This window comes from Brevundimonas alba (genome assembly GCF_011927945.1).
GTDB lineage: Bacteria > Pseudomonadota > Alphaproteobacteria > Caulobacterales > Caulobacteraceae > Brevundimonas > Brevundimonas alba.
Map to the genome: position 1 here is coordinate 2026079 of NZ_JAATJM010000001.1, position 106224 is coordinate 2132302.

At 65.4% G+C, this 106224-nt stretch carries 87 protein-coding genes, 7 tRNA genes and 1 pseudogene; 60 read left to right on the plus strand and 35 right to left on the minus strand.

Going from position 1 to position 106224, the window contains the following annotated elements:
- The 9 genes from GGQ87_RS09845 to GGQ87_RS09885 form a co-directional block, all read left to right on the plus strand.
- On the plus strand, window positions 1-5707 hold a 5707-nt coding region (locus GGQ87_RS09845; protein WP_168047003.1), incomplete at its 5' end, for a VCBS domain-containing protein.
- A gap of 499 nt (window positions 5708-6206) precedes the next feature.
- Window positions 6207-6518, plus strand: coding sequence for an energy transducer TonB family protein (locus tag GGQ87_RS09850; RefSeq protein ID WP_168047005.1), 312 nt, complete (start codon window positions 6207-6209; stop codon window positions 6516-6518).
- Between the two features lie 113 nt (window positions 6519-6631).
- A complete protein-coding gene (locus GGQ87_RS09855; RefSeq protein ID WP_168047007.1) occupies window positions 6632-7030 on the plus strand; it encodes a DUF1622 domain-containing protein in 399 nt (132 codons plus the stop codon).
- 226 nt (window positions 7031-7256) lie between these two features.
- Window positions 7257-8471: a tyrosine-type recombinase/integrase gene (locus tag GGQ87_RS09860; protein ID WP_168047009.1), complete on the plus strand. Its 1215-nt coding sequence runs from the start codon at window positions 7257-7259 to the stop codon at window positions 8469-8471.
- Entirely contained in the window at window positions 8468-8794 is a 327-nt protein-coding gene (locus tag GGQ87_RS09865) for a hypothetical protein (protein ID WP_168047011.1), read from the plus strand. Before GGQ87_RS09860 ends, GGQ87_RS09865 begins: the two co-directional genes overlap by 4 nt.
- Window positions 8795-8906: 112 nt before the next feature.
- Entirely contained in the window at window positions 8907-9116 is a 210-nt protein-coding gene (locus GGQ87_RS09870; protein WP_168047013.1) for a helix-turn-helix transcriptional regulator, read from the plus strand.
- A gap of 2 nt (window positions 9117-9118) precedes the next feature.
- Entirely contained in the window at window positions 9119-9310 is a 192-nt protein-coding gene (locus tag GGQ87_RS09875) for a helix-turn-helix domain-containing protein (protein ID WP_168047016.1), read from the plus strand.
- A 144-nt stretch (window positions 9311-9454) separates the two neighbouring features.
- Window positions 9455-11164 carry a site-specific integrase gene (locus tag GGQ87_RS09880; protein ID WP_168047018.1) on the plus strand — a complete coding sequence of 570 codons (1710 nt, stop codon included), beginning with the start codon at window positions 9455-9457 and terminating at the stop codon, window positions 11162-11164.
- Window positions 11165-11175: 11 nt separating this feature from the next.
- Window positions 11176-12207, plus strand: a complete 1032-nt coding sequence (locus GGQ87_RS09885; protein ID WP_168047020.1) for a site-specific integrase — start codon at window positions 11176-11178, stop codon at window positions 12205-12207.
- A 331-nt stretch (window positions 12208-12538) separates the two neighbouring features.
- On the opposite strand, the gene GGQ87_RS09890 is transcribed toward GGQ87_RS09885, so the two are convergent.
- Window positions 12539-13414: an MBL fold metallo-hydrolase gene (locus tag GGQ87_RS09890; protein ID WP_168047022.1), complete on the minus strand. Its 876-nt coding sequence runs from the start codon at window positions 13412-13414 to the stop codon at window positions 12539-12541.
- A gap of 32 nt (window positions 13415-13446) precedes the next feature.
- Window positions 13447-13833, minus strand: coding sequence for a MarR family winged helix-turn-helix transcriptional regulator (locus tag GGQ87_RS09895; RefSeq protein WP_168047024.1), 387 nt, complete (start codon window positions 13831-13833; stop codon window positions 13447-13449).
- Between the two features lie 210 nt (window positions 13834-14043).
- On the opposite strand from GGQ87_RS09895, the gene GGQ87_RS09900 reads away from it, so the two are divergent.
- From GGQ87_RS09900 to GGQ87_RS09910, 3 genes are all read left to right on the plus strand, one after another.
- Window positions 14044-14829 carry a LytR/AlgR family response regulator transcription factor gene (locus GGQ87_RS09900; protein ID WP_168047026.1) on the plus strand — a complete coding sequence of 262 codons (786 nt, stop codon included), beginning with the start codon at window positions 14044-14046 and terminating at the stop codon, window positions 14827-14829.
- Between the two features lie 366 nt (window positions 14830-15195).
- On the plus strand, window positions 15196-18600 hold the full coding sequence (locus tag GGQ87_RS09905) for a TonB-dependent receptor domain-containing protein (RefSeq protein ID WP_168047028.1): 3405 nt from the start codon (window positions 15196-15198) through the stop codon (window positions 18598-18600).
- Between the two features lie 395 nt (window positions 18601-18995).
- The gene (locus GGQ87_RS09910) at window positions 18996-20105 is read left to right on the plus strand and encodes a sensor histidine kinase (RefSeq protein ID WP_168047030.1); all 1110 of its coding nucleotides are present in this window, start codon (window positions 18996-18998) and stop codon (window positions 20103-20105) included.
- On the opposite strand, the gene GGQ87_RS09915 is transcribed toward GGQ87_RS09910, so the two are convergent.
- On the minus strand, window positions 20102-20881 hold the full coding sequence (locus GGQ87_RS09915; protein ID WP_168047032.1) for a response regulator transcription factor: 780 nt from the start codon (window positions 20879-20881) through the stop codon (window positions 20102-20104). The two genes, GGQ87_RS09910 and GGQ87_RS09915, sit on opposite strands and share 4 nt — an antisense overlap.
- A gap of 375 nt (window positions 20882-21256) precedes the next feature.
- Between GGQ87_RS09915 and GGQ87_RS09920 the strand changes: the two genes are divergently transcribed.
- From GGQ87_RS09920 to GGQ87_RS09935, 4 genes are all read left to right on the plus strand, one after another.
- The gene (locus tag GGQ87_RS09920; protein ID WP_168047034.1) at window positions 21257-24352 is read left to right on the plus strand and encodes a TonB-dependent receptor domain-containing protein; all 3096 of its coding nucleotides are present in this window, start codon (window positions 21257-21259) and stop codon (window positions 24350-24352) included.
- Window positions 24353-25465: 1113 nt separating this feature from the next.
- Entirely contained in the window at window positions 25466-28855 is a 3390-nt protein-coding gene (locus GGQ87_RS09925) for an Ig-like domain-containing protein (protein ID WP_168047036.1), read from the plus strand.
- A gap of 283 nt (window positions 28856-29138) precedes the next feature.
- Entirely contained in the window at window positions 29139-29480 is a 342-nt protein-coding gene (locus GGQ87_RS15685) for a UrcA family protein (RefSeq protein WP_168047038.1), read from the plus strand.
- A gap of 354 nt (window positions 29481-29834) precedes the next feature.
- Window positions 29835-35909, plus strand: coding sequence for an autotransporter domain-containing protein (locus tag GGQ87_RS09935; protein WP_168047040.1), 6075 nt, complete (start codon window positions 29835-29837; stop codon window positions 35907-35909).
- Between the two features lie 82 nt (window positions 35910-35991).
- On the opposite strand, the gene yczR is transcribed toward GGQ87_RS09935, so the two are convergent.
- Window positions 35992-37431, minus strand: a complete 1440-nt coding sequence (gene yczR, locus GGQ87_RS09940) for a MocR-like transcription factor YczR (protein ID WP_168047043.1) — start codon at window positions 37429-37431, stop codon at window positions 35992-35994.
- 24 nt (window positions 37432-37455) lie between these two features.
- On the opposite strand from yczR, the gene yczE reads away from it, so the two are divergent.
- Entirely contained in the window at window positions 37456-38121 is a 666-nt protein-coding gene (gene yczE / locus GGQ87_RS09945) for a membrane protein YczE (RefSeq protein WP_245161458.1), read from the plus strand.
- Between the two features lie 192 nt (window positions 38122-38313).
- Window positions 38314-38874, plus strand: a complete 561-nt coding sequence (locus GGQ87_RS09950) for a DUF1993 family protein (protein ID WP_168047045.1) — start codon at window positions 38314-38316, stop codon at window positions 38872-38874.
- Between the two features lie 106 nt (window positions 38875-38980).
- Here GGQ87_RS09950 and GGQ87_RS09955 read toward each other — a convergent pair whose 3' ends face one another.
- Window positions 38981-41596 carry a TonB-dependent receptor gene (locus GGQ87_RS09955; protein ID WP_168047047.1) on the minus strand — a complete coding sequence of 872 codons (2616 nt, stop codon included), beginning with the start codon at window positions 41594-41596 and terminating at the stop codon, window positions 38981-38983.
- 672 nt (window positions 41597-42268) lie between these two features.
- Here GGQ87_RS09955 and GGQ87_RS09960 point away from each other — a divergent pair.
- From GGQ87_RS09960 to GGQ87_RS10005, 10 genes are all read left to right on the plus strand, one after another.
- Window positions 42269-42829: a helix-turn-helix transcriptional regulator gene (locus GGQ87_RS09960; protein ID WP_168047049.1), complete on the plus strand. Its 561-nt coding sequence runs from the start codon at window positions 42269-42271 to the stop codon at window positions 42827-42829.
- Window positions 42830-42890: 61 nt separating this feature from the next.
- Complete coding sequence (locus GGQ87_RS09965; RefSeq protein WP_168047051.1) at window positions 42891-43367, plus strand: nuclear transport factor 2 family protein; 477 nt, start codon at window positions 42891-42893, stop codon at window positions 43365-43367.
- A 161-nt stretch (window positions 43368-43528) separates the two neighbouring features.
- Complete coding sequence (locus GGQ87_RS09970; protein ID WP_168047053.1) at window positions 43529-44404, plus strand: dihydrodipicolinate synthase family protein; 876 nt, start codon at window positions 43529-43531, stop codon at window positions 44402-44404.
- 98 nt (window positions 44405-44502) lie between these two features.
- On the plus strand, window positions 44503-44955 hold the full coding sequence (locus GGQ87_RS09975; protein ID WP_168047055.1) for a peptidase S1: 453 nt from the start codon (window positions 44503-44505) through the stop codon (window positions 44953-44955).
- Between the two features lie 140 nt (window positions 44956-45095).
- The gene (locus tag GGQ87_RS09980) at window positions 45096-45731 is read left to right on the plus strand and encodes a hypothetical protein (RefSeq protein ID WP_168047057.1); all 636 of its coding nucleotides are present in this window, start codon (window positions 45096-45098) and stop codon (window positions 45729-45731) included.
- 226 nt (window positions 45732-45957) lie between these two features.
- The gene (locus GGQ87_RS09985) at window positions 45958-47352 is read left to right on the plus strand and encodes a S41 family peptidase (protein WP_168047059.1); all 1395 of its coding nucleotides are present in this window, start codon (window positions 45958-45960) and stop codon (window positions 47350-47352) included.
- A 105-nt stretch (window positions 47353-47457) separates the two neighbouring features.
- Window positions 47458-47601: a hypothetical protein gene (locus tag GGQ87_RS09990; RefSeq protein WP_168047061.1), complete on the plus strand. Its 144-nt coding sequence runs from the start codon at window positions 47458-47460 to the stop codon at window positions 47599-47601.
- Between the two features lie 275 nt (window positions 47602-47876).
- Window positions 47877-51374, plus strand: coding sequence for a histidine kinase (locus GGQ87_RS09995; RefSeq protein ID WP_168047063.1), 3498 nt, complete (start codon window positions 47877-47879; stop codon window positions 51372-51374).
- Entirely contained in the window at window positions 51359-51823 is a 465-nt protein-coding gene (locus GGQ87_RS10000) for a response regulator (RefSeq protein WP_168047065.1), read from the plus strand. The genes GGQ87_RS09995 and GGQ87_RS10000 overlap by 16 nt, the downstream gene beginning before the upstream one ends.
- On the plus strand, window positions 51823-53052 hold the full coding sequence (locus tag GGQ87_RS10005; RefSeq protein ID WP_168047067.1) for a 5'-methylthioadenosine/S-adenosylhomocysteine nucleosidase family protein: 1230 nt from the start codon (window positions 51823-51825) through the stop codon (window positions 53050-53052). The genes GGQ87_RS10000 and GGQ87_RS10005 overlap by 1 nt, the downstream gene beginning before the upstream one ends.
- Window positions 53053-53257: 205 nt before the next feature.
- On the opposite strand, the gene GGQ87_RS10010 is transcribed toward GGQ87_RS10005, so the two are convergent.
- On the minus strand, window positions 53258-54292 hold the full coding sequence (locus GGQ87_RS10010) for an AraC family transcriptional regulator (RefSeq protein ID WP_168047069.1): 1035 nt from the start codon (window positions 54290-54292) through the stop codon (window positions 53258-53260).
- 74 nt (window positions 54293-54366) lie between these two features.
- Window positions 54367-55335 carry an alpha/beta hydrolase family protein gene (locus GGQ87_RS10015; RefSeq protein WP_168047071.1) on the minus strand — a complete coding sequence of 323 codons (969 nt, stop codon included), beginning with the start codon at window positions 55333-55335 and terminating at the stop codon, window positions 54367-54369.
- 257 nt (window positions 55336-55592) lie between these two features.
- Here GGQ87_RS10015 and GGQ87_RS10020 point away from each other — a divergent pair, with 257 nt between their 5' ends.
- Window positions 55593-56219 carry a tyrosine-type recombinase/integrase gene (locus GGQ87_RS10020; RefSeq protein ID WP_168047073.1) on the plus strand — a complete coding sequence of 209 codons (627 nt, stop codon included), beginning with the start codon at window positions 55593-55595 and terminating at the stop codon, window positions 56217-56219.
- A 119-nt stretch (window positions 56220-56338) separates the two neighbouring features.
- Here the strand turns inward: GGQ87_RS10020 and fixJ are convergent, their stop codons facing one another.
- A complete protein-coding gene (fixJ, locus tag GGQ87_RS10025) occupies window positions 56339-56941 on the minus strand; it encodes a response regulator FixJ (protein ID WP_168047075.1) in 603 nt (200 codons plus the stop codon).
- Window positions 56931-58409: a sensor histidine kinase gene (locus GGQ87_RS10030; protein WP_168047077.1), complete on the minus strand. Its 1479-nt coding sequence runs from the start codon at window positions 58407-58409 to the stop codon at window positions 56931-56933. Before GGQ87_RS10030 ends, fixJ begins: the two co-directional genes overlap by 11 nt.
- Window positions 58410-58572: 163 nt before the next feature.
- Between GGQ87_RS10030 and GGQ87_RS10035 the strand changes: the two genes are divergently transcribed.
- Window positions 58573-59262, plus strand: coding sequence for an alternative oxidase (locus GGQ87_RS10035; RefSeq protein WP_168047079.1), 690 nt, complete (start codon window positions 58573-58575; stop codon window positions 59260-59262).
- A gap of 668 nt (window positions 59263-59930) precedes the next feature.
- Here the strand turns inward: GGQ87_RS10035 and GGQ87_RS10040 are convergent.
- Complete coding sequence (locus GGQ87_RS10040) at window positions 59931-60344, minus strand: hypothetical protein (RefSeq protein WP_168047081.1); 414 nt, start codon at window positions 60342-60344, stop codon at window positions 59931-59933.
- 475 nt (window positions 60345-60819) lie between these two features.
- On the opposite strand from GGQ87_RS10040, the gene GGQ87_RS10045 reads away from it, so the two are divergent.
- Complete coding sequence (locus GGQ87_RS10045; protein ID WP_168047083.1) at window positions 60820-61368, plus strand: hypothetical protein; 549 nt, start codon at window positions 60820-60822, stop codon at window positions 61366-61368.
- Between the two features lie 175 nt (window positions 61369-61543).
- On the opposite strand, the gene GGQ87_RS10050 is transcribed toward GGQ87_RS10045, so the two are convergent.
- The 5 genes from GGQ87_RS10050 to GGQ87_RS10070 all read right to left on the minus strand — a co-directional run bounded on the left by GGQ87_RS10050 (window position 61544) and on the right by GGQ87_RS10070 (window position 65217).
- A tRNA-Ser gene (locus GGQ87_RS10050) sits at window positions 61544-61633 on the minus strand.
- 121 nt (window positions 61634-61754) lie between these two features.
- Window positions 61755-62696 (minus strand): NUDIX hydrolase, encoded by a 942-nt coding sequence (locus tag GGQ87_RS10055; protein WP_245161459.1) that lies wholly within the window; start codon window positions 62694-62696, stop codon window positions 61755-61757.
- Between the two features lie 2 nt (window positions 62697-62698).
- Complete coding sequence (locus tag GGQ87_RS10060) at window positions 62699-63292, minus strand: HD family hydrolase (RefSeq protein WP_245161563.1); 594 nt, start codon at window positions 63290-63292, stop codon at window positions 62699-62701.
- 122 nt (window positions 63293-63414) lie between these two features.
- The gene (locus GGQ87_RS10065; RefSeq protein ID WP_245161460.1) at window positions 63415-64248 is read right to left on the minus strand and encodes a methyltransferase type 11; all 834 of its coding nucleotides are present in this window, start codon (window positions 64246-64248) and stop codon (window positions 63415-63417) included.
- A gap of 96 nt (window positions 64249-64344) precedes the next feature.
- The gene (locus GGQ87_RS10070) at window positions 64345-65217 is read right to left on the minus strand and encodes an AAA family ATPase (protein ID WP_168047087.1); all 873 of its coding nucleotides are present in this window, start codon (window positions 65215-65217) and stop codon (window positions 64345-64347) included.
- Between the two features lie 286 nt (window positions 65218-65503).
- Here GGQ87_RS10070 and GGQ87_RS10075 point away from each other — a divergent pair, with 286 nt between their 5' ends.
- The gene (locus tag GGQ87_RS10075; RefSeq protein WP_168047089.1) at window positions 65504-66334 is read left to right on the plus strand and encodes a flagellin; all 831 of its coding nucleotides are present in this window, start codon (window positions 65504-65506) and stop codon (window positions 66332-66334) included.
- 55 nt (window positions 66335-66389) lie between these two features.
- Here GGQ87_RS10075 and GGQ87_RS10080 read toward each other — a convergent pair whose 3' ends face one another.
- From GGQ87_RS10080 to GGQ87_RS10110, 7 genes are all read right to left on the minus strand, one after another.
- Window positions 66390-67073, minus strand: coding sequence for an exopolysaccharide biosynthesis protein (locus tag GGQ87_RS10080; RefSeq protein WP_168047091.1), 684 nt, complete (start codon window positions 67071-67073; stop codon window positions 66390-66392).
- Window positions 67074-67193: 120 nt separating this feature from the next.
- Window positions 67194-67379, minus strand: a complete 186-nt coding sequence (locus tag GGQ87_RS10085; protein ID WP_168047093.1) for a DUF3008 family protein — start codon at window positions 67377-67379, stop codon at window positions 67194-67196.
- Window positions 67380-67446: 67 nt separating this feature from the next.
- Complete coding sequence (locus GGQ87_RS10090; RefSeq protein WP_168047095.1) at window positions 67447-68610, minus strand: isovaleryl-CoA dehydrogenase; 1164 nt, start codon at window positions 68608-68610, stop codon at window positions 67447-67449.
- A 37-nt stretch (window positions 68611-68647) separates the two neighbouring features.
- Entirely contained in the window at window positions 68648-70003 is a 1356-nt protein-coding gene (locus GGQ87_RS10095) for a glycoside hydrolase family protein (protein ID WP_168047097.1), read from the minus strand.
- A gap of 77 nt (window positions 70004-70080) precedes the next feature.
- Window positions 70081-71499, minus strand: coding sequence for a magnesium transporter (gene mgtE, locus GGQ87_RS10100; RefSeq protein ID WP_168047099.1), 1419 nt, complete (start codon window positions 71497-71499; stop codon window positions 70081-70083).
- 59 nt (window positions 71500-71558) lie between these two features.
- Window positions 71559-71645, minus strand: a tRNA-Leu gene (locus tag GGQ87_RS10105).
- A gap of 51 nt (window positions 71646-71696) precedes the next feature.
- Window positions 71697-71993 (minus strand): FliM/FliN family flagellar motor switch protein, encoded by a 297-nt coding sequence (locus tag GGQ87_RS10110; RefSeq protein ID WP_168047101.1) that lies wholly within the window; start codon window positions 71991-71993, stop codon window positions 71697-71699.
- A gap of 30 nt (window positions 71994-72023) precedes the next feature.
- Here GGQ87_RS10110 and lipB point away from each other — a divergent pair, with 30 nt between their 5' ends.
- A complete protein-coding gene (lipB, locus tag GGQ87_RS10115; RefSeq protein ID WP_168047103.1) occupies window positions 72024-72740 on the plus strand; it encodes a lipoyl(octanoyl) transferase LipB in 717 nt (238 codons plus the stop codon).
- Window positions 72741-72946: 206 nt separating this feature from the next.
- Here lipB and GGQ87_RS10120 read toward each other — a convergent pair whose 3' ends face one another.
- Entirely contained in the window at window positions 72947-73498 is a 552-nt protein-coding gene (locus GGQ87_RS10120) for an OmpA family protein (RefSeq protein ID WP_168047105.1), read from the minus strand.
- Between the two features lie 220 nt (window positions 73499-73718).
- Between GGQ87_RS10120 and GGQ87_RS15270 the strand changes: the two genes are divergently transcribed.
- The 3 genes from GGQ87_RS15270 to GGQ87_RS15635 all read left to right on the plus strand — a co-directional run bounded on the left by GGQ87_RS15270 (window position 73719) and on the right by GGQ87_RS15635 (window position 77506).
- Window positions 73719-74558 carry a hypothetical protein gene (locus tag GGQ87_RS15270; RefSeq protein WP_209282433.1) on the plus strand — a complete coding sequence of 280 codons (840 nt, stop codon included), beginning with the start codon at window positions 73719-73721 and terminating at the stop codon, window positions 74556-74558.
- A 65-nt stretch (window positions 74559-74623) separates the two neighbouring features.
- The gene (locus GGQ87_RS10130) at window positions 74624-75274 is read left to right on the plus strand and encodes a glutathione S-transferase family protein (protein WP_168047107.1); all 651 of its coding nucleotides are present in this window, start codon (window positions 74624-74626) and stop codon (window positions 75272-75274) included.
- A 258-nt stretch (window positions 75275-75532) separates the two neighbouring features.
- Window positions 75533-77506: a terminase large subunit domain-containing protein gene (locus GGQ87_RS15635; protein WP_342448340.1), complete on the plus strand. Its 1974-nt coding sequence runs from the start codon at window positions 75533-75535 to the stop codon at window positions 77504-77506.
- Between the two features lie 34 nt (window positions 77507-77540).
- Here GGQ87_RS15635 and GGQ87_RS10140 read toward each other — a convergent pair whose 3' ends face one another.
- Complete coding sequence (locus tag GGQ87_RS10140; protein WP_168047111.1) at window positions 77541-79532, minus strand: acetyl-CoA carboxylase biotin carboxylase subunit; 1992 nt, start codon at window positions 79530-79532, stop codon at window positions 77541-77543.
- Window positions 79533-79727: 195 nt separating this feature from the next.
- Here GGQ87_RS10140 and GGQ87_RS10145 point away from each other — a divergent pair, with 195 nt between their 5' ends.
- The 3 genes from GGQ87_RS10145 to GGQ87_RS10155 all read left to right on the plus strand — a co-directional run bounded on the left by GGQ87_RS10145 (window position 79728) and on the right by GGQ87_RS10155 (window position 82440).
- Window positions 79728-81227: a hypothetical protein gene (locus GGQ87_RS10145; protein WP_168047113.1), complete on the plus strand. Its 1500-nt coding sequence runs from the start codon at window positions 79728-79730 to the stop codon at window positions 81225-81227.
- Between the two features lie 75 nt (window positions 81228-81302).
- On the plus strand, window positions 81303-81788 hold the full coding sequence (msrB, locus tag GGQ87_RS10150) for a peptide-methionine (R)-S-oxide reductase MsrB (protein WP_168047115.1): 486 nt from the start codon (window positions 81303-81305) through the stop codon (window positions 81786-81788).
- A gap of 49 nt (window positions 81789-81837) precedes the next feature.
- Window positions 81838-82440 (plus strand): hypothetical protein, encoded by a 603-nt coding sequence (locus tag GGQ87_RS10155; protein ID WP_168047117.1) that lies wholly within the window; start codon window positions 81838-81840, stop codon window positions 82438-82440.
- A gap of 43 nt (window positions 82441-82483) precedes the next feature.
- Here GGQ87_RS10155 and GGQ87_RS10160 read toward each other — a convergent pair.
- Window positions 82484-82558: transfer RNA gene (locus GGQ87_RS10160), tRNA-Thr, on the minus strand.
- A gap of 204 nt (window positions 82559-82762) precedes the next feature.
- On the opposite strand from GGQ87_RS10160, the gene GGQ87_RS10165 reads away from it, so the two are divergent.
- From GGQ87_RS10165 to GGQ87_RS15445, 15 genes and pseudogenes are all read left to right on the plus strand, one after another.
- Window positions 82763-82945 (plus strand): hypothetical protein, encoded by a 183-nt coding sequence (locus tag GGQ87_RS10165; RefSeq protein ID WP_168044693.1) that lies wholly within the window; start codon window positions 82763-82765, stop codon window positions 82943-82945.
- A 100-nt stretch (window positions 82946-83045) separates the two neighbouring features.
- Window positions 83046-84335, plus strand: coding sequence for a UDP-N-acetylglucosamine 1-carboxyvinyltransferase (murA, locus tag GGQ87_RS10170; protein ID WP_168047119.1), 1290 nt, complete (start codon window positions 83046-83048; stop codon window positions 84333-84335).
- Window positions 84325-84807, plus strand: a complete 483-nt coding sequence (locus GGQ87_RS10175) for a DUF2948 family protein (RefSeq protein WP_168047121.1) — start codon at window positions 84325-84327, stop codon at window positions 84805-84807. Before murA ends, GGQ87_RS10175 begins: the two co-directional genes overlap by 11 nt.
- Complete coding sequence (locus tag GGQ87_RS10180; RefSeq protein WP_342448341.1) at window positions 84804-85268, plus strand: UPF0262 family protein; 465 nt, start codon at window positions 84804-84806, stop codon at window positions 85266-85268. Before GGQ87_RS10175 ends, GGQ87_RS10180 begins: the two co-directional genes overlap by 4 nt.
- Before the next feature lie 214 nt (window positions 85269-85482).
- Window positions 85483-85701, plus strand: coding sequence for a translation initiation factor IF-1 (infA, locus tag GGQ87_RS10185; RefSeq protein ID WP_008261544.1), 219 nt, complete (start codon window positions 85483-85485; stop codon window positions 85699-85701).
- A 12-nt stretch (window positions 85702-85713) separates the two neighbouring features.
- On the plus strand, window positions 85714-86292 hold the full coding sequence (locus GGQ87_RS10190; RefSeq protein ID WP_168047125.1) for a Maf family protein: 579 nt from the start codon (window positions 85714-85716) through the stop codon (window positions 86290-86292).
- Window positions 86289-87320 carry a S1 domain-containing protein gene (locus GGQ87_RS10195; protein WP_168047127.1) on the plus strand — a complete coding sequence of 344 codons (1032 nt, stop codon included), beginning with the start codon at window positions 86289-86291 and terminating at the stop codon, window positions 87318-87320. The genes GGQ87_RS10190 and GGQ87_RS10195 overlap by 4 nt, the downstream gene beginning before the upstream one ends.
- Before the next feature lie 4 nt (window positions 87321-87324).
- Entirely contained in the window at window positions 87325-87489 is a 165-nt protein-coding gene (locus GGQ87_RS10200) for a DNA gyrase inhibitor YacG (protein ID WP_168047129.1), read from the plus strand.
- Window positions 87490-87553: 64 nt separating this feature from the next.
- A tRNA-Phe gene (locus GGQ87_RS10205) sits at window positions 87554-87629 on the plus strand.
- A 381-nt stretch (window positions 87630-88010) separates the two neighbouring features.
- Window positions 88011-88913 (plus strand): MotA/TolQ/ExbB proton channel family protein, encoded by a 903-nt coding sequence (locus tag GGQ87_RS10210; RefSeq protein ID WP_168047131.1) that lies wholly within the window; start codon window positions 88011-88013, stop codon window positions 88911-88913.
- Between the two features lie 5 nt (window positions 88914-88918).
- Window positions 88919-89362 (plus strand): biopolymer transporter ExbD, encoded by a 444-nt coding sequence (locus GGQ87_RS10215; RefSeq protein ID WP_168047133.1) that lies wholly within the window; start codon window positions 88919-88921, stop codon window positions 89360-89362.
- Between the two features lie 13 nt (window positions 89363-89375).
- Window positions 89376-90095, plus strand: a complete 720-nt coding sequence (locus GGQ87_RS10220) for a TonB family protein (RefSeq protein ID WP_168047135.1) — start codon at window positions 89376-89378, stop codon at window positions 90093-90095.
- Window positions 90096-90203: 108 nt separating this feature from the next.
- The gene (locus GGQ87_RS10225; RefSeq protein WP_168047137.1) at window positions 90204-90950 is read left to right on the plus strand and encodes a M48 family metallopeptidase; all 747 of its coding nucleotides are present in this window, start codon (window positions 90204-90206) and stop codon (window positions 90948-90950) included.
- Between the two features lie 134 nt (window positions 90951-91084).
- A tRNA-His gene (locus GGQ87_RS10230) sits at window positions 91085-91161 on the plus strand.
- 28 nt (window positions 91162-91189) lie between these two features.
- A pseudogene (locus tag GGQ87_RS15445) lies at window positions 91190-91642 on the plus strand (methyltransferase domain-containing protein); the annotation flags it as partial.
- Between the two features lie 214 nt (window positions 91643-91856).
- On the opposite strand, the gene GGQ87_RS10235 reads toward GGQ87_RS15445, so the two are convergent.
- From GGQ87_RS10235 to GGQ87_RS10255, 5 genes are all read right to left on the minus strand, one after another.
- The gene (locus GGQ87_RS10235; RefSeq protein WP_168047139.1) at window positions 91857-93707 is read right to left on the minus strand and encodes a patatin-like phospholipase family protein; all 1851 of its coding nucleotides are present in this window, start codon (window positions 93705-93707) and stop codon (window positions 91857-91859) included.
- Between the two features lie 148 nt (window positions 93708-93855).
- Entirely contained in the window at window positions 93856-94254 is a 399-nt protein-coding gene (locus tag GGQ87_RS10240; protein WP_168047141.1) for a DUF1489 family protein, read from the minus strand.
- A 7-nt stretch (window positions 94255-94261) separates the two neighbouring features.
- Window positions 94262-94636: a hypothetical protein gene (locus GGQ87_RS10245; protein ID WP_168047143.1), complete on the minus strand. Its 375-nt coding sequence runs from the start codon at window positions 94634-94636 to the stop codon at window positions 94262-94264.
- Entirely contained in the window at window positions 94633-96570 is a 1938-nt protein-coding gene (locus tag GGQ87_RS10250) for an acetyl/propionyl/methylcrotonyl-CoA carboxylase subunit alpha (RefSeq protein ID WP_168047145.1), read from the minus strand. The genes GGQ87_RS10245 and GGQ87_RS10250 overlap by 4 nt, the downstream gene beginning before the upstream one ends.
- A gap of 33 nt (window positions 96571-96603) precedes the next feature.
- Entirely contained in the window at window positions 96604-97503 is a 900-nt protein-coding gene (locus GGQ87_RS10255; RefSeq protein ID WP_168047147.1) for an enoyl-CoA hydratase-related protein, read from the minus strand.
- Window positions 97504-97567: 64 nt separating this feature from the next.
- On the opposite strand from GGQ87_RS10255, the gene GGQ87_RS10260 reads away from it, so the two are divergent.
- The gene (locus GGQ87_RS10260; RefSeq protein ID WP_168047149.1) at window positions 97568-97930 is read left to right on the plus strand and encodes a DUF2200 domain-containing protein; all 363 of its coding nucleotides are present in this window, start codon (window positions 97568-97570) and stop codon (window positions 97928-97930) included.
- A 12-nt stretch (window positions 97931-97942) separates the two neighbouring features.
- Here the strand turns inward: GGQ87_RS10260 and GGQ87_RS10265 are convergent, their stop codons facing one another.
- Window positions 97943-98416, minus strand: a complete 474-nt coding sequence (locus GGQ87_RS10265) for a hypothetical protein (protein ID WP_168047151.1) — start codon at window positions 98414-98416, stop codon at window positions 97943-97945.
- An 11-nt stretch (window positions 98417-98427) separates the two neighbouring features.
- A complete protein-coding gene (locus GGQ87_RS10270; RefSeq protein WP_168047153.1) occupies window positions 98428-100020 on the minus strand; it encodes a carboxyl transferase domain-containing protein in 1593 nt (530 codons plus the stop codon).
- Between the two features lie 271 nt (window positions 100021-100291).
- Here GGQ87_RS10270 and GGQ87_RS10275 point away from each other — a divergent pair, with 271 nt between their 5' ends.
- Window positions 100292-101641 carry an MATE family efflux transporter gene (locus GGQ87_RS10275; RefSeq protein WP_168047155.1) on the plus strand — a complete coding sequence of 450 codons (1350 nt, stop codon included), beginning with the start codon at window positions 100292-100294 and terminating at the stop codon, window positions 101639-101641.
- Here GGQ87_RS10275 and GGQ87_RS10280 read toward each other — a convergent pair.
- On the minus strand, window positions 101628-101996 hold the full coding sequence (locus GGQ87_RS10280) for a bleomycin resistance protein (protein WP_168047157.1): 369 nt from the start codon (window positions 101994-101996) through the stop codon (window positions 101628-101630). The genes GGQ87_RS10275 and GGQ87_RS10280 overlap by 14 nt on opposite strands.
- A 101-nt stretch (window positions 101997-102097) precedes the next feature.
- Here GGQ87_RS10280 and metG point away from each other — a divergent pair, with 101 nt between their 5' ends.
- The gene (metG, locus tag GGQ87_RS10285) at window positions 102098-103804 is read left to right on the plus strand and encodes a methionine--tRNA ligase (protein WP_168047159.1); all 1707 of its coding nucleotides are present in this window, start codon (window positions 102098-102100) and stop codon (window positions 103802-103804) included.
- Window positions 103805-103853: 49 nt separating this feature from the next.
- On the opposite strand, the gene GGQ87_RS10290 is transcribed toward metG, so the two are convergent.
- Window positions 103854-104699: a TerC family protein gene (locus GGQ87_RS10290; RefSeq protein WP_168047161.1), complete on the minus strand. Its 846-nt coding sequence runs from the start codon at window positions 104697-104699 to the stop codon at window positions 103854-103856.
- A gap of 51 nt (window positions 104700-104750) precedes the next feature.
- Window positions 104751-105677: a 23S rRNA (guanosine(2251)-2'-O)-methyltransferase RlmB gene (rlmB, locus tag GGQ87_RS10295; RefSeq protein ID WP_168047163.1), complete on the minus strand. Its 927-nt coding sequence runs from the start codon at window positions 105675-105677 to the stop codon at window positions 104751-104753.
- 149 nt (window positions 105678-105826) lie between these two features.
- Between rlmB and GGQ87_RS10300 the strand changes: the two genes are divergently transcribed.
- The 3 genes from GGQ87_RS10300 to GGQ87_RS10310 all read left to right on the plus strand — a co-directional run.
- Window positions 105827-105910, plus strand: a tRNA-Tyr gene (locus tag GGQ87_RS10300).
- A gap of 95 nt (window positions 105911-106005) precedes the next feature.
- Window positions 106006-106079, plus strand: a tRNA-Gly gene (locus GGQ87_RS10305).
- 50 nt (window positions 106080-106129) lie between these two features.
- Window positions 106130-106224 (plus strand): GTP-binding protein (locus tag GGQ87_RS10310; protein ID WP_209282537.1); only part of this gene is annotated, 95 nt, incomplete at its 3' end.

Sequence of the window (106224 nt, forward strand, 5' to 3'; positions counted from 1 at the left end):
GGAATCCGACCCGCAGACCCTGACCATCACCATCACCGGCACGAACGACGGCCCGGTTGCGGCAGTGGCGACCAACAGCGTCACCGAGGACGCGACGATTACTGGTTCAGTGTCCGCGACGGACGCCGACGATGGCGTCGCCAGCTACGAGCTGACCAACGAAGCCCCCGCCGGCCTCACCTTCAACCCGAACGGCAGCTACAGCTTCGACGCCGCGTCGTACGACTACCTGGCGGCGGGCGCGACCGAGACCGTGACCGTCAGCTTCATCGCCATCGATGGCGAGGGCGCGGAATCCGCCCCGCAGACCCTGACCATCACCGTCACCGGCACCAACGACCTTCCCGTCGTGACCGCCGCCACCGGCGCCACGACCGAAGGCCATGCGGTCTCGGGCACGCTCCCCGTGGCCACCGACGCCGACGCGGGTTCCTCGATCGTGAGCTACCAGCTGACCGCAGCCGCTCCGGCCGGCTTCGTGCTCAACCCGAACGGCGCCTGGACCTTCACGGGTCAGGGCTATGACAGCCTGGCGGCAGGCCAGACCGCCAACCTGGTGGTCAACTACACCGCCACGGACGACAAGGGCGGCGTTTCCGCGCCGCAGACGCTGACCCTGACGATTACAGGGATCGCCGGCACCAGCGGTAACGACACCATCATCGGCACCGCCGGAAATGACACGCTCGAAGGCGGCGCGGGCGCCGACAACATCTACGGCCGCGACGGCGACGACATCTTCATCGGCAACGTCGACGGCGTGGGCGACGCCTATCGCGGCGAAGGCGGCTCCGACACGGTCGACTACAGCGGCGCGACCGGCGCGATGAACATCAACCTGACCAATGCGGCCTCGGGTGGCGGCGTCGGAACCGACCAGCTCTACAGCATCGAGAACGCGATCGGCTCACGGTTCAACGACACCATCGCCGGTAGCGCCGTGAACAACGTCATCACCGGCGGACTCGGCGACGACACCATCAACGGCGGCGCCGGAACCGACACGGTCGTCGTCAATGCCGACGCTGCGAACGGCATCGCCGTCCAGGGCGCTTCGCGCATCACGGTCACCACCGCCGACGGCGTCGACGTCCTGCGCGGCGTCGAAGCGATCCGCTTCAACAACGCCACGATCCAGGTCAATGGAACCACCGGCAACGCCTTCGCCTACGGCGTCGACGACGCCGCCTCGGCGACCGAAAACGGTTCGGTGACCGGCTCGGTTCGCACGAACGACATCGAGATCGAAGGCGAGGCGATGACCATCACCTCGGCTCGCGCGGGCGCCGAGAACGCCGGTGGCGCGATGACGACCCTGTCGGGGCCGACGGTGATCATGGGGGCTCACGGCACCCTGACCATCTCCGCGGACGGCTCGTACGTCTACGCGGCCACCGACAACTCGCTGGCCGGAGGCGAAGTCGTCACCGACGTCTTCACCTACAACGTGAACGACATCGCGGGCGAAGGTTCGCTGGCGGCCATCACCTTCACCGTGACGGGGGCGAACGACGCGCCGGTCGCCACCAACGGCTCCAGCTCCGTCAACGAAGACGCCACGGCGGGCGGTACGGTCGCCGCGACGGATGTCGACGGCGACAGCATGACCTACGTCCTCGTCAACGAAGGGCCGGCTGGTCTGACCTTCAACCCGGACGGCACCTACACCTTCGACGCCTCGGCGTTCGACTCGCTGAACGCGGGCGAGACCGAGACGGTCACGTTCCAGTTCCAGGCTCGGGACGAGAACGGCACGCTGTCCAACGTCGCCACGCAGACCATCACCATCAACGGCGTCAACGACGCCCCGGTGGCCACCGACGCCACGGACGAGGTGGATGAGGACCTGACGGTTTCGGGCCAACTCATCGCTTCGGACGAAGACGGCTCGGTCGCCAGCTTCCAGGTCGTCGGCGAGGCGCCTGAAGGCTTCACGCTCGGCACGAATGGTTCCTACAGCTTCGATGCCGACAGCTACGACTACGTGGCCGACGGCGAGACTGAAGAGGTGGTGGTCACCTACACCGTGACCGACGATCAGGGCCAGGTTTCGGATCCGCGCACCCTGACCATCACCATCACGGGCTCCAACGACGCTCCGGTGATCAGTGTCGCGAACGGCTCGGTCGACGAAGACCAGGTCGTCACCGGCTCCGTCACCGCCACGGACGTCGACGGCGACGCCTCGGCGGTCACCTATGCGGTGGTTGGCGAGACGCCGGCCGGCCTGACCTTCAACCCCGACGGCACTTACAGCTTCGACGCCTCGGCGTTCGACACCCTGAACGCCGGCGACAGCGACACGGTCAGCTTCGACGTGCAGGGCACCGATGAAGACGGCGGTCTCAGCGAAATCGAGACGATCACCATCACCATCAACGGCGTCAACGACGCTCCGGTGGCCACCAACGCAACGGACGAGGTGGACGAGGACCTGTCCATCACGGGAACGCTGACCGCCTCCGACGAAGACGGCTCGGTCGCCAGCTTCCAGGTCGTGGGCGAGGCGCCTGAAGGCTTCACCCTCGGGACGGACGGCGCCTACAGCTTCGATGCAGACAGCTACGACTATGTGGCTGAGGGCCAGACCGAAGACGTGGTGATCACCTACACGGTGACCGACGATCAGGGCCAGGTCTCGGATCCGCGCACCCTGACCATCACCATCACGGGCTCGAACGACGCCCCGGTGATCAGTGTCGCGAACGGCTCGGTCAACGAAGACCAGGTCGTCACCGGCTCCGTCACCGCCACGGACGTCGACGGCGAGGCCTCGGAGGTCACCTATGAAGTGGTTGGCGAGACCCCGGCCGGTCTGACCTTCAACCCCGACGGCACCTACAGCTTCGACGCCTCGGCCTATGACTCTCTCAACGCCGGCGACACCGACACGGTCAGCTTCGACGTTCAGGGCACTGACGAGGACGGCGGCCTGAGCGAAGTCGAGACGATCACCATCACCATCAATGGCGTGAATGACCTCCCGGTCGCCACTGACGCCACTGACGAAGTGGACGAGGATCTCGCCATCTCGGGTCAGCTCGTCGCTTCGGACGAAGACGGCTCGGTCGCCAGCTTCCAGATCGTGGGCGAGGCGCCTGAAGGCTTCACGCTCGACGAGGACGGCGCCTACACCTTCGACGCCGACAGCTACGACTACGTGGCCGACGGCGAGACTGAAGAGGTGGTTGTCACCTACACCGTCACGGACGACCAGGGCCTGACCTCAGACGAGCGTACCCTGACCATCACCATCACGGGCTCCAACGACGCCCCGGTGATCAGTGTCGCGAACGGCTCGGTCGACGAAGACCAGATCGTCACCGGCTCCGTCACCGCCACGGACGTCGACGGCGACGCCTTGGAGGTCACCTATGAGGTGGTTGGCGAGACGCCGGCCGGCCTGACCTTCAACCCCGACGGCACCTACAGCTTCGACGCCTCGGCGTTCGACACCCTGAACGCCGGCGACAGCGACACGGTCACTTTCAACGTGCAGGGCACCGACGAAGACGGCGGCCTGAGCGAAATCGAGACGATCACCATCACCATCAACGGCGTTAACGACGCTCCGGTGGCCACCAACGCAACGGACGAGGTGGACGAGGATCTGTCCATCACGGGAACGCTGACCGCCTCCGACGAAGACGGCTCGATCGCCAGCTTCCACACCGTGGGCGAGACGCCTGAAGGCTTCGAGCTGGACGAGGACGGCTCCTACACCTTCGACGCGGCCTCCTATGACTACCTCGCCGAGGGTGAGACCGAAGACGTGGTGGTTTCCTACTTCGTCACCGACGACTCGGGCCAGAACTCCGCGACGCGGACCCTCACCATCACGATTACGGGCTCGAACGACGCCCCGGTGGGCGACAACGCCACGGCCCAGGTCACCGAAGGCGGAACGATCACTGGTTCCGTCAGCGCCAGCGACATCGACGGCGACGTCGACGTCGACGGCTACGCCCTGACCAGCATGCTTACGGGTCTGGATTTCAACCCGGACGGCACCTGGGAGTTCGACGCTTCGGGCTACGACCTGAATGTCGGCGAAACGCAGAACGTGAGCTTCACCTTCACGGCGACCGACGATGAAGGCGCTGTCAGCGAAGAGCGGACCGTCACCATCACGATCAGCGGGGCCTCCAATCAGGTCGTGCTGGCCGATGGTGGAGACACCTTCGTCGGCAACAACCGCGACGAGACCGTCACGGGCGGCAATGGCGACGACCAGATTCTGGCCGGCGGCGGCGTCAACGTTGTCAACGCCGGCGCCGGGGATGACTCGATCATCACCGGTTCGGGCGCCGACACGATCTCGGGCGGTCAGGGCGATGACTCGATCATCTCCGGCTCGGGCGCCGACAGGATCGACGCCGGGGCCGGGAACGACACCGTCAACGCCGGCTCGGGCGACGACACGGTCATCAGCGATGCGGGCAACGACATCCTCGTTGGCGGCAGCGGGATCGACACCCTGTCGTTCCACAACTCGACCGCGGGCGTCGCCGTGAACCTCAGCCTGGCAGGCCGCCAGACGACCGTTGACGGGGCCGACCAGTACATCGGCTTCGAGAACATCGTCGGCACCGCCTTCAACGACACCCTCACGGGTGACGACCAGAACAACCGTCTGGAAGGCGGCGACGGCGCCGACACGCTCAACGGCGGCGTGGGCGTGGACACCATGATCGGCGGCGCGGGCAATGACACCTACTTCGTCGACCATGTCTCCGACGTCGTCCTCGAGCTGGCCGGAGGCGGCACGGACCGGGTCTTCACGACCCTGGCGAACGTCACCATCGGCGCGAACATCGAAGGCCTGTACGGCCAGAGCGCCGCAGGGCATCGCTTCACCGGCGACGCCGGAGCCAACACGCTCGTGGGCTTCACCGGAGATGACGTCCTGATCGGGGGCGACGGCTCCGACTACCTGATCGGCGGCGCCGGCAACGACACGCTCTACGGCGGTTCGGGCGCGCTCAACACGATGCAGGGCGGGACCGGCAACGACACCTACTATGTCGACGCCAACGACACCTACCTCGAGTTCGGCAGCGAAGGCACCGACCTGGCCATCGTCTCGCTGAACACCCACACGCTCCGGGCCAACGTCGAGAACATGACGTTCAACGGCACGGGCGCCTTCACGGGAACCGGCAACGCCCTCGACAACGTCATCACGGGCGGGGCCGGCAACGACATCCTCCGGGGCGCGGCGGGCAACGACACCCTGATCGGCGGCGCCGGTACCGACATCGCCCGCTACTCGGGGGCGGCGGCTGGCTACTCGGTGACCCAGGAAGGCAGCGGCTGGCGGGTGATCGACACCAACCTCGCCGATGGTGACGACGGTTCCGACCTGCTGCAGGGGATCGAGACGCTGATGTTCGGCAACGGCTCGACGCGGGCGCTGACCGCGCCTGCGCCACTGGCGCCGCTGCCTTCCGCCAAGCACATCGGCGACGCCGCTGTTCTGCCGGGGCTGATGGACGACGCCTTCCTCATGCATGCGACGAGCGACGAACCGCTGGTGCTGCCGTCGGGTGGCGCCGGGTTTGGGGGCGAATTCGACGCGCTGGTCCTTCCGGTCAGCAACGACTTCGTCCTGACGACCGATCTCTTCACGTCACTGCATCTCGACAACGGGTTGCTGGACGCCGGGCAACCGACGTTCGACGCTCGCGACGACTTCTGGACGATCTAAAGGGGCTCTGGGCCGTCCCGGATTCGTCCGGGGCGGCCGCTCCTCTTCATCCCGGATGCGGGCGGCGGATCCGGCAGGACGGCGCCTATGTCCGGCGTCGCCGGGACCGGCCCGGTAGAAATGCTCACAGCCCCAGGCATGGCTCCGGACGCCGTGCTCCCGTGGAGGCTTCCCGATGAATCTCTTCGCTATCTTTATTCTGGTCGCCAGCGCCCTTGTCGCGGGGGCGCCATTCGCGGTGTCCTTGTACAGCGGTCAACGCGGTCACAAGAAAGACCGCCGGAACGCGCGGCGACGCCGGGCGCAGGAAAGAAAAGACTGGAGTCACGGGCGCTGATCCCTGGCGCGCAGGCTCCCCGGACGACGTCCGGACCAGTCCTGAAGCCGGACGTGGCTAACCACGGTGTCCGCCGTCGCTAAATACTATCGGACGGAAGCTTGCCGAGCCGCCGGAACGGAATGGACCGCGTGGTCATTACGGGGCTGACCGAGGTGCCCCATGCTTGTTCTGTCTATTACCGCCGCCCTCCTGCTGGACCCCACCCCCAAGCAGAAGGCCTTGCTTCAGGAACCGCAACCGGCGGCGCAGGCTGTGCGGCAGGAAGCGTCCGGCCGGACCCTCGCCAGTGTCGCCGTCACTCTGGAATGCACGGCCAGGGCCAATGGTCTGGTTGAGAACTGCAAGGTCCTGGGAGAGACACATCCGGGACTGGGTTTCGGCGACGCCGCGCTTGCCTTGATGCGGGACGCCCGTGTCGAGCCGGGATCCGACGACATCCAGTTCGCCCGCACGATCCAGTTCCTGCCCTGAGCGGCTCCAGATAGTCTCTCTCGTCAGGGAACGCGCCCTCGCGACCTGACGGCCCGAACATCCGTCATGAAGGCTCCCCCGGAACGCAGCGGAAGCTCGACTGTTCTCAGTTCGTGAATACCGATGCCGTCCACCGCTACGTCGACACACTGGCAAGGCTTCTTGAGCTCGCCGGGGTCGGGATCATTCTCATCGGTGTCGTGTTCGCGACAGCGTGGTTCATACAGCAGGGCCTGAGGAAGCGGGACTGGCGTGTCGCCTACGACAACTACCGCTCCAACCTGGGGCGCGGGATTCTGCTCGGACTGGAGTTGCTCGTCGGCGCGGACATCATCTCCACCATCACGGCGCCGCTGACATTCGAAAGCGTCGGCCTGCTCGCCGCCATCGTGGGGATCCGGACATTCCTCAGTTTCTCACTGGAGACCGAGATCGAGGGATGCTGGCCATGGGACCGGACGAGGAAGGACTCTGTCCGCAGTCGTGGCGGTCAGTCTCGCGCGTCCCAATAAGGGGTCTTGCCGGTAATGACGGGGGAACAGATGCGCCCGATCCCTATTGAGCCGGGACGTCTTGGCCGGTGGCGGAGAGGGTGTCCGCTGTATCGGGTTCTCATGCTGTCTCTGCACGTCTACTAACGCACTGTTTTGACAATGATTGCTTGACGGCGAGTCCATATCGGTCCCCAGTCATCCTAGGATTTCGACACCCTAAGTAGGGACTGGAGTAGGGACTGGAATGGCTCGGCAGCTACATCGATTGGCGCCTCGGGCGGCACTCACCACCTCTGTCCCTGGACGCTACGCCGACGGCGGAGGGCTCTACCTCGTGGTGTCACCTAGTGGCAGTCGCAAGTGGGTCTTCCGGTTCCGCTGGAAGGGGCGACTTTCTGACATGGGCTTGGGATCGGCCACAGTCGTCCCCCTCAGCCGCGCGCGCGAACGTGCCGCCGAGGCCCGGCTCAGTATCGCCGAAGGGGTCAACCCGCTCGTCGCGAAGAGGGCCGGAAGATCTATTCCGACATTCGGTGTGTTCGCCGACGACCTGGTTGAGGCGGTGAAGAGCCAATGGCGCAATGCCAAGCATCAGAAGCAGTTTCAAAGTACTCTCGAACGTCACGCCGCTGATCTGAGGCCGATGAGGCTGGACGACATTGAGACGACCCACGTTCTGGACGCTCTGAAGCCGATCTGGACGTCCAATCCGGAAACTGCATCGCGGGTGAGGGGGCGGATCGAACGCGTTCTCGATGCCGCGAAAGCAAAAGGCTATCGGTCAGGCGAAAATCCAGCCCGCTGGAAAGGGCATCTCGATCAGCTCCTGCCAAAGCGATCCCAACTCACGCGAGGCCATCATGCGGCGCTCCCGTTCTCGGATGTGCCGTCGTTCATTCAGGATCTTCGGAGCCGCGACGGAATGGCTGCGCTCGCGCTGGAGTTCACGATTCTGACGGCGGCGAGGTCGGGCGAGGTTAGGGGAGCGACCTGGGCAGAAATCGATCTGACGAAGGCGGTATGGACGGTGCCCGCGAACCGAATGAAGGCCGGCAGGGAGCACCGGGTTCCCCTAAGCAAACGGGCTGCTGAAATTCTTGGCCAGGTCGAGGCGCTGGCGGGCGACGATTCTGAAGCGTTCGTGTTCCCAGGCCCCAAGGGATCCCGAACGTCCCTTTCGGATGCCGCGTTCAGCGCCCTGCTAAAGCGGATGGGGAAAGACGGCGTGCTTACGCCACATGGCTTCCGCTCCAGCTTCCGGGATTGGGCAGGCGAGACAACCACCTTCCCGCGTGACGTGGCCGAGATGTGCCTGGCCCACGCGGTTGGTGACATGACTGAGCGCGCGTATCGCCGCGGCGACGCGCTTTCAAAGCGCCGCGAACTTATCGACGCGTGGTGCCGCTATTGCGACCCGGGCGCCTCGGAGCTGGTCGGCGATAGGGACACCGGTGAATGACGCGCAAGCGCATCCTGTCGCTAGAGGAAGAGCTCGCCCAGATCGACCGTGAGATTGAACGGCTCGAGACGAAGGCCCGCCCTTTACTTGCCAAGCTGGATCCCATTCAGGCCGCGCTTCTCGAGCTGCGGAAAAGCAGACAGGCCAAGGAAGCCGGGAGTGCAGGAGGGCGGGCGAAGCGAAAGCCGAAGTACGACTATGAGCGCGTGTTCAAGACCTATGACGAATGGGGAGGACGCGGCGCCTTAACCGAGACGGCAAAGCTGCACGGAATTCCGATCCGAACTCTATCTTATGCTCTTGACAGGCGATCCAAGGCCTAGAATCGACGTCACGACATGGCAATGGAGCGGATAGGGGCTCTAATTTCCATGTCGTGACAACAGGCTCTCACTGCTCGGGCTGATCGCCCGAGCCGTTTTTGGAGAGCTATTCATGTCACCCACATCGCTACGCCTGGAGCGGCTACCGGCTGTCGTCGCTCGGACCGGGATGAGCCGTTCCTGGATCTATAAAGAGGTCGCGGCTGGCCGCTTCCCGAAGCCGGTCAAGGTCGGCGGCGCGTCCGGCTGGAGCGCCGCAGCTATCGATCATTGGATTGAAAGTCTGACCAGCGACCCCGCCGCTCGCTCGGGGGCTTGCTGATCATGGCGAACGCAATCCCCGCGCTGCCGAAATTCTTCACCGTCCGGGACGTCGCGGACATCCTGACTGTATCCGACAAAACGGTGAGACGGCTGATCGCCAGTGGCGATCTCCCTCACCACAAAGTCGGCCGTCAGGTCAGGATTTCCCAGCGGGACTTCCGCGATTTCGTCTCGCTCCGACGCGGTTTCTGATGTCGAGCCAAGTCCCTGATTGTCCACGTGGTTTTGGTGGTCGTTGACTACACCCGCACTCAACCGACCCCCGATCCGATCCGTGCTTAGTCAAAAATGGCCACTCCCGGCCACCCAAGACCACCCTGTCCCAAGGAGGACAAAATGAGCCAACTAGAAATCCCGTTTCCGGAACTTTCCACTCCGGCGACCCTAGCAGAGGCTTACGCCTTCTACCACGACGCCAATAGCGACCACCCTCATAGGAGCGGCATCCGTTCCGCGTTCAAGGCGATGTCCAGAGCGATTGGTCTTCCCCTCGACCAGATCCCCGCCGACGTTGTGCGCCTGCGCGCGCTGTTGGCCACGGCCTCGCCGGCTCGGGCGGGCGTAAAGCCCATGTCCTGGAAGTCGATGAAGTGCCTCGCTCTTCGGGCGCTTCGGGAAGCCGGCGTCGAGTTGGCGTCCGGTCGCGATACCTCTGAAATGAGCCCGGCCTGGAGAGCGCTCATCGACCGCGCCGAAACGCGGGTCGGCATTGGGCTGGGCCGGTTCGCCAAGTTCCTGACCCGCATTGGCGTAGAGCCCGACGCTATCACCGCTGACGCGTTTGCCGCCTGGCGGGGCGAACTGCTGGACACCAGTCTCCGCGCCAATCCTGAGACCTCCTACAGGCAGATGGTCAGGCTTTGGAAAGCGTGCGAACACAAGGTGCCCGGCTGGCCCCAAGTGCCGATGGAGTCACCGGAGGACCCTCGCCGGTTCTCACTTGCTTGGGACGCGTTCCCGAAGACCCTGCGGGTGGAAGTGGATGCGTTCCTGTTTTCGCGTCTCCATCCTGATCCCCTCAGCCCGGACCCGGCGCCCAAGGTGCGGCCCGCTACCAGCAAAACCCGCGAGAAGAACCTTCGCGCCTTCGCCACTGCGCTTGTCCTGAGCGGAGAAGTACCGATCGACGAGGTCAGGCAGCTCGCGGTCCTGACCCAGCCGGTGAACATCCGAATGGCCCTCGGGTACCTGCGCAACGAGCGCTTCGGCAAGGAGGTGCGGCCGCAGCTTCTCAACCATGCCGAGCTGATGAAAACGATCGCTAGGCATTGGGAGAAAGATCTGCCCAAGGCGGAGCAGATCGGCCTTCTGATCAAGTCGCTGAAAGGGGCGCTCGGACAGGCCAGCGGCATGACCGACAAGAACCGGGCGCGCCTGGTCCCGTTTGACGATCAGGACAATGTAAAGCGTCTGCTCGAACTGCCGCAGCGCACCTTGAAGCGTGCTGCGGACGCCCCCCGGAGCCATCTCACCGCGGTCAGGGTCATGTATGCCACCCAGGTAGCGCTGCTGATGGCTGTGCCCCTGCGAGCGAAGAACCTCACTGGTCTCAAGCTGGGCGAGAACCTGATCGAGAGCGGCAAAGGGAAGACGCGACAGGTGCGTCTGTTCCTCTCGCGGGAGGAGACCAAGACGCACAGCGACTTCACGGCGGTTCTGCCCGCCCGGGTGGTAACACTCCTCGACGCTTGGCAGGAAGACTGGCGGCCCCTGGTGTCCAATCAAGCCAGTCCCTACCTCTTCCCCAATGCCTCCGGGCTCCTGCGAAGCCAAGGATCGCTGTCTTCGAAAATCTGCCGCTTCGTGGAGCGCGAGACAGGCCTGAAGATGCACCTGCACCTCTTCCGCCATCTTGCGGCGAAGCTTTACCTGCGGTTCGATCCCGGTGGTCTGGAAACGGTGCGCCAACTGCTTGGCCACAAGAGCATCAAGACGACCTTGAAGGCCTATGCCGACTTCCAGACAGAACCCGCCTTCATCCGGCTCGAAGAGGCACTACTCGACCTCTACGCAGCTCCTCGTCCCAAGCGGAAGACGAGCCGATGAGGCCGGCTCGCATGCCCCGCTTATGGGGGTTTTCCGAATGGCCTATCGACGATCAGGCGGCCTGGACCCGCGCGGCGGAAACCGATCCGCTCGCGCGGGAGGGGCAGGGGGCGTCGTCTCACTGGCGCGCCACGACCCGGCTGTTCGTACAGCTCGGCTACGGAAACTGGCTGGGCTGGCTGGACGCGCGCCATCCGGATTGTCTGAGGCAAGCTCCGGCTGAGCGAGCGACGACCGAGTTGGTCCGAGAATATCTGATTGAACTTACCGAGGCTGGGCTCGCCAACTACACCCGGGTCGGTCGGCTACAGGCCCTAGGTGATGCCCTCCGCACGATGTGCCCCGAGACCCCGACTGCCTTCATAGGGAAACTCGCAGGGCGGCTGTCCGTCGAGGCTCGGCCGTTGAGGGACCTCAACGGCCGCCTCAGGCCGGCCCGCGAGATTCTCGAGCTGGGCTACCAGCTGATGCAATCGGCTGACGTCGATCACCTGCCCGGCGTACGCAGACCAATCGCTTTCAGGGATGGCCTGCTGATTGCCCTTTGGGCCTGCCGCATGCTGCGTGTGTCCAATATTTCGGCCATTACCATTGGCCGGCAACTTGTTCTGACGGCCGATCGGCACCGGCTCGAATTCGCCGCCGGGGAGATGAAGCAGCGCCGGCCATGGGGATGCAGTTGGCCCGAGCGACTGGAGGAGGCGCTCGGGCAGTATCTTGAGGAGCATCGCCCGCTGCTCTTGGCGAAGGGTGACGATTCTTCTGCTAGACTTTGGTTGTCGCAGTTCGGGACTCCGATGCGCGCCACGTCCGTCGCCCAGATCATCAAGCTGCGCACTCTCGCTGCCTTTGGCCAGTCCATCAGTTCGCACCTCATGCGCCACATTGCCGCGACTGAGCTAGCGGAGGCCTATCCGGACTCCTCGATCGACATAGCCGCGGTCTTGGGGCATGCGACGACGGACACGGCAGACAAGCACTACATCCTTGGGCGCGGGGCGGCGGCCGTCCGGGAATACAACGCCTTTCTGGACGACCTCTAACCGCTAGCGCCCCGTGGACGATCGCGCGGTTGGCGGCAGTCCAAGTCGCCCGCGATGTGATCCACTATGTAGCGCCGGCCGGCGAGCAGGACGCCTATGTAGCGCGCGCTTGCAGCGATCGATGTCGAAGGCTCCAACGACGCTGCAGTATAGAACTGCATGGCCTTGGCGTCGCTTCAGCGCCCGGCCGACCTCGGTGATATGTTCGGAGACCTCCGCGTGTCAGTTGGCACTAGGGGTTCTGTGAGCCTAACCAGCACCCGTCTCCAGTTTTAATCCTGATCAGACATCCGAGTTTGCCGCCAGCCTGCCTCTGTCGTGCGGGCGGCGGTCAGTCCTGAGCGGGTAAAAGGCTGTCATAGACGGCACTGACGAAGCCATCTTCTTCGCCTTCCAGGGCGTAAGTGGCAGCAGGGCGATCTCCGATGATCTCACCCTTCGTTCTCCCAGCGTCGATTCCGGCCTGCACCTTGTCACGAACAGTGACGAGCATTGCACGATACGCTTGTAATTCGGCGCGGTTGGCCGTTGGCCCGTGTGCAGGGATGATCTGAGTTTCCCCGTCTGACATCACCAGTCCCGTGTCTACGGAAGCGATAAGACCCTGGATCCCGCCACCGCTGCTCCGGTCAATGAACGGGTAGAGGCCATTGAAAAAGACATCGCCCATGTGAAGCACGTTGGCCCCTTCCAGATAGACGAGGGTGTCACCGTCCGTGTGGGCCATTGGCGTGTGACGGAGCTGAATCGTCTCCCCACCGAAATGCAGGGTAAGGGCGTGGTCGAAAACGATCGATGGCAGCGCAATTTCCGGGGAGGCGGGGATAGTCCGGTCATAGGCGGCCATGAACTGGTCCGTTCCAAGCCGCATACGGACATTTCGATGGGCGACAATTACGGCCCCGTGATCGGCCAGCCCAGCGTTTCCCCCTGAATGATCCAGGTGCCAATGGGTGTTGATGACGTAGCGCACTGGGCCGGGAGAGAGGGACCGGGATGCTGCGAATATCTCTTCCAGGTCGCGCGGACGCTCGTCGTCGACCAGTAGGACGCCGGACGCTTCTGGGACAATCAGGACGTTGCCATCACGCCCGGTTAACAACCAAGCGGTCGGCGCCAGCTGTTGCAGGTTTTCAGCGTTGTGTGCAGAGGCTGCTGGATCACTGAATGACAGGGCGAGTGCAGCCGCGATAATTGCGTAAGGCATGGAACCTCGAGAACTAACAATGGGGGAGTCGCTTATTGGAACGCGCACTCTATCTCGGCGAAAAGCCGCCTTCCGTCGGCGGTCAGGGCTGCGCGGCGCACACGACCATCGTTCAGGTCGCCCAGAAGCGCCACCAACCCGTAGCCTGACTTGCGCGTCCCGCGGTAACCAGTGGTCGTCAGAAGGCCGACGCTCCTAGAGATCGTCGCCTGGCTTTCCCGAGTTCGAGCACATAGATCCTTTAGCCGAAGGCCCTCTTCCGAGGCGATCGTCAGAAAGACCGCTAACTGCGTGAGCGTCATCGCGGGCGCGCTCGCTCTGGCGATCTGAATAGCCGCAGCCATGTCCATTGATCGCAGCCTGAAGTCGCCCGGAACCGCACCGGGGTAGTCTTGCGGGGTGACTGCGAAGTTCGGCATGAAAGTCCGGGCTACCGTCCGAGTTCGCTGATCGAAACCCCGCGGCTAGCTGAAGGGTGCCCGTCCGGCGAGCATTTCGCCGCGCCAAAACCTACGTTGGTCGTAAGCCGTGGGTGCCCGACGCTGCCTGCGTGTGCTTGAGCGATTTTTCCGGCGCCGGGCCGGGGATCAGGTTATCTCGACGTATCTGCTCCGCCGAGGAGGTTAGAGATGCGGGTAATAGTCGCCGACGACGAACCGCTCGCGGTAGGGAAGATGCAGTCGTCCTTGGCATGTATTCCTTCTGTTGAAGTTGTGGGGTGTGCGCGCAACGGCGTCGAGGCGTTGTCCATGATCCGGAGTCTGAAGCCCGACCTGGTTATTTTGGACATCGAGATGCCTGGCCGGAACGGCCTCTCGGTGATCGAGAACCTGCGCTCAGGTGAAGCGATCCCAGAGGTAATATTCTCGACGGCCTTCGCTCACTATGCAGTGAAGGCGTTTGAGGTGAACGCCGTCGATTATCTTACCAAGCCGATCGCGTTCGACCGCCTTCGCGACGCAGTGCGCAACGCGGAGGAACGGCTTGCGGCGCGGACAGCCAACCAACGGTTTTCGGAACTACAAGCCTTGATCGCTTCGCTACAAGCTGAGGCCGGCAATGACGGACAGGCCTACGAGCAGGAGCTCTGGATTCGGAGGAAAGAAGGTCTCGAGCGGTTGCCTGTTAGCAGCATCGATCTGATCGAGGCTCAAGGTGACTACGTCAATCTTCACATTGGCGATGAGATGCATCTCATCCGGGACACAGTCAGTTCACTATGTCACCGGCTCAACCCTGTTGTTTTTGTTCGCAGCCATCGCTCTTTCTTAGTGAACATCACTCGGGTGCGCGGCATTCGCCGAAAGGCGGGGGGGCGAATGGAGCTGACCCTGGACACTGGCCGCTTGGTGGCTGTTGGGCCCAGCTACGCCGAAAGCACGCTTAAGGCAGTCAACGCCAAGCGCTGGCGTTAGCGCCGAAGTCGCTATTCGCCGCGACGAAAAGCCCAGCCGAATAGCCAAGCCGGCATCCGGCAGCGACGAACCGTTGTCGCAATGAACCATGCTTCTACAAGATGCGGCGTCGCTGCTCTGTTTGCCTGCTCGTGGCAGCCCGCACTAGTGCGTAAGCATTCAGGTTTGTATTTACATATCGTGAGCTCAAAAGGCCACACGCAGCGTCGCATGTTATTCACGTGAATATTTCGATTGCGCGTTTGTGGCAGAACATAGTCTCAAGCGGTCGACGGCATGCTGTGCTGTTTATCAGTAGCCGATTGTCTCAACCAGTTTTCCACCCCCGGCCTTCGGCGGGAGGTGACGGCTCTAGGAGGGGTTTCTATGAATATGCGTCAGTCCATCAGGCAGCGGCTTCTGGTCGGCACGATTATCAGCGGATCGGTTCTTGCCATTGCGGGCGCTGCTTCCGCACAGACTGCCGCAGTGGCCGGCACTGCGCCGCAAGCGCCGCTCGACCAGGAGGCCGCACAGATCGAAGAGGTCATTGTGACTGGCTCGCGTATTCGCCGCGACCCGACAAATGCACCGACTCCCTTGATCCAGGTCAATCGCGAACAGCTCCTGACCACTGGCCAGACCTCGGTGATCAACTATCTCGCGACCTTGCCGGTGCTCTCGAACTCGACGATCCCTTCCGATACGACCGGCAACCTCAACACGGGCGGATTGTCGCTGCCCAACCTGCGGGCTCTAGGGTCCAATCGGACTCTGACCCTTGTCGATGGTCGCCGTCACGTCGGAGCGGCGCAAGGCAGTCTCGCTGTCGACATCGATGCAATTCCGCGGCTGCTGATCGAGAACATCGAGATCATCACCGGAGGTGCCTCGTCGGTCTATGGGGCGGATGCGGTGTCCGGCGTGCTGAACTTCCTGCTGCGCAAGGATTTCGATGGCCTGGAGGTCGATGCCAACTGGGGGATGGTCAACCAGGACGGCCAAGCAAACCGACGGGTTTCGGTCCTCGGTGGCGTCAACCTGCTGGATGACCGCCTGAACATCTATGCCCACGGTGAGTATGACCGGACAGACGGTGTGAACGTCGCAGACATAGACTGGCTCATGGAGGGGCGTGTCTTCGGCGCCGCCGGAACGGCGGTCGACGCTGATCCGACGTCAGCGAGGAACGACGGCGAGATCGATGTTGTCCCCTTCAGTCATGTCCGACGACTCGACCGGATGCCCTGGGGTCAGACCACGCTCGCGAACGCCCAGCGTCCCAGTGCACTCAACGATCCCGACGTGCCTTTGACCAACTGCACCACTGTCACCAGCGCTAACTGCTATAGTGTCGACCCCACGCGAACCTTCGTTTACGACGGCCCCACGGCACGCTTGGCCAACTTCGGGGAACGTATCGGCAATGTCGGCGCCAATCGCGGCCATAACATCGGCGGCGACGGCATCCCTGTGCATCAGTTTGCGGGCTTGTCGCGGACACCGGCCACTGAGTCCCAGCGCTTTCAGGTTGGCGCAAATTTCGCGGTCTCCGACACCGTTAAGCTGACGGCGGAATACAAGACGATCACGGAGGACAATTTCCTCGCCTCGCAGCCGACCTTCTTTGACGCGTTTCTGAACAACGATTCGCGAGGAGCGGGTGAAGTTAACCAGCTGCGTTCGCAGACGCAGTTCGATCTCCGGCTGGACAACGCGTTCCTGCCGGCGAACGTTCTGGCTGCGATCAACGCCAACATGGTTACGAACTACAACAACCCCACGGCGACGACGCCCGGAACACCGCAAACTCCGGTGTCCCGGCAGTGGGCGCGGCACGCCGCGTTTGGTCCGGACCGCACCCAGACCAATCAGCGTGAGATTGAGCGATTTGTGATCGCGCTGGAGGGATCGATGAGCCGATTGGGCTTCGTCGACAACGTCAACTGGGATCTGTCCTACGTCTATGGCGAGGCCCGTAACGTGAACGTCGAGCGTGGCGTGGATTCGCAGCGGTGGGCGTTGGCAGCGGATGCGGTGCGCGACAACGCCGGTGTTCTGGGAACGCCCGGTGCGATCGTGTGCCGATCGCGCTTGATTGCGGCGAGCAATCCCGGCCGTACGGCCGCAGACGGTACGGGAGGTCTCCGGGACGACTTCCGGATCGGGCGCGCAGGCACAGTTGGGGACGACCTTCGTGACACCGTCGAGGGGCAACGCGCCCTCAGCCAGTGCACTCCGCTCAACATCTTCGGTGCAGGCAACCAAAGCCAGGCGGCCCTGGACTACATCGACGCAGCGATTACAGTCTCTCACACGAACGAGCAGGAGCAGCTCCTAGGTGCTGTGTCCGGACAGTTGTGGGACTTCTGGGGCGCCGGTGAGATCGGGATCGCCCTCGGGGCGGAACATCGCCGGGAGTACGCACAAGGTATTGGACGCAGCGCCACGACTGGCGACCGCTGGCTCCTGCTCAATACTGGCGCCGACTTCGCGGGTGCTGAGTACCAATCGGACGAGATTTTCGGTGAGCTGTCATTGCCGCTGTTCCGCGACAGCTGGCTTGGGGATTACGCCGAACTGAGCGGCTCGTATCGCTTCGCTGACTACACGACAGTCGGCAAGACGGAAGTTTATGGCGTCAACCTGGTCTATCGTCCGATTGCAGACATCGCTTTCAAGACCAGCTTCAACAGCTCAATCCGCGTTCCTGACCTGTCAGAAAACTTCGCGCCGCTTACGCAGACCTTCTTCAACATGCCCGTCGACCCCTGCGCTACGACCAATATCAACGCGCCCTTCTCGGCCAACTATACGGCTGAGAAGCGCTCGAATCGGATTGCGAACTGTACCGCCTTGGCGGCGGCGCAAGGACGAAGCTTCGACTTCGCGGGAGCAACGGCCACGAACACCGATGACTTCAACCCCAACTATGGATCTGGTGTCGGCGGTGTCGCCGGGGGCAATCCGTTCCTCAAGCCGGAGCAGTCGGACTCGTTCACTTTCTCGACCGTGCTGGAGCCGCGTTTCATCCCCAACCTCACGCTTGTGCTCGACTATTATGAGATCGAGATCACCGATGCGATCGCCTCGATCACTGCACAGCAGGCAGCAAACAACTGCGTGGACGGGTCCTCGCTGAACTCCGCAGCTTGCGCGACAATCTTCCGCCGTGATCCGACACCGGGCCGAGAGTTCTATATCGGCGCGCCCGCCGGTGACCCATTCGGCGGCTTCATTCAAGGCTCCGTCAACTTCGCAGCGTTCACGACCCGCGGGCTCGACTTTACTGCTCGATATTCCCTCGATCTGGAGGAGACCACAGGCCATGATTGGGGTCGCCTGAACTATTCCATCGGCGGCCTGTGGCTGCTTGAGCAGGAGTTCTTCACCAACTCGGCGGATCCCACAGACGGCACTGAGTTCGCGAGTACCGCCGTAATCGGTGGCGGCCTGCCGAGGGTTCGCTTTAGTTCTTCGCTTACCTGGACCCCCACGGACACGCTGAACCTCAACTGGACCGCTGACTGGCAGAGCGCCCAAGACATCGTCAGTCCGCGTGATTTCATCAACGACGTGGACGCAAGGCCGGCTGATTCGTTAAACACTGGCAACTTCACGCGTCACGATTTCACTGTGAAGTGGCAGGCGCGAGACGACGTGTCGGTGCGGGTTGGGGTCGTCAACGCCTTCGATGCTGAACAAAGCCGATATCTGGCCGGTGCGCTGTACAGCAACTTCGACCCCTATGGCCGACGCTTCTTCATCGGACTGAACTATCGGCCCAACTAAGAGAGCGGGTGGCGTGCGGGAGGGCGGTTTCATACGGAACCGCCCTCACCGGTGCTTTTTATCAGGCCCGCGCCGCCGGTGCAGGGCTCCAGACAAGGCGCCCAAATGAAGTACCGAGCTACGATATCCGTGGAGTTCGAAGCGTTCGACCATTCAGAGTTGAGACAGTGCACGCGGAGTATTGCTGAGGACGTGAAGACGCTTGAAGGGCGATTTGATGCCGTTCACTTGACTGTCAAGGAACGACGTCCCCGCCAAATGCCACGTGCAACGGCGCCGCAGCAAACTTGGGCGAGCAGGGGAGGGTGTTAACCCCAGCACGTCCAGCCTGCATTGGGCTGTGGACCCGGAGTTAGCAGTATTCATTGCCTGGAAAGGCCGGAATGATGCCGAGCATGTTCGACAGCGACGCCGTTGAAGACCCCGCGAACGATCCCCGAACCCTCGATCGCGATGTCATACTCTTCGCCGCCGGCGTCTGGGCCGCAGAATTGCTGCAGTGGTTCCTGCGTTCACTCTCCAACGAAACGCTCGGTGGACCGAAGGAGATACTCGAAAAGGTCCTCTACAACACTGTGGCCTTCGGCCTTACCGCCGGCATATGGGGAATTCTCAGATCCCGCGGCCCATTCAGCGGATGGCGGTTCATCCGGGTTTCTTCGCCGCTGATCCTGCTGGCCTCGGCGCTCAACACCGTTTTGGCGTGGGCGATCTATTATATGTACACGCCGGTTGCTGAACCGCTGTTTCCGCTAACGTTTGAATGGATCCGGCTGGCTCCGCAGCCGCTGTCTTACCTTTGGGTGTTTCTTACCTGGGCATGTCTGGTCGCCACGCTTGTGGGATCCGCCGAGATGCGGACGCGCGAACGTGCGCTAGCCGAGAGCGAGTACCAAGTGCAGCAAGCCCGGCTTCACGCGCTCCGCTATCAGATTCACCCGCATCTGGTTTTCAACAGCCTCAACGCAATTCTCGCTCTGATGGGCAAGGGCGACCAGGTGTCGGCCCGGCGTGCGCTTGAGCTCCTTTCTGACTACCTGCGCAACGCGCTGGCATCGTCGTCAGCGAGTCTGGTTACTCTCGATCGCGAATTCGGAATGCAGAAGCTCTATCTCGACATCGAGGCCATTCGTTTTGCGGATCGGCTGCGCATTGTGTTCTCGGTCGATCCCGACGCGCGAGCGGCCCTCGTCCCCAGCATCATTCTCCAGCCTTTGGTCGAAAACGCAGTCAAGCATGGCCTTGCCCTGTCGATAGAGGGCGCGACGATCGAGATCGGGGCCCGTCGCATGGGAGATCGTTTGTCACTCTGGGTTCAGGACGACGGCATGTCGGCGAGCGATCGCATCCCCGAAGGATTTGGAATTGGGCTCGGCAATGTTCGATCACGTCTGCAAACGCATTATGGTGACGATGCATCCCTGACCGCAGGCCCGTCAGGAGGGGGCTGGCGCTCTGAAATCGTCATGCCGTTCGAGGTTGAAGTCTCAGCGGCAAACGACTAGGCGCGTATCGCCGCGGCCGTCCCTGAAGCATGTGCGGCCGACGACCCAATACGTTTCAGCTGGGCGTTGAAAGTGTAGCCTTGACCCCAAATGTTGCGGATGGGGAGATCTTGGCCGCTGTTCCTGCGGAACTTTCGGCGCAGACGACTCACCGAGACCCGCAGATTGTTCGCCTCTGTGCTGTCCATGTTCATAGCGAGGACGCCAGCCGGATTGGTCAAACTGTCGATCAACTGAATGTCGCCGCGGGATAGTCCGCAAACCGCGCCCGCGGGCGACCTTAGTAGACGGCTGACGACATTCAGGACCCAAGGTTCGCCGGCCTCGCTGCCGTTGTCATTGGCCAGTAAGCCCGTCGACCGTTGAGCGCCGCGACGTAGTAACCGCTTTGCCCGCGCCAAGACCTCTCGAGGATCGACGGGATGCTGGAGGAAGTCATCGGCGCCCAACTCAAGGGCGACGATACGGTCCACCACGTCTCCCTCTTCCAGCAGTACGATCAAGTAGGGCGACGCCTGTCGGCCGATCTTCTGGATGAGCAGCGAAAGACCGGAATCCAGAACCTTGGCCGTCAGGATCAGAACATCGGGCTCTGGTGATCGGGTATCATCCACTGCTCCGCCCGTTGGATGCCAATCGTTGACGACCGCGCCTCGGCCCTCCAGAGCCAGCCGAAGCGCTGCGTCATTGCTGTTGGATCTGAGCGAAGAGAGTCCGATCGAAATCGACCGCTCATCCAACGTGGGGACTTGGAGAAGGCTGCTGTACATCGGCATTGACCCTTGGGTCCGAGCTGATCACGGACTGAGTTGCGTTGGTAAGCAAGCTAGCCGTGCGGCAAGAAACCGGTCGCAGTCAGGAGGCGGTTTCGCGAACTGCTCGCCTGTTCGTCGCATCTCGATCGCGATTGGGCGGGTCGCTTCGGTGTGTCGGTCGCGCGCCAGTTCGCCAAAGAAGCATCGTCGACCGGGTCTTTCCAGGAGATGAGCGCGAAAGTGATTTGCTGGACACCCTGTGGTTCGTGCTGCGCCGTAGAACAGCACAGCCGCGACGAACGTCAGAGATTTGTGGTGAATGCGTGAAATGGCGCGCTCGAACGCAGGGTGAGGACCGAGGATGGGAGGACCAATCAGTTAACGCCGGGGGTATCCATGCGAACCACGTCCATTCGAAAGCTGCTGTTCTCCACCACGATGCTCGGCGGCGCCGCTGTGCTTGCGTTCGCAGCGCCAGCGGTGGCGCAGACCGCCCCTCCTTCGCAGGACGCGCAGCTGGACGAAGTCATCGTCACCGGCTCCCGCATACCGCAGCGTAATCTGGTCACGACGAGCCCGGTCACACAGGTCACCGGTGAAGACATCGATGTCGCAGGCGTGACCAGAGTTGAAGACCTGGTCAACCAACTGCCGCAGGCGTTTGCCGCACAGAACTCGACCGTTTCAAACGGCGCTTCAGGTACGGCGACGGTCGCTCTTCGCAACCTTGGTTCGTCACGTACGCTGGTTCTGATTGACGGGCGTCGGATGGGCTACGGCTCTCCGCTCGATGACGCTGCGGATCTGAACCAGATTCCGGAGCAATTGGTCGAGCGCGTCGAGGTCCTGACCGGCGGCGCCTCCGCGGTCTACGGTTCGGACGCCCTCGCGGGGGTCGTGAACTTCATCATGAAGAAGAACTTCGAAGGCCTGCAGCTGGATGCCCAGTATGGCTTCTACCAGCACGACAATAACTATGACGGGCCTGGTAACCTGCGCGCCGAGATTGAACGTCGAGGGACGACAAATCCGAGCCAGTTTGTTCTTCCCGCGGACGACGTCTCGGATGGTGAAAGCCGGTCCATCAACCTGATCATGGGCGTTGCCCTGCCTGACGGCAAAGGCGACCTGACCGCTTACGCCGGATACCGGAACAACAATCCGGTTCTGCAACGGGACCGGGACTACTCGGCCTGTACGATCGATGAGCCGGCCGACGCCACGCCCGAGACATTTTCTTGCGGCGGCTCCGGAACCTCCTTCCCTGGGCGTTTCACAGATTTTGGTGGAAACAATAACGGCAACGACGGACCGGATGAGATTCCCGGCACCGCCGATGACGTTCCCGATACGAATCCGCTGCCGTCCTTTAACTTCACGTTGGGGCAGGGACGGTCGTTCACCAATTTCAACTCTAGCATTAACAACTACAACTTCGGACCGCTAAACTATTATCAACGGCCTGATGAGCGTTATACGTTCGGTGCGTTCGGCAGATACGAGATCAATGATCGTGCGGAGGTGTTCGCGCAGCTGATGTTCTCGGACTATAGTTCGGTCGCGCAGATCGCGCCGTCAGGTAACTTCTTCAACACGCCGACGATCAACTGTGACAACCCGCTGCTTTCCCCAGCTCAAGCGGCCGCGATCGGATGCGGCGCTGCGGCGCTGGCCGCCTCGACCACTATCAATCCGGACACCGGTCAACCCTATCTGGCGGACCCCAATTTCGTTCCGCTCAATATCGGGCGGCGCAACGTCGAGGGCGGAGGCCGGCAGGACAACCTGAACTACACCTCGTATCGCGGGGTCGTCGGCGTCCGTGGCGAAATCGCTCCAGGTTGGAAATACGATGTCGCCGCGCAGTATTCGCGAGTCATCCTGAGCCGCGTGTTTTCTAACGATTTTTCGGTCACGCGCCTCGGCAGAGCGCTCGACGTTGTGAACGTCGGCGGTACGCCGACTTGCCGTTCAGTCGTCAACGGTACTGATCCGAGCTGTGTGCCGTACGATGTATTCACCGCGAATGGTGTGACCCAGGCGGCGCTCGATTACCTACAGATTCCCCTCATCCAGACGGGGGAAACGACCCAGCAGGTTGTGACCGCCGCAGTCACGGGCGACACTGGCTGGTCGATGCCGGCGGCGTCCCGCTCGGTACAGGTAGCGTTTGGAGCCGAGTACCGCAGAGACTCCCTGTCTACTGTAACAGACGCTGCGTTCCAATCTGGAGACGGTGCAGGCCAAGGCGGGCCGACCATCGGACTGGAGGGCGAAACCGACGTGGCGGAAGTCTTCGGGGAGTTTCAGATCCCGATCGCGGACGACCAGCCTTGGGCCTATTCGGCTTCCATTGATGGCGCCTATCGGCGGTCTGAGTACGAAGACTTCGGGACCAACACCTACAAGCTCGGCGCCGACTACGCTCCGGTCGAGGATATCCGCTTCCGGGCCAGCTATTCGCGGGCCGTGCGGGCACCCAACGCACTGGAGCTGTTCACAGCGCCTGGTTTTGGGCTCTTCAGCGCCGACCGGGACCCGTGCGATGCGACGACGGGAACCGTCGTGGCCTCCTGCATCGGGAACAATCCTTGGCAGGTCACCACAGCCCAATCCCAAGGCGGTGGGCTGCACAGCGGAGCGGGCCAATACAACCGCCGAGGGGCGGGTACGACGGATCTGGTTCCGGAAGAAAGTGAGACAATCACGTACGGTGTCGTCTGGTCGCCTTCATTCCTGAGCGGTTTCGATCTCTCGCTCGACTATTTCGACATCGTCGTCGAGAACGCGATCCAGGCCTTCAACCCACAGAACACGCTCGACGATTGCTATCTCCAAGGAATTGCGACGGCCTGCTCGCGCATCGAGCGGAACACTTCGAATGGTTCCCTTTGGAATGGCGATGGTGTGGTCGACGATCCGAATACGAACATCGGCAGCTTTGGGACGGCGGGGATCGACGTTAACGCCAGCTACCGCTTCGACCTTGCAGACATCGGTCTGGGAGCACACGGAAGCGCGGCGCTGAACTTCGTCGGCACTTACCTGTCGGAACTGGTGACGGACAACGGCGGCATCGCACCCAACTCAGCGTACGACTGTGTCGGTTACTACGGCAACCAGTGCGGCACGCCCAATTCGGAATGGCGGCACCGAGCCCGTCTGACTTGGTCAACGCCTTGGGACATGGACTTGTCTGGGACCTGGCGCCACTACGGCGAAGTCGAGCTCGCAGTGCTGGAGGCTGACGGCACTCTGGATAATGGCGGCGCCCGCATCGACCGCTACTTCGACGCTGAAAACTACCTCGACCTCGCGGCGACGTGGCAGGTTCGAGAGACAGTGACGGTTCGGGCGGGGGTGAATAATATTCTCGATAACGATCCGCCGCTTTCCTACAGTGTTGGTAACACCGGCAACGGCAACACCTTCCCCCAGACCTACGACGCGATGGGGCGCTACGTCTTCTTCGGCATCACTGCCAACTTCTGACGCCCGGCGAGTTGAACAGTGAACCGCCGCCGGCTTTGCGCCGGCGGCGGTTTTGTTGTGCCGGCAGCGGTGTGGCGTGAGGGTAGGCACGGCCGTTGTCGGCGCGGCTCGGCTCGTGCCCGTTTCACCGCTCGCTATGGGCCGCCTCAGCGGAACCTACCGCTCGGTTTCGCCGATCCTCTGCCCCATGAACTGGGTAGGCGACACAGGCCCCGGGCAGGGTAGATCAGGACGCCAGTCGTGCTTTTGAGAGCGACGCAGCGGGCGAAGGCAGTCGCCTGTCCTCAAGGTCGCCATGGGACCAGCGCCAACTTGCGGCAGGACAATGTCTTGCATGCTCTGTCTTGTTTGGTTCGCCATCGGTCCCGGCTGCTGTGCGCTGGCCATGCCGCCGTATCAGTCCTGCCGAGCCTGCCGTCTCTGTGGCGCTGTGCGCTCGCCTTTGCCGACTACCCCTCATGAACACGCAGCAGACCGGCGCATATCAGAGCGATGATGAAGACAGACACCACGACGATGAAACCAAGCTTTGGCTCCAGTACGTTCGTGTCTGGCATGGTGCTATTTCCGCGGTTGTGAATGCCCCCTGGCCCCGAGTGAGTGCTGCTCTGACCGTTTCCGCCAACGTCACCGGATGGAAGAGTCTCGGCCTGGAGGCGGACGCTCCGGAGGGACGCACGCACCTCCAGCCAGAACGCGAGTGAAATCGCCGCAAGAGCGATCAGCGCAGCAGCGGTCAGGCTATTTGTCGGGGCGATGCAGTCATGGCTGTACGGCCGATACATATCGGGGCCGGATAGAAGGCGATCGAACAGGCTCAGCAGGGAGTCAGGTGGCCAAACGGCGGAGGACACCCGTTCGGGGGCAGTAACCGCTCTGCCGCACGAGGCTGAATGCATCAGAGGAATTCGCAAGCGACGGCGCCTGGCAGGTTGAGCTGAAGGCTAATCAGCTACCAAAGGCCGCGAGCCGTCGCTGGCGTCATGCGGCGAACAGAGGCGCGATGCGATCAAGCGCTATCCGGTGGCGACGAGAAGCGCGTGCTCTCGCCATCCTTGCCGGAGTGGCCACCGCGCCGCCGCTGTCGCATCCCATTTTAAGAGGCTATCCCACTTGACCACGCTCACCATGACTTCGCCCACGACGGGCGGAGCGCTTCCCGCTGGCGTCACCCCGGTCGGCGGCATCGTCCTCGACCTCATCGGCCTGAACGGAGTGAGGGTGCTGGTTCAGCTCTCGGCAGACCAGCTGTTCGCTGGGACCTTCTCGCCTGACACGCCGGGTGGAAACCCAGGGACGATTGGAGTCTTGGGCGGGCTCAGTCCGCAAGTACTGGCGCAGCTTGGCGGCGGGCTGAGCCAGATGGCCGTCCGGATGTCGATCTTCGACGCGGACGCCTCGGTCGGCGACATTGATCACAACGAGAACTTCCTGACGATAAACGGAATCCAGATCGGCAATCTGTCGTTGCCGGCGACGGAATCGACTTCAGAGTCGGGCGAACTGATGGGTGCCGCGGTCGGCTTCCAAAACGCGTTGCTGAGCACCGGCTGGTTCCACGTGACCGACCCCGCCGTTCTCTTCGAGATCTTCGGGTCGCTCGTCGCCAGAAACGGCGTGAGCTTTGGACTGCATGACCTCGACCCCTACGACAACGGCTATGATTTCTCACAAGGGCTGGACGGCTCTCATTTCGAGATCACGATTCCCAATACCGCTCCGGATGCGACCGATGACGTCTACTCGGTTTCACGCAACACCCCGCTCGTCGTTAGTGCGGCCTCCGGCCTGCTGGCCAATGACACCGATCCCGAAGGAGCCAATCTGACGGCGACGCTAGTGAGTGGACCGTTGCATGGTACGGTCACGATCAACTCTGACGGCTCCTTCACCTATGTTCCGGCCACAGGCTACGCCGGACCGGACAGCTTTAGCTACCGCGCCAGCGACGGCGCTCTGGGCGACGTCGCGGCGGTAAACCTTTTCGTCAATCCGAACGTCGCCCCAGTAGCCGGCGCGGACCGCTACACGGTCGATCGCAACGGAGAGCTGGTCGTTTCGCCTCGCCATGGCGTTCTGGCCAATGACTCTGATCCGGATAGTTCGAGCGGCGGAGTTCTGACGGCGCGAACCCTGTCCGAACCGCAAAATGGTACGCTGACCTTCAATGCGGACGGGTCCTTCGTCTATGTGCCCAACCCCGGCTTCTACGGGACGGACAGCTTTGCCTACGCGGCTAGCGACGGAGACGCCGAGACGCCGAACTTCGTGACCCTGACGGTCGTGAACAACAATGCGGCGCCCGTGGCCGCGGACGACGCCTATCGTCTGGACAAGGACGGCATCCTGACTGTGGAGCGTGCGAACGGTGTGCTCGCCAACGACGCCGACGCCGACGGCGACGTCCTGACCGTCGAAGTGACCACCGGTCCGGCCAACGGAACCCTGACGTTGAATGCCGACGGTTCGTTTACCTACATCCCGAACCCGGGTTTCCATGGGTCCGACAACTTCAGCTATCGCACCAGTGACGGTGACGACACTGACATCGCGACGGTTACGCTCACGGTCGACAACGTCAACGGCGCTCCCTCACCGGCGGACGACGCCTACGAGGTGGACGAGGGCGGTCGCTTGTTCATCGACGCCGCGAACGGCGTTCTGGCGAACGACACCGATCCGGACGGTTCGGCGATGACGGCTCAGATCCGCACGCAGCCATCGTCGGGGGTTGTGACCCTCAATGCGGACGGCTCGTTCGCCTATACGCCGAACCCGGGCTTCACGGGGACGGACAGCTTCACTTATTTCGCCAACGACGGCAGCGACACAGGATATGCCACCGTCATGCTCACCGTGAACGCCGTCAATGAGGCGCCGGTCGGCGCCTCTGACACCTACGCTATGGAGCAGAACCGCAGCCTCACGGTGGACGCCGCACACGGCGTCCTGGCGAATGACAGCGACCCCGACGGCGATCCTCTGTCGGTCGCATTGCTAACGGGCCCGCAGCATGGCCAATTCGTTCTGAACGCGGACGGGTCGTTCAACTATGTTCCTGACGCAAACTATGTCGGCTCCGACAGCTTCACCTATTCGCTGCGCGACGGCTCAACTTCGACACCGGTCACGGTCACCCTGACCGTGAATCCAAGGTCCGGCCGGCTGATCACGCTGGACGACAACGCCAACCGCGCAACTTACGCAAGGCAAGGCGAAGCGGTCATCGTTCACGCGCGGGGCGGCGCGGACTCCATCACGGGCAGCCGGTTCGACGATGAGCTGCTGTTAGGCGAAGGCGCAGACGAAGGCATCGGCGGCAACGGAAACGACATCATCCGCGGTGGCGCGGGAGACGACAAACTGTTCGGTCAGGCTGGCAACGACCGGCTGGAGGGTGGTGATGGCGACGATCTAATGCATGGCGGCGACGGCCCCGACATCATGGTCGGGGGCGTGGGCGACGACATCTACTACGTCCACTCGACCGAGGATCAGGTGATCGAAGCCGCGGGCGAGGGTAGTTTTGACAACGTCCGCTCGACGGTCTCCTGGACATTGGGGGATCACTTTGAAGAGCTCATGCTCGAGGGTTCCGCCGACATCGACGGAAGCGGCAATGCGTTGGATAATGCGGTGCTCGGCAACAGCGGCGCCAACGTACTTTATGGCCTCGATGGAAATGACACCCTGGGAGGTTATGGCGGCGACGACATCCAGTACGGCGGCGCCGGCAACGATCGCCTCGTCGGTCGCGATGGAAACGACGTCCTGCATGGCGGCACAGGTGATGATCAGTATTTCGTCGACACCGCTGATGTGATCGTTGAGCTCGGCGGAGAGGGTGTCGACACAGTGTTTTCGGTCGGCGACTATGTTCTCGGTGCGAACCTGGAGGTGCTGCGGCTTGACGGCGCCGCGGACCTGCGCGGAGAAGGCAATAATCTCAACAACTACATCGCCGGCACCGATGGCGACAATTTCCTCATTGGCCATGGAGGGGACGACCAGGTTTTCGGCGGTCGGGGGGACGATACCCTGGTCGGCGATGGAGAAGCGGTCGGGAACGGGAACGACCGCCTCGAAGGGGGCGACGGCGCGGATACCATTTTCGGGGGCGGAGGCGACGATGTGCTTTCTGGGGGGGGCGGGGACGACTTCCTGTTCGGTGAAGCCGGGATGGACCGTCTCGACGGCGGCTCGGGCAACGACGTCTTCGTCTTCGACCTGAACTCCCTTTCCATCCCAGATCAGCGACCTGACACTGTCATCGGTTTCCACGGCGCCGGAACGTCAGGCATCGGTGAGCAGGACAGTCTGCACTTCTCCGGCGGTTTCAGCAGCAGCGCGACGCTGATGTTCGACCATTACGGCTCAAACCAGGGCCAGCAGTACTATCGCCTGGTCGACCCTGAACATCCGGGCCAGGAGCAGTTGATCCTCGTCCAGATGGCCGGCGGTTCGACCAACCTGCTCTCGTCGGACGACTATCTCTTCTCCTAACAAGAAGCGGAGGGGCCGGCGTGTCCGTGCCGGCCCCTTTGTAGAGGGAGCTCTAGGGAAGGGGTCCAGCGCGAAGAGGCTGCGTGCTGAACGGCGTATCTGAGACGACGAACCGCACGGCTTTGCGACTGGGGACGTTCCCGATGGGGCGAAAGACAACCTTAAGCCAACAGAATGCTCGCCCGTAACGATCTCAGCTTCGTGTCGCCAACGACCGCGCCGGTACCCAGCCGCCGCCAGGTTCGCGAGATTCGGGCCGCGGTCTGGCCTCAATGGATTTCAAATGTCTCCCCTTCGATCGATTTCGTTAAGCACGCTCACCGCCCTCTGCGCGGCCGTGTCAGTCGCCGGCACGGCCTCCGCCGCGGACAATGAGCCGCGTGAAGTACGGGTCGCTATTGAACGGTTGGACCTCACATCCCCCCAAGATGTCGCTGTGCTTAATGCGCGTCTTCTCAGCGCAGCTCGCAGCGTGTGCCGGCGGTCGGAGCATCGATCCGAGAGCGTCGTGAATCAAAGAACTTGCGTTGCAGACGCGATGCGCCGGGCTTCGGAACAAATCCAGGCGGCGCAAACCCATGTGCAGGCAGATGCTGCCCGAGCCGCGGTGTCGCTCCCCCGTTGACACCGGCTCCGTCGCTGTCCGCTCGACGAGTGGTTCATCGCTGCACTTAGCCGCCGGCCGGGGCCCAACCCGGTCGGCGGCGCATCAGTCTGTGGCGACGGCCTGGCATCTGCTGTGTCTGCGTTTAGTCAGCCATGAAATTTAAGTCTGCTGCCTAGCGAGAAACAGAAGCGGCAATATAAAAAAGCCGCGCAGCGGAATCAACAAGCGCGGATAATCTGCGAATGCAGTTTAATGTGAGCTTATATAACCTCGCGATGCGTTAGGTTGTTGAGGTTAAGGGCTGCTCTCATATTTATTACTCAGAACTGTGTCGGGAGAAGCCCGCACGCATCCGAATTAAGGGAACTGGTTATGGTGGCCATCGCGTATCAGGCTAGAAATTTGCCTTCGATTTCCGTTTATTCCGCTAAAGCGGCCACGCGCCGTGACCTGAGTCAGCAGGCGAGCCGTGTTGTCCTGATGTCGGCGATCGGTCTGGCGGCAGTCGCCGGTGGGGGCCTGATGGCGCCGGGCCAAGCGCTGGCGGACTGTTTGCTCGTGGCCAACGCGGTTCAGTGCGGAACGACGAGCACCATCAATACGAGCTATCCCGTCGGTTCCCCGAGTGCCCGCGCCTATCAGTTCCTCTCGGGACCGCCCCTGAGCGGCACGGTTTCGAACGGGGCCGTAGCCGGCGGCCACGGCTTGGCCTTCACCAACTTGGGCGACGGCGGCGTCTCCGTCGTCAACAATGGCATGATTACCGTCGACGCGGGCAACACGCCGACCGAAGGTGGCACGGCGGCCCTGTCAATGACCGCAAACGGCGGCGTGCTGACCTATACGGGCGGGGCCGTCACTAACTACGGAACCGGCAACGGCCTCGACGCAACCCAGAACGGTGCGGATGACAACATCGAAATCAGTCTGACCGCAGCGGTTCGCGGCTCGACCGGAATCCTGGCCGTCAACAATGGAGCTGGCAACGTCTCGATCACCGCGGGTGCTCCGGTCACCGGGATGATTGGCTCCGGTATCTTCGCAGAAAGCCGCGGTGGCGGGATCTCCATCGCGGCGGGCGACGTCAGTGGCCAGACGGGCGCCGGGATTCTCGCGCAGCTGCTGAGCGCCCCAGCGTCGACCAACGGTGTCAGCATCATTGCCGACAGCGTGCTCGGCAGGACCGGAATCACAGCCTCGAACAGCGGGCTCGGCGTTCTCTCCGTGACAACGACTGGCGATGTAACCGGGAGCATCGGCTCGGGCCTGGACCTCGCTAGCGCCGGCGCTATCGACGTGAACATCGGCGGCTCCGTCACCGGCGGCCAGCAAGGCATTCTGGTGCAGGGGGCGAGCGATATCCGGGTCACGGGCACCGGGTTCACGAGCCTGTCCGGGAACGCGGTCCAGATCGTCAACAATGGTGCGGGCGCTGTAGATTTCGAGGCGACGGGTCCGATCACGGCGATCGATGGCGACGGGATCAATGTTCGCGACACGGCGATCGGGGGGGACATCAGCATCATCACGGGCGACGTCGCCGCATTGAGTGCGGGCTATGACGGCATCGATGTTTACTCCACGTCTCTGACCGCTGACATCGAGGTCGTTGTCGCGGGCGACGTAAGCGCCGGCCGAATTGGCGTTTTCGCCCGCATCGGGGACGGGGCGGGGGACATCAACCTGAGAACCGGGGGATCGGTGACGGGGACTGGTGGAATCTACGCGACCACCAATGGCGCCGGTTCGATCTCTGTTACTGCGGCCGGCCCTGTCACTGCGAGCATCGATAACGGGATTTTCGCGAACAGCAATGGCGGTGCGATCACCATCATCGCGGGCGATGCCAGCGGCGGAAACGGATATGACGGGATCTATGCAAAGCAGCAGAACCTCGCTGGAGCAGGCGATGTGCTCATCGTTGCGGGAAGCGCCTCGGGTGAAAATGGAATAGTGGCGATCAACAACGGCTCGGGAGATGTGTCGGTTACTGCGGGCGGCCCTGTGACCGGGTATGGCGAGGATGGCGTTCAGGTGTCGGGTTTAGACGCGATTTCGGTCAACACCGACGCCGTCGTGACCGGCGTCAACTCCGGCCTGACAGTCAACCGGGAATTCGGAGGAACGGGCGATATTTCCGTGTCGGGCGCCGGGTTCACCGCGCTCGCCGGGAACGCCGTTGATATCTACAACCAGGGCGCCGGTGCGGTCGACTTCGTGAGCACGGGTCCGATCACGGCCACGAACGGCTACGGGCTGGTGGTCAACGACACAGCCATCGGCGGGGATATCCGCATCACCACGGGCTCCGTGACCGCCGAAACCGCCGGCTATAGCGGCATCTACGTTCAGTCGAACTCAACAACGGCTGATATCGAGGTGACCACCAATGGCGACGTCCGCGCCTCGAACTACGGGATCGACGTTTCCACCGCAGTCGGGTCTTCCGGCAACATCGACGTTACCGCCAACGCGTCGGTGAGCGCCGCCGGGGGCATCTTCGCCGTGGCTCAGGGCGCGGGCTCCGTCAATGTGACCACGGTAGGCGCTGTGACGGCCGGCACCGAATTCGGCATTCATGCCGCTGCCGAACAGGGCGGAAATGTCACCGTCGACGCCGGCTCTGTCACCACGGAGGGCGAGGCAGGAATTTCAGCCTACGCTGCCGGCGGCGACGGAGTGATCGACGTGACAGCCGGGACGATCTCCGGCGACAACGGAATCACGGCGTTCAATGAGGGGACGGGTGCGACGGTCATTCGGACTAGCGGCACCATTAGGGGTACGGCCGACGCCGGCATAGGTGTGCTCGCCTATGGCTCAGTCAGCGTTGCGGTCGCCGACACAGTCACGGGCCAGGATGCCGGCTTGGAAATCGATCTCTTGGGCGGTGGTAGCGGCGACATTTCGGTGACAGGAGCGGGCGGTTTCGTTGCCTTGGACGGCTACGGGATCGACATCGAGAACAATGGGTCGGGCGAAGTCAATGTCGATATTTCCGGCGCGATTGTCGCGACAAACGGGAACGGCATCTATGTCGTCAACGACACGGCCGACAGCAGCGACCTGAGCATCACCACCGGCGATGTATCGGCCATTTCTGACGGTTATTACGGGATCGAAGCATTCTCACTCTCGGCGACGGGGAATGTTTCGGTTACGTCCAATGGGGACATCGCAGCCGGCGAAGGTGGGATCTCTGCCTTCATGAGTTCGGGCGGGACCGGTGACGTTTCGGTCACGGCCTTCGGATCCGTTAGCGGCGACTTGGGTATCTTTGCGGGGAACTTCGGGTCTGGCGACACATCTGTCGCCGCCACCGGCACGATCAGCGCGACGACGGGCGAGGGCATTCTTGCGCGGTCTCAAGGGGGCGGCGACATCACGATTACCGCAGGCTCGGTGGTCTCGACCGAGGGGATTGGGGTATTCGCCTGGCAGGAAGACGTCGCGGGCGCTGGCGACATCGACATCACGACAACTGGCGCGTTGTCGGGTGGGCAGCACGGAATCGTTGCGGTGAACGCGGGCACCGGTGCGGTTCACATCAACACGACGGGCGCGGTCACGGGCGCCGCCGATGCCGGCATCGCTGTAGGCGCCGCGGGCGCCGCCAGCATCGAAATCGGCGGTCCGGTCACTGGCCGGACGAATGGCGTGGTCGTGGAAGGCGCAGGCGATATCTCCCTAACCGGCGCAGGTAGCATAACCTCCCGGGGGGGCGCCGGAGTCGAGATACAAGGCGATGGTGCGGGCACGGTTACCTACGATGTTGCCGGGCGGGTCAGGGCGACGGGCGGGAACGGTGTGCAAGTCACAGACACAGCGGTCGGCGGGGACATCACCGTCACCACGGGCGCGGTGGAGGCCATGAGTAATGGCTATTACGGCATCCTGATCGGTTCCAGTTCGACGGCGGCCGACGTTCGCGTGATCGCTAACGGGCCGATTGTGGCGGCTGAGGGCGGGATCCGGGTAAGTCTGGAAGACGCCTCAGCGACGGGCAACATCAGCGTTACAGCCCACGGACCGATCACAGGCGACTATGGCGTCTTTGCCGAAAACAGGGCTTCGGGTTCGACCGCGGTCACCGCCACCGGGCCGATTACCGCGGGGGCCATCGGTATCCTCGCCCGCTCTAATGGCGATGACGTGACGGTGACGGCTGGTGATGTCGCCTCGGGCGGTGACTTCGGCATCGTCGCCGAGCTCGGCAGCAACGGTGCGGGCGACGTCCGCGTGACCGCACACAACGTTTCGGGCGCAACGGCAATCTCGGCGATAAACGACGGCGTAGGCTTGGTCTCGGTTGATCTGAATGGATCCGTTGTGGCGGACGGGGAGTTCGGCATCGTCGCCCGGTCCGGCGGCGGCGATGTGTCCGTGAATGCCAGCGATGTAGCCGGGTCCGCGGAAGTCGGCATTGCCGCAGTTCAGGCAGAGAGCTCAGGCGCGGGCGACATCTTCGTTGCCGCAGGCAGTGTGACGGGCGGGGTCGGCATCGTAACGTCGAATGCCGGCACGGGCGAAACCCGGATAACGACCACCGGAGCCGTGGTGGGGTCTGTTCTAGGTATACACTCGGTTGCTAGCGCCGACGCTGGCAACATCACGCTCGATGTCGCCAACGTATCCGGCGCGGTTGCAGGGGTCGCTGTCGATAACGTTGGCGTGGGCGTTACAGACCTGACGGTTCGCGGCCTCGTCCAGGGCGGCGACTTGGCGGTCGCTATCTACTCCGATGCAGACCAGCAGGTCCGGATCAGCAACGAAGGCGTGATACGTAGCAGTGCCGGACTTTCGTCAGATCGGGCGATCGAAGCGGCAGGGGGGGGCATCGACTTCACCAACACTGGCGTGCTCGTCGGGGACATTGTGTTTCAGGGAGACTCCAGCCTCTTTGAGAATCGGGGAAGCTGGAGCACCGGGGGCGGCGACAGCACCTTCGCGGGTCTGGATGACGATCTCATCAATGCAGCGACTGGCTCCATCCTGGCCGGCAGCTCAGCCGAAATGCAGGACATCACCTTCTGGCGCGGGCTGGAGACGTTCCGGAACGAAGGACGCGTGACGTTGGGCGACAACGGAGCCGGCGATGTCATCATGACCTCGGCAAACGCTGTCTTCGCCGCAGGCTCGCAGCTGCAAGTCGACATCGGCGGGCAGGGCGGCGCTGACCTGTTCCTGACGACCGGAACGCTCATGTTGAACCCCGGCGCGCGTCTCGATGTGAACTTCGTTCAGCCGCTGGCCTTGGGTGGGCGCTATGTCGTCGCTCGCGCAGACGGCGGTCTGACGGGGACATTCGATTTCGAGGACCGGTATCTCAGCGCCTTCGTAGGGATGCGGGATGGCTATACGGCCACAACGGCATACATTGATGTCGCCCAGCTGCGGGCCCTCATCGAGGCTGGTCTGACGCCGAATCAGCGGGAAACCGCCGCTGGCGCCGATAGCCTGGCGCAGACCAATCCGTTGAAAGCAGCCCTTCTACTGCTCCCGGATGATGCGGCGGCACGGGACGCGTTCGACCAGCTGTCAGGCGAGATACACCCGGCGACCCGCGGTGCCATGGCAGATGACAGCCGTCTGTTCCGCAACGCAGTACTGGGGCGGTTGGCCGCTGACAGGGCTGAAGGCGCTTGGGCCCAGGCGCTGCTCGACGACCGCAGGGTCGACGGCGACGGGAACGCAGCCGAGACTAAACGCGATACTCGCGGTCTGATGTTTGGAGCCGACCGGGCCCTCAACACAAGTGTGACAGTTGGTCTGGCGGGCGGCTGGTTCGACACTGACGTGGACGTTTCTGGCCGGGCAAGTTCTGCAGAGAACCACAGCCTTCAGGCACTGGGCTACCTCGGTGCCCAGGTTGACCGTTGGCACATCCGGGCGGGGATAGGCTTCGCGAGCAGCTCGCTTGAGACGCAGCGGCAGGTTTCCGTCCCGGGCTTCAACGCCTCGCCGGTCGCAGCCTACAAGGGATCGGCGGAACAGGCCTTCCTCGAGGCAGGCTACCGCCTGCCAATGGGCGGCGGCTATGTTGAGCCCTTCATCGGCGTAACCGCTATCGCTTCGGAGACCGAGGCCTTTACCGAAACTGGCGGAGCTCAAGGGTCAATCATTGCTGAGGCGGTGACGGACAATCTGGTGGCGACCACCCTCGGCGCCCGGTTTGATACGGGCATGGATGGCCCGTTCTCGCTCCGCGGCATGGCCGGGTATAGGGGGATGGACGGAGATCTCGCCCCCGTAGGTCGCCACGCTTTCGCTGGTGGTGAGAGCTTCACGGTGCTGGGCACGGCGAACTCCGACATCGCTGCGATAGCCAACCTCGAGGCGAGGTGGAGTGTGACAAGCACCGCCACCGTCAGCGCCTCATGGGAAGGTGTCTTTGGAAACAAGGGCGAGGACCATGCGATTACAGGTCGTCTGAAAATCGCCTTCTGACACTGAAGAGGTCGGGACGACCAGTGCGGTCGCCCCGACCTTTCCGCCTTGCGTCCGGGCATCCAGACGACGCAGGTACGCCTCAGAACAGGGCCTCCGCGAGCGACTCTGGAGCGCGGGTGGAACGCTCATCAAGCCCTCGCCAGGCACAAGCAAGAGTTCCGACGGCCGCTTTCAGCTCCGGCTCCGGCAGGCAGTAGGGCAGCCGGACGAACCTTTCAAACGCGCCGCCCATGCCGAAGCGTGTCCCGGGCGAAATGATGACGCCAAGCTTCTGGGCCTCTACCACCAGTGCGCTGCAGGCCGGACGGGGCAGCGAGACCCAGAGTGAAAGTCCCCCGCGCGGCCGCGCGGCGCGCCACTCCGGAAGGACCCGCGAGAGCTCAGCTGACAGCGCGGCCTCACGCGCGGCCAAGAGCCGCCGTCTAGCAATGACCGGGTTCTGATCCCCCGAGAGCAGGTGAGCCGCGGCCAGTTGCTCGACGACGGCCGCCCCAAGATCCAGGGACGCTCGTGCTCTTACGACGGCATCCGTCACGCTCGCGTCAGCGCGTATCCACCCAATCCGCAATCCGCCCCACCAAGTTTTGCTCATCGATCCGAGCCGAACAACATGCGCGCCCGGAGCGGCTGGCGGCGGGGGCGGTTGATCGAACCACAGTTCGCGTTGGGTATCGTCCATGACAAGGATGCCGCCCACTCGGGCCACCGCTTCGGCGACCGCGTTTTCCTCATCTGCGCCCATCACATGGCCAGTCGGGTTTTGATGAGCGCCCACGAGATAGACCAGCCGGGGTCGGGCGCTATCTATGGTCCCGACCAAGCCATCAATATCCCAACCTGAGGGCGTCATGGCCACAGGAACGGGACGGAGGCCCGCGCGGACGATGGCGTCTAAGGCGTGCGGATAAGTCGGATGATCAATGACCACCGCGTCGCCCGACCGGCCGAACGTACGCAACAAGATCGCCCAGCCACTCTGCGCTCCGGAGGTGACGACTATCTGGTCCGGGCGGGTCGGCAAACCGGCAGCGGCGATACTGGCGGCGACGGCACGTCGGAGTGGCAAGAGTCCGGTTGGATCGTACCCATGTCCCGGAAGATGGGGCGGGAGTGACTCCAGTGCCCGGGCGTAGGCCCCATGCACATGTTCGCCCGCAGGCATGACGGCCGTCGCCATATTGACCACCTCAGGGCCAGGCGCGACATGAAACAGGCCTTCTAGCCTGTCTGTCCGGCTGAACGGTAGCGACGTGTAGCTCCCCGAACCGATGCGGCTGGCCACGAACCCATCAGCTCGCAGGCGGTCCAAAGCGGCGCTGACGGTTATGCGGCTGACACCGAGCCCCTCCGCCATGCGGCGCTCGCCAGGCAGACGGGCGTTAAGCGGCAGGCGTCCGTCGAGAATGAGACCCTTGAGCGAGTCCGCCAGTCGGCGATAGGCGACGTCGCTTGATCCGGATCGTCGCCAATCGCCCAAGTGACGCGACAGGCTGTTCAGGTTGACCACGAGGTTTGACATAAGGCCACCGTCACAAAAGTGGCTATGGAATTCAAGTCCAAATGCTTTCAACTTCTTCGCATGTTCATCCGTCGCTTCTGCCAACTCCAACTGGGCCTGCTTCTCTACGGAGCGTCCCTCGCCATGATGGTGCGGGCGGATCTTGGTCTGAATCCGTGGAGCGTCCTGCACGAAGGCCTCTCCGAGCGCACCGGGATCAGTCTTGGCATGACGGTCAATATCGTTGGAGCACTGGTGCTGCTGGTCTGGATACCCCTGCGCCAGAAGCCGGGTATCGGAACTGTCTGTAATGTCTTGGTCATCGGAGCAGCGGCTGACGCGGCGTTGTCCGTCCTCCCGCCCGTCACTGGCCTGCCGCTGCGGATCGCCTTGCTCCTGAGTGCAATCCTGCTGAACGCGGCGGCGACTGGTGCTTATATCGGCGCCGGACTGGGGCCGGGTCCGCGAGATGGCCTGACAACCGGAGGCGTTCGCCTGACTGGCTGGGACATCCGCTGGATGCGAGGCCTCATTGAAGGCCTGGTACTCTTGCACGGCTGGATGCTTGGCGGGACTATCGGAGCCGGCACTTTGATCTACGCCTTGGCCAACGGTCCGCTGCTCCAGTTCTTTATCCCCTTGTTTGAAGTCCGGCAGACCGTTCGCGTCCGCTCAGGGGTAGTCCCCGCGGCTGCGGCTAACGATTGCTGAGCGCCTAGACCAAGCATCTGCTGGTCGCGCAGCACATGAGCCGGTTCACTGGCGGCAGCGACGCTTTGGCTCCGGGGCATGCCCTCTTCGCCTGCCTTGGCCGCAACCTGCCGAATTTGCGCGACAGGGCGCCCAACGGACTATGGCCACCCACAAGCCGCGGCCGCGGAGCCGCCAGCATGAGCAAAGTCGATGTCGCTGACGAACCTTCTCGTACCCACCTGCAAACAGATGCTGCTCGGCCTGTCGGGCCTTCTCGTCAGTGCACAGGGCCAACGAAGGAAGGCGGAGGCAGAGGGACTTCTCGCCAGCCGCCTCGCGCCGGACATGTTTCCTCTTGCCGCGCAGGTGCGTTTCGCCTGCATCCAGGCGCAGGAGATGATTTATCGGCTTCAGGACAAACCCTTGCCAGAGGGTCTGGGCGAACTTGCTCGCGAGGCTGAGGGCGCAGGTGTGCGACCCGGCTCAATCTCTGACGCGCAGGGGCGGATCGATGAGACCATTCTCCTGCTGGAGGGTCTGATTGATGGCAGGATGGACCCGGCCGCCGACAGGCTGCTGCAGCTCAAGCTGCCCCACGGTGTGACGTTCGAACTTACCGGCGAGCAGTACGCCCGCGATTGGCTGCTTCCGCAGTTCTATTTCCATGTCGTCACCGCGTACGCGATTTTACGAAGCCAAGGCGTGGTGCTGGGAAAGGCCGAATACGTGCCGCACATGTTCGCCTATGCCCGGCGAGACAGCCTCCACTAAGATGAGTGGTCAGACCGGCTGCCCCGCGGAGTTCCGGCAGGGCTTTGCAAAAAGGGTCGGCCGGTCGTCTTAGCGGGCCGACCCTTTCCTCTGAGATGATCGGTGGTCAGTACTGGACGCGCAGCGTAGCGCCAAAAGTCCGGGGCTGTCCTAGGAAGGCGTCGTAAGTCTGAGTGTCGGCTGCGGGGTTGTAGTAGGTGCCGTCAGGTTGGACGGTTGAGGCGAAGGCATTGCCCTGCAGGAACCCGTTGTAGATGACCTGGACGTATTCCTCGTCAGTCAGGTTCTGCGCCCAAAACTCGAGGGTCCAGCGCTCGTCCTCCGTTCCGATCACGATCCGGCCATTCATTGTGGCGAAGGCGTCCTGAACCTTGAAGGGCAGCAGGTCCGATCCTGTGTTGTAGGCGCCGGTGTATTTGGCGGCAAGGCTGAACCCGCCGCGCAGGCCGTCGCCAAGGGACCGGTTGAAGTTGATCGAGGCCGTGCCTGACCACTCCGGCGAGAAGGATGCACGCGATCCCGGCAGCAGCGAGAGCTGTGGGTAGTTGGCAGGGTTGGCGAGGTCAGCCGCCGTGAACTGGCCATAGCGCGCATCGATGTAGGTCAAACCACCTTGCAGGCTCAGACCTTCTACCGGCGTGAACCACATGAAGTCGGCGTCCACGCCCTTCGACGTCAGTTCAGGGATCGATTCCACAACGAATGAGGTGCCGAGGAAGGTATTTAGCTGGAAGTCCTCGAATGTCTGATCGAAGTAGGTAGCGTTCAGCAGTACCGTACGGTTGAACAGCGTCGACTTGAAACCGAATTCATAGCTGTCGACGACCTCGGACGGGAACAGCAGCGAGGCGTTCGGGGTGATGCCCGTCTGCACCCGGTCCAGGTTGTAACCGAAGCTCTTGTAACCTCGAGCACCCGAGGCATAGACCATCAGTTCGGGGCTGAAGCGGTACGCGACCTTCAGCGTGCCGCTGAGCTCGCCGTCGTCGAAAGACTCTGCAACATGGCGATTGTTGTAGGCCGCGTTGGTCCACGGCAGGCAGAAGCGGGCCAGAAGCGTTGGGGCTGATGCGCCGAGGACGGCGGCAATTGCACCAGCGTTCGCCAACGCAGCGCTGCAGGTCGCGCCATTTCCGTTGGTGTTCCGCTGCGTAACGTCAACGCTCTTGTCGTCGATTGTGTAACGCAGGCCCAGCGTGACATCGAACCGGTCCGTGACGTGCCAGGTGTTGTTCGTGAACGCCGCGATGGACGTCGACTTCTGCTGATAGTCATCTTCGAACGTCTGACCAATCGTGAAGCTAGGTCCAGTGGCGGCAGTGGGCCCGGCGGGCGCCATGCCGCCCGTCGCAAGACAACCGCCGAAGCCGGCCGCCGTCTGGCCCGGACGCGTATAGCAGCCGATCGTCGCCGGACTGACGGGCAGTGCGGGATTAGCGGCGTTCAGCGAGGACGACAGCAGAAGAGACAGCAGGGGCGAATAGTCCGCCCCGAGGTAGAAGGCATCGCCTCGGTCGATGTCCTCGCGCGTTGCGAACGCTCCAACCAGCCAGTCCAGAGTGTCGGTCTTCCCGGCCAGGCGGAATTCTTGAGTAAGGTTGTCGACATCGTAGCCAAAATTGCCGTCATTGATCCGGTAGGCGATGTCCGCGCCGGTGTAGTCCGAGTCCTGACCATTAGACGACGTCCAACGCCGTGCGGAGGTGATGGACGTGAGCTGAGCGCCCCCTAGCAGGGAAGGAAGGTCGACGTTCATCTCGACAGACACGCCCTTGTCCTCAACCTCCTGGTCGCTTGCGCGGTTGGCGAAAGCTTGGCGCGAGTAGGGCAGTTGTCCGAACCCGGCGGCCGGCGGTCGCTGGCCCATCCCGGCCGAGAGAGCGTCGATAAAGGGGTAGGTCGGGCCGGTGCGAACCTGAACACCCGTGCAGCAGTGCTCATCCCGTCGGGAGTAGTCGGCTATGACGCGAACCGACGTACTGTCGCTGGGGAGCCAGAGCAGCTGGCCGCGGACGGTGCCGAAGTCCTGATTGCTGTCGTCCGTTTCGGCTCGCGGCCCGTCGCCGGTGTCGACGCTGTAGAAGCCGTTCCGAAGGCGCCGCCCGGCATAGAGGCGAAATGCCAGGCTGTCGCTGAGCGGCCCTGTGACCGAACCACCAACGCCCATTGCGCCGTAGTTGCCCCCGGTCAGTTCTCCGTTGAAGCCGGGCGTGAAAGAGGGGGCCTCGGTGATGATGTTGATCACGCCGGCCGATGTGTTCTTGCCGAACAGCGTGCCCTGTGGACCCTTCAGAACCTCAATTCGGGACAGCTCTCCTAGATCGCCAAAGCCGACCGAGTTGCGGGACCTGTAGACGCCGTCAATGACCACGCCCACCGAGCTTTCGAGCCCGGGGTTATCCCCCACCGTACCGACCCCGCGAATGCGGGCCGTGGTAGCCGCCTCTGAAGAGTTCGAGGTGACCACCAAGCCCGGCGTGATGATCTGCAGATCCTTGATGTCTCGAACGCCGGCGCTGTTAAGGGCCTCGGCAGACAGGCTGGTCACCACGATGGGCACATCCTGCAAGTTCTGTTCGCGCTTCTGGGCGGTGACGACGATGTCGTCGATGGTCGTCGGTGTTTGCTGGTCCTGGGCGGCGGCGACGCCGGCCAGACCGAACGCGCAAGCGCCGACTGCGGCGCTCGAAACGGTCGTGCGAAGAAGGTGAGCAAGTCTCATGGTGTCCCCCGAATGAGCCAGCTCCGTCAGCGACAGAGGCGTGGCGTTTCCTCATCCATGACCGCTCTCTCTTGATCCGGAGGCGGTCTGGATTGCAGGGTATTTTCGCGGGTCGGACGACTCTTCAGCGCGGCCCGATAGCGGTTCGTCCGAAAACGAACTGTCTGGCGTAACACGGCGACACTCTGCCGCATTCGCGAGCTAACGTGTCGGTACCTTTCCCTCGGGGGAACCTCCCGTCGAGGCGCGCGAAAGGGCTTGTTGTAGCAGGACGCGGACCAAGGTTCACGTGCGGCGTGCTGCGGACGAAAGTGCGTATTAACGCGATGAAGTTTACCTGAACCGGACGATTATGTGCACGGCGCTTCGGCCGTCCGTGGGGGATCAATGCGGCCAGCAAGGGAGAAGGAGGGGCCCGTCGCGCGCGTTGATCATCGCCCGCGGTCGCGGGCCACGGAACTGGCGGAGGTTCTTGAAACCCGCGTCGCCGCCACCGCCGCTCCCCCGGCCGGCGTGGTCGAAAAGTTCGCTGTCGTTCTGCCTTACGACGGACTTTTCGGATTCCGCGTAGGGCGTCGCCTCTCGCTTTTCGATGCTCAACGCACCCTGTTCGCAACTGCGGGGCATGAGTACGTCGACAGCCATCCTGCGGAGGGGGTTGGACACGCCTGCATGATCGTGAGACCGGCCGAGCAGCTTCTCGACGATTTTTTTGGCGGCATCACGCCTGGTGCGCACGCTGCATTCCGGGACTTGGGGAGACCCGCCACTGGCGGTCTGCGCCTTCAGGTCCAGCGGCTGCGGCGGGTCAACGCGGATGGGGAGTCCGGGCTAGAGAAGGACGAGTGTGTGGCCGCGACGCTGCGCGCGGCTCTGTGCGAGTCGCCCGTTGTAAAGGAGCCTGCACCAAGGGTGATCGATCGGGCAAGGCAGGTGCTGCACGCATTCGGATTCGAACGCCTGACTCTAAGTCGTATCGCTCACGAGGTCGGAGTGTCTCCGACCTATCTCACTCAAGCTTTCACGCGCGCAGAAGGTCAGCCTTTGTACCGCTACCAACTGGGCCTGCGGCTGAACCGCGCCCTTGTGGATCTGCCGCACTGTAATGACTTGAGCGAGCTGGCGTTGGACCTTGGCTTCTCCAGCCATTCGCACTTCACAACAGCCTTCAAAGCAAGTTTCGGACTGAGCCCATCGGCGTACCGCTCCGGCTGGCGGCGCGCCGACCATTAGATTCCGGAAGCGAGCGTACGATCCTCCTCTTAAATCTGGCCGTCGTTCCGAGGAGGAAATCATGAGTGTCTGTTCAACACTAATCGGCGGTTCCGCTGTCCTGGCTATGGCCGTCGGCGGGCCCGTGAGCGCAATTCAATCGCCTGACCTCGATCGTCATGCGGTCGCGGCGACTGATATCGCCTTCCAAGCAGCAGTAAAACGACGCGATCTGGCTACTATGGACCGCATTCTGCACGAAGATTTCGTTCTGGCATTGGGCGATGGACAGACACTGACCAAGGCGCAGCTTCTCGCGAGAGAGCACTTTGTCACCTACGAGCAACAGGACGAGGACTCCGGCACTCAGACGGTTCGGGTCTATGGGGACACCGCCATCGTGACGGCGCGTCTATGGCTCAAGGGCGTTGGCCCGAACGGCACCTTTGATCGAAGGCTGTGGTTCAGTGACACTTACATCCGGACGGCCTCGGGCTGGCGCTACGCATTTGCGCAGGCTTCTTTGCCGCTACCTCCGGCTCGTGAAGAACAGGACTGAGCCCAACGATCTGCGGAGCAAGAACGCTCATCTTTAGAACGCCACCCAGTCGAGTTGCATAAACGGCGACATGTTGTGTGAGCACCATTGATCGCAACCCATGGCTAGCTCAATGGCTGAGATAAGAAGCGGATTCCGCGACACGCGTTCAAGAGTGGGACATGACTCTCTTTGTGGGTCTTTCGGCCTTTCCGATCACGCCAATGACGCCGGCCGGCGAAGTCATCGCCCCTGATCTGCGCAGGCTGGTCGAGCGGCTCGAAGCCGGCGGCGCCGACTCCGTCGGCCTGCTCGGCAGTACAGGGACCTACATGTTCCTGAGCCGTGACGAACGGCGGCGCGCTGTGGCGACGGCGGTCGGCGCCGTGACTTCGACCCCGGTCATCGCCGGCGTGGGCGCCATGCGAACCGACGAAGCCCAGACCTTCGCCCGTGACGCGGCGGGGGAGGGGGCGGCGGGCCTGCTACTGGCGCCTGTCAGCTACACGCCTCTCACGGAGGAGGAGGTGTTTCAGCACTTCCTCGCGGTAGCTTCGGCCACCGATTTGCCACTCTGCATCTACAGCAATCCAGGGACTACCAACTTCACCTTCCGGTCAAGTTTCGTCGCCCGTCTTGCGGCGATCCCGACGATCGCCGCGATCAAACTACCGCTGCCCGCGTCCAGGGACGTCGCCGCGGATCTGGCGGACTTCCGCCGCGCGGCTCCAGGACTCTCGATCGGCTATAGTGGCGACTGGGGCTGTAAAGACGCTATGCTGGCAGGGGCCGACTGCTGGTACAGTGTGGCGGGTGGGCTTTTCCCCCAGCAAGCCGCCGACTTGACGGCTGCAGCCATGCGCGGCGATCACGAAGAGGCGGAGCGGTGTGACGCCGTCTTCGCCGAGCTTTGGAAGCTGTTTCGCAAAGTCGGAAGCCTCAGGTTGATGTACGCGGCCGCGAACATGCTGGAACTCACGGACGCGCAACTGCCGAAACCTCTGCTCGGGCTTGAGCAAGGTCTTCGGGAACGGCTCGTATCAGCGCTGCCCGTCTGAGGCCGGATTGTCATGCGACGAATGCTGTTTGAGGCGCGATGAATATCGGGCGTCGGCACTAAACTGGCCAGAGTGTTCTCAGCCTTCTGGATAGCTCGATGCGCCCCATGGTTCCTGTTGCGGCGTTTGCCGTGGCGCTTTCGTTCTTTGGCCAAGCCTTCGCGCAGAATCCGGCTGCTCCAGCCAGCAGCGGCAGTACGGCGAGTTCGGGCTTCTCGCCAGATACAATCACAGTAGCTTTGATGTCCGGAGGAGCGGTGGACGCCGCCACCACGCTCGGCGGCAACTGCGTTGGCATGGTCGCCAACGCAGCCAACTACGCGTTCACCTATACCGCAGGCTCCGCGCCGCTGTTCATGAAGGTTCGGTCGCAAGGCGATACGACCTTGATCGTTCACAACCCGAACGGGGCGTGGGGCTGCAGTGATGACTACAACGGCGTGAACCCTGCTTTGCGGTGGGATCAGCCGGTCAGCGGCACATATCACGTCTGGGTCGGATCTATCGGCGGCGGCGCGCAGGCAACCCTGTCGATCACCGAACGAGAGTAACTGCCGTCGTCGCGGTCTGCGGGCGGCTGGCACGCAGGTCACGCGTGGCGGATCGGTCGGGCCTCCTGTCGCGGCGCTGATGCAGCCCACGGGAGGTTCAGCCAGTTCGTTTTCCATCGTCTCATTCAAGCTAAGTCATAATGATCGAGCCCCCCGAAACACCGCAGCACGTCGTTAAGGGGCACCGTTCGACCCTGCCTTGGTTCGACATGGCTATGGCGGTGGGTGTCATGGCGATGTCGTTTGGGTCCCTCTTTGTCTCGCTGCATACCGGCCACACGATGGAACGGCTGGTGCAGCAGAACGAGCGGCTGGTTTATGCGCAATCGACGCCCATCCTGCAGTTCTCTACCGGCAACAACGACGACGGCCAGCCTGTCCTTCAAGGCCGCCTGACAAACGTCGGATCCGGCGCGGCGAGGGTCGTCTGGATCCGCTTCACCAACGGAAGCTTCTCGTTTGTGAACTGGCAGGAGGTGATCCGGCGGTTGAACGGCGGAAAGGACGCAAAGCTGGTTCTTACTGCACCTATCGCCCGCACGATCTTGTCGGCAGGGGAAGAAAGAACCGTCTTCCAATGGGCGCGGCCGACCGACGCTAACGAGGCGAGGGTCTGGGAGGCGCTGAACCGGGAGCGATGGAATACAGTAAGCGCCGCCTGCTTCTGCTCCCTGTTTGACGAATGCTGGACATCAAAACTCGGTGGGGACACACCGGTTAGGGTAGAGAGCTGCGAGGTTCCCCGGCCTCTGGGCGGCTCTCACGCGTCACACTGAGAGTTGCTTGGCGCGGAGTACTTGAGTGATCCCCGCTGGGCTGCTGGCCCTGTGAAGTCTCGGTCGTGCTCGGCGAGCCTTCGCAACCGTTCCCGTTCTTGCACTCGGAGTGCCCATGCGCCTTGCGTTTCTTGCCTTCGGATGCCTCCTCGCAACCGCCTCTGCCGCATCCGCGCAATCCTCGGCTTCCTCTACCGGGGTGTCCGAGTTTGAATCGGCTGCCTGGATGGCCGACCTGGAGCAGGTGCGAGAGGAAATGGCCTCGCATTACGCCAATCTGCAATGGCTCGCGACCGAGCGGGAAGTTCAACCGGATGCAATCTTCGCCGTCGGGCGTCAGCGGTTAGAAGGCGCGCGGAGCGAAGCGGAAGCCCGCGCGGTCTTCGAGCAGCTTGAGCGCAGTGTGGGCGATCGGCACGTCAAGATCGTTTGGCCGCGGATTGGGGTGGTCATGCCCGCGCCGGTCGCATCTGCGACCGCGGCTGCGGCACCCCCGTGCGTGACGCTTGGATATGGCGAGCCGGCTCCGGATAGCAGGGCCACGGCAAGCGGTATGCCGGGCTATCGCGCACTTTCCGGGGCGAGCGGCTTTTCTGCAGGCCTCATCGAAGTGGGCGATCGGACCGTGGGCGTGGTCCGCATCCCGCAATTCACACCACAACTTCATCCTGCGGCCTGCGCCGCCGCATTGGTTGAGCTGAGACCCGGCGGCGAACCGTGCGACGACGCGTGTATGGATCAATTGCGAACCTTGGCCGTCGACCGAGTTACGGAGGATTTCTCCGATCGGCTGCGAGCGCTCAGGACTGCGGGAGCCTCCACTCTGCTGATCGACCTCGCCGGGAATGGAGGCGGGACCGAATGGGTGGAGGTGTTGGCGCGCACCGTGACGCCAGTCTCACTGCGCTCCGCCCGTCTCGGCTTCGTGCGTCATCCGCACTGGATCGAGGCCTTGGCAGACAGCGAACAACGACTGCGCGAGGCAGCCGTCGGCCAGCCGCCCGAAGACCGTGCGCGGCTGGAGCGCTATGCGGCGGCCTATGCGGCGGCGCGGGTACAGGCCGAGCAACCGTGCGATCCAGCCGAGTTGTTCGCAGGGCGAGCGCCCGACTGCGAATGGCTCGGGGGTGGAGATATCTACATGACAGGCCCGGAAGCGGCTTATGATCCGGAGATTGTCGGCAAGCCATGGGCCTCTGACGTGTTTGAACCGCTGTCATATGCTTTTGAACCGGGGGTATGGACCGGCCCGCTGGTTGTCGTCGTTGACAACGGGACCGCTTCGGCGGCCGAGGAGTTTGCGGCCCTGCTCCAAGACAATGACGCCGCTATCGTCGTCGGTGCGCCCACTGCTGGAGCCGGATGCGGCTACACACGCGGGGGTCTTGACGTGGTTCTGCGCCATAGCGGCGCAACGCTTCGATTGCCGGACTGCGCTCGCTATCGGGCCGATGGGAGCAATGAAGTTTCGGGGATCGATCCGGATGTACTCATCGGGTTCCGTGCCAATGACGGACCGACGCGGCGCGGGAGGCGGCTTGCTGCCGGTCTGCAGCGAGCTATCGAGCAGGCGGAGCGACAGGCGTCGGCGCACCAAGAGGACCGCTCAGGAGGAAAATAGGGGCTCCCCTTCTAAACTTTCAGTCGTCTTCCCGGCATTTGCGTCAATCCGCCGGCCATTATGTAGGGAGCCCGTGCTGACCTCCAGTCCACGATCGGAAGCCGATTGAGCGACTTCACCATCGAAGCTGTTACGTCGGTCAACCGGCGGGGAAGAGGCCTGCTTTCCTTCGCAAGCAGCCGCATGCAGGGTCGGCTTTCCGAGAACCGCGCCCAGGCGCAAAAGAGCATGGGTGATGTCCACTTCTGACTCAAAGCGGATCTCTAGCGTTTCTGCTAACCTCAGGCATCTCTGCCTAGGAAGGTTGTTCGAACGGACGCCGTTCCGGATCAACCCTCTTGGTGCTTGGCTCCACACGCGCGAATGGTGATTTGCCAGACCAAGTGCCCGGGGCCGGGGAGCCGTGGCTGACCTCGACACGGATTGATTGGTCGTTTTCACATCTCCACTCATTGTGTTGCGCCGTCCCGCATTGCAGGCTCACGCTGCCGGCTTCATGAGACGTTGGCTGCTGTGGGGAAAACGTGAGTAAATCGGGACGTCGCGGGGAGTCGAGCGCTCAGTTCAACGCTGCGCTGGCCATCGTGCGCGGCACAAACGGCGGGATAATCAATGGACTCGCCAAGCTACGGCTCGAGGCGCCAGCAGATCTGCTCCGTGAGACAGCTGGAGCGTTCGCGCAGCATCCAGCGTACCGCACCGTCACCCTCAAAGCCCCGTTTCCGAAGCTAGCGAGCGAGCTGCCCGGCAAGGGCTTCCGCTATATGGGCTCGTTTCGGCGGGAACTTGCTTGGTTCACCGGGCTCCTAAACCTCCACAGCAGCAAGCTCAGTTCTTTTGTCGCACTTCGTGATCAGTTCGATCATGCGTATCTGATTGGCGACTACACGTCGGCAGAAGGTCTGCTTGACCGGATTGACAGCGAGCTTGGCTTTTCCTGCTGGTCGACCCAGCGGCGGATGGAACTCGCTACGCAAACATCTGGGGCTGCCGCTCGGGCCAGACTTCTAAACGATGCATTTGAAAGCGGCGGACCCTCCGTTGCTCTATATCTAATGACGTGGTTCGGATACCGCGCGACCGGTACAGTCTCGAAACGAGAGTTCGACCTTCATGTGAGGGAGTCCGCCCCGCTAAGAACAGGGCTTCACTTCATGCTGCATGCCGACAGCGGGCTTTATCCTGAGCTTAAGGCCACTGATGTCCGAGCGATGATCGCTTGGTCAGACGTCTTGCCCCTCATCGATCGGTATCAGTTCCTGCTAGTTTCAATGCAGATGCTCGCTGCAAATGATGACGTTGATGAACTAGATCGGCAAGCGGCTCTCACCAACTTAAGCATTCTTGAGGCGTCAATCGGTGACCCGGACCTCTCTAGGCTGCTATGTGCCCTAGGGGGCGACTTTTCCGCGCCGCGTACTGATCCGGTATTGATTGCAATGCTCGATAATTACTCGACGGGCAAATACGGAGCCGTGCTAGCACAGTTCATCAGTGACAGTCATAACGCGACCGTGGAGCGGCTGAACATAGCTTTGCGCTCTCACATACTAAGCACGGCTCCGGAGCTCCCCTCCATCGCGCTCGGTCTCGACTCCAAGACGATCCTCGGTCGCATCGCAACCGATCTGCATGAGGTCCTTTGCTTCAGCGACGGGGCCACGGACGCCCGACTTCGATTGACTAAACTGTGCCTGACGCACGCCACCTCCGCTTGGGCCGCGGCTCTGACCCTTATCCTTGATCGTCAGCGGCACGACGAAAGAGTGAAGCCGCCGACCCGGGCGCAGAGGGTGAACGCGCTGAGGTGCAGTTCCGAGCACCCCATTCTCGCCTTTTCTCGGACGGACAGAGCCCAAACGGAAAAGTACCTAGAGGGCTTCGCTTCAGCCGGAACGCCGAGCGTGACAGCGAGCGCCCTTCTGTTCGTCGCAGGCGGATCCGCTCGACTCCCCAGCTTGCCGAAACATCGCATCGAACACCTCAACGCCCTCCGTTACATGCGTTCTGGAGAGCCCGCTCCTGGGGCCCGAAGCCTGAAGGCGCTGGTCGAGTCGGCGCCACCAAGCGTTCTGCGGAACGAAGCTGAGCTTTTGCTCGTCGAGTCTCGCTTGGCCAGCGGCGACGTGGCGGGGGCATGTGAACTAGCGGCCGACCTGTTTGTCGAACGGCGCTACTTCGGGTTGGTCCTGCCTGTCGGCGCGCTGATTGCGGCTATCATGGTCGGCCACAACCGACCGATGTCGAAGTCCGACACTCGAGGCCGCATCAGCGTGGCCATCGTCTTCGACATCTACTCACGGTTTGTGTCCGCCGACAGGGACGCGGAGAGAGCCGACTCGTTCAATGATGTTCTGAAGCGCTTCGGGGCACGGAGGGCGAGTGAACTTTCGAACGTAGTGCCTGCCGAGCAGCGAAGCCAACTAATTTACTTCCTCCGATTTGTCTGCATACCCCAAGTCATGGACCAGTCCCTAGTCCTAGACGGTACAAGGGTGGTCGACGACGAGCGCCTGGCGGTGCTTCAGAACCTCACGGACCTTGCGGCAGAAGAGACCCCCCAGATCCTCGACGCGTTCAAGGACGAGATACGGGAAATCCGCACTCGGCAGGTGGTGAAAGATACCACTCTAAAATTAGATCAGAGCAAGATCTACGTGAACATCGAGGGCATTAGACGCGCGACGGATGTGCTGCTGAGGGAGACCTGGACGCGATACCGGTTCATGGTCGAGAACGGCAGCGACGTTGAGTATGAAGAAGTAGATCGGTTCGTTGTCTCAGCTCAGGAAGACTCTGATGTCTTTGTTCTGACGCTCAACACCCCGTACACAGAAAGAGCGGCTGTATTTAAAAGGATAGTTTCTGAGATTCGAGATCAGTTTACGTCTAGTAAAGAATTTGGACTAAATAGCAACCTCAGCGCAAACATTCGGCATGGTTACGTCCTTCGAGAGCTGCGCGCGCCTCTCGTGGCCAGAACCCTCGTCACAAACCGCATCTCTGCCGAAAAGGGTTATCAGACAAACAACTATTGGTCTGAGAAGCTTGATGACGACACTGGAATTCGTGATGGCAAGCTTCAGGCGCTGTTGAGCGATTTCTCGGCAAAGATAGACGAGCGGATAGACTATCTGAACCGGAGTTTGCTGAGAATCAGATCTGAAGCGAGCCCTGAGGGCCTGTTCAACTATACCCTATCAGACAAGGCCCTGCGGGCGCTAGATGAGCTGTGGGGCGCGCTGGAGACGTATGAGGAATTCATCGGAGAAGTGATCGAAGCGATGTGGCAAGCGACCGAGCATAACCTGAAGAATGTTCGGAGCCGCTTGAGCGGCGCCGTGCTACAAGAATTTATCGATGCAATCGATGAACTCGACGGGTGCTTGGACGGCGCGGGTTTCAAGGAAGATCTGCCGGCGATCGGTGACGCCCTAGCAATGGCGCGCAGTGACGTGCGGGCTGCCGTTGACCGGGTGTCTAGTTGGTTCACCCTATCGGCAGCACATGACTACGCAGACTTTGATCTAGAGATTGCCGTAGAGGCCGGTCTGGCGAGCGTCCGAGCGTACTACGCTGACTTGGAAATCGAGTCATCCTACGTCGGGCCGCCTGACGGAATGCTGCTCATGGGATGGAGCCTACCCGCCGTGGCGCGCCTGCTCTTCCAACTCCTAGACAACGCGGCCCAGCACGGCGGTCGAGGACGCGACTGCCTGACGATCGCGGTCACCGCCGAGAAGAACGCGGACTCGCTCCTCATCCGGGTGCTTAATGACCTGCCTGAGGACCTCCTCCGGGAAGACCTGGCGACTACGGTTGCATCTATCAACGCGGATTATGGGCAGGCCAAAGCGATGGACTTGATCGGCGAAGAGGGCGGGTCTGGCTACTCGAAGGTTTGGAAATTGCTTCGTGCCGACCTCAAGCGAGAGCATGATATAAACGTATCGCTCGTCGACGATGGGTTCCAAGTTGAAATTCTGATGAATCTGGGAGGACTCGAATGTCGGCCGTCCTGATTGTTGAAGATGACGAAGACAAGGCAGAGCGACTTTCCGAATATATGATTTCGAAGTATATTGTTGCCGATCTCAAGCTTGCGCGGTCACTGCAGTCCGGGCTGAGACTCGCATTGGCGGGAACTTTTGACCTCATGCTACTAGACATGACTATGACAAATTATGACCGCTCATTGAGCGAGGACGGCGGACGGCCTCACCACTTTGCTGGCAGGGAAATCCTCCGTCGGTTACAGCGTGAAGAAGTCCATGTTCCCGCTATCGTAGTGACGCAGTTAGGCCGCTTCGGTGAAGAGGCGGAGCAAGTTACGCTTTCGGAGCTCAAAGAAGAGCTAAACGAGCGCTTCGAAGACTATCTGGGAACGGTCCATTATCAGTCTAATGTTGACGACTGGAAAGATCAGTTGGACGAGCTCATTGGGCAACGACTCTCGGCGAGAGGCTCTTGATGCGCGTGCTAATCGTAGAAGATGACGTGCCGAAGTATGGCAAGATCCGCGCCTGCCTTGTTGAAGCGGGGCTCGACGAGAACGAGATCGATCTTGTCGTCACCGCGCAGGAAGCCGTTAGCGCTCTGGAGGCGAGGCGCTATGACCTGCTCCTTCTGGACGTGAATCTGCCTCTCAAACCCGGTGATGAGAAGCCAAAAAGAGGAGGAGGTCTCGCGGTACTTCGCGAGCTGCACCGAGGCGAGGCGGCTAATACACCCCAGTATATCGTGGGCGTCACAGCCTACGAGGACGTCGTCAAGGAGTTCGGCGCGGAGTTCAGCGATCATCTCTGGTCGCTCGTCCATTTCACCGAAGGCAACAATCATTGGGCTGCTCAGCTTGCCTCGAAGGTCGCCTACATCAGGGCGTCCCTGGCAAGCCGCCGGTTCTCCGATGGGACTACCTACGGAACTGACGTCGCTATTCTTACTGCCGTCGAAGCTGTTGAGTTCGCTGCCGTTGGCGACTTGCCAGCAGGCTGGCAGCCTCTGCGCGCCACCAATGACGAGACGCGATATCTCAGCGGCTCGTTGCACCTTGGCGGGCGCGATGCCTCGCTAATCGCGGCGAACGCGCCTCGAATGGGCATGGCAGCGACCGCAATTTTGGCAGCAAAGCTCATCCAGCAGTTCCGGCCCAGACTGCTGCTGATGGTAGGTATGTGCGCCGGCAGAGCCGATGAGGTGAATGCTGGCGACATAATCATCGCGGACCCGACGTGGGACTGGGGCAGCGGCAAAATCAAGTCGGTGGACGACGCGCCATTCTTTGAGCCCGCCCCTCATCAACTCGATCTAGACGCCGATATTGCAGAGATCTGCCGAGGGCTTGCTAACAATCGCGACCTCCTGAATGGCATCCGGAAAGATGCGAAGGGTGTGCGCCCCCCCTTTGAGTTGAACGCCCATGTTGGCCCGATGGTTAGCGGCGCTGCCGTCGTGGCTCACAAGCCGACTTTTGACGAGCTTCAGCGGCAACATCGGGGTTTGATTGGACTGGATATGGAAGCTTACGCTGTCGCGTCAGCAGCCTTGGGGGCCGGCAGGCCGCGGCCACACGCCGTCATCGTTAAAGGCGTCTGCGACTACGCGGACAAAGATAAGGCGGGAGACTTTCAGCAGTACGCTGCGTCGGTCAGCGCGGCATTTGCGATGCGAGTGGCGGATCAAGTCTTGGAAAGGCTGTAGCTACCCTGCTCTGAGGGAATGGGTTGGCAGCGCGCCTTCAGTCTGCCCATGGTCAACGTCGGCTTATCGGCCGATAGTCAATGTCCGCTTGTGGCGCGGTCCAGACCCGGCACGCGGCGAAACCGGAGCGCTGGCCGGATGACTGAAGCGAGAAAAGGCAGTGGGTGGCAAGGCCGAGGTCTGGCAGCCCGCTAACGCGAAGGGGTCAATGCAGGGCGTTCGGCGCTTCGGACCGGCTGGCGATGCCTGCGCGCCATTCGCCCGGAGAAACGCCGGCCCAGTCTCTGAACGCCCTGTAGAAGGACGTCGTGTCCTGGTAGCCGAGCAGGTAGGTGACCTCGTCGATCTGGAGGGCTGAGTCGCCGAGGAGCTGCTGGCTGAGTTCGCGGCGGGCGTCGGAGAGGAGGGCGCGGAAGGTCGTAGCTTCGGCTGTGATGCGCCTCTGCAGGGTGCGCTCGCTCATGGCCAGCTCGCGCGCCACATAAGCGATCTCGGGGCGGCCGCTGGCGAGGGAGCGCTTGAGGACGGCCTTGACGCGTTCGGTGATGTCGTCGCTGTCCTGAATCTCGGCAAACGCCGCCGCGAGCCCCGGGGTGACGAGGTCGAGGAACTCGGGGCTGTGGCCCGGGAACGGGGCGGCGAGGTCGTCGAGGTCGAAGGTCATGGCGTTGCGGGCGGACCCGAAGAGGATCGGGGCGCCGTAGTGGTCTTCGAGTTCGGGGGCGGCGGGACCCGCCCGGCGATATTCGACGCGGGCCGGGGTGATGCGCCGGCCGGAGCCGCGGCGTCCGAGCTCCAGCAGGAAGATGAAACTGAGGTCGACCGAGACCGCCGGCTCCGGCTCCGTGGCAAAGGGCCAGTCCTTCGCGATCGTCCAGCGTCCCGCGCTCTCTTCGGCGCGGAAGACCTCGCAGGCGCCCATCCGCTTGAAGCGCTCGATGCGCCCTATGCCGTCACGGAAGTCCGCGGCGTAAAGGGCGGCGATGAATGCCGGCTGATGGCCCGAGAGATCGGCAGCCCGAAGGAGCCGCGGCGCCAAGGCGGCATCGTCAGCGAGTGTCTCGACGGCCTTCCAGACCGCGAACAACTGGGCCGTGGAGAAGGCCGCCGAAGCGTCGAGGTGCAGGGTGGATGCGAGGCCCGCGGCGCGCAGGATTTTGGCCGGCTCCAGCCCCGCGTCGCGCAGGGCTCGCCACAGCGTGGGCGGGAACCGTCCCTTGTCGACCATGGGCGTCGCCATGTGCGGAACTCCTTGTGAGTGATCGCGCCGTTCCCGGCCACCCGTGCGAGGATGGCCGGGAACGCGCCTCTTCGCTAGCGCAGGTCCACCCGGGCCTGCGACGGAGCGTAGGTCTCGAGCGCGGCGCGGGCGGCGGCCCAAGCGCGGTCGTCGCCGTCAAGGGCCGAGCGGAGGTACGCCCACGTCATGCGCAGGACGATCTCCAGACGTTCGGGGTCCTCATCGTCGGTCTCCCGGGCGTCGTAGCCGGAGATGCCGCCCAGCCCGTGCTTGCCGCCGAGCACCGTCATCAGCGCCTCGGCGCCCGGGCTGCAGTGGTAGGGATCTTCGTGCCAGGACGGCCCCCGGACGGTCAGGTGGGCCGAGGCGTCGTCGCTGCCGACGACGACCAGGCTGCGGGTCGTCATGTGCGAGAAGTCGGGGTTGAAGAAGCTGTAGTTGGTCGCGGCCATCTCGCTCAGGCTGTCGCCGCCGTTGCCCGGGGCGGTGAGGATCAGGCCAGCCTTGATGCGGGGCTCGAGCATGTTGACGTCCTGCGCGGTCGGGTCCTTGGGATCCGTCAGCCTCGCGCCTAGCAGCATGCCGGCGGTCTGCCCGCCCATGGAGTGGCCGACGACCGCAACCTTGTCCCGATCTAGGCGACCGATGAAGGCCGGGGCAGCGGCCTCGATCTCGTCTAGGCAGTCCAGAATCGTGCTCATGTCCTCGACCCGCGAACGCCAGAACAGCGGCCCGCCGGCTGAGTCGGCCGGAAGGCCCGCGACCCTCGAGTTCAGGTGGGTCGGCTGGATCACGACAAAACCGCGCTCGGCGTAGAAGTTCACCAGCGAGCCGTAGCCATCCTTGGACGGGATGTAGTTCGAGGGGCCGTGGCCGTGCGACAGCAGAACGACCGGGAGCCGGTCGCCCGAGGCGGGCCCAGTAATGCGGAGCTCCAGCGGAAGCCCGCGCTGCGGCGCTGCCAAAGTGATCGGACTGTAGGAAACGGTCAGGCCGGGTTCGGCGACCGGGATGTGGCGGGCGTCCTTGATGAGGTTGTTCATGGCGGTCTGCTCCTTGCTCACCGCGCGGCGAAGGCGCCGGCGTCGAAGAGAAAGGTAGATCCACGACAAAATCCTTCATTGGCGGACTGCGCCAATTCACTGACGGAATACGCCAAAGGACTGCTGCGTGTTTCTCCGCCAGATGCTGTGGCGTTGAAGCGCGTGCGCGGCCCAGTGACAAGTCGGCTTCTGGCGCAGGCCTGACGGAACTGGAGTAAGATCAGGGGGCAGGGAGGTCATCTCTTGGGAGGTTGGCCATGCGCCAGTCTGACCTGTTCATCATCCCTCGGCGACCTTGGAACGCTGGTCGTCTAATCGGGCCAAAAGCACCCCTGAAGCCCAAGCACATCTGGGCGATCCGACAACAGCTCAAGGTCGCCAAGCGCATACGCGACCTTGCAATGTTCAACTGCGCGCTCGATGCAAAACTCAGAGCGTGTGACCTGGTGAAGCTGCGCGTGAGCGATGTTGCTCCCGGCGGATCTTTGAGGCTGCGATCCACCGTCATCCAGCAGAAGACCGGCCGACCGGTTCCCTTCGAGATCACAGAGCCGGCGCGCGAGGCGATTGCGGCTTGGCTCCAGATGCGCGGTCATCGCGACGACGACTGGTTGTTCCCCAGCCGAAGTCGTGCCGGTGCTCACATTGGCACGCGGCAGTACGCGCGGCTCGTGGATCAGTGGATCCGGTTGATCGATCTCGAAGCGGCGGCCTACGGAACCCACAGTCTCAGACGGACGAAGGTCTCACTTGTCTACAAGAAGACTGGCAACCTGCGGGCCTGTCAGTTGCTGCTGGGCCATCGGAAACTCGAAAGTACGGTTCGCTATCTCGGGATCGAAGTGGACGACGCCTTGGAGCTCTCCGAACAAATCGATCTATGACCTTTCGCCGGGCCCGCTCAGCGGACCCGGCGCTCGTCCGTTATGGGTGGAAAGCGGATGTTGGGCAGGCTGACGGACAAAGGTCCGATTCCCGGCGGCGGCTCATTGGGCGCTCCTTACTAGCCGGCGGTCATGACCATCCTGACCAGTTCCGAGAGGCTGCCAGCCTGCATTTTGGTCATGGCGTTGGCACGGTAGACCTCGACCGTGCGGGGGCTGATGCCGAGATCGAAGGCGATGACCTTGTTGGCGTGGCCCTTTACCAGCCCGTCCACGACGTCGCGCTCGCGTGGCGACAGAGATTCCAGCCGGGAGGCGAACGCGCGGCGCTCCGCGTCCACCGACGAGGCCTTGGTCGCCAGGTCCAGAACACGTCGGATGGAGCCGAGAAGAACCTCGTCGTCGAACGGCTTTTCGATGAAGTCGACGACGCCCGCGCGCATGGCCTCGATGGCGAGCGGCACATCGGCGTGGCCGGTGATCACGATGACCGGCTCGAGCGATCCGCTTTCCCGCAGGCGGCGGGCGAGTTCGAGGCCGGTCATGTCCGGCATGCGCACGTCGGTGACGATGCAGCCGGCCGGACGATCGCTATCGGCGAGGAAGGCGAGCGCGGACTCATAGGTGCGCGCCGTCAAGTCGGCGGTCTCCAGCAGGAAGGAGACGGAGTCCCGAACGGCCGCATCGTCGTCGATGACGTGGATGATGGGGTCAGTCGTCACCGGGAACCTCCTTCTCGAGATGGGCGCGCTGGAGCGTAAAGTGGAAGACCGTGCCGCGTACCGGGTTCGGCTCGAACCAGATGCGGCCGCCGTGGGTCTCGATGATGGTGCGCGAAATCGACAGCCCCACCCCCATACCCGTCCGCTTGCTGGTCACGAAGGGCTGAAACAACTGGCCGGCCAGATCCGCGTCGACGCCCGCGCCGGTATCGGAGACGGAGACCCGCAGCAGATCGCTGTCGACCGGGGCGGCGGCGATGACGAGTTCGCGCTTCGGCGACCCCTCCATGGCGTCCATCCCGTTGCGGATCAGGTTGAGAAGCACCTGCTGGATCTGAACCTTGTCAGCGAGCACGCGGTCGGCGGCCGGATCGATCTCGAACCGGACGCGCACGCCATGTTCCCGGGCGCCCACGAGGGCCAGGGCGCTGGCTTCCTCGATCAGCTTCGGCAGGTCCTCGAGCCGGCGTTCGGTCTCGCCCCGGGAGACGAACTCGCGCAGCCGGCGGATGATGACCCCCGCCCGAAGGGCTTGATCTGCGGCCTGATCGAGGGCGGTGGCGATCCGGTCCTCGCCGAGGCCCCTGGAATCCAGCAGCCTCTTCGAGCCCTTCAGATAGTTGGAAATGGCGGTGAGCGGCTGGTTCAACTCGTGCGCCAGCGCGGAGGCCATTTCGCCGAGGGCGGTCAGGCGCGAGACGCGCACAAGGTCGCTCTGCAGTTCCTGCATGCGCGCCTCGGCCAGCTGCCGTTCCGTAAGGTCCCGCACGAAGCCGGTGAAGAAGCGCCCTTCGGCCGTGCGCATTTCGCCCACCGCAAGCTCCATCGGGAAGGTCGAGCCGTCGCGCCGCTGGCCAACGACGACGCGCCCGAGGCCAATGATCCGGCGCTCGCCTGTGCGGTAGTAGCGCTGCAGATAGCCGTCGTGCGCCTCGCGGTGGGGCGAGGGCATCAGGACGCTGACGTTCTGGCCGATCACCTCGTCGACGGACCAACCGAACAGCCGTTCGGCTGTGGGGCTGAAGGCGCGGATTAGACCGGCGTCGTCGATGAGGATCATGGCGTCGGGAATGGTGTTCAGGATGAGCCGCAGGTGGGTCTCGCGCGCGGACAGCTCCCGGTGCGCGCGCTGAAACCATTCGCCCCCGACGGTGACGGCGCCCGCCACCCCGACGAACAGCGCGGCCTCGATCCATAGGGCTTGGCTCCAAGGCGAGAAAAGCAGCCCCGCCGCGAGTCCGAGCAACGCCGCCGCAGCGCCAGGGAGCCATCCGCCCATCGCGGCCCCGACCACCACCGCCGGCACGAAGACGAGGAAGGCGCCATGATCGCCGATGCGCTCGCCCAGAGCGACCCGAAGACCGGCCCCCGCCGCCGCGACCACGACCGCTGCGGCGATGGCCATCCACGGCGAGACTGGACGGACAAGGGCGGAGGGCGCGGTTTCCGGGGACTGCAAGGCTCGCATGAATGCTCCTTTGGCCCGGCTACGCGAGAACCGCGCCTCCGGGATTCCCCTTAGGGCGAAGACCCAAATACCGCCGCCGGGCGACGGCTTCTACACCGGTTGCATCTTCAAGACGCCGCCGCAGCGGCCCGGAGCGATCTCCGGATCAGCAGGAGCCAAGGCCATGACCGCCCCCCTCGTCGATCTCTCCGTTCACCACCGGCCCAGCGGCCTGTCCGATCAGGTGGCGTTCGGCTTCACCAAGCTGCTGCGCTTCTGCGCCGACACCTTCTTCGCCAAGCGTTACGGGCACCGGGCCGTGGTGCTCGAGACCGTCGCCGCAGTGCCCGGCATGGTCGGTGCCACCATCAATCACCTGAGCTGCCTACGCCGGATGTGCGACGACAAGGGTTGGATCAAGACCCTGATGGACGAAGCCGAAAACGAGCGCATGCACCTGATGACCTTCATCGAGATTTCGAAGCCGACGCTGTTCGAGCGCTTCGTCATCGTTTCGGTGCAGTGGGTCTTCTACCTGTTCTTCTTCGGCCTCTACCTCGTGTCCTCTAAGACGGCCCACCGGGTGGTCGGCTATTTCGAGGAGGAGGCGGTGATCAGCTATACCCACTATCTCGCCGAGATCGACGAGGGCCGCAGCCCCAACGTGCCCGCCCCCGAGATCGCCAAGCGCTACTGGGGCCTGCCCGACGACGCGACGCTGCGGGACGTGGTGCTGGTGGTCCGGGCCGACGAGGCGCACCACCGCGACGTCAACCACGGCTACGCCAACGAGCTGGGCGGACTGCCGATCCAGGCCGTCGCTCCCTGCCCTCCGCATGCGGCGTTGGAGCCGACTTGGAAGGCAGCGGCCTGACTTCTCCCTATCCAGCCACATCCAAGCCTCCCGTGACACCGCTCGCGGGAGGTTTGCGTAGTGCGGCGTCAAAGCACATCCGCTTTTGGCGCGAACCTAGTTGCCAACGAGCTGGCGAGGCCGGACGTCCGCAATGGGTCGAGAGCCGACAGTCGCCAATGGGTGGAAGGGGGCCGTCGCTTGGCAGATAGACGATCATCCGTCGATAACGCGCACCCAGCCGCGGACCCCTCCACGTCCCCTGCACACCGCGTCAACAGAGTCAGAGAACGAAGCTGACCCGTCTTCACACAGCGCGAGCCATGATGCGGACATACAGTTTTTCATGAACTTCGCCCGCGGACCTTCGACTGCTGTGGCTCTGTCCCAAGCGACTTCACACTCTTGCAGGGCCTGGGTGGCGGCACGTTGATCGGCAATCTCCAGCATCCGGACGTCGCGGCGATTTTCAGCGTTCTGACAACCGGCCGCAGCAAGCAATGCGAGAGTGCTGATGGTGACTAATTTGCGTCTCATGAACCGCCTCCCTGCTCTCCGTACCATGATCGCGGTCCGCCAAGCTTGCCGAGTGCCCGAGCGGCAACGTCCGCAATGGGTCGGAAGCTGACAGTCGCCCACGGGTGAGAAGGAGCCTTGCGCTTTCACGATCCAGTCCGTGAAAGCAGCTTTCAACTGCCCTCGCGCGTCCAGACTGTGCAGCGAGCGATCCAGTGTTCGAGCTCTGCGACAAGTGCCGCGTAGGATCTTGTATGGAACGAATGAACGACCACAGCATCCAGGAAGCTCAGCGGTTGTTCCTTCATGCGACGGCCCCGTTCCGACCTGGGCCAGGGCGCGTAGGCGACCCGAAGAAAGAATGATCCCTCAGGATCAAACTCGGGTTCGAACGTCACGTCGATGTTGAACCGCGTGCCTACGTTGGTCGCATTGTAGATCGTGGACCCGCCAATCGTCGCGAGGTCGCCTTCCATACTCGACCGGAGGCTATTCCACTCGATGCGCCAGCCGGATGGAATCCGTAGCGCCGGCAACTCGCCAAAGGCAGGCGAGGTGGGATAGGCGTCTTCGAAGCGGAAGGTCATCCCCGACAGTAGCCCGCCGGAACAGGTCCGCAACGGGTCGGGAGCAGACGTTCAGACTATCTCGCGCCAATGTTCGGTACCCCTGCAACAGCCGATGTGCAGTTCTGGCGCCTCGCAGTCGGCGGCCTGCGACTCATCCAAAAGGCGAGCTAGGCATCGTCCGCGGTTTCCCAGTCTTCGCCGACGACAAGCCTCATACCGGGAACTGGGCGGCCATCGAACTGGACTGGTACGTCGTCGAGTCAAATACGAAATTTGCCAGCGCCTAGCCGGGGCCGCCTGATCGTGGAATAACGACCCGTCGCGCTTCGGCTTGAACACCGACCGCGATCGCGCATGCCGTGAACACAGGAGCCCCGCTTTGTCGGGCGGCTCCCGGAATACAATACCTCTCGTAGGGAATACGGGAGGCGCGTTCCCTGTGTGCGCGTGTTCAACCGTCCCGGCTCCGGCCGCGGCGAACACGGGGACGAACGTGCAACGACACCTGATATTGGCCGGAGCCTTAGCGCTCGGCCTCGCGGCCTGCGATGAGCGCGCCTCGACTGCTGATGCCGCGGCGGACGTGGCTGCCGACGCTCTCGAAGCAGCCGCACACTCTGATCCAGAAACAACTGCGGAGCATCTGGCGGCGGTTACAGCGGAGGCTGAGCGGATCGAGCGCGAATACGTCACGCGGGAGGATGCTGAAAACCGACGCAAGCTCAATCTGATCGGGGCAGGTGCGCCGCCTGATAGCGAGGCCGCCTACGTCCCGGATCCGCCGAACGACTGGTTCGCCATGAACCCCGAACACATATTCTGCGAGTCGCTGACTGCCCAGACCGGCGACAGGAATCCAGATCAGTTCATAGGCAAGCTATTGGCCAACGGCGGCTCAATCATGCGCCTAGATCTCGGTGATGGGTCAATACAGGTGATAGACCAGAACGATCCTCGACCGTTCTCAACTATCGTGTTCGTGCGGGGTTTGGAGAACTGCCGTGCCAACCTCCGTCGGGCGCAGGAAGAGACGGCGCGTTGAAATCCTAAAAACGGCGCGTGTTCACGTTCTTTATTACGGAAGGGACCAGATCGCTGCCTGCGAGTGATCGGGCCTAGCCCAACTAGCGAAACTCAGCTGAAAGTTGGGACAGAAGTAGGTACCGTGAAGCGCACACTCTGTAAGCTACTGAATCGCATGTTCAATTTACAGGCCGTGGCGGAGAGGGTGGGATTCGAACCCACGGTACCCGTAAAGGCACGCCGCATTTCGAGTGCGGTACATTCGACCACTCTGCCACCTCTCCGCGGGGCCGTCGTACGCTTGGTCGAGCGAGCGGCTTCTCTAATGGCGCCAAGGCCGCGCCGCAACCCCTTGCGAACGCGTGTCCGCGCTTCCTTCGAGGCGGCTTTGCGAGGGGCTGATGTTCAGCGCTGGGCGGGGAGGGGCAGGCCGAGCGCGTCGGCCGCCGACAGGTCGCCGTCGATCGTGCGGAACAGCTCGGCCGGACGGCCACCGGTGGCGGCGGACAAACGGCCGGTCGGCTCCACCAAGCCTGTCCGCTCCACGCCCCGGCGGAAATTCTGCTTGTGCAGCGACAGGCCGGCGACCGCCTCGGCCGCGGCCTGCAGCTCGGACAGGGTGAAGGTCGGCGGCATCAGGTCGAACAGCACCGGCCGGTATTTCAGCTTGCTGCGCAGCCGTCCCAGTCCGGTGGCCAGGATGCGGCGGTGGTCCGAGGCCATGATCCGGCCGGGTGTCCCCGGCGGAGCCGCTTGATCCCGATCCCGCGAGGCCTCGGCGACGAGGCCGGCCTCGTAGAGCAACTCGTAGCGCTCCAGCACCCGGCCCTCGTTCCAGCGATGCGGCGGCGTGGGTGCGAACAGGGTGTCGACGCGCGCCTGCCGCTTCGGGTCGCTCCCGGCCCAGACTGTCAGGCCCTCCAGCAGGGGTCGGAGGCAGGCGGCGGCGCCGTCGCGGCGGTCCTCCCACGGAAAGATGTCCAGCACCGGCGTCCAGCGGGCGCCGGCCAGCGGAGCGTCGGCGGCGTCGGCGGTCAGGGCCAGATAGCCGACCGAGACCTCGCGGCGCCGTTCCGGCCCCGGCGTGGCGCGCGGGCTGGCCCTGCCCAGATCGCCAAAGGTGTAGAGCTGTTCGACGAACCCGAGGCGGAAACCCGTCTGCGCCGTCACGAAGGCGCGCAGGGCCAGTTCGAAGGTGCGATCTCGGGCCGGGTCGAACGGCCCGAACGGCAGGGCCAGGGCGCCGTCATCCCCCGGCGTGGTCAGGACGCAGGCCTTGCGGTCGCGAAGCGCGATGACCACCGCCGACAGGCCGATGCGAACGCCCTGTTCCGCCGCGCCCGCCATCCCTATTCCGTGTGCCAAGCGTCGGGGGCGGGGACGAGGCCCACGGCCTCCGCCAGTACGCGGTAGCGCTCCAGATAGCGCTGCTGGGCCACCGGGGCGGGCAGGGGGTCGATGACCAGATCGTAGCCCGCAGGGGGCTTGCCGAAGAAGCCAAGCGCCTCCGTCCGCGTGAAGCCCGCCAGCTGTGTCGCCTCAAAGAAGGCGCAGGCCTTGTCCGCCTCCTTGATCAGCTTCTTGATGGCGACCGGGCTCTTGGCCGGCAGGCCGAAGCGGATGTGGATGGCGTGCTCGAGCCGGGCCTCGAAATCCTTGTAGCTGACGCCCAGCGCCGCCTTGAACGGGGAGATCATGTCGCCGATGACGTACTCGGACGCGTCGTGAAGCAGGGCCGCAAGCCGCCATTTCGGCTCCAGTCCCGGCTGGATGTGGGCCGCGATCTCCTCGACCACACAACTGTGCTGGGCCACCGAAAACGCATGCTCGCCGATGGTCTGGCCGTTCCAGCGGGCCACGCGGGCGAGGCCGTGGGCGATGTCCTCGACCTCGATATCGAACGGCGACGGATCGAGCAGATCCAGCCGGCGGCCGGACAGCATCCGCTGCCATGCGCGCGGAGCATTCTTCGACGACGGAGAGCGGGGCGTGACGGCCAAGGCGGTATCCTGCGGTGGGCACGTCAGGTGACGCATCCCGCCGCCGCGATCAAGCCTGAGGCGGCTTATTCGCCGACGTTCAGGGCGACCAGATCCTTGGCGTCCTCGAACACGCTGCCGCGGTTGCGGTCGCGAGAACGCACGGTGGCGACCACGATCGGGCCGCCGGCCGGACCGCGCGCCTCGTAGCCGACCAGACGCCATCCGGCCTCGGACGGACGGTTGTCGGTCAGGATCCAGTTGGCGCGGGTGGCGCCACCGCTGGCGCTGGTGCGGATTTCCGCGGCGTCCTGATTGGCCTGGACGCTGACGTTGTCTTCCCCCGCCGCCCCCTCGACATTGACGCGGTCGCCGCTGTCGCTCGCGTCGATGCGGAAGCCGCCGATACGGACGCTGGCGTCATCGCCCTTCGACTCGATGTGCAGGCCGGGCATGCGGACGGTGGCGTCGTCGCCCTCGGTCTTGATATCGACGCCGGGAGCCTGGACAGACGTCCGCTCTCCGGCCGGCTGACCTTCGCCGGCGGCAGCGGCCGTCGCGTCGGCCTCGGCGGAAGCCTTCAGCTGCGCCACGGCCTGCGGCAGGGCCGCGCCGAGACGATCCTCGAACGCCTTGAGCACATCCGCCGGGCTGCCACCGTTCAGCTTCACGAGGTGAAGGCTGACCTCGGCCCCGCGCGGACCGGCATAGGTGCAGACCGTGCCTTCGGACGTGGCTGAGCCCTTGCGGGTCAGGGACCCCATGCTCTGCGGGCACTGCAGGGTTTCGACGACCTTCAGCGCTCCCTTGGCCTCCGGATCTTCCGTATGGGTCGATGAGATACGGACGGAATCGCCGTCGCACGCCGCGGTCAGACCAGCGAGGCAAAGGGCGGGGATCAGAAGGCGACGCATGGGCATGGTATCGGTCCTTGTCGCCTTCATCCTGCGCGCCGCGCCTCGGGAATCCAGTGAAATCGCGGTAATCGGCATGACGAAACCTGTCCGCTTGTGTGTTCAGGCGCCGGGACGGGAGCCTTCGCGGCGGTTCAGAAAGGCCAGCCGCTCGAACAGATGCACGTCCTGCTCGTTCTTCAGCAAGGCGCCGTGCAGCGGCGGGATCAGCTTGTTTGGAGACTTCTCGCGCAGGGTCTCGGGATCGATGTCCTCGACCAGTAGCAGTTTGAGCCAGTCCAGAAGTTCGGAGGTCGAAGGCTTCTTCTTCAGTCCGGGCGTGTCGCGGATTTCGTAGAAGGTCTTCAGCGCTTCCGAGACCAGCCGCGGCTTGATGCCCGGGAAGTGGACCTCGACGATCGCCCGCATCGTCCCGTCGTCCGGGAAACGGATGTAGTGGAAGAAGCAGCGGCGCAGGAAGGCGTCCGGCAGCTCCTTCTCGTTGTTCGAGGTGATGATGACTACGGGCCGAACCTCCGCCCGGATGGTCTCGCCCGTCTCCTGGACGAAGAACTCCATACGATCGAGTTCCTGCAGCAGGTCGTTGGGGAATTCGATGTCGGCCTTGTCGATCTCGTCGATCAGCAGCACGGGCCGGGCAGGGGAGGTGAAGGCCTCCCACAGCTTGCCGGGCTTCAGATAGTTGCGCACGTCGTGCACGCGCTCCTCGCCCAGCTGGCTGTCGCGCAGCCGCGAAACGGCGTCGTATTCGTACAGGCCGTTGTGGGCCTTGGTGGTCGACTTGACGTGCCAGGTGATCAGCGGCGCGTTCAGGGCGCGAGCGATCTCATAGGCCAGCACGGTCTTGCCGGTGCCCGGCTCGCCCTTGATCAGCAGCGGCCGCTCAAGCGCTACGGCCGCATTGACCGCGATCTTCAGGTCGTCGGTGGCGATGTAGTTCGAGGTGCCCTCGAACCGGTCGCTCTGGCGGGTCATGAAACGCTCCGATGATGACCGTCGAGGGTTAGCGAAGGGCGTCGGGGTTAACAACGATCATGTGACGGCCGGCGCCGTCAGGCGCCCGGAAACTATGCCCCCGCGCTCCCGCCAAGGCAGACATTTTCTGCCGGGTTCTCCGTGAGCGCTTTCCAAAAACTCAGCAAAATCAGGCGCTGAACGCCGCATGAGTGCGGTCTGATCCTTGCGAGGGCGTGCGCGAACCAGAACCGGTTCCACGGCCAGAAGGCCGTTCCTCAACCGACCAGAATGGAAGGACACGCCGATGACTATGTCGGTCAACACCAACGTGGGCGCCCAGATTGCGCTCCAGAACCTGAACGCGACCAACGCCCAGCTGGCGACGACGCAGAACCGGATCAACACCGGCAAGTCTGTTTCGACCGCCAAGGACAACGGGGCCATCTGGGCTATCGCCCAGGGCCAACGAGCCGACATCGGGGCGCTGAACGCGGTGAAACAGTCGCTCGATCGCGGTGTCGCCGCTGTCGACGTGGCGCTGGCGGCGGGCGAGACGGTCTCCGACCTCTTGCTCCAGATGAAGGAGAAGGCTCTGGCGGCGACGGATGCGTCGCTGAAGACGTCGGCCCGTGCGGCCCTGAACGAGGACTTCAAGTCCCTGCGTGACCAGATCGCGTCAGTCACCGGCAACGCCGATTTCAACGGGGTCAACCTGCTGAAGACCGGCGCCACGGGATTCGCGGCCCTGGCCAATGTGCAGGGAACGTCCAGCCTTACGGTTGGCGCGGAGGTCCTGGCTCTGGGCGGTGCGAACGTTTCGGTGGCGACGACCCAGTCGATCGACACCCTGACCAAGGCGACGGCCTCGCTTACGGCCGTTTCCAACTCCATCGACAAGGTTTCGGCCTCGCTCGCGCGGCTGGGCACCAAGTCGAAGGCGCTCTCGACCCACATCACGTTCGTCGGCAAGCTGTCGGACGCGCTGGAAGCGGGGGTGGGCAACCTGGTCGACGCCGATCTGGCGAAGGAAAGCGCCAAGCTTCAGGCTCTGCAGACGAAGCAGCAGCTCGGGGTTCAAGCGCTGGGCATCGCCAACCAGACTCCCCAACTGGTCCTGTCGCTGTTCCGCGGCTGATTGTTATCCGGTTCTCGCAGGCGTCGGAGGGTCACCCCTCCGGCGCCTCGTGCGTTCAGCCACCGAACAGTCCGGTGATCCACGCCCAGGCCTGCGGCGCCAGGCCATTGGCCCACTCCCACACCGGCAGGAGGTAGGGCGACACCCATTGCCAGGCCAGCCAGATCACGAGACCGGCCACGCAGATCAGGCCGAACGCCGCCCAGGCCAGGACGACCGCCAGCCCGTCCCGCTGCATCAGGCCGAAGCCGAACATGGAGATGATCAGGGCCGGGATCAGATTCCCGCCCCAGATCGGCAGAATCAGAATGAAGGCGAGGATGAAGGTCGCGATGCCGATCAGCACCTCGGACAGTTCGCTCGTCATCACGGTCAGGCGCGGCTTCGACAGTCGCTCCACCTTCTTCAGACGGGGGAGCACGGTCTCGAGGCCGTTCCGGTAAGCCTCGCGGTCGATCGAGCGCTTCAGGGCCCATCCCGGCAGCCAGACCTCGTCCCGGCGGATGATGAGCTGCAGCCCCATCAGCAGCAGCGGCGCGCCGAGAATCGTGGTCGTCCCCGGAATGATGCCGATAGCGATGTTCATCAGGCCGAAGAACAGCATCAGCGCGCCGAATCCGCGCTCGCCGAAAGCGTTCACCAGTTCGCCGAGATAGAGCTTCGGCTCACTGCCGGCCCCGATGTCTTCGAGCACCTGCGAAAAGGGCCGCGAGTCGCTCTGGTAGTCGTAGTCGGGCATGGGCGGCTGCAGGGACTCGCGCGACGGGGTTCTCCGATCTAGGCGGGACCGCGACCGCGCGCCACTTAACAAACATCCATGCGTCCCCGGGCGTGTCACTGCCCGGTCGCCACCCCGCCGCTAGTTCTTGACGTGCTCCGGCTTGCCCTTGCGTTTGGTGTGGGCGAACTCCTCGAGCTGTTTCTCGCTCATCGACTCGGCCATCGATTTCGAGGCCCCTTTCAGCTTGGACTTGGGCGTGTCTCCGCGCTTGGCGGACAGGGCGGCCCCGGCGGCCTTCTGCTGGGCGGCGGATTTGGCGGGCATGGCGGCGTCTCCTTTGCCGGAGAGCAACCGCGCAGCTGAAGCCCGGTTCCGTACAGGCCGCGGGAGGTCAGCTCCCGAGCAGTTCCCGCCCGATCAGGAAGCGTCGGATCTCGTTCGTCCCCGCACCGATGTCGTACAGTTTCGCGTCCCGGACCAGCCGCTCGACCGGCCACTCCTTCGTGTACCCGGCGCCGCCCAGCGCCTGTACCGCCTCCAGCGAAACCTTCACGGCGTTCTCCGACGCGAGCAGGATCGCGCCCGCCGCATCGTAGCGGGTCGTCTTGCCCTGATCGCAGGCGCGGGCGACGGCGTAGACGTAGGCGCGGGCCGAGTTGAGGGCCACGTACATGTCCGCGACCTTGGCCTGCATCAGCTGGAAGCTGCCGATGGCCTTGCCGAACTGCTTGCGCTCGCGGACGTAGGGCAGGACCACGTCCAGCGCCGCCTGCATGATGCCCAGCGGCCCGGCTGACAGCACGGCCCGCTCATAGTCCAGGCCGCTCATCAGCACCCCCGCGCCGCCGCCGACGGGGCCCATGATGTTCTCTTCCGGGACCTCGCAGTCCTCGAACACCAGTTCGGCTGTGTCCGATCCGCGCATGCCCATCTTGTCCAGCTTCTTCGAGACGCTGAACCCCTTCATGCCGCGCTCGATCAGGAAGGCCGTGACGCCGCCGTTGCCCTCGCCGGTGCGGGCGTAGACGACGAGCGTGTCAGCCGAGGGGGCGTTGGTGATCCAGAATTTGGTCCCGTTCAGAACGTACCGGTCGCCCTGTTTCACCGCTTGCGTGCGCATCGACATGACGTCGGAGCCGGAGCCGGCCTCGGACATGGCCAACGAACCCACATGCTCGCCCGAAATCAGCTTCGGCAGGTATTTCTGCTTCTGCTCGGCAGTGCCCCAGCGGCGGATCTGGTTGACGCACAGGTTGGAGTGGGCGCCGTAGCTCAGGCCGATCGAGGCCGACGCGCGCGACACCTCCTCCATCGCCACCACGTGTTCGAGATAGCCGAGGCCGAGGCCGCTGTACTCTTCCTCGACCGTGATGCCGTGCAGCCCCAGTTCGCCCATTTCGGGCCAGAGCTCGCGGCGGAACTGGTTCTTCTCGTCGATCTCTGCGGCCAGCGGCGCCAGACGGTCGGTGGCCCAGCGGGCCGTGGTTTCGCGGATCATGTCGGCGTTTTCGCCGAGGCCGAATTCCATCGATTGGGGGGCGTTGGGAATGCTCATGCGCGGGGCGTAGCACCGCGCCGCGCGACAGGCAAAGTCAGTCCCGGCGGCCCCAGCGTACGTACAGGTTCCACGACGACACGCCGACGCAGATCACGCCGATCAGGGCCAGCACCCAGCCGATGACGGTGTAGTCGTTTAGCGAGGACTCATCGAGCATCGCCTTGCGGAACGCCGCCGCCGCCGCTGCGCAGGCGGTCAGGCCCGTGACGCCCATGATCAGGAAGGCGCCGGTCACGCCCCAGTCGAACTGGCGGGGTGCCGCGGGCTCGACCTCGTGCCGCAGCACCGACGCCGTCGGCTCCTCCTCGAACAGTACGGTCTCGTCGGGCGCAGGCGCGGTTTCGACGCGCTGCTCAGGCTCCCAGATCGGGCGCGGCGCGTCGGCGAAGTCCGCTTCCGTCGCCGGCGTCAGCACCAGGGACGCATCCATCGGCGGGAAGGGCGAAACCCCCGGCTCCGGCGGAACCAGCGGAACGACAGGCGAGGGGGCGGCGACGGCGGGGAAGGGGTCCAGCGACTCCACCTCGGCGGGATCGGGTTCCGGCGTCGGATCGGCGACAGTTTCCGGGGTGGCGAGTTCAGCCGTCGGCTCAGGAGCCGGCTGCGGCGGGACTTCGCTCAGGACCGGGAACCCGGGCAAGGGGCCGACGATCACCGCCGCATAGGGCGCGTAGCGTTGCAGGTGGACTGTCGTGACGGGCGATTCGGCCTCGAACGGCGTGGGCTCGAAGGCGGGCGCCTCCGGATCCGGTTCGGCGGCCTCGTCGATCGCACCCGCAGGAGTATCAGAGGGCTCGCCGAGAAGCGCCGCCACGGCGGCCGCCCGGGCATCCGCGGGCGGATTGGAACTGATGGGCTCGCCGGCTTCGGCGTCTGTCGCGGCCGCGATCCGCGGCGGCGGCAGGGGCGCGGCCAGCAGGTCGGCCAGATGCATCGGGCTGGCCGGATCGGCAACGAACAGGGCGCGCTCGGCGGCCCGACGACGCAGTCGGGCGTCCGGCGGCGTCTCCTCGGGCCAGCCGATCAGGGCGTCAGCGGCCTCGCCGGCATGGCCCTCGTTGAGACGCTGCAGCACATCCGACGCCAGGAAGCGCTCCACGCCCACCGAGATCGCGAAGCTGGCCAAGGCGTCGAACTGGTGCTGGTTCAGCGGCGCCGAAACGCCTTCGTTGAGCGCCTTCACGACCGGCAGCAGGTCATACTGCAGCAGCAGTTCGGCATCCTGCTCGCTCACGGTCAGTCCCTCCCGGGCAGACAGCGTGTGGCCGTAGCCGATCACCCAGCCGCCGTCCTCGTCCCGCACGGCGCGCGGCCGGAAGCCCTCGAAGCTCTTGATGAGCACGATCCCCTCGCGGGAGATCTTCAGACGTGAGGTGGTCGCGTCGGACACCGGATTGACCCAAATCGAGACGGAATTGCTCGCTCAATCGGAGAACCAGCAAAGCCCGCGCCGGTCCCGCGTCCGGATTAGGTCAGGACGATCGTGGCCAGACCGAGGAAGATCAGGAAGCCGAAGAAGTCCGTGGTCGCCGTTACGAATACCGCCGAGGACACGGCGGGGTCGAACTTCAGCTTCGAAAGGGTCAGGGGCGTCAGCACGCCCACGGTCGCCGCGACCAGCAGATTCAGCACCATGGCCGCCGCGATCACCAATCCGATCCGCCAATCCTCGTCCCTGAACCAAAGCGCTGTGGCGATGCCGATCAGCGGCGCGAGCACCATCCCGTTGGCCAGTCCCACAGCCAGTTCGCGCCAGAAGGTGCGGGGCGCGTTCGAGCTGTTCAGTTCGCGGGTGGCGAGGGCGCGCACGGTCACTGTCAGCGCCTGCGTTCCGGCGTTACCGCCGATGGCCGAAACGATCGGCATCAGGATGGCGAGGGCCACGATCTCCTGAATGGTCGCTTCGAACCAGCCGATGACGCTGGCTCCCAGCACGGCGGTGGCCAGGTTGATGGCCAGCCACGGCACCCGGCCGCGCACGATCTCGGCCACGTTCGAGCCGCGATCCTCGTCGGAAACGCCGGCGAGACGGAGGATGTCCTCCCGGTTCTCCTCCTGAAGCACGTTGACGATGTCGTCGACGGTGATCTGGCCCACGAGCCGGCCGGCGGCGTCGGTAACCGGGGCCGAAATCAGGTGGTATTTCTCGAAGATGTAGGCGACCTCTTCCTGGTCCTGATCGACGGTGATCTCGTTCACCGGGTCCATGATCTCCGTGAGGGGCGTCACCCGCGGGGCGCGCAGCAGCCGGCTGATGGCCACGCCGCCGACCGGCTTGTTCAGCGGATCGACGACATAGATGTCGAAGAACAGCTCGGGCAGTTCCTCGCCCTGCTTGCGGATGTGGTCGATGGTGTCGCCGACGTTCCAGAACTGGGGCGCGGCCATCACCTCGCGCTGCATCAGGCGCCCGGCGGAGTCTTCCTCGTAGCCAAGCGAGCTCTCGATGGCGGCGCGGTCGACCTCGGGCATGGCCGCGAGGACCTTCTCGCGCTGGTCGTCCTCGAGGTCCTCGACCACCGCGGCGGCGTCGTCGGAATCCAGTTCCTGCAGCGCCTCGGCGAGGGTCAGGTGCGGGACGCGCTCCAGCACCTCCTCGCGGATGCCGTCGTCGAGCTCGGGCAGGGTGTCGGCCAGCAGGTCCGGCGGGAGCCACAGCACCACCACGGCGCGGTGCTCGGACGTCAGGAAGCCCATCAGGTCGGCGACGTCGGCCGGGTGCAGGTCTTCCAGCAGCGAGCGAAGCTTCAGCCCGTCGCCGGCGTCGGAGGCGTCGACGACCTTTTCGACGAACGACGCCGTGAGGACGTAGTCCTCATCCAGCGCCACATGTTCGATTTCGTCGTCCTGAACAGGAGGCAGGGGGGCGGTTGCGGTGTTGCTCACGCTCGGCCTCCCTGTTTTCAGATCAGCGTTCCGCCGATGTTTCGCCCTGTCAATTCTGATGGTGCGGTCGAGAAGACTCGAACTTCCACTCCGGTTAGGGAACAGCGACCTCAACGCTGCGCGTCTACCAATTCCGCCACGACCGCTCGCATCGGAGGGGGGCTGATAGCGGAGAGATGGCGCTATGCCAAGGGCATTCAGGCGGCGCCGGCCATGAAGTCGTAGACGTCCGCCGCGCGGGTCACGGTGATGGCGATACGGTCCTCGCGGATCTCGATCTCGCCGCGGGCAACGGGGTGGTTGTTGGCGAGGATCCAGACCTCGTCGTTTTCCGAGGCGTCGAGCGGAATCACCGCCCCGCGGCCCATCCGCAGCAGCTGGCTCATCGGCAGAACAGAGCGTCCCAGGACGACCGAAATCTCTACGTCTACGGCTTCGATCTGTGACACGGGGTACTCTGACGCTGACTGGGACTTGGCAGGCGGATGTTGCATGGCGCTCCCGATCCCCACATTGAGGGCGACATGCTTTCCCAGTCATTAAGCACGGCCGTATCGAAGCTGATCCGCGAGGACCGCGCTCCGGTGGAATGGGCGGTTTCGACCGGGCTCGTAGACTACCCCGCGGCCGTCGAGGCGATGGAGGCGCGGGCGGCGGCGATCGCGGCCGGCGAGGCGCCAGAGCTGGTCTGGCTGCTGGAACATCCGCCGCTCTATACGGCGGGGGTGTCGTCGAAGGACGACGACCTGCTGGACGCCGGTCGGTTCCCCGTCCACCGGACGGGCCGCGGCGGCCAGTTCACCTATCACGGGCCGGGCCAGCGCGTGGCCTATGTGATGCTGGACCTGAACCGGCGCGGCAAGGACGTGCGGGCCTTCGTTCGCGGGCTGGAGCAGTGGATCATCGGCGCCCTGGACGAGTTCGGCGTGCCCGCCGACGTGCGCGAGGGCCGGGTCGGGGTCTGGGTCGAGAGAAAAGGGCCGGGCTGGAGCCGCGAGGACAAGATCGCCGCCATCGGCGTCAAGGTCCGCAAATGGGTCAGCTTCCACGGCATCAGCCTGAACGTGGAGCCCGACCTGTCCCATTTCGGCGGCATCGTGCCGTGCGGCATCCATGAGCACGGGGTGACCAGCCTGGTCGATCTGGGCGTGCCGGCGACGATGGACGAGGCCGACGAGGCGCTGCGGACCAGCTTCCGGCGGGTGTTCGGCGCGTTGGCGGCGGGGCAGGCGCCGGTGTGAATGGGGCTCCCTCTCCCGGCGGGAGAGGGATTGAGCCTCCGGGAGCGAAGCGATCGGGTAAGGCGAAAGGGTGAGGGGCTTATGCTTGGGCAAGGCCCCTCACCAGTAGCCTCTCTCCAGTAGCCCCTCACCCTTTCGCGCAGCCAATCGCCCTGCGGGCGCTTGGGCGCTCAAGCCCTCTCCCGCCGGGAGAGGGACCGAGTTCGCTAGCTCAGCACCACGATAGCAACGCGGCGGTTCTGGGCGCGGCCTTCGGGGGTTTCGTTGGGGGCGACGGGGGCTTCTTCGCCGTAGGAGATGGTCGCCATGCGGTTCAGGGCGATGCCGTCGCGGCTGAGGAAGCGGCGGACCGCCTCGGCCCGGGCCTCGCCGAGCTTCTCATTGTATTCCGCGTCACCGACCGCGTCCGTATGGCCCTGGATTTCCAGATAGACGTTGCGGTTCTCGGCCTTGAGGCGCTGGACCAGTTCGCCGAGCCGCTGTTCGGCCTCGGGGGAGAGGGTGTGCTCGTCCGTCGGGAACTTCATCGAGTCGTCGGAGAGGACGACCTCGTAGAGGAATTTGCCTTCCGCGAGCTTGTGGGCGGCGTTGGCGCGGTTCAGGGCGTCGCCGGCCGTGCCCGCGACCTCGGTGACCCGGGTGTCGACCACGGCGAGGTTGTCGCGCACGAAGCGATGGCTGGCGCAGCCGCTGGCGGCGAAGCCGAGGGCGATCACCGCGCCGGTCAGGGCCGCGGTCCTGAGAGTGGATCTGTTCAAGATAAAGTCTCCTTTGAATCCCCGAAGGCTCAGCTAGCTAAGCGGTCACGGCGGAGTGATGACGCGTAAAAGGCCAGAAAATGTCAGCTTGGCCGTAAGCAAAGGCCGTGAGTTCAGACGCCGCCACGTTCCTGACGCGAGCGGGTGATCTGCAATACGGCGGCGATTACCTGCCGCTGCATTCGGAAGGCGCATGGCTATACGGAACGCGGATCGAAGAGTGCTGAAATCCGGCGTGCGGCGGAAGTGGCTGGCCGCGGGCAGCGGCAGCATCGGCCTGCACCTTGCGCTGGCGGCGGCAGTCCTGCTGGCGCGGCCCGCCGGAGCGCCGCTGATCCCGCCGCAGCCGATCGCCGATCCGATCGAGGTGGTCCTGTTCCGTCCGCCTCCGCCGCCGCCCCCTCCGCCCGCCGTGCCTGAACCGCGCACGGGGGCCCCGGCCAAGGGCGGCGCCTCTGCCCCGCCGACGCCCGCGCCGCCCGAGCCCGAGCCGCCGCGCGCATCCCGACCTGCACCGCCGCGGCCCGCGCCGCGCGCCGCGCGGGTGGTCGCCCCGCCGCCCCCGCGGGTCGAGCCGCTGGCGGCCGCCGTCGAGGCGTCCGCGCCTGTCTTCGCCACCGTGGGAGAGGCCCAACTGGCGGCGGCGACCACGGCCGGCTCGGGCGCGGGGCAGGGCGCCGGATCGGGGCAGGGGACGGGTCAGGGGCCCGGAAACGGACCGGGCGCCGGCGGCGAGGGCGAGGGCTGCGACATGGTCCGCCGTCTTCAGGCGGCGCTTCGGGCCGATCCGGAGGTTCGCGCCGCCGTTGCGCAGGCGCACCGCACCATCGCGCCGGGCCGCGCCCTGCTGGTCTGGGACGGCGACTGGATCCAGACGCCCGGGCAGGCCGGCAAGGGTCTGGCGGGGGTGCGTCAGGCCATCGCCCTGGAGGTGGCCTTCGCCCCCGAGGCCTGCCGCCGCCAGCCGATGCGGGGACTGGTCCTGATCACCTTCGCCGGCGGACCCCGCGTGGCGTTCGGCAAGGGGAACTGGCGCTGGACGGAGATGCTGGGGCGCTGAGGCGCGGCTTCTAACCCGCGCCGGACGCCGGTAGGGATGTTCGACCGGCAGGGAGGACGCGGGCCATGGGCGAACTGAGCATCTGGACCTATGACTGGGTTCCCGAAGGCCCCCGCGGGTTCGTGCGCGATCTCAGGCTGAGATGGGCCTGCGAGGAGGCGGGCCTCGACTATGCCGTGCATACGGTGCCGTTCGACGGCCGGGAGACCAACCATCTGGCGGATCAGCCGTTCGGCCAAATCCCGTTCCTGAAGGATCACGGGGTGGAGCTGTTCGAGAGCGGCGCCGGCCTGCTGCATCTCGCGCGGAAAAGCGAGACGCTGATGCCGCGCGATCCCGTGGGAGAGGCCGAAACGCTGCAATGGACGATCGCGGCGCTAAACTCGGTCGAGATGGTCACGGTGCCGTGGTGGTTCCTGAAGCTGTGCGGGGATGCGGACAACGGCCTGACCCCATGGATGGTGTCGCGGCTCCATCATCTGGAACGCGTGCTGGGCGAGCAGGAATGGCTGGCCGCGGGCCGGTTCACCGTCGCCGACCTGCTGATGGCGGACGTGCTGCGCGTGTCGGATGTTCGCGCGTTCGGAGACCGACCGCGCACCGAGGCCTATGTGGCCCGGGTGACCGGCCGTCCGGCCTTCAGCAAGGCGCGCGCAGACCAGATGGCGCATTTCGAAGCGGGCGACCGGAAGCGGGCGGGCGCAGGCGCGAACTGACGCTCCGGCGGAGGGGGCGAACAGCCAAATACGGCCGGCAAGACTGCTAGCTATCCGCCGACTGTCTCCATACTTTTTCGAGCCAGGTTGTTGATATGGCTCGATATGACCTCCGGGCCAGCGTCACGAACGCGCCGCAGGAGAGGGCCGCCTGATAATGGGCGGATGAGCAAGAAGACACGTACAGATCAGGCGGCGACACCTCGGACACCGGCGGCCTGGCCGGACGACAAGCCTTACAGGCAGAGCCCTTCGGGGATGTCGCCCAATGCCTATCGAGAGGCGGTGGCGCGGTATCTGGCGGGCGAGCCAATCCTCGACCTGTCGGTGGAGTATCGGGTGTCGGTAAGTAGCCTCTACCGGCACGCGCGCATCAACGGCATGCGCAAGCGCGACGTTGGCGCGCCCACGCGTCGCAAGGGGCCGTCGGCCGTGACAGTGCAGGCGCTGGAAGGAGGCGGGGTCGCCCTGACCTGCGGATCGCTGGGTTTTCGGCTTGACCGGGACGCGCCCGAAAGGACAGTCGACGTGCTGCTTGCCCAGATCGACACGCTTTGCGGGGCCGACAACATACCGGCCGCCTCGGTGCGTCTGCGGTTTGTGGAGCAACTGCGGCGGGTGCTGATGGGGTGGCGAGGCGGGAGGCCGCCATCGTCGGGCGAGGACGAGGTGGAGGAGGACGCCACCCCCGCGGCGCCTCCTCTCGAACTCCGCGAGGCGCAGAAGGCGCCGGACGGCCCATGGTCCACCTGGCTGTTCCTCGGCGGGCGCGGCGCCGGGAAAACGCTGGCCGGCGCCAGCTGGCTCGCCGACCAGGCCGAGGCTCTCGGCCCCGGCGGCCGTCTCGCCCTGATCGGCCCGACCCTGCACGATGTGCGCGAGGTCATGATCGAGGGCGTCAGCGGCCTCCGCTCGCTGCCCCGCTGGACCCGCGCCACCCGGCCCAAATTCCAGTCCTCCCGCCGCCGCCTGATCTTCGCCAACGGCTGCCAGGCCTACGCCTTCTCCGCCGAAGACCCCGACAGCCTGCGGGGGCCGCAGTTCAGCGCGGCGTGGGCGGACGAGTTCTGCGCCTGGCGGGGGAGTGGGCCTCGCGGAGCGGCGGAGACGCTGGCGCTGCTGCGGATGGGATTGCGCCTGCCGCTTCACCCCTCCACCGCTTCGCGGTCCCCCTCCCCATTGCATGGGGAGGAGACGGCGGCCGTTTCCGTCTCCTCCCTGCTCCGCGGGGAGGGGGACCCCGAAGGGGTGGAGGGGTCCTCGACCCACCCCCGCCTTGTCATCACCACCACCCCACGCCCGACCCGCGCCCTCGTCCGCCTCAAGGCCGAGGCCGCCTGCGTCTCCACTCACGCCGCGACATCCGACAACGCCGACCACCTCTCCCCCGGCTTCCTCAACAACCTGAACGCCCTCTACGGTGGCACCCGCCGCGCGGCCCAGGAGCTCGAAGGCCAGATCGTCGAACTGGACGGCGCGCTGTTCACGGCGGAGATGATGGCCAGGGCCAGACAGCCGCTTCCTTCCGCCGACGAACCGCGTCCTTCTCCCCTCGAGGGAGAAGGTGGCCCGGAGGGCCGGATGAGGGGGCTGCCAGCCTCATGCTCATCGGCCGACATTCAGCCGACCGACACAGCCCCCTCATCCGAGCGGCTGCGCCGCCCACCTTCTCCCTCGAGGGGAGAAGGAAACGCCGGCCGAACCTCCCCAAAATACGAAAAAGTCGTCGTCGCCATCGACCCCACCGCCTCCACCGGCGGCGCCGCCTGCGGCCTGATCGCCGCCGCCAGCTACCGCCGCGCGGACGGCACCCGCTGCGCCGTCATCCTCGCCGACCGCACCATCGCCGGCCTCGGCCCCGACGCCTGGGCCCGCCGCGCCGTCGCCCTCGCTGAGGAGTTCGACGCCTCCGCCATCGTCGCCGAGGTCAACCAGGGCGGCGACATGGTCCGCGCCGTGCTCAAGACCGCCGGCGCCACCCTGAAGATCCGTGAGGTCCACGCCACCCGCGGCAAATACATCCGCGCCGAACCCGTCGCCGCCCTCTACGAACAGGGCCGGATCCACCACGCCGGCGCCTTCGACGCGCTGGAGGGAGAGCTGATGGCCTTCGGCGGCGAGATGGAAGCCGCCGGCACGCTGGACCGGGCGGACGCGCTGGTGTGGGCGATCACCGACCTGCTGATCGACGCGAAGGACGGGGAAAGGGGGCCGAGGGTGCGGTGGTTGTGAGGGGGCTCGTGACGCAAAGCCGCCCTAGCGCAGTCTACCCGAACTCCACCAGCACATCGTCCGCCGCCACCGGGTCGCCGGCCTTGGCGGACACCGCCTTCACCACGCCGTCCCGCTCGGCCTTGAGGATGTTCTGCATCTTCATGGCTTCGATGATGGCGACGGTTTCGCCGGTCTTGACCTCCTGGCCGACGACGACCGGGATGGCGACGACGAGGCCGGGCATGGGGGACTGGATCAGCTTCGACGTGTCGGCGGCGACCTTTTCCGGCAGGCGGGCGTAGAGGTCGGCCGTGCGCGGGGTGAGGACGCGGACGCGGACCTTCGCCGCGCGGTGGCGGATCTGGAAGCCGTCGGCGACGCGGGCGACCTCCGCGGTGAAGGGCTCGCCGTCCAGCTCGGCGCGGAACTGGGCCAGGCCCGGACGCCACTGGATGTCGGTCAGCCGGGCGAAGCCGCCGCCGGTGAAGGCCAGCAGCAGGGCCTCGTCCTCGTCATAGGACAGGTCGACGCCATGCGGCTTGCCGTCGATCAGGACGATCCAGTCGGTCCGGTCGGACGGGTCGCCGGACTGTTCGGCGGCGATCTCGTTCATGGCCACGGCGGCGGCGATCAGGATGTGGACCTGACGCGCGTCGGGCTGGAGGCCGTGGAAGCCGTCGGGGAATTCGTCCTTGATGTAGCTGGTCGAGATCTGGCCCGAGCGGAAGCGGGGCTGGTCCATGACGGCGGCGAGGAAGGGGACGTTGTGGCCGACGCCGTTCAGGTGGGTGTCCTCCAGCGCACGGGCCATGCCGTCGATGGCGGCGTCGCGGGTTTCGCCCCACGAGCACAGCTTGGCGATCATCGGGTCGTAGAACATGGAGATCTCGTCGCCCTCGCGGACGCCGGAGTCGTTGCGGACGGTGTAGTCGCCCCCCGGACCTGAATGCTCGCCTTCCTCGGGCTGTTCGTAGCGGACGAGGCGGCCGATGGAGGGGAGGAAGCCGCGGTAGGGGTCTTCGGCGTAGATGCGGCTCTCGATGGCCCAGCCGTTGATGGCGAGGTCGCGCTGTTTGAAGGCGAGGGTCTCGCCCCAGGCGGAGCGGATCATCTGTTCGATCAGATCGACGCCGGTGATCAGTTCGGTGACCGGATGCTCGACCTGAAGCCGGGTGTTCATCTCGAGGAAGTAGAAGGACTTGTCCTGCCCCGCGACGAATTCGACGGTGCCGGCGCTGTCGTAGTTCACGGCCTGTGCGAGGGCGACGGCCTGGGCGCCCATGGCGGCGCGGGTCGCTTCGTCGAGGAGGGGGGAGGGCGCCTCCTCAATGACCTTCTGGTTGCGGCGCTGGATCGAGCACTCCCGCTCAAACAGGTGGACGACGTTGCCGTGCTTGTCGCCGAGCACCTGGATCTCGATGTGGCGCGGGTCGATGATGAATTTCTCGAGGAAGACGCGGTCGTCGCCGAAGGCGTTGAGCGCCTCAGCCTTCACGGCGGCGAAGCCCTCGGCCATGTCGGCGTCGGAGTGGGCCACGCGGATGCCCTTGCCGCCGCCGCCGGCCGAGGCCTTGATCATGATCGGATAGCCGATCTGGTTGGCGATGCGGACGGCTTCCTCGGTCGTCTCGATCAGGCCCATGTGGCCGGGAACGGTGGAGACGCCGGCCTCGGCGGCCAGTTTCTTGGAGCTGATCTTGTCGCCCATGGCGTCGATCGCCTCGGGGTTCGGGCCGATGAAGGCGATGCCCTCGTCGCGCAGGCGGCGGGCGAAGCCGGCGTTCTCGCTGAGGAAGCCGAAGCCGGGGTGGACCGCCTCGGCGCCGGTCTGGCGCACGGCCTCGACGATCTTGTCGGCCAGCAGATAGGACTGGGCCGCGGGCGCCGGACCGATCAGGACGGCCTCGTCGGCCATCTCGACCGCGAGGGAGCCGGCGTCGGCCTCGGAATAGATCTGCACGGTGTGGATGCCCATGCGGCGGCAGGTCTTGATGATGCGGACGGCGATCTCGCCGCGGTTGGCGATCAGGATCTTCGAGAACATGCGTATCGGGGCTCTAAAGCGAACGTGATCGCCGGAACGGGACGCCGGCGGCTGGCCGCCCCGATTAGGCCGCGATCCCGGGCGAGTAAACCGGAGGGGGCGTTCATCCGAACGGGGTACGGGCTTGGCAAGCGCGGCTTCAATGGGCTTTAACGCTGCCCGTTCCCTGTTCCCACGGCCCCGGAGCCCGACTTGATGTCCCGTATCCTCCCCGTCGCCGCGACCGCGGCCCTGACACTGGCGCTGGCCGCCGGCTCCGTCGCCGCGCAGGACTTCCGCGCGCTGGCCCGTCAGGACCTGCAATCCGCCCACGACCAGCTGGCCGCCAACCATCCCGCGCCGGTGGTGCCGGGGCAGGCGAGCGAAACCTTCCGCGCCTGGCTCGACCGCGGGCTGCAGGACGCCATGTCCAAGGTCGGCCAGGCCGACAGCGGCTCCAGCCACGCCTATCTGCTGCGCTACTACGCGGCTGGCTTCCGCGATTCGAACATCGTGATCCGGCCCAGCTACGAGACGCCGGCCGACCGCTTCGCCGCCAGCAACTGGGCCGGCCTGGCCACGGGCTGGCGCAACGGCGAATATGTCGTGACCTATGTGCAGCCCGGCGTGCGGGGCCTGCCGCCGGTCGGCGCGGTCGTCACCGAGTGCAACACCACCCCGATCGAGCAGTTCGCCCGCGCCAAGCTGGACCTGTGGGAAGGCGACCTGAACACCGAGGCGGGCCGGATCAACACCGCGCCCTACTTGCTGTGGAACCGCAACAATCCGTTCGCCTCGGGCGTGCCGTCGACCTGCAAATTCCGAGTCGGTCGCCGCGAGCGCGACTACGAGATGCGTCCGCAACTGGCCACGGCGACGCCGGCCAACCTCGAGGCGGCCTATCGCGCCACCCTGTACACGCCGGGCCCGAACCCGCTGTCGATCGAGACGGTCAATGGCCGGCCGTGGATCAACGTCCATTCGTTCGCCGACACCGCCGGCTGGGATGCGTTCAACGCCCAGCTGGAAGGCCAGCTGGCCGCGGTCCGCGGGCCGCAGGGCTTCGTGCTGGACCTGCGCGGAGGCTCGGGCGCCTCGAACCTCGGCTCGACGGCGCGCGGCTATGGCGTGCTGAACCGCCTGTGGACCTCGGAATTCACCCAGAGCCGCCAGCCCGCCGGCGGCGACTTCACCTACCGCGCCACCCCGGGGAACCGTCAGTGGTACGCCGAGGTGATCGGCCGGATGCAGCAGGACGCCCGCTTCGTCTATGAGGCGCCGCAGGTCATCGAACAGACCCAGGCGATCCTCGCCGCCTTCGACACGGCCCTGGCCGCCGGACAGACGAGCTTCAACCAGCCTCAGGCCGCCACGGCCGCCGATCCCGCCGCCGCCAATCCGGTGCAGGGCCCGGTGGTGGTGCTGGTCGACGCCGGCTGCTCGGGAGGCTGCCTCGATACGCTGGACCTGCTGAGCCGCCTGCCGAACGTCCGCATCGCCGGCACGACCACGGCGCCGGACTCGATCTTCATCGAGCAGACCGTCACCCGCCTGCCGTCGACCTATGCGGACCTGAGCTATGGTCACAAGGCGTGGACCTCGCGTCAGCGCGGCAACAACCAGCCGTTCATCCCGGGTCAGGGCCTGACCTACACGGGCAGCGCGGTGGACGAGACCGCGGTGCGCACCTGGGTCGGGTCGCTGTTCGGCGGCTGATCAAGGCAGACACGACCGGGGCTTCAGGGCCGGGCGGGGGTGGAACCCTCGCCCGGCCCTTCCTATTTCGGAGCCATGACAGACATTGCCCCGACCCTCCGTTCCGCCTCCGGCCTCGACCTGACGCCGCCCAACGACGCCGAGCGCGCCCGGCTGGAGGCCGATCTGTCGTCCGAGGAAAAACGGGTGCTGCTGGCCCACGGCACGGAGGCGCCGTTCTGCGGCACGCTGCTGGGCGAGAAGCGGGCCGGGGTGTTCTGCTGCCGGGAATGCGGCCTGCCGCTGTTCCGGGCCGGCACCAAGTTCGAGAGCGGCACGGGCTGGCCCAGCTTCACCGAGCCCGTCGATCCCTCGCACATCCGGGCGGTGACCGACCGGTCCTATGGCATGACCCGGGTCGAGACCCGCTGCGCCCGCTGCGACAGCCATCAGGGCCATGTCTTCCCGGACGGACCGCCGCCGACCGGCATGCGCTACTGCATCAACTCGGTCGCCCTGAGCTTCGTGCCCGAGGGCGAGCCGCTGCCCGATCCTCTGGGGCGGGGTGACGGAGACGCCTGACCTTGGCCGCAATTGAGGCTAGGGTGGGGTTTCCGCAGGAGACGAGGCCATGCTGATCACCGCGCTGCTGATGACCGGAGTGCTCGCGGGCGCGTCCGCGACGGCCCCTCTCGGAGACGATCCGGACACGGTGGTGAGCACCGCTCCGGCCACGGCGGTGATTCTGGACGGCGCGACCGCCCCGGTGGCCCCCGAGGTGGGAAGCGCCGGTCTGGCCGCCCAGTCGGCCGATCCGCACGGGCTGAGCACGGACGATCAGATCGCGCGCTGGCTGGCGGCGCGGACCCCGGGGACCGCCGCCGACGAATCGCCCGTCTGGCGCGACGACCGCAAGCCGCATGGCGAGGTCAGCGTCGGCGTGGGCACCGGCGGCTATCGCGACTATGCGGCGGCTGTGTCCCTGCCGATCGGCGAGAACGGTCGCCTTGATCTGAGCGTGCGCCAGACCGAGAACGGCTATCCGTATGGCTACGGGTCTCCGTACGGCTACGAGGGCTATGGCCGCGATCCCTATTTCAACGACGGCGGCTACGCCTTCCCCGGCGCGCCCAAGGCCGGGCAGGCGGCGGAATACGAAGCCCGCGTGCGCCGCCCCGACGGCCCGCCCGGCGCCTGGCGCGAACCCCGGCCCGAGCAGCCGGCGACGCAATAAGAAAAAGGCCCGATCCGCGAGGATCGGGCCTTTTGCTTTTGAGTGGTGCCGCCGGGGGGAATCGAACCCACGACCTCAGCCTTACCAAGGATGCGCTCTACCACTGAGCTACGGCGGCGGCGATCAATCCCGTTTCGGTTCGCATAGGATCCGAACCGACGGATTGATCAGTTCTTAGTGGAGTGAAATCTGAGCCTCGCCGCCGGGGCGGCTCGACCGATTTCGCTCGCGAGGAAGCGGCCCTATAGCCAACCGGGGACAAGGGGGGAAGCCCCGATTTGTGCGGCTTGCGAAAAAGGTCCGCACCGGCTCTGATCGGCTCATGGACGAGTCGAAGTTTCCAGCGCCCCTGCCTGACCTTCCGCCCAGCCTGCCCGATCCGCTGGCGCCGCCGAAGACCCCCGCGACGGCCCGGGCCCAGCGCCTCGCCACGGCCCTGAGGGCCAATCTGAAGCGGCGCAAGGCCGCGGCGCGGGCGCCGAAGCCCGTAAGGCCGAGCAACTGAATGTCATCGGCCGTACCGACCGGACGGCCTTTCGTTCCCCCCATGGTCCGGGCTAGATAGCCGGCCCCCGGCGCCCCCTGCGTCGGCCTGTAGAGACGACATGGACAGCATCGCCATCCAAGGCGGCGCCCGGCTGAACGGAACGATTCCGGTCAGCGGCGCCAAGAACTCCGCCCTCAAGCTGATGGCCGCCTCGATCCTGACCGATCAGCCGCTGCGCCTGACCAACATGCCGCGCCTCGCGGACACCAAATTCCTCGGCCGGCTGCTGCGCGAGCTGGGCGTCGAGGTCACCGAGAACGGCGACGGCGGAGAGCAGGAGACGCTGTTCCACGCCGCCCGCATCGAATCGAGTTTCGCCCCCTATGACCTGGTCAGGCAGATGCGGGCCTCGTTCAACGTGCTGGGTCCGCTGCTGGCGCGCACCGGCGAGGCCAAGGTGTCGCTGCCCGGCGGCTGCACCATCGGCGCGCGGCCGGTCGATCTGCACCTGCAGGCCCTGACCGCCATGGGCGTCGAGATCGAACTGGACGAGGGCTATGTCATCGCCCGCGCCCCGAACGGTCTGAAGGGCGCCGAGATCGAGTTTCCGTTCGTCTCGGTCGGGGCGACCGAGCATGCCCTGCTGGCGGCGGTGCTGGCTGACGGGGTGACGGTGCTGAAGAAGGCCGCGCGCGAGCCGGAGATCGGCGATTTGGCCCGCTGCCTGGTGGCCATGGGCGCCAGGGTGGACGGCATCGACACGGACGAGCTGGTCATCACCGGCGTCGGCTCGCTGGGCGGGACGACCTGGTCGGTGATTCCCGACCGGATCGAGATGGGCTCCTATGCCGTGGCGGCGGCCATGGCGGGCGGCGAGGTGCGGCTGACCAAGGGCCGCGCCGAGCTGATCCAGGCGCTGAGCGACAAGATGGTCGAGGCGGGGGTCGAGGTGACGCCGACCGACGACGGCGTGATCGTCAAGCGCGATCCGGCGCGGCGGCTGAAGGCGGTCAATGTCGCCACGGAAGTCTATCCGGGCTTCGCCACCGATCTGCAGGCGCAGTTCATGGCCCTGATGACGACGGCGGACGGCGACAGCGTCATCCACGAGAACATCTTCGAGAATCGCTTCATGCACGCGCCGGAGCTGGCGCGGCTGGGGGCGGACATCTCGGTCCACGCCGGCGAGGCGGTGGTGAAGGGCGTCGAAGTCCTGCACGGGGCGCAGGTGATGGCCACGGACCTGCGGGCCTCGGTCAGCCTGGTCATCGCCGGTCTGGTCGCCGAGGGCGAAACGACGGTCGGACGCGTGTATCATCTGGACCGCGGGTTCGAGCGTCTGGAAGAGAAGCTCGGGGCCTGCGGCGCGCAAATCCGCCGGATCAAGGGCGAGGACCATGAGCACTGAGGCCTCCACGGCCGGGGACGAGGCAGTAAAGCCGGGCGTGGCGGCCGAGCCCCTGCGCCTGCTGGCCGAGGACGCCGACGACCTGCACATCATCTCGGCGGCGCTGCAGGATGCGATCATGCGGCCGGTGGACATCGTCTGGGAGCCGGCCGCGCGGCGGGTGACCCTGGCGCTGAGCCGGTTCTGCTGGGAGTGCGGCGGCACGCGCGTGATGTCGGCGATGCAGTTCGGCGACGTGATCTCGGTCAAGAGCCGGCGTCTGCCGCGCGGGCCGGAGCATGCACTGGAACTGCTGGCGCTCGATTTCGAGCCGGGCGAGGCGCCGGGCGGCCGGGTGACGCTGATGTTCGCAGGCGGCGGCGATCTGCGCATCGACGTGGAATGCCTCGACGCGGTGCTGACGGACCTGTCCGAGCGCTGGCCGGCCCGGGTGGCGCCGACCCATCTGGCCGAAGGGCCGGAGCCGGCGTGAGCGAGCATCGCCTGGCGTCGGTCGAACTGGACCCGGCCACCCTTCCGCCCGCCACTGCCGAGATCGAGCACGAGCGGCGGGTGGCCATCTTCGATCTGGTCGAGAAGAACAGCTTCGAGCCGGCGGGCGCGTCGGGCGGGCCCTACAGGCTGAAGATGTCGACGCAGGACGGACGGCTGGTGTTCGACGTGAGCGGCCCGGACTTCTCGAAGGCGCACGGCCTGTCGATGTCGCCGCTGACCAAGGTCATCAAGGACTATATCGATATCTGCGACAGCTATTTCGAAGTGCTGCGCGGAACCGACGTCGGCAAGATCGAGGCGATCGACATGGGGCGGCGCGGTCTTCACAACGAGGGCGCCGAGCTGCTGAAGGCCCGGCTGGACGGCAAGATCGCCATCGACCACGAGACGGCGCGGCGTCTGTTCACCCTGGTGACGGCGCTTTACCGGCGGGGCTGAGGCGAGGACCCAGGGATTAGGGATTAGGGATTATCAGGCGGCGCCTGGGTTCATCGATCATCTCCCCACTACCAATCCCTAGTCCCTAATCCCTCGACGCCCCTGCGGCGGCGGCTCGACTATCGACGCGTTTTAAGGCATATGCCCGCACCTTCGACGCGCGCTCCGCCCGGCGCGCGTGGTTTACTCGTATCCACCGGGCGTGAGAGGCCGCATGGCTAAGGAAGAACTGCTCGAGTTTCCCGGCACCGTCAGCGAACTGCTGCCGAACGCCACGTTCCGCGTGACGCTCGAGAATGACCACGAAATCATCGCCCACACCGCAGGCAAGATGCGCAAGAACCGCATCCGCGTGCTGGCCGGCGACAAGGTTCTGGTCGAGATGACGCCCTACGACCTGACCAAGGGCCGCATCACCTACCGCTTCAAGTAAGGACGGGCTCGAATGAGCCGTCCTGAACTTGTGCTGGCTTCGGCCAGCCCGCGCCGCGTGGAACTGCTGGCGCTGGTCGGGATCGTCCCCGACCGCATCGAACCCGCCGACATCGACGAGACCCCGCTGAAGGACGAGACGCCGCCGCGTCTCGCCGCGCGGCTGGCGCTGGGCAAGGCGCAGGCCGTGGCGGCCCGCGCGCCGGATGCCGTCGTGCTGGCCGCCGATACGGTGGTGGCCGTCGGCCGGCGCTTTCTGGAGAAGGCGGCCGACGAGGCCGAGGCGGTGCGGTTCCTGAAACTGCTGTCGGGGCGCAATCACCGGGTCTTCACCGGGGTCGCCGTGGCGGCCGGCGGCGCGATCCGGCACCGGGTCGTCGAGGCGCGGGTTTCGTTCAAGGTGCTGTCCGACGCCGAGATCGCCGCCTACGTCCGCTCGGGCGAATGGAAGGGCAAGGCCGGGGGCTATGGCATCCAGGGCCGGGCCGGGGCCTTCGTGACCCGCATCGTCGGCAGCTATCCCGCCATTGTCGGCCTGCCGCTGTTCGAGACCGTGAACCTGCTGGCCGGGGCCGGCTGGCGCGCGGAGTGAGCGGCGTCGAGGTCTTTCTGGACGAGACGCCCGGCGAGGTCCGGGGCGTGGTGGTTCGGGACGGCCGGTTCGACCGCCTTCTTATAGACAGGGACAGCGACACGCCGGGCCACAGGCTGGGGGCGCGGTCCGTCGGCCGGATCGTGTCGATAGATGCGGGGATGAAGGGCGCCTTCGTCGATCTGGGCGCGCCCGAGCCGTTCGGCTTCCTGCCGCTGCGCAAGGGCGACGCGGTCGCTGTCGGGCGGAAGGTCGGGGTCGAGGTCTCGGCCGAGCCACGCGAGCGCAAGGGGCCGACGCTGCGCCTGATCGGGGCGGGGGAGGGGGAGCCGCGGCTGCTAAGTCCGGCGCCCTCGATGGCGGAGCGGCTGGCGCGGCTGGCGCCGGGGGTGGAGATTCGGACCGGGGCGGGGGCTCTGCGGGCGTCGATGGAGGCCGGGGAAGAGGCGCTGGCGCCGGGCGGACTGTTCGCCGGGCTGGGGGTGACGCTGGCCGTGGAGCGGACGCGGGCTCTGGTGGCGGTGGACATCGATCACGCGGCGGCTCCGGGCCGGGACGGGCGGCGCGACAAGGGCCGGGCCAATCGGGACGGGCTGATGCAGGCGGCGCGCATGATCCGGCTGAAGGGCTGGGGCGGGCTGGTGGCGGTCGACCTGGTCGGGACGGGGCACGACGGCGCGGCCATGCTGGCGGCGGCGAAGGCGGCGTTCGGCGAGGATCCGGAGATTTCGTATGGGCCGGTGAACCGGTTCGGCGTGCTGATGCTGTCGCTGCCGTGGCGGACGACGCCCGTCGAGGAGCGGCTGCTGGGTCCGGCTGGGCGGCCGACGGTGGAGGCGCGGGCCATCGAGGCGGTGCGACGGCTCGGGCTGGCGCTGGCGGAGAACACGGCCGCGCCCTATCTGACGGTGCGCTGCCCGCCCGCGGTGGCCGCCGTGGCGGAGCCGCTGGCGGCGCGGCTGGGGCCGAGGGCGCGCGTGAAGGCCGATCCGGCGCTGACCGGCGGCCCTGAAATCGATGAAGGCTGAGGCCATGGCCACCTGTCCCAACTGCCGGCGTCAACCGGCCGACCCGAAATACAAGCCGTTCTGCTCGAAACGCTGCGCGGATGTGGATTTGCAGCGTTGGTTCACGGGCGGCTATGTCATTCCCGGCCCGCTCGACGAGACGCCGCCGGACGACGACGGCGAAGGCTGACAAGACCGCTGGACACCAGAAATCGGCTCGCCTATAGACGCCGCTCTCGCGAATGGACGCCTTCGCCTGGGTAGCTCAGTTGGTAGAGCAGCGGATTGAAAATCCGCGTGTCGGTGGTTCGAATCCGCCCCCAGGCACCATCGTTTCTAGCGACGCCGGAAATCGGTGTCACCCATCATGAAATTGTCGCTTTCGGCCGGAATCCTCGGCTTTGAACGCGCTTGCTCTCCCGCAGGGGGAAAAGCGCCGTTGCGCACTTGACGCTCTGATAACCGTTCGCCAAAGGAGCTTGACCGCTTTTCTTGGCAGGCGGTCGGCGGAGGCGGGAACATCCCTTCCCGAGGCCGTCCACACCGCCCCGGAAGCCCACAGGCAACCGGAAGCGTCAGGAGGCGTTCCGCAGATCGGGGTTCAACAAAACCCCGCGACGCAGACGAGATTTTCATGGAGTGGCGGTCGTCGTCTGCGGCCGTTTCTCAGGGTTCCACGAGTCAGACCAAAAAAGCAGGAACTGGCGAACTATGCTCGATATCAAGAAGACCAACATCCTCCTGGCCATGGCCGGCGCCGCCGTGCTGATGGCCGGTACGCCGGTCCTCGCGCAGGATACTGCCGCCCCGGCCGCCACCACGGCCGCCACGGCTCCCGCCGCGACCGACGCGGCCGCGGCTCCGGCTGCGACCACGACCGAAGCGGCCCCGGCGGCCGGTGAAGAAGCTGCCGCTGAAGGCGGCGGCAACAAGCTGACCCCCGCCAAGATGTTCATGGAAGCGGACATCGTCGTTAAGGTCGTCATGATCGGCCTGCTGCTCGCCTCGGTGTTCACCTGGGTGATCCTGCTGATCAAACTGTTCGAGTTCGGCGCGCTGAACCGCAGCACCGACCGGTTCCTGGAAGCCTTCCGTCAGACCCGCACGATCGCCGACATGCGCCGCGTGGCCACGTCGGAAGAGTTCGAAGGCAACCCGCTGGCCGACATGGCCGCCGCGGCCACCGACGAAGTCGAGCTGTCGCGTCAGGCGGGCCTCTCGGTCACCGGCGATCACCGCGACTCGGCGCTGATGCGCGCCCAGGCCGCCGTGTCCGCTGTTCAGTCCGGTCTGGCCAAGCGCCTGTCGGGCGGCCAGCAGTTCATGGCCTCGGTCGGTTCGACCGGTCCGTTCATCGGTCTGTTCGGCACAGTTTACGGCGTCATGAACTCGTTCATCGGCATCGCGAACACCAACACGACCAACCTGGCCTCGGTCGCCCCGGGTATCTCGGAAGCGCTGCTCGCCACCGGCATCGGTCTGTTCGCCGCTATCCCGGCGGTTATCTTCTACAACTACTTCAACACCCGCATCGCGGCCTACGGCACCCGTTCGGACGGCTTCAACGCCGAACTGATGAACGCCGTGTCGCGTAACCTCGACAAGGGGGCGTAACCCGGATGGCCGCCAAACTCTCAGGCGGCGGCGGCGGTAAGTACGCCATCGAGCAGAACAGCGAGATCAACGTCACGCCGTTCGTGGACATCATGCTTGTCCTGCTCATCATCTTCATGGTGGCGGCCCCGCTCGCCACCGTGTCGGTGGTGGTTAAGTTGCCGGTCGCGGTCGCCAAGCCGCAAGAGAACCCGCCGAAGCCGTTCTTTGTCTCGATCCAGGCCGACTCCAGGGTCTACATCGGCGACAACGAGATCCAGGAAGGTCCCGATGGCGTCGGGACCGCCCTGCTCGGTCTGATCGGCAACAAGACGCCGTCGGACGAACGGATCTTCATCCGGTCGGATCAGACGACCCGCTACGGCGACTTCATGCAGGTCATGAATTCGCTCCAGGACAGTGGTTTCTACAGCGTCGCCCTGGTCGGCGAAGAGCAGACGACGAAGTAGGAGCGGTGAGAGCATGACTGAAGTCGAATATCATCGCAGTCTCTACGATCCGCCGAAGGCGAAGGGCATTTTCGGGGTCCCCCCGCATGTGTTCATCATCAGCATCGTGATCGTCTGCCTGTTCTTCGGACTGCTGGCGTTCTATTTCATCAACGCCCAGTTCAAGCTTCGCGAGGTCCACTATTCGGACGACGCCGTCGACGTCGAGATCATCGAGCCGATCCCGCCGCCGCCGCCGCCGCCCCCGCCTCCGCCGCCGCCGCCGGAAACGGCGCCGCCGCCGAAGCTGCAGGTCCGCGTTCCCGCGCCTCTTCCGGTGAACATCCCGGTGCCGCCGCTTCCGGTGCCGCCGACGCCGAAGGAAGACCGGATCGCCTCGACGATCCCGCCGGGCCGTATCGACGGACCGGTGACCGTTCCCCTGCCGCCGCCGCCGCCGAAGCCGTCGGTGATCACCAACCCGAGCTGGGCGCGTCAACCGCCCATCGACTTCCCGGAACGCGCCCAGTCGCGCGGTATCGAGAGCGGCACGGTGGTCCTGAACTGCCTCGTCAACCAGAACGGCAGTGTCTCCGACTGCAACGTCGTGTCGGAAGATCCTGGTGGCGCTGGTTTCGGAGCGGCCGCGCTGGCCGGCGCACGACGGGCCCGGCTCTCGCCGCGGACGGTCGACGGCGCCGCGGTGAACGCCCGGGTGACCTTCACCACCCGGTTCCGTCTCCCGAGCGACTAAGCTTCGGAAACTCTATTGCGACGACGCCCCGGTCTCACGACCGGGGCGTTTTCGTTGGAGCGTAGCCGCAGTTCAGGCGTTGTGCGGCGAGCCTCAAAGGAGACTGCCATGAACCGCCGCCTGACCTTCGCCATCGCCGCCGTCGCCGCCCTGTCCGCCAGCGGCTGCGCCTATAACGAGACGCTGGGCCGAAACCAGTTCCTGATCGTCGACGACAGCGCCCTGACGCAGCAGTCGGAGGCCGCCTGGGCCGAGGCGCTGCGCACCCAGCGCACTTCGACCGACGCCGCCGCCAATGCGCGGATCCGCCGGGTGGGCGCGCGGATCGTCGAGGCCGCAGGTCTGGGCGACCGCACCTGGGACTACGCCCTGTTCGTGGACCAGACCCCCAACGCCTTCGTCCTCCCGTCCGGCAAGATCGGCGTGACCACCGGCCTGCTGAGCCTCGTCCGCAATGACGACCAGCTGGCGACCGTGCTGGGCCACGAGGTCGGGCACGTCGTCGCCCGCCACGCCGCCGAGCGCTATTCGACCTCGGCCGCGACCAGCGTGGTGCTGGGCGGGGTCCAGAGCGCCGCCGGCGACTACGGCAAGGCGGCCGGGGCGATCGGCGGGCTGGGCGCCCAGCTGGGCGTGCTGCTGCCGTTCTCGCGCAATCATGAGCTCGAGGCGGACCGGCTGGGCGTCGACTATCTGCAGCGCGCCGGATACCGGCCGTCGGAGGCCGTCGCCCTTTGGCGGCTGATGGCGGAGCAGCGGCAGGGCTCGACGCCCGAGTTCGCCTCGACCCACCCGTCGGACGCCAGCCGGATCGCGGCGCTGGAGCAGTATATCGCGTCGAAGGGATGGAGCTGAGGCGAGAGGCAGCAGGCAGCAGGCAGCAGGCAACAGGCAGCAGGAAGAGGCTGCCTGCTCCCTGCCTTCTTCTTTCAAATCGACCTTGATCGGCGTCGGCGACACGGCTAGATACGCCGCTCGCGCGGATACGTGCAGCCTTAGCTCAGCTGGTTAGAGCGCCGGTTTGTGGAGCCGGAGGTCCTCAGTTCAATCCTGAGAGGCTGTACCATCGCCCGATCCCACGGAGGCGATACGGGATGACCGACATCCGCCCCGCCTGGGATCCCCTCCAGTACAGCCGGTTCGAACGCGAGCGCGACCGCGCGGCGCATGACCTGCTGGCGCGCCTGCCCGAACAGCTTGAGGCGGCGGAGATCTGGGACCTCGGATGCGGAGCGGGACAGCATGCCGTGGCGCTGAGGCGGCGGTGGCCCGAGGCCAAGGTGCATGGGCTGGATTCAAGCGAGGAGATGCTGACCGCAGCGCGTCAGAGCGAGGCCGACGTCGAGTGGCGGCTGGGGGACATCGCGGACTGGAGGCCCGAGCGACCGGTGGACCTGATCTTCGCCAACGCCTCGCTGCACTGGCTGTCGGATCACGAAGCGCTGTTCAGGCGTCTGACGGCGACCTTGGCGCCCGGCGGCGTGATCGCCGTGCAGATGCCGATGGCCTGGGAGACGCGGCACCATGCGTTGATGCGGGAGATCGCGGAGCAAGGGTCGTGGGCCGGGGCGTTGGCGGGGGTGGAGACGGTCGCGCCGCTGCTGGAGCCGGAGCAGTATTACGCCGTGCTGGCGGAGGCGTGCGAGGCGGTCGACGTCTGGTCGACGTCGTATCTGCAGGCGCTGACCGGGCCGGATGCGGTGCTGGAATGGATGAAGGGCACGGCGCTGCGGCCGTATCTGGCGGTGCTGACCGATCCGGTCATGCAGGCGGCTTTTCTCGACGCGCTCGGCGGCCGGCTTTCGGCGGCTTTTCCGCAGAGGGACGACGGGGTGACGCTGCTGCCGTTTCCGCGGCTGTTTCTGGTGGCGCGGAAGCGCTGACCGGTTTGCGGCGGCGCAGGCCTGTCACCGGACCGTCCAGGGTGGCCAGCGCCTCGCGGGTGGCGCGGTAGCCGGCCTCGACGCCGACGTCGAACCCCTTCCAGTCGCGGATGTCGATGCCGTCGGGCGTCGGCTGGATCAGCAGGTCGGTGGCGGCGCGGGCGTTGTCCAGATCGGCGTCCGTGGTGAGGGTGGCCGAGCGCATCAGGATCGAGACGATGGGCGGGCCGCGACGCCAAGCCCCGGTGGCGATCAGCCGCCAGATCGACGGCGGGCGCTCGATCATGGCCGGGTCGACGCCGCGCGCCTCGGACATGTCCACGCCGATCACGGGACCGGCGTTCATGCCGCGCATCACTTCGGCGGGCAGGTTCTTGAGCACGGCACCGTCGACCAGCACCTGCCCGTCGATGACCACCGGCGGCAGGATGCCGGGAATGGCGATGGAGGCGCGCATGGCGCGGCGCATCAGGCCGCGGCGATGCACCTCGATCTTGCCGCTGGTGAGGTTGGTCGAGACGGCGAAGAAGGGCCGGTGCAGGTCGGCCAGATCGATCTCGCCATAGGCCTCGAGCAGCAGGCGATCCACCTTCTTGGCGCGGGTCAGGGCCAGCATGGGGAAGGCGAGGTCGGAGAGGGGATCGCTCTGCACGAAGGCCTTGCGGATCCGCGCCTCCAGCTCCTCCTGCGACCAGTTCAAGGCGGGTCCGGCGGCGATCACCGCGCCCATGGAGGCGCCGCCCACGAAGTCGACGGGGACGCCGGCCTCCTTCAGCGCCTTGAGGGCGCCGATGTGGGCATAGGCGCGGGCGCCGCCGCCTGACATGACCACGCCCACGGCCGTGCCGGTGACGACGCGGGCCATCCGCTCGGCGTCGGCCTGATCGCCCTCGACGGCCTGGAACCAGCGACCGGGGGAGACGGCGTCGATCCAGACGGCGGTGTTGGCGGGCCGAACCATGCGCGGGTCGCGCAGAAGGATCAGATCGGTGCGGCGCTGGGCGTCGAGCACGCCGGCGTGGGGCAGCGGCCGGTTCGGCGGGGCCAGCAGACCGGCGCCGACGACGAAGACGCGGTCGACCTGCCGGGCGCAGAGGGCGGCCCACGCCGGCTCGTCCATCTCGGCGACGTAGAGGACGAAGTCGTGGGCGTCCTCGACCCGGCTGAACCATTCGGACGCGGACGACAGGGCCGAGTGGTCGATGACCTGGCAGGTGAAGCCGTCGGCCTCGATGGCGGCGGCGATCCGCTCGACGAAGGCGCGGATCGGGCGGGGACGGGCGGAGATGAAGCCGAAGACGCTGGGCTCGCCGCCGCCGGAGCGCCGGTCGCGGGCGCGCTGGATCATCAGGCGGGACAGTTCGACCATCAGGTCGGGTTCGGTGCGGGCGGCCTCGAAGAAGGCGTCGCGGGGCAGGGCCAACACCTCGGAATCGCGCAGGGCGACGACGTCGGCGGTGTGCTCGGTGCCGGCCAGCATGGCCATTTCGCCGGCGGGCTCTCCGGGCCGGATGACGCCGACGAACTGGGGCGGGCGGTCCCCGTCGGCGTCGCGGCGGAAGACGCCGAGGCGGCCGGAGCGGAGCAGGTAGAGGGTGTCGGCCGTGTCGCCCTCGGCGAACAGGGTCTCGCCGCCGGTCAGGGCGAACCAGCTGGCCTGGGTGTTCCGGCCGCCTTCGAAGATGCGTTGCAGGGCGTCTTGCAGTCGGTCGGAGCGGGCGGCGGCCATCAGGACAGGCTAGCGGGAGTCGGCACAGAGAAGCGAGGCAGCAGGCAGCAGGCAGCGGGCAGCAGGAAGAAGAGGCGGGCCGGGACCGTACGAACCATCCGCTCTTTTGGGTCCGGCGACTGCTGCCTGCTGCCTGTTGCCTGCGGCCTCACCATGCCCCCATCTCGCGCAGCTGCTTCGCAAGATGTTCCGGCACCTCGCCGGCGTCGAGCGAAGAGAAATCTGGCGGGGCGTCCTTCGCCTCCAGATACCGCCAGCCCTGGAAGGGACGGCGGGCCTGGGGCGCGGTGCGGATGACCTCGGGCGAGAGCTGGATGTGGCACATCGAGGCCTTGCCCTCGCCCTTCGTCGCGATGTCGAGGATGGGCATGCGGCAGACGACCGAGCCCTTCATGACCCAGAACAGGGAGCCGCCGTCCTCAAGCTCCGTGGCGCGCTTGGGCGTCATGCGGGTGTGGACCGTCAGCCATTCGCCCTTGGCCGCGCGGCGCTCCAGCGTCTCGACCCTGGCGACGCCGACGCACAGCTTGATCATGTGGAGCGACATGGAGAGATCAGGGCTTGCCGCCGAAGTCGACGAGCGCCTGCCCCTTCTCGATCAGTTCCTTGCTGCAGCGGGGGGCGAAGGCCTCGAAATCCTCCGCCTCCACCTTGGCCAGATAGGCGGTCAGCTGGGCCAGCCAGTCGACGTCGGGAGAGCGGCCTTCCAGACGTCCCAGATAGTACATCAGACCGCCGGACATGCCCGCCATCTGAACGCTGGCGCTTTCGTCGCCGCCTTCCTCCATCGCCACACCGGCCATGACGGCGACCAGGGCCATGCACTGCAGATCGGCGCGATCGGCCGGGGCGAGGTTCAGCTCCTGCGCCACGGCGGGCGCGGCCGAGAGCAGCACCGCCGCCGAGATGAGCGCTGTCAGAGATTTCATGCCTGATCCTTTGTCGGCTGTATGCGGACGACGGCGAGCACGGCGCCGTCGGTGACCTGATCGCCGACCGCGGCGGACACGGTCTCGACGACGCCGTCGAACGGGGCGACGAGGGCGTGCTCCATCTTCATCGCCTCGAGGACGACGACGGGCTGGCCCTTCGTCACCGTATCGCCGGCCTTGGCGGGCGTGGCGACGATCTTGCCGGGCATGGGCGCGCGGAGGGAGCCGTCGGAGGCGGGGCTGGATGCCGCGCCCCGGGGAGTGGTCGCAGAGACTCTGAACGGCGTTCCGTTCTCGAAGTAGACGGTGACTCCGCGCTCTGGCTCGAAATGTCCGTACCGGGCCGATATGGCGTCATCTATCTCGATAACGGTCGGAACCCCATCCACGAACACGGTCTGCCGCAGCGAAGGAGTAGCGTTCAGGCGCAGACCAGCCGCCTCGCTCCATTCTTCCCAAGGTGTGAATGGATCGAAACCGGCCGCCCCGTCTTCGTACCGAACGACCCGTGCAGCCTCCTGAACACCTCGTGTGCTGAGGCTGGCCTCGCGCAACGTCGCCTCTTCCGCGGCGATAAAGCCGGTATCCACGTCGCCGGCGACAAAGCGCGGGTGCTGCAGGCAACGAACCAAAAAGCCGGCGTTGGTTCGAACCGGCCAGACCTCGACTTGAGCGCACGCGTTAGCCAAGCCTGTGGCGGCCTCTTCGCGAGCGGCGGCGTGGACGATCAGCTTGGCGATCATCGGGTCGTAGAACTGGCTGACCTCGCCGCCCTCGCGTACGCCCGTATCGACCCGGACCTGTCCGGCTCCTAAACGACGGCGGGCGTCCCCCGGCATGACGAAATGCTTGAGCCTGCCGATGCTGGGCAGGAAACCGTTGGCGGGGTCCTCGGCATACAGCCGCGCCTCCATGGCCCAGCCGTTGAGGGGGATGTCGTCCTGCTTCAGCGGGATCGGCTCGCCGGCGGCGACGCGGAACTGCCATTCGACGAGGTCGACGCCGGTGATGGCCTCTGTGACCGGGTGCTCGACCTGCAGCCGGGTGTTCATCTCCATGAACCAGATCCGGTCGGCCTTGAGCCCGTCGGAGGCGTCGGCGATGAATTCGATGGTGCCGGCGCCCTCGTAGTTCACGGCTTTCGCGGCGCGAACGGCGGCGTCGGTGACGGCCTTGCGGGTGGCGGCGTCCATGCCGGGGGCAGGGGCCTCCTCGATCACCTTCTGGTGGCGGCGCTGGAGCGAGCAGTCGCGCTCGTGCAGGTGGACCACGGTTCCGTGCTGATCGCCGAAGACCTGCACCTCGATGTGGCGGGGGCGGGTGATGTAGCTCTCGATCAGGACGCGCGGGTCGCCGAAGGAGGACTGGCCCTCGCGCCGGGCGGAGGCGAGTCCGTCGGCGAAGTCTTCGGCGCGGTCGACCTTCTTCATGCCCTTGCCGCCGCCGCCGGCGACCGCCTTGATCAGGACCGGGTAGCCGATGCGGGCGGCCTCGGCGGTCAGGGTTTCGTCGGACTGGTCCTCTCCCTGATAGCCGGGGGTGACGGGCACGCCGGCCTCGATCATCAGCTTCTTGGCCGCGTCCTTGAGGCCCATGGCGCGGATGGAGGCGGGCTTGGGGCCGATCCAGACGATGCCGGCGGCGGCGACGGCCTCGGCGAAGTCGGCGTTCTCGGACAGGAAGCCGTAGCCGGGGTGGATGGACTCGGCGCCGGTGGCTTTCGCCGCGGCGAGCACCTTGGCCGCGTCGAGATAGGAATCGCGCGCCGGGGCCGGGCCGATCAGCACGGCTTCGTCGGCCTCGCGCACGTGCAGGGCGTCTGCGTCGGCCTCGGAATAAACGGCGATGGTGCGCAGGCCCATGCGGCGGGCGGTGCGGAACACGCGGCAGGCGATCTCGCCGCGATTGGCGACCAGGACGGATTTGAACATGGCCCCGTTCCTAGCGGGAGTTTTCGGCGCCGCCTACTCCGCCCAGCCCGGCTCGCGCTTTTCGAGGTAGGCGCGGACGCCTTCCTGGCCTTCGGGGGAGACGCGGGCGTGGGCGATGCGGCGGGCGGTGTCTTCCATCAGGCCGTGGTCGAGGCGGTGGCCGGCGACGTGGTGGACGAGGCGTTTGGCGTCACCGACCGCGCCGGGTGCGCAGGCCTTCATGCTGTCGGCGAAGGCGGTGACGAAGCCGTCGATCTCGTCGGCGGAGGCGAGGACGTGGCCGACGAGGCCGAAGCGCATCGCGGCGTCGGCGTCGAAGGCGTCGGCCGTCATGAACAGCGCGCGGGCGGTGCGGGCGCCGACGGCCTCGACCACATAGGGGGCGATGGTCGCGGGGATGAGGCCCAGCTTGACCTCCGAGAAGGCGAATTTCGCGCCCTTCACCGCCACGGCCATGTCGCAGGCGGCGACGATGCCGGCCCCGCCGCCCATGGCCGCGCCCTCGACGATGGCCACGGTCAGGGCCGGGACGTCGTGCAGCGCCTTGAGCATCTTCGCCAGACCCATGGCGTCGTCGCGGTTGTCGCTCTCGGACCAGCCGGCGGCGTCGCGCATCCAGCCCAGGTCCGCGCCGGCGCTGAAGGTGCCGCCCGCGCCGCGCACGAAGACGATGCGGACATGGTCGGCGCCCTGCAGGGTCTCGAAGGCTTCGTAGAGGGCGGCGATGGTGGCGGCGTCGAAGGCGTTGCGCTTCGCCGGGCGGTTGATGGTGATGAAGACGACGCCGTCGGGGGTGGAGCGGATCTGGACCAGATCATCGTTGGCGTCGGGCGCGGCGCCGGCCAGCAGCGGATGGGCGATGGCGTTGATCTCGGCCGCCTCGGCGGGGGTGACGTCGAGGGCGTTGAGGTCGGCGGGGGTGGGATCGGCCATGGTGGTCTCCTGCGGTCTCGCCGGTATAACGCGTGGCGGGCCGAACGGAACATGGAGCGACGACATGGCGACCAGCACGACGGACCGGGTCCGGCGGATGAGCGTGGCGGGCGTCCATGTCCACTACGTCGCCAAGGCCGAGCGCAAGGGACGTACGCGGGCCGAGGTGGACGAGGTGATCCGCTGGCTGACGGGCTATTCGCAGGATCAGCTGGAGGCGCTGCTGGCGGCCGGTACCGATTTCGAGACCTTCTTCGCCGAGGCTCCGGCGATGAACCCGAACCGGTCCCTGATCAAGGGCCTGATCTGCGGCTACCGCGTCGAGGAGATCGAGGACCCGTTCATGCGCGAGGTCCGCTACATGGACAAGCTGGTGGACGAGGTGGCGAACGGGAAGAAGATGGAGAAAATCCTCCGCCAGCCGTGACCGCAGGAGCCCCTAGCCGCCAGGGGCGGCCGAGCGGACTTCATCTAGGGCGACGCGCCAATCCGGAGTGGTCGCCAACGTCTCCAGGTCGAATGACGCGCCACAGACGCGGTCCGACAGATCCTTCATCGGTCCTTCGGACCCGACCGGCTGGTCGGGGAGGAAGCTGGTCCCGGCGAACTCGACGCCTTCCGTGTTGTAGGCCCGACCCGGCGAGAGCTGATAGACGCGGCGGCCGCAGTCGATCCACGCCCGCATCACCTGGACCGGGACGGCGTCGTCCGGCGTGATGATCACGACCGTTCCGCCCACCAGCCCCGGCAGGTCCGAGCGTTCCCAGCTGGCGGCATCGAGATACAGGCGGTTGCCGCCAAACGGGCCGGCGTAGGCCAGCGGCCCCTCGGACAGCCGCGGCGCCTCTACCGGAACCTGAACGACCTGCGGGGCGGCGGTCAGCGCGAGAGCAAGAGCGTACACAGTCAGCATCGCAGCCCCGATCACATCCTGAAGACGCCGAAGGTCGTTTCAGGGATGGGCGCGTTGAGGCTCGCCGAGATCGCAAGCCCCAGCACGTCACGCGTCTGGACAGGGTCGATGACGCCGTCGTCCCAGAGGCGGGCGGTGGCGTAGTAGGGGTTGCCTTCGTCCTCGTATTTCTGGCGGACGGGGGCCTTGAAGGCCTCGGCCTCCTCCGAGGTCCAGGTGTCGGCGTCGCGGTGGACGGTGGCGAGGACGGCGGCGGCCTGTTCGCCGCCCATGACGCTGATCCGGCTGTTGGGCCAGGTGAAGAGGAAGCGAGGGGAGTAGGCGCGGCCGCACATGCCGTAGTTGCCGGCGCCGAAGCTGCCCCCGATCAGGACGGTGAATTTGGGCACCTCCGCCGAGGCGACGGCGGTGACCAGCTTGGCGCCGTTCTTGGCGATGCCCTCGGCCTCGTATTTGCCGCCGACCATGAAGCCCGAGATGTTCTGCAGGAAGACCAGCGGAATCTTCCGCTTGCAGGCCAGTTCGATGAAGTGGGCGCCCTTGAGCGCACTCTCGGAGAACAGCACGCCGTTGTTGGCGAGGATGGCGACCGGATAGCCCCAGATGCGGGCGAAGCCGCAGACCAGGGTCGTGCCGTACAGGGCCTTGAACTCGTCGAACTCGGAGCCGTCGACAAGGCGGGCGATGACCTCGCGCACGTCGTAGGGCGCGCGGACGTCGTCGGGGATCAGGCCGTACAGCTCTTCGGCGTCGAAGGCGGGGGCGCGCGGTTCGCGGACGTCGAGGTCGACGCGCTTCACCGTGTTCAGGCTGTCGACGATGGTGCGGACGATCTCGAGCGCGTGCTCATCGTTCTCCGCGACATAGTCGACCACGCCCGAGCGGCGGCCGTGGGTCTCGGCCCCGCCCAGCTCCTCGGCCGAGATGACCTCGCCGGTGGCGGCCTTCACCAGCGGCGGGCCGGCGAGGAAGATGGTGCCCTGTTCGCGCACGATCACCGTCTCGTCCGACATGGCCGGGACATAGGCGCCGCCGGCGGTGCAGGAGCCCATGACGCAGGCGATCTGCGGGATCGACTTCGCCGACATCCGGGCCTGGTTGAAGAAGATCCGGCCGAAGTGATCGCGGTCGGGGAAGACCTCGGCCTGGTGCGGCAGGTTGGCTCCGCCGGAATCGACCAGATAGACGCAGGGCAGGTTGTTCTGCTCGGCGATCTCCTGCGCCCGCAGATGCTTCTTCACCGTCATCGGGAAATAGGCGCCGCCCTTCACCGTCGGATCGTTGGCGACGATCATGACCTCCCGGCCCGAGACTCGGCCGACGCCGCAGATCATTCCCGCGCCGGGCGCCTCGTCGTCATACATGCCGTTGGCGGCCAGCTGTCCGACCTCGAGGAAGGGCGAGCCGGGGTCGAGCAGGCGTTCGACGCGGTCGCGGGGCAGCAGCTTGCCGCGGGAGACGTGGCGTTCGCGGGACTTCTCGGGGCCGCCGAGCGCGGCTTTGGAGACGCGGGCGTAGAGCTCGTCGCGGAGGGCGCGGTTGTGCGCGTCGAGGGCCTTGAAGGCGGCGCTGTTCGGATCGATGGCGGACGTCAGCTTGGGCATGGGTGTGGTTTAGGGTGGTTCTGAAAGACGCTCCATACCTTTCGTCATCCTCCGGCGCTCCGAAGGAGTGACCGGGGGACCCAGCGGCGCCGCGACGGCGGCGAACACCGGTGTTCCCGGCAGGGTCGCGCTCTCGCGCGCCGCTGGGTCCCCCGGTCTGCGCCGCGAAGGCGCGGCTTGCCGGAGGATGACGAAAGAAAAGGAGGGCTTATGCAGGGCCCAAACATCCGAGGTTGACCCGCCGCCGCCCGCGTGGCCTCTGCCGCCTCCCATGACCGCCCTCAGCCCCCAGACCCGCGCCACCCTGAAAGACCTGCTGCACCTCGCGTGGCCGGTGGTGCTGGCGCGCATCGGCATCATGACCATGGGGCTGACCGACGTGATCGTGGTCGGCAACTGGTCCAGCCGGGAACTGGCGTTCAGCTCGCTGGCGCTGGCGCCGACGGCCATCGTGGTGACCACCGCGGTCGGGCTGATGATGGGGGTGCAGGTCATGACCGCGCGCTTCCTGGGCGAAGGCCGACGGCATGAGGTCGGGGCGGTGCTGCGGCGGGGCGTGAGCTATTCGCTGAAGCTCGGGATCAGCGCCATGATCGGCATGATCCTGATCGGGCCGTGGGCGCTGCGGCACATGGGGCTGGCCGACGGGCTGGGCGAGGGCGCGTCGCCGGTGCTGGTGGTCTTCGCCCTGTCGATGCCCGGCTATCTGGTCAGCGTGGCGGCGCAGTTCTTCCTCGAGGCCATGCACCGGCCGCGCGCCGGCATGTGGGCGATGTGGGTGGCGAACGGCATCAATCTGGCGCTGAACCTGCTGCTGGTGCCCGATATTCTGGGGATCGGGCTGGACGGGGCGGTGGCCTCCGCCTGGGCGACGGTGTTCGCAAGGACCTCGCTGGCGGTGTTCCTGATCGTCTACATCGTGCGCCTGCCCGAGGCTCGGGAGATCGGCGTGTTCCGGCGGCCGGTCAGGGATCACGCCGCCGAACGCGAGCAGCGCAAGATCGGCTATGGCGCGGGATCGAGCTATTTCATCGAGGTGGGGGCCTTCGCCGCCATGACCTTTATCGCGGGCCAGTTGGGCGCCATCGAGACCGCGGCCTGGACGATCGTGCTGAACGTCTCGGCCATCGTCTTCATGGTCCCGATGGGGCTGTCGGCGGCGACGGCGGTGCTGGTGGGCCGGGCCTATGGGGCCGGAGACGGGCGCGGCGTGCTGAGGGCGGGGTTGGTCGGCATCGGCGTGGTCAGCGCCCTGACGCTGCTGGTCGCGCTGGTGCTGTGGCCGACGGCGCCGCTGGTCGCGAGCGCCTACAACCGCGACCCGGCCCTGCTGGCGGTGGTCATACCGGCGCTGGTGCTGGCGACGCTGTTCTTCGTGGCGGACGGGATTCAGGTGGTGTCGGCCTCTGCCAACCGGGCGGCGGGCGACGTCTGGTGGCCGACCATCATGCATTTCGGCGCCTACACCCTGGTGATGATGCCGCTGGGCTGGTGGCTGGCGCACGAGGTCGGTGTGGATGGCCTCGTCTGGGCGGTGATCATCGCCAGCCTGGTGTCATCAGTGCTGCTGACGGGGCGGTTCGTCAGGGTGGCGCGGCGGTTGCCGATCAGCGCTGGGTGAACCTGAGCGTATTGCCGTCCGGATCGTCGACGTAGAATTCGCGCGTGCCCCAGCTCTGGTCGAGCGGCCCCTCGTGGACCGGAGAGTCCGGCGAGGCGGGCGTCTTCAGTCCCCGGGACAGGAAGGTCTCGAACAGGGCGTCGATCCCGGTCACCTCGACCACGACGGCCTGACCGAAGACCCCGTCGCCGCTGTGGCTCGACAGGTGCAGCACGTCGCCCGCGCGGATCAGCCAGGCGAATCCCGGATCGGTCTTATCCGACCATTCGCGCCGCACCTCGAAATCGAGCACTTCGGTGTAGAAGGCGATCGACCGCGCGATGGCGCTGCATTTGACGGTGGGGATGATCGCCATGCCGCCAATCTACGCCCGAGGCATGCAATCGCACAGCCTGTGGTGACGTTGGCGGCGTCGCCCTCTATATCCGTCGCCTCCCCCAGACTCCCCGGACGACCATGGCCCGCATCCTGATCACCTCGGCCCTGCCGTACATCAACGGCATCAAGCATCTGGGGAATCTGGCCGGATCGATGCTGCCGGCGGATGTCTTTGCGCGGTTCAAGCGGGCGCAGGGGCATGAGGTGCTCTACATCTGCGCCACCGACGAGCATGGCACCCCGGCGGAGCTGGCCGCCGCCGCCGCCGGTCAGGACGTGCGGACCTATTGCGACGAGCAGCACGAGATCCAGAAGGCGGCGGGCGAGGCGTTCGGCCTGAGCTACGATTGGTTCGGCCGATCCTCGAACGAGCCGAACCGCCGCCTCACCCAGCATTTCGCCAAGGTGCTGGAAGAGCAGGGGCTGATCGAAGAGCGGGTCGACCGGATGATCTATTCCGTCGACGACGCGCGCTTCCTGCCCGATCGTTATGTCGAGGGGACCTGCCCGCACTGCGCCCATGTCGGCGCGCGGGGCGACCAGTGCGACAACTGCGGGCGGCTGCTGGACCCGACCGACCTGATCGACCCGTATTCGTCGGTGTCCGGCTCGCGGAACCTCGAGGTGCGCGATACGCGCCACCTGTATCTGCTGCAGACGAAGCTGGAGGGCCGCATCCGCGACTGGATCGGCACCAAGACCGACTGGCAGACGCTGGCGCGGTCCATCGCGCTGAAGCATCTCGACGAGGGGCTGATCGACCGGGGCATCACCCGCGACCTGAAATGGGGCGTGCCAGTGGTGGGGCCCGACGGCGGGCCGCGGCCGGGCATGGAGGGCAAGGTCTTCTACGTCTGGTTCGACGCGCCCATCGAATACATCGGCGCGACCGAGGAGTGGGCGAACGCGACCCGCCGGACGTGGCGCGACTGGTGGCGGACCGACGAGGGCGCGGACGACGTCCGCTACGTCCAGTTTATGGGCAAGGACAACGTCGCCTTCCACACCGTCAGCTTCCCGGCGACCATCCTGGGTTCGGGCGAGCCGTGGAAGACGGTCGACACGCTGAAGGCCTTCAACTGGCTGAACTGGTACGGCGGGAAATTCTCGACCAGCCAGAAGCGCGGCGTCTTCATGGATCAGGCGCTGGAGCTGCTGCCCGCCGACTACTGGCGCTGGCACCTGACCGCCTATGGGCCCGAGGGGGCGGACGCGGCCTTCACCTGGGAGCAGTTCCAGTCGACGACCAACAAGGACCTGGCCGATGTGCTGGGCAATTTCGTCAACCGCATCGTCAAATTCGCCGAGAGCAAATTCGACGGCGTGGTGCCTGACGCGGGCGAGCCGGGGCCGCTGGAGCTCAAGCTGGAGGCCGATCTGCGCGCCGGAATCTCTGAGGCCACGGCGCAGTTCGAGGCCATGGAGTTCCGCAAGGCGGCGCAGGCGCTGCGGGCGGTCTGGGTGCTGGGCAACGAATATCTTCAGGAGGCGGCGCCCTGGACCGCCTTCAAGACCGATGTCGAACGGTCGGCGGTGGGCGTGCGCACCGGCCTGAACCTCGTCGCCCTGTTTGCCCGGCTGGCGGCGCCGGTGATGCCATTCTCGGCGGAGAAGATCGGCGCGGCGGTCGGGGCGACCGACCTGTCGTGGCCTTCGGCGGACGAGGCGCTGCTCGACGTCCTGCCGCGCGGCCAGACGGTGGCGGCGGCCGGGGTGCTGTTCACCAAGATCGAGGACGCCCAGGTGGCGGAGTGGTCGGAGCGGTTCGGCGGGGCGGAGGCCTGACGTTCGACGCGTATAATGAAAAGGCCCGGAGCGATCCGGGCCTTTTTGCTTATGGGGTCGGAACCGCGGCGGGCCGGACCGGGGCCGGCCCGGCTGGCTCCCCATGCGCCGGCGCGGCGCTCTTCTCCTCGCCCCGCGTGCCCTTCAGGTGTTTGGCGGCCTCCTTCGGGCTGATGTCGAGGAAGGCCGGGGCGGAGGCGTTGAATTCCTCCATCCGGTCGGTGCGCACGATCACCGAGCGCGCGCCGTCCCAGATCATGTGCAGGGCGACGTAGAGGACGACGATCAGGCCGAGGTAGCCGATCCAGCGGAAGCGGTGCAGCAGCTTGGCGATATAGGTGGCAGCCACCCCCATCAGGGCGATCGACAGCACCAGGCCGAACACCATGATGACCGGGTGGTCGTGCGCCGCGCCGGCCACGGCCAGCACATTGTCGAGCGACATGGTGATGTCGGCGATCATGATCTGGATCAGGGCGGCGCCGAACGATTTGCGCTTGAGGCCCAGCTCCTCGGGCGACGGACCCTTGCCGTGTTCGATGCTGAGGGCGAGTTGGAGCTCGCGCTCCGCCTCGGCCTGGTCGTGGGTGCGTTGCTCCTGCAGTTCGCGCCACATCTTCCAGCACACCCAGAGCAGCAGCAGGCCGCCGGCCAGCAGCAGACCGATGATGGCCAGAAGGCTGGCCGTGATCAGGGCGAAGCCGATCCGCATCACCACGGCGGCGATCAGGCCGATGAGGATGGCCTTCTTGCGCTGCTCCTGCGGCAGGGCGGCGGCGGCAAGGCCCACGGCCACGGCGTTATCGCCGGCGAGGACCAGATCCATCATCACCACCTGACCGAGGGCGGTCATGGCGGCGGGCGTGAACAGTTCGGCTGAGCTCAGGAATTCCATGCGCGGGCTCTAGGGCAGGGGAGTGCGGTTCGGCAAGCGGGGGACCGGAGTTCAGGTTCCAGCCTGTTTGCGCGCCGCCTCATAGAGGGCGACGGCCGCGGCGTTGGAGACGTTCAGGCTCTCGAAGCCGCCGGGCATGGGGATTTTGGCCATGACATCGCAATGCTCGGCCACCAGCCGGCGGACCCCGTCGCCTTCCGAACCCACGACCAGCACGGTCGGCCGGGCGTCCAGCGCCTGATCCAGCGTCTGCTCCGCCGCGCCATCCAGACCCACGGCGCGCCAGCCGAGGTCGGCCAGCCGCTCCAGCGCCCGGCTGAGATTGGTGACCCGGGCGCAGGGAAGGCGCTCCGTCGCGCCGGCGGACGCCTTGGCCAGCGCCCCGGCGAGGGCGGGGGAGTGGCGGTCCTGCACCACGATTCCCTTGGCGCCGAAGGCCAGGGCCGAGCGGAAGATGGCGCCGACGTTCTGCGGATCGGTCAGCTGGTCCAGCATGACGATGACGCCGGAAGCCGGATCGGCGATGTCGTCCAGCGCCACGCCCTCGAGCGGCTGCACCTTGAACGCCAGCCCCTGATGCACGGCCCCGGCAGGCAGCATGCGGGCGAGGGCGACGGCGTCGATGATCTCGACCTTGTGACCGTGCGGGGCCAGCCGGTCCTTCTCGATCTCGGCGGCGCGGTCGGCCGTGGCCAGCAGCCGACCCATGCCCTTGCGGGCCGGATTGGCGAGGGCGGCCAGCACCGGATGGCGGCCCCAGACGAAATTGTCGGCGTCAGCCTTGCCGCCGCGCGGCGGGCGAGGCGCGGAATCAGCGCTGCGGGCGGGCGGATTGGGGTTCCAGCCGCCGCGGTCGGGCCCGCCGGCAGCGGACGCCCTCGGACCTTTGCCGGAGGCGTCGGAACGCCCGCCGGCCTTGCTTCCGAAGGCCGGCTTTTTGCCCGATTTCCGGTCGTTGCGTTCTGGATTTCTCGACACTATAAGACGCCCTCCGATTTGGAGCCCTGAGGGCTTTCGGGTCAGGCGCCCCCTCTATCGCAGGCGACGCAAGACAACGAGAGCTTTCGTCGACGCGCTCTCCGAAAGGGGAACGAAGAGACGGTCCGACGGTTCGAAAACAGCGCGCTGGGGGAATGTCCCGAGCGGCAAAGGGGGGGGACTGTAAATCCCCTGCGTAAGCTTCGCAGGTTCGAGTCCTGCTTCCCCCACCACGCGCTTTTCGAGACGCCGGTCCGGACGCCACATCGGGTCGGCGGTCGACGGTCCCTGCTTCCCCCGGGAAGGACGGGCCCGAGGCCGTCTCCGTGCGGGTATAGTACAATGGTAGTACAGCAGCCTTCCAAGCTGAATATGTCGGTTCGATTCCGTCTACCCGCTCCAGAATTCTATAGCTGAACAACGCCCCCTTCCGGGCCACAGGAGTTTTGGCCATGGCCAAGGAAAAGTTCGAACGTAACAAGCCGCACTGCAACATCGGCACGATCGGTCACGTTGACCACGGCAAGACGACGCTGACGGCGGCGAT

Excerpts from the sequence above, each read along its gene's own strand:
- GGQ87_RS09850 (WP_168047005.1), top strand. The coding sequence starts at position 6,207 with ATGCTTGTTCTGTCTATTACCGCCGCCCTCCTGCTGGACCCCACCCCC.
- GGQ87_RS09860 (WP_168047009.1), top strand. The coding sequence starts at position 7,257 with ATGGCTCGGCAGCTACATCGATTGGCGCCTCGGGCGGCACTCACCACC.
- GGQ87_RS09865 (WP_168047011.1), top strand. The coding sequence starts at position 8,468 with ATGACGCGCAAGCGCATCCTGTCGCTAGAGGAAGAGCTCGCCCAGATC.
- GGQ87_RS09870 (WP_168047013.1), top strand. The coding sequence starts at position 8,907 with ATGTCACCCACATCGCTACGCCTGGAGCGGCTACCGGCTGTCGTCGCT.
- GGQ87_RS09875 (WP_168047016.1), top strand. The coding sequence starts at position 9,119 with ATGGCGAACGCAATCCCCGCGCTGCCGAAATTCTTCACCGTCCGGGAC.
- GGQ87_RS09880 (WP_168047018.1), top strand. The coding sequence starts at position 9,455 with ATGAGCCAACTAGAAATCCCGTTTCCGGAACTTTCCACTCCGGCGACC.
- GGQ87_RS09885 (WP_168047020.1), top strand. The coding sequence starts at position 11,176 with ATGCCCCGCTTATGGGGGTTTTCCGAATGGCCTATCGACGATCAGGCG.
- GGQ87_RS09890 (WP_168047022.1), bottom strand. The coding sequence starts at position 13,414 with ATGCCTTACGCAATTATCGCGGCTGCACTCGCCCTGTCATTCAGTGAT.
- GGQ87_RS09895 (WP_168047024.1), bottom strand. The coding sequence starts at position 13,833 with ATGCCGAACTTCGCAGTCACCCCGCAAGACTACCCCGGTGCGGTTCCG.
- GGQ87_RS09900 (WP_168047026.1), top strand. The coding sequence starts at position 14,044 with ATGCGGGTAATAGTCGCCGACGACGAACCGCTCGCGGTAGGGAAGATG.
- GGQ87_RS09905 (WP_168047028.1), top strand. The coding sequence starts at position 15,196 with ATGAATATGCGTCAGTCCATCAGGCAGCGGCTTCTGGTCGGCACGATT.
- GGQ87_RS09910 (WP_168047030.1), top strand. The coding sequence starts at position 18,996 with ATGTTCGACAGCGACGCCGTTGAAGACCCCGCGAACGATCCCCGAACC.
- GGQ87_RS09915 (WP_168047032.1), bottom strand. The coding sequence starts at position 20,881 with ATGCCGATGTACAGCAGCCTTCTCCAAGTCCCCACGTTGGATGAGCGG.
- GGQ87_RS09920 (WP_168047034.1), top strand. The coding sequence starts at position 21,257 with ATGCGAACCACGTCCATTCGAAAGCTGCTGTTCTCCACCACGATGCTC.
- GGQ87_RS15685 (WP_168047038.1), top strand. The coding sequence starts at position 29,139 with ATGTCTCCCCTTCGATCGATTTCGTTAAGCACGCTCACCGCCCTCTGC.
- GGQ87_RS09935 (WP_168047040.1), top strand. The coding sequence starts at position 29,835 with ATGGTGGCCATCGCGTATCAGGCTAGAAATTTGCCTTCGATTTCCGTT.
- yczR (WP_168047043.1), bottom strand. The coding sequence starts at position 37,431 with ATGTCAAACCTCGTGGTCAACCTGAACAGCCTGTCGCGTCACTTGGGC.
- yczE (WP_245161458.1), top strand. The coding sequence starts at position 37,456 with ATGGAATTCAAGTCCAAATGCTTTCAACTTCTTCGCATGTTCATCCGT.
- GGQ87_RS09950 (WP_168047045.1), top strand. The coding sequence starts at position 38,314 with ATGTCGCTGACGAACCTTCTCGTACCCACCTGCAAACAGATGCTGCTC.
- GGQ87_RS09955 (WP_168047047.1), bottom strand. The coding sequence starts at position 41,596 with ATGAGACTTGCTCACCTTCTTCGCACGACCGTTTCGAGCGCCGCAGTC.
- GGQ87_RS09960 (WP_168047049.1), top strand. The coding sequence starts at position 42,269 with ATGATCGTGAGACCGGCCGAGCAGCTTCTCGACGATTTTTTTGGCGGC.
- GGQ87_RS09965 (WP_168047051.1), top strand. The coding sequence starts at position 42,891 with ATGAGTGTCTGTTCAACACTAATCGGCGGTTCCGCTGTCCTGGCTATG.
- GGQ87_RS09970 (WP_168047053.1), top strand. The coding sequence starts at position 43,529 with ATGACTCTCTTTGTGGGTCTTTCGGCCTTTCCGATCACGCCAATGACG.
- GGQ87_RS09975 (WP_168047055.1), top strand. The coding sequence starts at position 44,503 with ATGCGCCCCATGGTTCCTGTTGCGGCGTTTGCCGTGGCGCTTTCGTTC.
- GGQ87_RS09980 (WP_168047057.1), top strand. The coding sequence starts at position 45,096 with ATGATCGAGCCCCCCGAAACACCGCAGCACGTCGTTAAGGGGCACCGT.
- GGQ87_RS09985 (WP_168047059.1), top strand. The coding sequence starts at position 45,958 with ATGGCCGACCTGGAGCAGGTGCGAGAGGAAATGGCCTCGCATTACGCC.
- GGQ87_RS10000 (WP_168047065.1), top strand. The coding sequence starts at position 51,359 with ATGTCGGCCGTCCTGATTGTTGAAGATGACGAAGACAAGGCAGAGCGA.
- GGQ87_RS10005 (WP_168047067.1), top strand. The coding sequence starts at position 51,823 with ATGCGCGTGCTAATCGTAGAAGATGACGTGCCGAAGTATGGCAAGATC.
- GGQ87_RS10010 (WP_168047069.1), bottom strand. The coding sequence starts at position 54,292 with ATGGCGACGCCCATGGTCGACAAGGGACGGTTCCCGCCCACGCTGTGG.
- GGQ87_RS10015 (WP_168047071.1), bottom strand. The coding sequence starts at position 55,335 with ATGAACAACCTCATCAAGGACGCCCGCCACATCCCGGTCGCCGAACCC.
- GGQ87_RS10020 (WP_168047073.1), top strand. The coding sequence starts at position 55,593 with ATGCGCCAGTCTGACCTGTTCATCATCCCTCGGCGACCTTGGAACGCT.
- GGQ87_RS10030 (WP_168047077.1), bottom strand. The coding sequence starts at position 58,409 with ATGCGAGCCTTGCAGTCCCCGGAAACCGCGCCCTCCGCCCTTGTCCGT.
- GGQ87_RS10035 (WP_168047079.1), top strand. The coding sequence starts at position 58,573 with ATGACCGCCCCCCTCGTCGATCTCTCCGTTCACCACCGGCCCAGCGGC.
- GGQ87_RS10040 (WP_168047081.1), bottom strand. The coding sequence starts at position 60,344 with ATGACCTTCCGCTTCGAAGACGCCTATCCCACCTCGCCTGCCTTTGGC.
- GGQ87_RS10055 (WP_245161459.1), bottom strand. The coding sequence starts at position 62,696 with ATGGCGGGCGCGGCGGAACAGGGCGTTCGCATCGGCCTGTCGGCGGTG.
- GGQ87_RS10060 (WP_245161563.1), bottom strand. The coding sequence starts at position 63,292 with ATGCTGTCCGGCCGCCGGCTGGATCTGCTCGATCCGTCGCCGTTCGAT.
- GGQ87_RS10065 (WP_245161460.1), bottom strand. The coding sequence starts at position 64,248 with ATGCCCATGCGTCGCCTTCTGATCCCCGCCCTTTGCCTCGCTGGTCTG.
- GGQ87_RS10070 (WP_168047087.1), bottom strand. The coding sequence starts at position 65,217 with ATGACCCGCCAGAGCGACCGGTTCGAGGGCACCTCGAACTACATCGCC.
- GGQ87_RS10075 (WP_168047089.1), top strand. The coding sequence starts at position 65,504 with ATGACTATGTCGGTCAACACCAACGTGGGCGCCCAGATTGCGCTCCAG.
- GGQ87_RS10080 (WP_168047091.1), bottom strand. The coding sequence starts at position 67,073 with ATGCCCGACTACGACTACCAGAGCGACTCGCGGCCCTTTTCGCAGGTG.
- GGQ87_RS10085 (WP_168047093.1), bottom strand. The coding sequence starts at position 67,379 with ATGCCCGCCAAATCCGCCGCCCAGCAGAAGGCCGCCGGGGCCGCCCTG.
- GGQ87_RS10090 (WP_168047095.1), bottom strand. The coding sequence starts at position 68,610 with ATGAGCATTCCCAACGCCCCCCAATCGATGGAATTCGGCCTCGGCGAA.
- GGQ87_RS10110 (WP_168047101.1), bottom strand. The coding sequence starts at position 71,993 with ATGCAACATCCGCCTGCCAAGTCCCAGTCAGCGTCAGAGTACCCCGTG.
- lipB (WP_168047103.1), top strand. The coding sequence starts at position 72,024 with ATGCTTTCCCAGTCATTAAGCACGGCCGTATCGAAGCTGATCCGCGAG.
- GGQ87_RS10130 (WP_168047107.1), top strand. The coding sequence starts at position 74,624 with ATGGGCGAACTGAGCATCTGGACCTATGACTGGGTTCCCGAAGGCCCC.
- GGQ87_RS15635 (WP_342448340.1), top strand. The coding sequence starts at position 75,533 with ATGTCGCCCAATGCCTATCGAGAGGCGGTGGCGCGGTATCTGGCGGGC.
- GGQ87_RS10140 (WP_168047111.1), bottom strand. The coding sequence starts at position 79,532 with ATGTTCTCGAAGATCCTGATCGCCAACCGCGGCGAGATCGCCGTCCGC.
- GGQ87_RS10145 (WP_168047113.1), top strand. The coding sequence starts at position 79,728 with ATGTCCCGTATCCTCCCCGTCGCCGCGACCGCGGCCCTGACACTGGCG.
- msrB (WP_168047115.1), top strand. The coding sequence starts at position 81,303 with ATGACAGACATTGCCCCGACCCTCCGTTCCGCCTCCGGCCTCGACCTG.
- GGQ87_RS10155 (WP_168047117.1), top strand. The coding sequence starts at position 81,838 with ATGCTGATCACCGCGCTGCTGATGACCGGAGTGCTCGCGGGCGCGTCC.
- GGQ87_RS10165 (WP_168044693.1), top strand. The coding sequence starts at position 82,763 with ATGGACGAGTCGAAGTTTCCAGCGCCCCTGCCTGACCTTCCGCCCAGC.
- murA (WP_168047119.1), top strand. The coding sequence starts at position 83,046 with ATGGACAGCATCGCCATCCAAGGCGGCGCCCGGCTGAACGGAACGATT.
- GGQ87_RS10175 (WP_168047121.1), top strand. The coding sequence starts at position 84,325 with ATGAGCACTGAGGCCTCCACGGCCGGGGACGAGGCAGTAAAGCCGGGC.
- infA (WP_008261544.1), top strand. The coding sequence starts at position 85,483 with ATGGCTAAGGAAGAACTGCTCGAGTTTCCCGGCACCGTCAGCGAACTG.
- GGQ87_RS10190 (WP_168047125.1), top strand. The coding sequence starts at position 85,714 with ATGAGCCGTCCTGAACTTGTGCTGGCTTCGGCCAGCCCGCGCCGCGTG.
- GGQ87_RS10200 (WP_168047129.1), top strand. The coding sequence starts at position 87,325 with ATGGCCACCTGTCCCAACTGCCGGCGTCAACCGGCCGACCCGAAATAC.
- GGQ87_RS10210 (WP_168047131.1), top strand. The coding sequence starts at position 88,011 with ATGCTCGATATCAAGAAGACCAACATCCTCCTGGCCATGGCCGGCGCC.
- GGQ87_RS10215 (WP_168047133.1), top strand. The coding sequence starts at position 88,919 with ATGGCCGCCAAACTCTCAGGCGGCGGCGGCGGTAAGTACGCCATCGAG.
- GGQ87_RS10220 (WP_168047135.1), top strand. The coding sequence starts at position 89,376 with ATGACTGAAGTCGAATATCATCGCAGTCTCTACGATCCGCCGAAGGCG.
- GGQ87_RS10225 (WP_168047137.1), top strand. The coding sequence starts at position 90,204 with ATGAACCGCCGCCTGACCTTCGCCATCGCCGCCGTCGCCGCCCTGTCC.
- GGQ87_RS10235 (WP_168047139.1), bottom strand. The coding sequence starts at position 93,707 with ATGGCCGCCGCCCGCTCCGACCGACTGCAAGACGCCCTGCAACGCATC.
- GGQ87_RS10240 (WP_168047141.1), bottom strand. The coding sequence starts at position 94,254 with ATGTCGCTCCACATGATCAAGCTGTGCGTCGGCGTCGCCAGGGTCGAG.
- GGQ87_RS10245 (WP_168047143.1), bottom strand. The coding sequence starts at position 94,636 with ATGAAATCTCTGACAGCGCTCATCTCGGCGGCGGTGCTGCTCTCGGCC.
- GGQ87_RS10250 (WP_168047145.1), bottom strand. The coding sequence starts at position 96,570 with ATGTTCAAATCCGTCCTGGTCGCCAATCGCGGCGAGATCGCCTGCCGC.
- GGQ87_RS10255 (WP_168047147.1), bottom strand. The coding sequence starts at position 97,503 with ATGGCCGATCCCACCCCCGCCGACCTCAACGCCCTCGACGTCACCCCC.
- GGQ87_RS10260 (WP_168047149.1), top strand. The coding sequence starts at position 97,568 with ATGGCGACCAGCACGACGGACCGGGTCCGGCGGATGAGCGTGGCGGGC.
- GGQ87_RS10265 (WP_168047151.1), bottom strand. The coding sequence starts at position 98,416 with ATGCTGACTGTGTACGCTCTTGCTCTCGCGCTGACCGCCGCCCCGCAG.
- GGQ87_RS10270 (WP_168047153.1), bottom strand. The coding sequence starts at position 100,020 with ATGCCCAAGCTGACGTCCGCCATCGATCCGAACAGCGCCGCCTTCAAG.
- GGQ87_RS10275 (WP_168047155.1), top strand. The coding sequence starts at position 100,292 with ATGACCGCCCTCAGCCCCCAGACCCGCGCCACCCTGAAAGACCTGCTG.
- GGQ87_RS10280 (WP_168047157.1), bottom strand. The coding sequence starts at position 101,996 with ATGGCGATCATCCCCACCGTCAAATGCAGCGCCATCGCGCGGTCGATC.
- metG (WP_168047159.1), top strand. The coding sequence starts at position 102,098 with ATGGCCCGCATCCTGATCACCTCGGCCCTGCCGTACATCAACGGCATC.
- GGQ87_RS10290 (WP_168047161.1), bottom strand. The coding sequence starts at position 104,699 with ATGGAATTCCTGAGCTCAGCCGAACTGTTCACGCCCGCCGCCATGACC.